Here is a 115,343-nt window from a genome sequence, read left to right as displayed (position 1 = left end):
CGGAGCGGGCGAGAGGGTCATGACGCACACCTACCCGGCGGCCGTCCGCCCATGGACCCCGGGCATACGCGGCGGAACGGGCCGGCGTCCGACTCCGACTCCGCCCCCGCCTCCGGGCCCTCGGCGGTCCTCGGCACACCCGCCGTGGCAGTAACGGTGTTCATGCCGTGTACCTGCCCCGGGTGTGGCCGTCCACGGCGCTGAGGTGCGCATGGTGGGGCGCGGTGATGGCGACCACGGCCATGTCGTCATGCCGGCCGGTCCCCACCCACTGGGCGGCGAGCATCCGGATCCGCTCCACGACCGCTTCGGCCGGCAGGCCCGCGCACTCGCTCAAAGCGGACCGCAGACGTTCCTCGCCGAAGAGCTCCTCGCCCATCGGCCCGCCCATCGCTTCGGTGATCCCGTCGGTGTACAGCAGACATGACTCCCCGGGCGCAAGGTCGAGCGAGGCCGTCTTGGAGGTCACCTCCGGCAGCGCGCCGACAAGGGAACCGCGGGTGTCGGCTTCCTCCACCCGGCCGTCGACCCGGACGACCAGCGGCGCGGGGTGTCCGGCGCTGGTCACCCTCAGCCGGACGGTGCCGCCCCGCCGCGCCACCGAGGCAAGGACCAGGGTGGCGAACCGTGTGTGGTCGGAATCGAGCAGCGCACCGTTGAGCAGCCGCAGCACCCGTTGATGATCGGTGGCCAGCGGCAGCAGCGCATGCAGGGTGTTGCGGATCTTGCCGGTCTGTACCGCGGCCTCCAGCCCCTTGCCGCACACATCCCCGAGGACGACCAGCGACTCCTCGTCGGGCCCGGCCCCCGCGTGCACGTCGTAGAAGTCGCCCCCCACGCGGTCGGTGTCGTTCGAGGCCCGGTATCCGCCGGCGAACTCCACTCCGCTGACCTGCTCCAGCCGGGGCGGCAGCAGCTCCCGCATCAACGTCCGGGTGATGGCCGCCTGTTCCGCGTAGAGCCGCGCGGCGGACATCGCCGCTCCGGCGCGGGCGGCGAACAGCCGGGCGAAGGTCTCTTCGCTCTCGTTGAACGCGGCGTGGCCGGAGCGCCTCATGAGGATGAGCGCGCCGGCCGCCACACCGTGCCCGGGGAGCGGGGTGACCACCACCGAGCCGATGTCACCGAGCGCGGACGGCTTGAACCGGTCCGGCACGGCCGCCGGGTCTATCCAGCGCGACGGTACGGGGGGAAACCCCCGCAGGGCCTCGGCCAGCCCCGGCACGGAGGCGGGGTCGGCAACGGCCTTGTCGCGCACCACCTGTCCGTCCGGTCCGCAGAAGCTCACCGTCCACCGCCGTCCGGCGGGCGGGGTGACCACGACGGCGGCGTCCGCCAGATGCTGCGCGGCCAGTCGGGCAGTGACGTCCATGCACCGGCCGGCGTTCAGGGAGGCGAGGAGCTCCGTCGACGCCTGGGCGAGGAACCCGGTGCGCTCGCGCTCCGCGCGCAGGGCGTCCTCCGCCGACCGGCGGGCGGTGTCATCGACCAGCCACCACACCACGTCGCCGTTCTCCGCGCGGCTCGGGCGGGCTTCGAAGCTCCGGTCCCCTACGGGGCCGCGCGCCGGATCGTCGTCGTCGGACCGCAGGGGGTCGGTGAAGCGCTGATGGGCGTCGGCGAGCCAGCGAGCCGGGGCATCATCGAACGGTGCACCCGCCCTCATGGCCGGGAACAGCGGCGCAGCGGCGTCATTGACCGCGCGCACCACACCGGACGGGCTGATGACCAGTACGGGGTGGGGTGCGGATTGCCAGGCGGCACCGACATCGACGCCGGCCACGGACGCAGTCGCGGTCGCGGCGGATACGCCGGAACTCTTCACCACGCGAGGCTCACCGAGTGCACCCCATCACCTCACCGAACCGGCAGAGACCGTTCCCCTTCGGCAACCATCCCGCACGGACACCGAGGATGGCAATCGTCGCCCGGGGCACCCAGAAGGACCGTGCCGCCCCGACTGGCCATGGGGGTAGCCGGTTTGGGGTGGCTGGGGTGACTGTGTCGCCTACCGTCCCAAGTCAGCCCGCCGGCTCACGAGCCAAGGAACAGGACGACGGCATCAGACGGCTTCACACGCGTCAGACAGCATCAAAGGGGCAAGGTGACACGAATGGTCTTGCCGGTCACGGTCGCGGTGATGTCGACGCTGCGGGCCAGCCGTTGTATCAGGGGCCAGCCGTATCCACCCGTGGCTCCGGGGGCGCGCGGGGTGGCGGCGGTGGGGCAGTGCGCGCTGCCGTCCTCGACCGCCACTTCCAGGTACCCCTCGACGATCCGCGCGGTGAACCCGGTGAGCCCGCCCCCGTGCCGCTGGGCATTGGTGACCAGCTCCGTGGTCACCAGCAGGGCGTCGACGAGGGCCAGATCATCGACCGGGCTGCCTATCTTGTGCAGCAGGTCGTGCACGAAGTTGCGCGCCTCGGCCGCTCTTACAGGTACTCCCTGCATCACACTATTCCACCTCAATGCGCCCGAACCGTCATAGCGACGCTGCATCCCTCGCCCACCCTCCGGGCGGGCATTGCCGGCCGGGGCACTTCCTTCTCGCACGGCAGGACGGCAATACTCTCAGGCCTCATTGCGGACGTCACAGCGGGCGAACACTCAGCCGGCGGCAGCCGAGGATGACGCATCGTCGCCTCGGCTTTACCGCACACCAAAACACCAAAAGGGTTGCCTTACGACGAGACGGACGGCCCTTGGCACCCTTCATCGGCCAGCCACCCTTCATGGGGTTGCCGGCATCGCGCCAGTGACAGTACCTACTGGTGCGCCAGGACCGGCGCACCACGAAATGCCGCCTCGACGGCAGCGCCTTCAGTCGGCCGTGCGGTCACACCTGAGAGGAACGGTGACGGTAATGGCCTTGCCGCCATCGGCGGGGACGATGACGACACAGGAGGTGAGTTTCTGAATCATCGGCCACCCATATCCACCGACCCCGAATTTGTCGCGCCCGATGGCCGTGGCGGGATGACGGGGGCTGTTATCGGCGACGGTCACTTCCAGAACACCGGTCGCGATCCGGGCGGAGAAACCGGCGAGTCCAGCACCATGACGCTGGGCATTGGTGACCAATTCCGAGGTGACCAGCAGTGCGTCGATCATGGAGAGTTCATCGACTTGCGGACGGTGCGCGCTCAGCAGCTCCTGAACGCTGTCCCGCGCCTCCGCCGCCTTGTTCACCGGGGTCTGCTGCGTGCCCGTCACACCTCTCACCTCACGCCCGATCGACCACAACGCCATGGAGCTCACCCGCCACCCGTTGCGAGGGCCACGCAAAAGGCTACTTCGACGAGAAGGTTCTTTGACGGCTTCCCCGGACCGCGGAGTTCACTCTGCACTCTCCACGACTCGGTGCCGAAACACCGGCGCGGCCCCTGACCTCACCCTCAACGGCGTGCAGGAGCCGGACACAGGACGGCTGCGGTGAAGGACGTCACAGGGAATGACACCGCGGCACGGAGCCCGACTGCGCACGGTATGTCCCACGACACGGGCGAGCGCGGACGCGGGCCGGCCCACCGACCCACGGATGACAGCCGGCCCCGCCACCCGGCGCAACACGCCTCACACCAGAGGAAATCCCCCGAAATAGACCCCGACCTGGTGCAGGTAATCCGCACTGCTCTCGTGCCCGGCGCTCTCGAAGTCGGGCGCCCCCTTGATCTCGTCCTTGGTGCGGCCCACGTAGACCTTCTGCTCCTGCTGGTCAATGCCGGTCACGGTGCCGGCCGGCAGCACGACGCGCCGCCCGAGGATCCACGGTCCCGTATCGACGACAAGGTGCGCGGAATCCACCTCGTCGGAATGCTTGTCGACCTTGCCGATGCTCCCGTCGACAGCTTCGACGCCGTACCCCACAAGGACCGTGCCCGCCCGGTACCCGGAATCGGGAAGGTATCCCCAGACAATGGCACTCATACAACATCCCTTCCACACGACGCAAAAGAAGACCTGGCCTCGCCACCACTCCCCACCAAAGGGAAGCAATTCCGAAACCCTCCACCGTGCCGGTCACCCCGACAGTGCTCTGCTGCCCCCGCACCTGTCTCCAAAACAGCGACCATCGCAGAGCCCCTCCCACCTCCGGGCCCTTTCCCAGGCAGAGGCAGCCCGCTCCCGACCACTTTTCAGCAGGCAATGCCACGGCCAGGAGGTCAGAAATGCCCCGCTCCTTCAGCCACCCGCTCAGGAATTCTCGCCGAACCCGACGCGGAGGAAGTCCTCCGAAGTCCTCCCGTCGGCCACGCCAATGGAGGACGCCAGGCCATGCCATCGGCTGACCGGCCGACCGGCTGACCGGCTGACCGGCTGACCGGCCGAGGGCATCCGGGTTGCCATGGACCCACCAACCCGCTCCGCGCCCCCAGCACCCCTCCGTGTGCCAGTTCACGCGGCTGGGTAGTGTGCCGATCTGATTCCGGGCGGGGGGATAGGGGGGTACGTGGGGTGGCGTGAGGAGATCGCCGCGGCGCTCGGCGAGTGGATCGCAGTCGAGGGCGGTGCCGGCCGACAGCCCCGCTGGCAGCGTGTCGGGCGGGCCGCCCGGAGCGGTGAACCCGGTCAGTACGCGGTGGACCTGCGCGGCACCGATATCGGCCCGGACCAACTCGACTGCCTGCGGCTGGCCGGCCCGGACGACGACGACATCGAGGAGAAGGGCTTCGCCGTCTCCGGGACAGTGCAGAAGGGCTCCCTGCTCACCCTGTGCGTAGCCGAATTCGCCGAGATCACGGATCCGCACCTGTGGATGCTGAAGCAGCCGCCCACGTTCCTCGTCGAGTCCCTGCGCGACGGCATCGCCGGTCTCGGCGAACACCCTCTGGCCGCCGCGCTGGCAGCCCGGGCCATCGGCGGAGCGCCGGCACGCGATGTGGACCCGCCCGGCTTTCACCCCGCGCAAGGGGACGCCTATCGGGCCTGCCTCGGCGAAGGCGTCCGCCTGGTGTGGGGCCCTCCAGGAACCGGCAAGACCACCGTGCTCAAGCGTGCCATCGGCGATCTCCTCGCTCGGGGCGCACGGGTTCTGCTGGTCTCCGCGACCAATATCGCCGTGGACAACGCCCTGCTGGGTGTGGTGCGGGAGAAGCGCCACGCCCCGGGTGACATCGTCCGCGTGGGCCCGCCGCACCTTCGGGAGGTGGCCGAGGACACGTCCGTCTCCCTGCCGCTGATGGTTCAGGCGCGCTTATCGGAAACTGCCGGGCGACGCAGCACGATCGAGGCCGAGCTCGTCGCGATCCGGGACCGGGCCGAGGAGTTGGCGGCACTGGACAGCGCGCTGGCCGGTTTTGACGCCGTGTCGTACTTCGCCGCGCTGAAGCTACTGCGCACGCCCGGCCAGGACCTCGCGTCCGTGCTGGCGCGCGTGCCCCACGCCCGCAGCCGGCTCGCCGAAGCGGACCGCCGGCTGGATGACGCCGTATCGGTCGCCGAGACGGCCACCGCCCGCGTCTCGGCGGCGGAGCCGTCCCGCGCCCAGTGGCGGCAAGCGGACCAGCTCTCCGGGGAAGTCGTTCAGGTCCGGCAGGCCGCGGAGCACCGCGAGGCGGACGCGCTGATCGCGGAGGACCGCTGCCGCGCCCCGAGCGAGGAGTTGGCGCGGCTCGAAGGCCTGGGCACGATAGCCAAACGGCGCGCACGCAAGAAGATCGCCGAACTCCGGAGGCAGGTGGTGGAGGCCGAGGAGCAGGCCGCCGCGGCCCGGCTGACGGCGCGCGAAGCCCGCGCCACAGCGACCGCGCACGCGGCGACGCTCAACGCCCGGATCACGGCCTTGACCGACAGCATTCCCCTCACCATGGAGCAGATCAGCACCCTAGAAGCGGACGCCGAGGCCAAGCGGACAGCGGCGGAGGACGCCCGGCAGCAGCGGGCGGCCCGCCAACAGGAGGCGGCCCGCGCCGGCCGGGCCGCAGAGCAGGCCCAAAAGGCCCAGGATCTGACCGAACGCGCCGGGCGGAGGGGCTGGCCGGCCCGGCACGACCGGGCCGAACGGCTACGCCCGGCCGTGGCCACCGACACCGCCCGTCGGGGGGAGCTGGAGAGTCGGTACCAGGAGCTCCAGGAGGAGTACGAACGCCTCGCCCGCAACGCCCAGGGCGAGATCATCAAGGCCGCCAAGCTGGTCGCCACGACCCTGGCCCGGTTCCGCACGAACCGGGCGGTCTTCGAGGGCCCGTACGACGTCGTCCTCGTCGACGAGGCCGGCGCCGCCACCCTGCCCGAGGTGTTGCTCGCCACCGGCAAGGCCAGCAGGGCCGCCGTCCTGCTCGGGGACTTCATGCAGCTGGGCCCCGTCATACCCGCCGCGCTCAAGGACCAGGACCGCGACGACATCAAGAGGTGGCTGCTCCCCGACGTCTTCCAGCACTGCGGGATCAGTGAGCCGGCGGACGCGCAGGCGCATCCGGCCTGCGTCACCCTCACCGAGCAGCACCGTTTTGGCCCGGCCGTGATGAAGCTGGCCAACGATCTCGCGTACGGCGGAGTCCTGCGGGGCGGGGCCCAGGCCTCGTACGAGCGGCCCGCCCACGACCCCGAGATCGTCCTGATCGACACCGATGGCCTGCACGAGCTGGCCCGGGCCCATCCGACCGGCAGCCGGAAGGGATGGTGGCCGGCCGGTTCCCTGATCGCCCGGGCGCTGGTGGAGCTCCATCGCGAGCAGGGCGAGGAGGCGGGCGTCGTCACGCCGTACCGCGTCCAGGCCGACGCCACCCTGGAGGCACTGCGGGACGTGGAGGGCACGGGCGCGGCGCCGGCCGAGGTCGGCACGGCCCACAAGTTCCAAGGCCGGGAGTTCGACATCGTCGTCTTCGACACGGTGGAGGGCGGCGCGGACAGCCGTGAACTGTGGATGGCCCATGCTCACCGCCGGCCGGCCCCCAGCCCCTGGCCGCGCGACGGCGTGCGGTTGTTCAACGTCGCAGTGACCCGGGTCAGGACCCGCCTCTACATCATCGCCAGTGGCGAGCGGGTCAAGGGCGCACGGCCGGGAATGGCCCTGGCCCAGCTGGCGGCGCTGATCGGCACCCCGGGCGTCCGGGTGCTGCACGCCAAACACCTGATCACCCCGCCCCATGCGCCCACCCCCTCACGAGGGGAGTTCGGCACCGCGCTCGCCGAGGTGCTGAGCCGGCATGTGGAGGTGACGGAAGTCGATGACGAGCGGGACTTCTACGGCACGTTCAGCGGGGAGATCCGGCAGGCGCGGCAGTCGTTGTGGCTCTGGGCCCCGTGGGTCGCGAACCGGATCCGGTCCCTGCTGCCCGAACTCCGGGCGGCGGCGGACCGGGGTGTGCAGATCAAGGTCTTCATCCGCGACGACACGGACCAGCTCCAGCGGAAGGACACCAGCCAGTCGCTCATCGCGGACCTGCGCGCCGTGGCCCACACCGTGATCCCGATGCACGTCATGCACCAGAAGATCGCGGTGATCGACGAGCGGACGGTGATGCTCGGCAGCCTCAACGTGCTCTCCCAGAGCTGGACCCGTGAGGTGATGTTGACCATGCGGGGCGCGTACTTCGCACGGAAGCTGCTGGCGCACGAACACGCGGAGACATTCGCGCGGCCCCCGCGGTGCGGACGGTGCAAGGGCGCGGAGATCGAGATCCGGCGCCGGAAGAACGGCACCTGGTACTGGCGCTGCTACGCGGCCCCCTGCAAGACCACCCCGTCGGGCCGCACAGATGCCTGGACCCAGGACATCCGGCTGACATCCGGGCGCTGACTCCGGCGGTGGGTCACCGATGTCACATTCTCGTCGGCCCCGCCGCCCACACCCACCCATCCGGCTTCGCGGATGCAGCCGCCGAACACGTCCGCGACACCGCTACCCAGGGGCTTTCCCTTGAGCCGCCCCCACACGCTGCACCCGACATGGCCATGACGCCCGACCACGGCATCCCACTCTCAACCGGGACCGTTTGAATGACTAAAGTGGCGGGGCGCTAGCATATGAGCACCGCCTAGCTCGAAAGATAAGCCTGTGACTGTCAATGACGACTCGTTCACCAACTGGAAAACCCGCGAGGAGATCGCGGAGTCGATGATCCCGATCATCGGGAAGCTGCACCGGGAGCAGGACGTCACGGTCCTGCTGCACAGCCGCTCCCTGGTGAACAAGTCGGTGGTCAGCATCCTCAAGACCCACCGTTTCGCCCGGCAGATCGCCGGCACGGAGCTCTCGGTCACCGAGACGATGCCCTTCCTGCAGGCCCTCACCACGCTCGATCTCGGCCCCTCCCAGATCGACATCGCCCTGCTCGCCGAGACGTACCGGACCGACGACCGCGGTCTGTCGGTGGAGGAGTTCACCGCCGAGGCCGTCGCCGGCGCCACGGGTGAGAACAAGATCGAGCGCAGCGAGTCGCGCGACGTCGTGCTCTACGGCTTCGGCCGCATCGGCCGCCTGGTCGCCCGCCTGCTCATCGAGAAGGCCGGCTCCGGCAACGGCCTGCGGCTGCGCGCCATCGTCGTCCGCGGGGGCGGCGACCAGGACATCGTCAAGCGCGCCTCGCTGCTGCGCCGTGACTCCATCCACGGCCAGTTCCAGGGCACGATCACCGTTGACGAGGCGAACAGCAAGATCATCGCCAACGGCAACGAGATCAAGGTGATCTACTCCGACGACCCGACGTCGGTGGACTACACGGCGTACGGCATCAACAACGCCATCCTCATCGACAACACCGGCAAGTGGCGCGACCGCGCGGGCCTGTCGAAGCACCTGCGCCCCGGCATCGCCAAGGTCGTCCTGACCGCACCGGGCAAGGGCGACGTCCCCAACGTCGTGCACGGCGTCAACCACGACATGATCAAGCCGGACGACCAGATCCTGTCCTGCGCGTCCTGCACCACCAACGCGATCGTCCCGCCGCTGAAGGCGATGGCGGACGAGTACGGCGTCCTGCGCGGTCATGTGGAGACCATCCACTCGTTCACCAACGACCAGAACCTGCTGGACAACTACCACAACTCCGACCGCCGCGGCCGCTCGGCGCCGCTCAACATGGTCATCACGGAGACCGGTGCCGCCTCCGCCGTCGCCAAGGCGCTGCCCGACCTCAAGGCAACGATCACCGGCAGCTCGATCCGCGTCCCGGTGCCGGACGTCTCGATCGCGATCCTCAGCCTGCAGCTCGGACGCGAGACCACCCGCGAGGAGGTCCTCGACCACCTCCGCGACGTCTCGCTGACCTCACCGCTCAAGCGCCAGATCGACTTCACCACGGCCCCCGACGCGGTCTCCAGCGACTTCATCGGCTCCCGCCACGCCTCGATCGTCGACGCCGGCCCCACCAAGGTCGAGGGCGACAACGCCATCCTCTACCTCTGGTACGACAACGAGTTCGGCTACTCCTGCCAGGTCATCCGCGTCGTCCAGCACGTCTCCGGGGTGGAGTACCCGACTTACCCGGCTCCGGCGGTCTGATTCCGGGGCTGTTTATGCCGTCGTCCGCCCCGGTGGGCGGGCGACGGTGGGGTGGGACGGCAGCGGGGCGGGAACCAATCCCGGTCGGCGTCCCGCCTTCACGCGACGCACACACGCGACGGGCCCTTTCGCTGCATGACGGCGACGGGGCCCTTCGCCTATCGGCACCGAACTGCACCTTCCGGTCCGGCCGATCGGGGCCCGCACCCGCCCGCGTTGCGTCGGCCCACTGACCCACAACCCACCGCGCCTTTTAGCAGGGGTGTCCGCTACGGCATCGCCCGGATGACAGTCGTGCCGCAAAGAGAGACAGCGGGCCAGCTGAGTGACCTGCGCGGACATGTGCCCAATGGTGTGCCGGACCGCCAGGAGGTAGCGGTCTCATGGTGCACACGCCGAGCACCCAGGCTCCTTGACGCGCCTCGGCCACATGTCGGCCGTAGGGGTTCGAGTTATCGTTTCTCACCCTGGCCGGCGCCCAGGCTTACTGACGCCCCATCAGGGAAAATGCGTCATTGCCAGCGTCCCGCTCCAGCACCACCGACGACTCGCATGATGCGTCACGGGAATCGCGTCGGCCGGGCGGGGATCGGGAGAAACAGCAGTTCGGACGAGGTACTTCGGCCGAGCGGGCGCACCGTGGACGGGCCAAAGCGTCACGGCCGACGGCCGGCACTCTTCGACCGAGCCTCACCCCTATCCGGCGAGCATGTCACGACGGCATCGCCCCCGTGCACCGGTCACGGCATCGCGCGTCCTGCGCCGCCGCACTGCCACCGACTCCAGCAGCTGAAACTGTCGTAATCCCGCGCCTTTCCTCGTCCGTCGCCTCTGTCACGGTCGGTGAACCCTCGGCCGAACGGCGATCACGCGCCGACCGTCAATCGTAGGTACTTCCGCTCGACACTTCCGCGTCAGCCACAGCGCAGCCCCCTCGGTTCATCAATCACCGCCACACGCCGTGCATTTGCCCGGATGCCGCGTGCCGTCGCGTGTCGCCGCGCGGCCGCAATGCAACACCAGAGTCGCCTGGCGCTTGCTCAGGCTCCGGCCGGGCATCGGGGGCGTAGGTGAGGCCGCGACAGTTCTTCTGGGCACCACACCTGGGCGTACCAGGGGGCTGCGAGACTTCTGCGGTCTGTTCCACGTCGCCGGCCTCGACTGCCGTCCGTGCACTCCGGGTCCGTGATCCACCCCCTGTTCTAGGATGGTTGGGATAATCTCAGCGGCCCGACGGGCTTCCGCTCCGCTTCCGCGGAACTGAAGGACATGCCCCCACCCGCACGAGTCACTTCGTGCTGCCTGGGGGCATTTTCTTGCTGTTCCGTGAGTCCGCGGCATCGTTGGCCGACCGCACCCACCTCGAAGGACGGCTGGCGGAACTCCTGACCGAGAACTTCCTGCACAAGCACCGCCATCGGCCCCAGCCGGCGGAAGTGCGTTCCTGGGAACGCAGCATCCCCGCGCTGACCAACGCGTTGGTGGAGGCCGGGCTCGGCGAGGTCGAAATGCTACTGGAATACGGGCTGCCGCTGACCAGCAAGCGTGCGGACGTGATACTTGCCGGCGTGCATCCGGCCACCGGTGGGGCGTCTTACGTGGTGGTCGAACTCAAGCAGTGGAGCGAGGCCTACCCGGAGGACGACGATCCGCTGCGGTGCCGCATCCCCGCTTACCCGGCGCCGGTCCTGAATCCGATCGAGCAAGTACGCGGCTACTGCGACTATCTCGTGTCGTTCAACGGAGCATTGGAGCGGATCCCGGAGTCGATCGCGGGGGTGGCCTATCTGCACAACGCGACCGAGTTCGGGGTGGCAGGGTTGCGCGCGGTCTCCGAGGACCATCGGGGCCGGATGTTCACCGGTGATCAGCGCGGCGCGTTCCTGGGCTACCTGCGTTCCAGGCTGGCGGCGAAGCCGGGTGCCGAGGCAGCCGATGCCCTGCTGCAGGGCAAGGCCCGGCCGTCGCGGCAGCTGATGACCGTTGCCGCCGAAGAGGTGCGCAATCGGGAGCAGTTCGTGCTGCTGGACGAACAGCGGCTCGCCTACGAAACGGTCATGTCGGCGGTCCGACAGGCCCGGCGGTCCAACCGCAAGCAGGTCGTCGTCGTAGCCGGCGGCCCGGGCTCCGGCAAGAGCGTGATCGCCCTCTCCCTGTTGGGCGACCTCTACCGGCGCGGGGTGCCGGCCCTGCACGCCACCGGTTCGCAGTCCTTCACCAAGACGATGCGCAAGGTCGCCGGTGCCCGCAAGCCCGAGGTCCAGCGGCTCTTCCGATATTTCAACAGCTTCATGGAGGCCGAACCGAACGACCTGGACGTGCTGGTCTGCGACGAAGCACACCGGCTCCGCAAGACCTCCGCCAACCGCTACACCAAGGCGGCTCTGCGTACCGGCCGTCCACAGGTGGCAGAGCTGATGGACGCCGCCCGGGTTCCGGTGTTCCTGCTGGACCAGCACCAGGTGGTGCGTCCGGGCGAGATGGGGACCGTGGAACAGATCCAGGCGGCTGCGGCCGAACAGGACCTGGACTGCACGGTAGTGAGGCTCGACAGCCAATTCCGATGCGGTGGCAGCGACGCCTACCTGCGATGGGTGGTCGACCTGCTGGGACTCGAAGGCAACGCACCCACCGTGTGGGAACCGGACGACAAGGTACGACTTCTGACCGCCGACAGCCCGCAGGAGCTGGAGGACCTCCTGGCCGCCCGACGGGCCCAGGGCTACGGCGCGCGTATGTCCGCGGGCTACTGCTGGAAGTGGACGACGAAGATCACTTCGCGCATGCACTCCCTGCCCAGCGATGTGGTCATCGGCGACTGGGCCAGACCGTGGAACCTCTACGGCGACCGCGCCCTGCTCGGCGCCCCACCGGCGCCCCTCTGGGCAACCGACCCCGCCGGGTTCGGACAGATCGGGTGCGTCTACACCGCGCAGGGCTTCGAGTACGACTGGTCCGGCGTGATCATGGGTCCGGACCTCGTCTGGCGTACGGACCGATGGGTGGTGGACCGCAGCGCCTCCAAGGACCCGTCCTTCACCAAAGCAACCCCGGACGAGGACGTCGACCGCCTCGTCCGCAACACCTACAAAGTGCTGCTTACCCGGGGGATGATCGGCACGATCGTCTACTCGACGGACCCGGAAACCCGCGAAAAGCTCCGCTCACTGATCCCTCCAGCGCTCTAGCCCCCGACAGCGCCCGAAGCCATGCCTACACGGTCCGGGCGCTCCACCCCGAAATCCACACCCTCGGAGCCGACTCGCGGGATAGCATGATCGCGCTGCGCACCTTCCCGGAGGGTACGAGGCTGCGTTCCTGAGTTCGCTCCAACGAGCTGCGGGTGACGAATGGTTGTGCCCGTCGTGTGGTGACACGCGACGCGAGCGTGGATGCCCGGTAGGGCGTCCCCCTGCCATTCCGATCTCACTGCTTTGGAGTGGCCATGACCTCGGTCGAGTACAAGTCTGCGCGTCGTGAAAGGATCCGCGCGATCCTGATCGAGATCGCTGCCGAAGTCGTCTCCAACCTTCTGGTGACGGCCCTGGTGGCGGTTGCAAGTCTGCTCTTCTAGCGCAGACCGGTGGCGGGCCCGGTGAGCCCGCCACCTCACTCGTGCAACAGCGCTACTCAGAACAGCCGTAGATCAGGCGCCTGCGACCCCGCACCCTTACGACGTCTTCCCTTGCCCCGTCCTCGGCCCGGCCGAGGAAGATGCGGCATACGCGCCTCCACTGGCAAGTTCTCCCAGGTGGGACGCAATCCGTGGATCTCGGCCGTGCCGACGAGTTTCTTGAGATAGTCCCGGGTCTCCTTGTCCGTGGAATAGAGGACCGTGGCGCGGCTGGCCCGGGTCATCAGCACGTGATAGGCGTGCCGGACGAGCCGTGCGAATTCCTCGTCGTCGACACTGCCGGCTTTCACCTTCGGATCGAACGAACCCGGCTCGGCGACCCGCTTGATGCCTGGCTCCGCTGTCTTGCGTTCCTTGCCCCGTCGGAACACCCACCGGTCATCGCGGCGCACCATGTCCTCACCCATGATCACGCCGCACCAGTCCCATTCCAGCCCCTGCGCCGTGTACACACAGCCGATCTGGCCGAGGCCGTTCTCATTCACGGACCAGATCCTCGACGGCGGCGCCCCGTCCTCGCAGAAGCTTTCACTGTCCGCGTTCCACGGCCGGTACCACTCACCGATGCGGACGTCGGGCTCCAGCCTTCGCTCCTTGCCGAGCGGCTTCGTCCATGGCCAGCAATAGCCGGCGACCATGCGCGCGGACGCACCGGCGAGTGCTTCCGTACGAATGATCTGTTCGAGATCGTCCGGGGTGTCCGCCACTTCGATGTGCATCAGTCCGTCCGGTCGCCACTTACCGGGCTCCTCGTCCGTCACTCCGAGCAATGCCCGTACCCAGCGGACGTAGGCGTCACTGCCACCGCATCGGAATTGTTCCCGCAGCTTGTACGAAACGATCCGAGCGCCGCGCCGTTCGGCCGCTTCTCTGATCAGATCAACGGTACCGACATCGTTCGGTCGCACGGACTGACCCTCGTCCAGGAAGAAAACCGTCAGGCGGGACGCCGCGAGGAGTTCGTCCACCTGTGGGCCCGTGCCCCAGTCCTCGGGTTTCCAGAATCGGCTGGTCGACCGGTCCCGGAGACGATGTGCCTCGTCGCAGATCAGCACGTCCAAGAGCGGGTCGGGTGGGGTGACGAAGTTACTGAAATAGGTGAACGTCTCCCTGAACTGCCTATCTCCGTAGCCGACGTGCTCTTGAAGGGCCCCGTTGAAGGCCCGGCTGCCACTGGCGTACTTGACCGTACGGCCTTGGGCCTCCAACTCTGCCTTGATCTGTAGGCCGATCGCACTCTTGCCCGTTCCCGCGCCACCGGTCACGAGAAAGATCACCCGCCGCTCATCCGGCACCAAGGCGGGGTGCCGGGGGTTCGGCAGGACCTTCGAAGCCGTCTCCAGCACTTGGTCGGCAACCTCCTTCTGGCGCCCGCGCAGGGTGAAGACGGTGTCGGCTCCTCGGGACCAGATCATGGCGTCGAGCAGCGGGGTGTTGCGCAGACCCATGCTCTGCAACATCCTCTCGGCCACGGAGGCCGCACCGTCCTCGGCAAAGTGCTTCCTGAGGTCGGACAGCAGCTGCTCGCGCCGATCACTCGTGTATATGCGGGCGTAGGAGCCAGTCGGTGCGTCCACGTCGATCAGGGTCCGAACGGAATCGTCGGTGGCATTGTGCAGGTAGGCGAAACCGCCACATTCGAAGTCGGCACCCTGGAACGGGCCGCGAGCGCTCGTGAACGCCTCGTAATATGCGCCCAATTGCAGCGCCGGATGCTTCTTCTCTCCTTTGATGCCCGGCACGTGCAACAGATCCGCGGTCGCCCGTTCCACCCGGCTCACCGTCGACCAACGCTTCAACTCGACCAACTGCACAGAGGCAACGTGACGCTTTGGATGCCGTCCCACCAGAACAACGTCGATAAGGCGGGGATCACCAGGGCAGATCGCCTCATCGAGCGTGGCAGCACACTCGACGATCATCTCCACGTTCCCACGTCCCGCCGCAACCAGGTCGTTCGCGAGGCTCACCAGGCTCTCCGCCCATGCGGAACGCTCCGACTCCGATGCGTCTGCTCCCCGGAAGTACCGCCACCGGGCAGCAAGGTGCGGCACCATCCGGTCACGCGAATCGAGAGTAAGCAGATCCTGCGCCGAAAGCTTCAGCAGGAGCATGGACACGAGGTGGTTCCCCCAAGGCACGAGAGACTCGTGCGGGTGGGGGCATGTCCTGTTCAGGAAGCCCGTCGGGCCGCAGTTCGGATGTGGTGATCTTAAGGGCTGTCCCGTAAATGATCTAAGACAGGCTGCTTGACCAGCCTGTTTTCCGTCACCGGCGAGGGTGAGGTTGTGCACGCGGGCGATGCCGAGCATGGCATGGCGCACGCCGTCGCCCTTGAGGCGGCAGTCGCGGAGGATCTTCCAGGTCTTCGTACGGGCGAAGGCGTGCTCTACGCGGGCGCGGACCTTGCGATGGGAGCAGCGCCCCAGGCCCGGAGTCGGCATCCCACCATCACCGACGGTGGATGACGGCATCACCGCGTCGCGCCACCAGCATCGAACACGGTCCTGGTTCAGACGGCGGCCTGCCGTTCAGAGACCCACCTCCGCGCCGTTCCGACCTCCGCCTCCAACCTAACGTAGCCGCCGCCCGCCTCCGCCTCCGCCTCCGCCCACGACCGACCGACAACAAGTGAGCCGAGCGCCTCGACCAGCCCAGCGCCAACCGGCGGATGCCGGCGCCCGTCCACCATTCAGCACCTTCGCGCAACCGCGTGAACCGCCGAACCAGCGCGCGAGTGACGGCCCAAGGTGATCGACGACGCGGTCGGCTGCCGACTTTGAGACGCCGAAGAGCGGCGCGAGATGCCTCAAGGTCAAGCTGGTGCGCCAGTACGCGGCCACCATCAGGACCCGGTCCTCCAACGGCAGACCCCACGGCCGACCCTTACGTACCGGATCCACTCCCTCTGCGTACCGGATCCACTCCCTCGCGCCGCAGAGCAGTGACCAGATTGCCGAACTGCCGTGGGCTCAGCCCCCGGTGAACGGGGCTATCCAGGACGACTCCGACGCAGTGATCACAGCAGCCAGGCGGAGATCATCTCGGTTGCCGGTCCTGCCCTATCTCGTCGATCCTGTGTGCTCAGCACGCGGGGCAGGGAGGGCGCATGGGGCTCGGTTCTTTTTCCGGGCGATGGAGACACGAGCAGTCCTGATGTCTCCTGGTCCTACAGCGGCTTTGCTGCGTTCCGGCGGCGTCTGGCTCAGGCTGAGGGTTTCACGCTCTCCGAGATGTGGGGCTTCGGCGGCGAACGGCCGTGGAGCGAGGTGCCCACTGCGCTGGAGCCACTCCTCGATCATCCGGACGACGGCGGTGACGACCTCTCGCCCGCCGACTGCGCGGCGATTCTGCCCCGCCTGGAGACCATCACCGATCAGTGGGCACAGGATGGCGACGACATGCTTCACCAGCACATCGAGGACGGTCGCAAGCTGGCGACCGTCCTGCGGCTCTGCATCGAGAAGCACGTACCGCTGGGCTTCGCCTGAATGAACCCCACTTACAGGACAGCCCTTAGACACTTGGGCCCAAATTCGAGTCCGGCCGGCACGCTCTTGCCGTACTGTGTCCAGCCCGCCGTCACGGAGGGCTTTTTGCAGGACAGGGGTATCTAGCAGGGCGGCGTAGCAGTGGCATACGCAACGGAGCCGAATCCTAGCGGCGGGGCGGCCGTCACCTGCTCCCTCAGGAGCCCCTCTGTGCGCCCGGAATTCCTATCCGGTGCCCTTCCCTCCGACGGCCTCGACTGATGACCCTGTAAAGCCGGCGCAGGCTACCGGCGCATGGGAGGTGGCTGACGGGCCCTGAACGCAGAAAAGCCCCGCACCATAAGGTGCGGGGCTTTCCCACAATGATTGTTCGGCGGCGTCCTACTCTCCCACAGGGTCCCCCCTGCAGTACCATCGGCGCTGAAAGGCTTAGCTTCCGGGTTCGGAATGTAACCGGGCGTTTCCCTAACGCAATGACCACCGAAACACTATGAAGTTAACCAACCCGGCAAAGACACAGGTCGTTACTTCAGAACCTACACAGTGGACGCGAGCAACTGAGGACAAGCCCTCGGCCTATTAGTACCAGTCAACTCCACCCGTTACCGGGCTTCCATATCTGGCCTATCAACCCAGTCGTCTACTGGGAGCCTTAACCCCTCAAAGGGGGTGGGAGTCCTCATCTCGAAGCAGGCTTCCCGCTTAGATGCTTTCAGCGGTTATCCTTTCCGAACGTAGCCAACCAGCCATGCCCTTGGCAGGACAACTGGCACACCAGAGGTTCGTCCGTCCCGGTCCTCTCGTACTAGGGACAGCCCTTCTCAAGACTCCTACGCGCACAGCGGATAGGGACCGAACTGTCTCACGACGTTCTAAACCCAGCTCGCGTACCGCTTTAATGGGCGAACAGCCCAACCCTTGGGACCGACTCCAGCCCCAGGATGCGACGAGCCGACATCGAGGTGCCAAACCATCCCGTCGATATGGACTCTTGGGGAAGATCAGCCTGTTATCCCCGGGGTACCTTTTATCCGTTGAGCGACGGCGCTTCCACAAGCCACCGCCGGATCACTAGTCCCTACTTTCGTACCTGCTCGACCCGTCAGTCTCACAGTCAAGCTCCCTTGTGCACTTACACTCAACACCTGATTGCCAACCAGGCTGAGGGAACCTTTGGGCGCCTCCGTTACTCTTTAGGAGGCAACCGCCCCAGTTAAACTACCCACCAGACACTGTCCCTGATCCGGATCACGGACCCAGGTTAGACATCCAGCACGACCAGAGTGGTATTTCAACAATGACTCCACAACCACTGGCGTGGCCGCTTCAAAGTCTCCCACCTATCCTACACAAGCCGAACCGAACACCAATATCAAGCTATAGTAAAGGTCCCGGGGTCTTTCCGTCCTGCTGCGCGAAACGAGCATCTTTACTCGTAATGCAATTTCACCGGGCCTATGGTTGAGACAGTCGAGAAGTCGTTACGCCATTCGTGCAGGTCGGAACTTACCCGACAAGGAATTTCGCTACCTTAGGATGGTTATAGTTACCACCGCCGTTTACTGGCGCTTAAGTTCTCAGCTTCGCCAACCCGAAAGTTGACTAACCGGTCCCCTTAACGTTCCAGCACCGGGCAGGCGTCAGTCCGTATACATCGCCTTACGGCTTCGCACGGACCTGTGTTTTTAGTAAACAGTCGCTTCTCGCTGGTCTCTGCGGCCACCACCAGCTCAGAGTGCAAGACTCATCACCAGCAATGGCCCCCCTTCTCCCGAAGTTACGGGGGCATTTTGCCGAGTTCCTTAACCATAGTTCACCCGAACGCCTCGGTATTCTCTACCTGACCACCTGAGTCGGTTTAGGGTACGGGCCGCCATGAAACTCGCTAGAGGCTTTTCTCGACAGCATAGGATCATCCACTTCACCACAATCGGCTCGGCATCAGGTCTCACCCTCAAGTCATCCGGATTTGCCTAGATGACGGGCTACACCCTTACCCCGGGACAACCACCGCCCGGGCTGGACTACCTTCCTGCGTCACCCCATCGCTTACCTACTACCACCTTGGATCGGCGGCTCCACCACGTCCCTTTGTCCGAAGACTCCAGGCCGGCTTCACGGCCTTAGCATTAATGGATTCGATATTGGGCGTTTCAAAGCGGGTACCGGAATATCAACCGGTTGTCCATCGACTACGCCTGTCGGCCTCGCCTTAGGTCCCGACTTACCCTGGGCAGATCAGCTTGACCCAGGAACCCTTAGTCAATCGGCGCACACGTTTCCCACGTGTGTATCGCTACTCATGCCTGCATTCTCACTCGTGAACCGTCCACAACTCGTTTCCACGGCTGCTTCACCCGGCACACGACGCTCCCCTACCCATCACAGCCTCCGTTAGGAGTATTACTGCAATGACACGACTTCGGCGGTGTGCTTGAGCCCCGCTACATTGTCGGCGCGGAATCACTTGACCAGTGAGCTATTACGCACTCTTTCAAGGATGGCTGCTTCTAAGCCAACCTCCTGGTTGTCTCTGCGACTCCACATCCTTTCCCACTTAGCACACGCTTAGGGGCCTTAGTCGATGCTCTGGGCTGTTTCCCTCTCGACCATGGAGCTTATCCCCCACAGTCTCACTGCCGCGCTCTCACTTACCGGCATTCGGAGTTTGGCTAAGGTCAGTAACCCGGTAGGGCCCATCGCCTATCCAGTGCTCTACCTCCGGCAAGAAACACACGACGCTGCACCTAAATGCATTTCGGGGAGAACCAGCTATCACGGAGTTTGATTGGCCTTTCACCCCTAACCACAGGTCATCCCCCAGGTTTTCAACCCTGGTGGGTTCGGTCCTCCACGAAGTCTTACCTCCGCTTCAACCTGCCCATGGCTAGATCACTCCGCTTCGGGTCTTGGGCACGCTACTCAACGCCCTATTCGGACTCGCTTTCGCTACGGCTTCCCCACACGGGTTAACCTCGCAACATACCGCAAACTCGCAGGCTCATTCTTCAAAAGGCACGCAGTCACGACGCAGAGACAAGTCTCTGCGCGACGCTCCCACGGCTTGTAGGCACACGGTTTCAGGTACTATTTCACTCCGCTCCCGCGGTACTTTTCACCATTCCCTCACGGTACTATCCGCTATCGGTCACCAGGGAATATTTAGGCTTAACGGGTGGTCCCGCCAGATTCACACGGGATTTCTCGGGCCCCGTGCTACTTGGGTGGTTCTCAAGCAAGCCGTTGATGTTTCAGCTACGGGGGTCTTACCCTCTACGCCGGACCTTTCGCATGTCCTTCGCCTACACCAACGGTTTCTGACTTGCCTCACAGCCGGCAGACTGCAAAAGAGAACTCCCACAACCCCAACCACGCAACCCCTGCCGGGTATCACACGTGACTGGTTTGGCCTCATCCGGTTTCGCTCGCCACTACTCCCGGAATCACGGTTGTTTTCTCTTCCTGCGGGTACTGAGATGTTTCACTTCCCCGCGTTCCCTCCACACTGCCTATGTGTTCAGCAGCGGGTGACAGCCCATGACGACTGCCGGGTTTCCCCATTCGGACACCCCCGGATCAAAGCTCGGTTGACAGCTCCCCGGGGCCTATCGTGGCCTCCCACGTCCTTCATCGGTTCCTGGTGCCAAGGCATCCACCGTGCGCCCTTAAAAACTTGGCCACAGATGCTCGCGTCCACTGTGCAGTTCTCAAGCAACGACCAGCCACCCACCACCCCAACCCGAAGGCTGAGTTCACTGGGGCCGGCATCGCGAAGGTCCAGACTCACAGTCCGTACCCTCAGATACCCAACAGCGCGCCCGGCCCACTCCATCAATCCCCACGTTCCACGCCGAAGCAGTACTAGTGACAACCAATCAAGTGCGCCGAATAGTCAACGTTCCACCCATGAGCTAACCACCGTCGAACATTTGCCGACGTAGTGGCTCTGGATCTCTTGCGAGATCTAGATGCTCCTTAGAAAGGAGGTGATCCAGCCGCACCTTCCGGTACGGCTACCTTGTTACGACTTCGTCCCAATCGCCAGTCCCACCTTCGACGATTCCCTCCCACAAGGGGTTGGGCCACCGGCTTCGGGTGTTACCGACTTTCGTGACGTGACGGGCGGTGTGTACAAGGCCCGGGAACGTATTCACCGCAGCAATGCTGATCTGCGATTACTAGCAACTCCGACTTCATGGGGTCGAGTTGCAGACCCCAATCCGAACTGAGACCGGCTTTTTGAGATTCGCTCCACCTCGCGGTATCGCAGCTCATTGTACCGGCCATTGTAGCACGTGTGCAGCCCAAGACATAAGGGGCATGATGACTTGACGTCGTCCCCACCTTCCTCCGAGTTGACCCCGGCAGTCTCCTGTGAGTCCCCATCACCCCGAAGGGCATGCTGGCAACACAGAACAAGGGTTGCGCTCGTTGCGGGACTTAACCCAACATCTCACGACACGAGCTGACGACAGCCATGCACCACCTGTACACCGACCACAAGGGGGACCCTGTCTCCAGGGTTTTCCGGTGTATGTCAAGCCTTGGTAAGGTTCTTCGCGTTGCGTCGAATTAAGCCACATGCTCCGCTGCTTGTGCGGGCCCCCGTCAATTCCTTTGAGTTTTAGCCTTGCGGCCGTACTCCCCAGGCGGGGAACTTAATGCGTTAGCTGCGGCACGGACGACGTGGAATGTCGCCCACACCTAGTTCCCAACGTTTACGGCGTGGACTACCAGGGTATCTAATCCTGTTCGCTCCCCACGCTTTCGCTCCTCAGCGTCAGTATCGGCCCAGAGATCCGCCTTCGCCACCGGTGTTCCTCCTGATATCTGCGCATTTCACCGCTACACCAGGAATTCCGATCTCCCCTACCGAACTCTAGCCTGCCCGTATCGAATGCAGACCCGGGGTTAAGCCCCGGGCTTTCACATCCGACGTGACAAGCCGCCTACGAGCTCTTTACGCCCAATAATTCCGGACAACGCTTGCGCCCTACGTATTACCGCGGCTGCTGGCACGTAGTTAGCCGGCGCTTCTTCTGCAGGTACCGTCACTTTCGCTTCTTCCCTGCTGAAAGAGGTTTACAACCCGAAGGCCGTCATCCCTCACGCGGCGTCGCTGCATCAGGCTTTCGCCCATTGTGCAATATTCCCCACTGCTGCCTCCCGTAGGAGTCTGGGCCGTGTCTCAGTCCCAGTGTGGCCGGTCGCCCTCTCAGGCCGGCTACCCGTCGTCGCCTTGGTAGGCCATCACCCCACCAACAAGCTGATAGGCCGCGGGCTCATCCTTCACCGCCGGAGCTTTCCACCACCAGACCATGCGGTCGGTAGTCGTATCCGGTATTAGACCCCGTTTCCAGGGCTTGTCCCAGAGTGAAGGGCAGATTGCCCACGTGTTACTCACCCGTTCGCCACTAATCCCCTCCCGAAGGAGGTTCATCGTTCGACTTGCATGTGTTAAGCACGCCGCCAGCGTTCGTCCTGAGCCAGGATCAAACTCTCCGTGAATGTTTACCCGTAATCGGGTCAACACACACGAGAGCGGAACGAGTGGGCGGAATAAGCCCTCTCGTTCACAGCGTCCTCGCTGTGTGTGCCACCCCGACCGCATGGGCCGTGGTGGGCTTTTCAAAGGAACCTCATCCTCCGGAGTGTTTCCGGTGGACGGGGTATCAACATATCTGGCGTTGACTTTTGGCACGCTGTTGAGTTCTCAAGGAACGGACGCTTCCTTTGTGCCTGTTTCACCAGGCTCTCCGGGCGCTTCCCTTCGGTCTTGCGTTTCCGACTCTATCAGATCCTCGCTGGCCCGATTTTCGCCGGTGCGTTTCCGCCTTTCGGCTTCTTCGCGTTTCCAACCGTACCAGATCTGTTTCCGTCTCTGGCCCCCTGTTGGAGCGGGGTCGGCCGTTTCGCTTTCGCTTTTCGGCCTTTCCGACTCTATCAGAAGCGATTTCGGTCCGTTGCCGGTCTGAATTCGATTCCGATTACCTGTCGGAGAGGTTTCGCGCCTTTCGGCGTGATCACTACTTTAGCGGAATCCCTCGGCGGCTCATAATCGAGTCCCGGTCCGAATTTCGGCATGCCGAAATTGTTCCCGGTGAGGGGCCGTTCGGTAGTGGTGTGCCGCTGAAGCGGCGGGATGGCTGCCGTGGGGCCTGTCGGCTCCGTGGCAACTCGAATAAGTTACACGATCCTACGGGTGCGGCACGACTTGGGGGGCACTTCCGCGGTGGTTCGGGCTGTCCCGGGCCGCTAGGTCGCCGGACCACCAGGTCACCGGGGCACCAGGTCACCGGGGCACCCACAAGGCAGGGGCACTCCGATGACCTGTCCCGGGTCAGCGCACTCGCAGTGGTAGGCCGCCTGCGAGGGGGACTGCGAGGGACGCCTTGAGCGTTGGTGCTGTCCCCTCCCACTCCGCTGAAGGTTTCGGCGCTCTCGAGGAGTTGCGCCGAGGCCCGGCGTTGCGGCGGCGGCGACCAACAGCGCCTCGACGGTCTCGGCGGCCCCGTCAGAAGAGCCGGAGCAGGCAGACGAGGGAACCGCCTGAGACACCACAAGAGCCGGGCGTCGCGAGCGCCATTTCAGCGTCGCAATCACAAGACCGCAGGTCAGGCGCCCTTAGCTGCCCGCTCCAGCACCACAACGCACTCCACATGGTGCGTCATCGGAAACAAATCAAACGCCCGCATCCGGCGCGGTGCATACCCCGCCTCGGCGAAGTACTTGAGGTCGCGGGCGAGGGCGGCCGGGTCGCAGGCTACGTAGGCGATGCGGCGGGGGGTGAGGGAGGCGAGGTGGGTGACGGTTTTCTTGCCGGCGCCGGCGCGGGGTGGGTCGAGGACGACGAGGTCGACGTCGGTGATGCCGGTGCGGGGCAGGATCTGGTCGACCTTGCCGTGTTCGATGCGGACGCGGTCGAGGTCCTCGAGGTTGTGGCGGGCGTCCTCGACGGCGCGCTTGCCGGATTCGATGCCGAGGACCGCGCCCTTGTCTCCGACGCGTTCGGCGAGGGCGCCGGCGAAGAGGCCGACGCCGCAGTAGAGGTCGAGGGCCATGTCGCCCTTCTTGGGCATCAGGCCCTGCATGACGGCCTCGACCAGGAGGTCGGCGGCCTTCGGGTGGACCTGCCAGAAGCCGCCGTTGCCGACGCGCCAGGTGCGGCCGGCGGCACGTTCGCGGACGAAGGGGCGGCCGTGGACGCGGTGCACGCCGCCGTCCTTCTCCCCGACCCTCATGACCGAGACCGGCTTGTCGAGTTCGACGATGGGGAGGCGGCCGCCGGGGCGGGGGGTGAGGATGACCTGGCGGTCGTGGGAGCCGGTGGCGGCGATCGCCTCGACGGTGGCGATCTGCGGCCATTCGCGCTGCTCGATGCCGAGTTCGGAGACACCGGGGGCGGCGATCATGCAGTGGGTGACCGGCTCGATGTCGTGGGAGCGGTGCTTGCGCAGGCCCGCGTGGCCGTCGGCGTCCACCGCGTACTGGACGCGGGTGCGCCAGGCGGGTACCTCGCCCTTGGCGACCTTGTCGCCTGGGGCGGGCTCGACGGTGCCGTCCCAGCCCGCTTCCTCGGGCGAGAGGCCGGCCAGCCGCTCCAGCTGTTCGGCGATGACCGAGGACTTCAGGCGGCGCTGGGCGCCGGGCGCGGCGTGCTGCCAGTCGCAGCCGCCGCAGCGGCCGGGGCCGGAGAAGGGGCAGGGGGCCTCGACCCTGTCCTTGGAGGCCTCCAGGATCGAGACGGCGTCGGTGCGCAGGAAGCGGGCGCCCTCCTCGCCGTCGGTGACGCGGGCGATGACGCGTTCGCCGGGCAGCGCATGCCGTACGAAGAGGACCTGGCCCTCGTCGGTGCGGGCGACGCAGTGGCCACCGTGGGCGACCGGGCCGACCTCGACCTCGTACTCCTCGCCGACCAGCGACTTCTTGGGTTCTGCCTGCATGGCGGGAGGGCTCCTGGGGTGGGGTGGTGCCGGGGCGGTACGGCGGGACGCCGACCGTCAAGTCTACGGCCCGGCGTGCGGTGCCTCGGTCGGTGCGGTGCCCCGGTCGGCACAGGGCCCGCCGTGTGGCTCCCGGCCCGTGGGTGCCCGGTCGGCACGGTGCCCTGGGCGGCACGGTGCCCCGGTCCGTGCGTGCGTGCAGTTCCGTGCGGCACCCCGGCCCGTGCGGTGCGTGCCGACCAGGCGGTGCCCCGGCCCGTGCGCCGTCGGGGGCGCCGAGGCCCCGCCTGGTCGGCACGGGCGCCGTCGCCCGCCCGCCCGCCCGGCACACCCGCTCCCTCCGGCCAGGGCGGTGCCGTAGCCCCAGCCTCTCGCCCCGTAGCAGCCCCTACTTCATGGTGGCTGCCTTCTCCTTCTTCGGCTGGGCGACCGGGCCACGGCGGACCGCGCCCGGAGCGTTCCACTCGGCGCGCTTGCGGGCGCGCTTCTTGGCGGCCTCGGAGGAGTCCAGCTGCCAGGGCACGGAGGTGACCATGACGCCGGGGGTGAAGAGGAGGCGTCCCTTGAGGCGGAGTGCGGACTGGTTGTGGAGGAGGTGTTCGTACCAGTGGCCGACGACGTACTCCGGGATGTAGACGGAGACGGCGGCGCGCGGGCTCTGCCGGCGCAGCGACTTCACATAGTCGATGATCGGCCGGGTGATCTCGCGGTACGGGGAGGCCAGGACCTTCAGCGGCACCTCGATGCCGCGGCGCTCCCACTCCTCCCGCAGGGCCTTGGTGTCGGCCTGGTCGACGTCCACGCTGACCGCTTCGAGGGTGTCGGAGCGCATCAGCTTGGCGTAGTTCAGGGCGCGCAGGGTGGGCTTGTGCACCTTGGAGACCAGGACGAGGGAGTGCACCCGGGAGGGGCGGACCACATCGTCGTCGGGGGTGTCCTCGGCGGCGATCTCGTCGGCGACCCGGTCGTAGTGGCGGCGGATCGCGGACATCGTCACGAAGAAGATGACCATGCCGAGCAGGGCCACCCAGGCACCGTGGGTGAACTTCGTCAGGAGGACGACCACGAGGACCAGGCCGGTGAAGAAGGCGCCGAAGGCGTTGATGGCGCGCGAGCGGTGCATACGGCGGCGCTTGGCGGGGTCCTTCTCGGTGATCAGATGGCGGTTCCAGTGACGGACCATGCCGATCTGGCTGAGTGTGAAGGAGACGAAGACGCCGACGATGTAGAGCTGGATGAGGCGGGTGGAGTCCGCGCCGTAGAGGTAGACCAGGATCGCGGCGGCGCCGGCCAGCAGGACGATGCCGTTGGAGAACGCCAGGCGGTCACCGCGGGTGTGCAGCTGGCGCGGCAGATAGCGGTCCTGGGCGAGGATCGAGCCGAGCAGCGGGAAGCCGTTGTAGGCGGTGTTGGCGGCCAGGAACAGCACCAGCGCGGTGGCGGCGGCGAGCACGACGAACAGCAGGCTGCCCTTGCCGAAGACCGCCTCGGCCACCTGCGAGATGACCGGGTTCTGGGTGTAGTCGGCGCCGACCGGCTTGCCGTGGTCGAGCAGGTCCTTGGCGGGGGTCTCGGCCATCCTGACGTTGGTGGCCATCGCGAGGCCGATGATGCCGCAGAACATGGTGACGGCCAGCCCGCCCATGAGGGCCAGGGTGGTCGCGGCGTTCTTGGACTTCGGCTTGCGGAAGGCCGGCACACCGTTGGAGATCGCCTCGACGCCGGTGAGCGCGGCACAGCCGGAGGAGAAGGCGCGCAGCATCAGGAAGATCAGCGCGAAGCCGGCCAGGCCGCCCTGTTCGGCGTGGATGGTGTAGTCGGCGGTGGGAGCCTTCATGGTGTCGCCCATGACGGCGCCGCGGATCACACCCCAGATGATCATGATGAAGACGCCGGCCACGAAGACATAGGTCGGGATCGCGAAGAGCTTGCCCGATTCCTTGACGCCACGCAGGTTCATCAGCGTCAGCAGCACGATGATGCCGATCGCGCACAGGGTCTTGTGCTCGACGACGAACGGGATCGCGGAGCCCAGGTTCTCCACTCCGGAGGAGATGGAGACCGCGACGGTCAGCACATAGTCGACGAGCAGGGCGCTGGCGACGGTGAGACCGGCCTTGGGACCGAGGTTGGTGTTGGCCACCTCGTAGTCGCCGCCGCCGCTCGGGTAGGCGTGCACGTTCTGCCGGTACGACGCGACGACGGTGAACATCAGCACCACGACCGCGACCGCGATCCAGGGGCTGAAGCTGTACGCAGACACACCCGCGACGGACAGGACGAGCAGCACCTCGCCCGGCGCATAGGCCACGGAGGACAGCGGGTCGGAGGCGAAGACGGGGAGTGCGATGCGCTTGGGAAGCAGGGTTTCCCCGAGCTTGTCGCTGCGCAGTGCGCGCCCGATCAAGATCCGTTTGGGCACGTCGGTCAGTTTGGACACGCAGAGGATGCTAAGCCTTCGTCAAGGTCTGCGCCCACCCGCTCCCCGCACGGTCTGTGGCGTGGAGGAGCAGAGCGGGGCGGCCGGGGCGCGTCCGGCCTGCTGAGGGGCGCGCGCCAGGCCACGCCTCCACAGGATCCGCACGTCACACGCACGGCACGACCTCGTCAGGGCGCCGTGAGGACGCCGTGCGGACGCCGTCAGGGCGCCTTCGTGGCATTCGTCACGGGGGCGTCGGTGCCTTCACAGGGCGCGACTCCGAGGTGACAGCGGGGTGACAGCGAGGTGGCGGGGCGGGCGGTCGGGGCGGGTGAGCAGGGGCCCTCGTGCCCGGGCGTGCGGTGGGCGCCGCGGCGTCGGCCGGCGGGGAGCGCGTCACCCCCGCCCCCGGCCGCTCCTGCCGGACGGGTCACCCCTGCCGGACGCCGCTCGGCCGGGCCGCGGCCGCCGGCGGGTTACGGACGTGCAGATCGCCCAGTCCCTGCCGGGTGGCGACCAGCAGCACCCGGTCCTGCGGCCGCAGGACATAGTCGTCGCCGAGCTCGTGCACCAGCCGCGCCGGGGTGCGCTCCTCGGCCGGCGGGGGCGTGGCGGCGGCGCCCGCGGCGTCCGGCTCCGGGTCGTCGGGTGCGGAGGTGTCGACCGCCAGCACCCGCAGCCGCCCCGGCCGCAGCACCTCGGCGACCGTACGGCCCTCCAGCGCGGCATGGCCCCGTGCCTCCACCCGGGCGATCAGCAGGACCCGGCGCTCGACCGGAATGGCCCCGAGGATCTGGCGCCCCATCATCGCGCCGGCGAAGGCGGGTGCGGCCAGGTAGGTGACGCTCCGGCTGCGGGTCAGCGCCCCTGGGTGCGCGGCACGCAGGGTGCGGTAGACGGCGGTGGCGAACCGGTCGTCGAACAGCCGCAGTGTCACCCGTAGCCGGGGACTGACCGAGCGTGCGTAGAGGGCGGCCTCCAGATTCGTGGTGTCCTCGCTGGTCAGGGCGAGCAGAGTGGCCGCCCGGTCGATCATCGCGGCTTCCAGGACGCCTTCCTGTGTGACGTCCCCCAGGACGGTCGGCACCCGCAGCCGGCGGGCCAGGGCAACGCCCCGTGCCTCCGGGTCCCCCTCGATGCACACCACGGGGATGCCCATCTCGTGCAGCCGCGCCAGTACCCGGGTGCCGACCTTGCCGAGGCCCAGCAGCACCACATGGCCCGACAGCCCGCGCGGCGGACGGCGCAGCGCCGAGGCGCTGCGGAAGGTGCCGAGCCCCTCGAACGCCGCCGCGACCAGCACCGGCAGCAGCAACAGCCCGGTCAGCCCGGACAGCAGCTGCAGCACCTTGCGGGGCGCCGGATCGTTGATCGCCGGCTCGTTGATCGCGAAGAGGTCCAGCAGCGAGAGGTAGACGGCGTGCACCGGGTCCTCGCCCAGGGTCAGGGAGGACGCGACGGCCAGCGCCAGCACCGCACCGACGACCCCGCCCAGGGACCAGCGCAGCCGCCGGGAGAAGAGGGACGCGAGCGGGGCGCCCCGGCCCCGGAGCCATCGGCGGCGTACCGGGCGGCCCGTATAGGAGACGGTCTCCAGGACGACGGTGCCGCAGCCGACGGCGGCCGCGGCCGCCGCATCGTCCGGCAGGAGGACGGGCCCCTCGTCACCGGCCGCCGAACCGGGCGCGTCCGCCGGGTCGTTGGCGGACGCGGAGAGCAGCGCCAGGGTGCACAACCCGGGGGCGCCGGGCCGGCCGGGCGGCACCGGCGTACGCTCCGCGGCCCGCAGCAGCAGCCCGTCCGCCTCGATGACCTTGCTGGTACCGGCGACCGCGGCGCCCGCCAGCGCGGGGGCCACGGTGTCGGCGTCGGACAGCACGGTCGTGGAGGCGTCGACGCCCTCCGCGTCCCCGCCCTCTTCTAAGTCCAGCGCGGCGACCGCCGCCGCCTGGTCGAGCAACTCCTCCAGATGCTGGCCGAGTTTGCGGTTGTAGAGCCGGATGACCAGCCGCAGCCGGGGGTTGAGACGGCGGGCGCGCAGCGCGGCATGGATGTTGAGCTCATCGTCGTCATAGACCAGAGCCAGCGCGCCCGCCCCGGCGATACCGGCCTCGCTCAGCGCCGCGTCGTCCGGCTGCGCCGCCTCCAGGATCCGTACCGTCTCCTCCGGTGGCTCCGCACCGTCCCCGGGCGCCTCGGACCCGGGTGACGACGGACGCACCATCGCCGCCGACATCCGGCCCAGCAGCGCGCCGGCCCGGCCGAGCGCGCGGGCCGGGGGCGGAATGCGGGGGCGGTGCGGCTCCCGGGCGGAGGGGACGACGAGCGTCACCCGTTCGCCGTAGACGTCCCGGAGTTCGGCGGCCAGACGATGGGCCAGCGCATCGTCGCCGCAGACCACCATGTGCGAGGTGTAGGAGCCCTGTTGGGGCTGGAGAGGCAGGTTGGGCACACCTCGTAGCGTGCCTTACGGGCCCGGCGCGGCGCAGCCCGGCACGGGATGCCGTCACACCGGCGGTGCGGACCCGCTGTGGACCGCTGCCCACCGCGCCCCTTACCGGAACCGCCATTACGGCTACGGTTGTACCGGACCACGGTGCGCCCGGCGCTCCCGCTGACGCACCCGGTCCTGTCACGAGCCGTGGCTTCGTGTCGCCGGTACTGGGAGAAGAAGGTAGTGAGCAGGGTGTTTGTGCAGGTCAGCGCGCTAGTACAGGGCACGGGGTAATCAGCATGCACATCGTCATCATGGGGTGCGGGCGGGTGGGCTCCGCGCTCGCGCAGACCCTGGAGAGCCAGGGTCACACCATCGCGGTGGTCGACCAGGACCCGACCGCGTTCCGCCGCCTGGGCTCGTCCTTCGGCGGCCGCCGGGTGACCGGCGTCGGCTTCGACCAGGACACCCTGCGCGAGGCCGGTATCGAGGAGGCGGGTGCCTTCGCGGCCGTCTCCAGTGGTGACAACTCGAACATCATCGCCGCCCGGGTGGCCCGCGAGATGTTCGGTGTCGAGAATGTCGCGGCCCGTATTTACGACCCTCGCCGCGCCGAGGTCTACCAGCGCCTGGGCATCCCCACCGTCGCCACCGTCCGCTGGACGGCCGACCAGATGCTGCGCCGGCTGCTGCCGTCGGGCGCCGAGCCGCTGTGGCGCGACCCGAGCGGCGGCGTCCAGCTCGCCGAGGTGCACACCGCCGCCTCCTGGGTGGGGCACAAGATCAGCACCCTGCAGGAGGAGACCGGCGTCCGCGTCGCCTTCCTCACCCGACTGGGCGAGGCGATGCTGCCGACCTCACAGACGGTGCTGCAGGAAGGCGACCTGGTGCACGTGATGATGCGCACCGACGAGGTCGAGAAGGTCGAAGCGGCATTCGCCACGGGTCCTGAGGGGGCGCACGCATGAGGGTCGCAATCGCGGGCGCCGGCGCGGTGGGCCGTTCCATCGCCGGGGAGCTCCTGGAAAACGGGCACGAGATCCTGCTCATCGACAAGGCGCCGACCGCCATCTCGGTCGAGCGGGTGCCGCTGGCGGAGTGGCTGCTGGCCGACGCCTGTGAGATCACCTCGCTCGACGAGGCGGCGCTGCAGCGCTGCAACGTCGTCATCGCGGCGACCGGCGACGACAAGGTCAACCTCGTCGTGTCGCTGCTCGCCAAGACCGAGTACGGCGTGCCGCGGGTGGTCGCTCGGGTCAACAACCCGAAGAACGAGTGGCTGTTCAACGAGTCCTGGGGCGTCGATGTCGCGGTCTCCACACCGCGTCTGATGTCGGCCCTGGTCGAGGAGGCGGTGAGCGTCGGCGATCTCGTACGGCTGCTGCGCTTCAGCCACGGTGACGCCAACCTCGTCGAGCTGACGCTGCCCCCGGAGGCCGCGCTGGCCGGTACCCGGGTCGGCGATGTCGAGTGGCCCGAGGACACCTCCCTGGTCACGATCATCCGCGGTACGCGGGTGCTCACGCCCAACAAGGAGGACGCGCTGGAGGCCGGCGACGAGCTGCTGTTCGTGGCGGCGCAGTCGCGCGAGGAGCAGCTGGAGGATCTGCTGTCGATGCGGCGCGAGGACGCGTAGCGACGGCGGCGGCGCCCCGGCGCGCGGCGGACGGCCGGCGCGGGGGCGCACCCACCGGTGGCAACGACGCCGGGGCCCAGGAACCAAGCGGTTCCCGGGCCCCGGCGTTCGTGTGGGTGCCTGCCGTCAGCGGCGGTGGCGCGGTCCGCGCGGACGCTCCGTGGCGGCCTCCGCGGCGCTCCCGGCCGTCAGATCCGGTGGCAGGTCGACGGCGGCCCGGTCGAGCGTCTCGCGCTCGCCACGGCGCCGCTCCTCGGCCTCCTGCTCGGCCTTCTCCTTCGCCTCCATCTCCGCGAAGACATCGATCGGCGCCGGCGCCTTCGCCAGGAAGACCCAGGTGAGATAGACCGCCAGCAGGAACGGCGGGATCTTCAGCGCGATCAGCACCCAGCCGAGCTGGGTGGTGTCCGCCCACCAGTACAGCGGGAAGAGGATCGCGCACTTGGCGAGCAGGATCAGCCCCCAGGCCCAGCTGGCCTTCGCGTAGGCCTTCTTCCGGCCCGGGTTACGGGTGCGCCAGGAGAGGTTCTCCTTGAACACCGGTCCCAGGATCAGCCCGATCAGCGGGACGCCGGCGAGCGTGGTGAGGATGTAGGCGAAGGCCAGCCCGAGGGTGTAGAGCATGCCCGGCAGGTAGAAGTCCTTGGCGTTGCCGGTCATCATCGCGAAGACCACGCCGAAGGCCACCCCGAAGACGCCGCTGAAGGCGTGCTTGACGGTGTCCTTGCGGATCAGGCGGGCGGCCGCCAGCACCAGCGAGACGGCCAGCGCGGCGATCGCCGAGAGGTGCAGGTCCTTGTTGATCGTGAAGATCGTGACGAACAACAGGCCGGGGACGACGGTCTCCACCATGCCGCGTACCCCGCCGAACGCCTCGAACAGCGCCGCCTCGGTCACCTGCCTGCCGTCGGGGGCTCCGTCGGCGCCCTGGTCGGGCGAGGCGGGTGGGGGGCCTGCGGAGGCGTCGTGATCGGCCTGCGCGTCAGTCGTCGGTCGGTCGTAAGACGTCACCGGCTACTCCTGTCCGAGCGGTCGGAGTTCGTACTTCGGATTGAAGAGCACCCGGCGTCCGTGGCTCAACGAGACCCGGCCCGAGGCGATGAGCTTGCGGCCCGGCTCTATCCCGACGATGGAGCGGCGTCCGAGCCACACCACGTCGAGCGCGGCGGTGCCGTCGAACAGCTCCGCCTCGAGCGCGGGCACACCGGCGCGTGGCCGCAGCGTGACATGCCGCAGAGTGCCGGTGACCTTCACTATCTGCCGGTCGTCACAGTCGCAGATACGGGTGCATCCCGCGTCCTGCGCATCCTGTTGCAGCTCGGCGGACTGCAACTCCTCCTCGGAGGAGGACAGCCTGTCGAGCAGCCGGCGGAAGCGTCCGGCCGGCTTCTCGGATCGGGTCCCAGCACTCATGGCCCCAGCGTACCGGTGGCCGGGTCCCGGGATCACGGCCCGCACACGGAGTTCGTCCCCACCGCACAAAGCCGCGGCCGGCGCCGGGCGCTACTGCTCGAACCGGTAGCCCATCCCCGGCTCCGTGATGAAGTGCTTCGGATGCGAGGGATCGCTCTCCAGCTTGCGGCGGAGCTGGGCCATGTACACCCGCAGATAGTTGGTCTCGGTGCCGTACGAGGGCCCCCAGACCTCCTGGAGCAGCTGCTTCTGGCTGACCAGCCGGCCCGCGTTGCGGACCAGGACCTCCAGCAGATGCCACTCGGTGGGGGTCAGCCGGATGTCCCGGCCGCCGCGGTTGACCTTCTTCGCGGCGAGATCGACGGAGAAACCTTCCGTCTCCACGATCACCTCGTCCTCGGCCGGCCCGGTCGGCTCGGCCCGGCGCACCGCCGCCCGCAGCCGGGCCAGCAGCTCGTCCATGCCGAACGGCTTGGTGACGTAGTCGTCCGCGCCGGCGTCCAGCGCCTCCACCTTCTCGTCGGAGGTCTGCCGGGCGGAGAGCACCAGGATCGGCACCCTCGTCCAGCCCCGCAGCCCCTTGATCACCTCGACCCCGTCCATATCGGGCAGACCGAGGTCAAGGACGATGACATCGGGGTGGCGGGCGGCGGCGAGTTTGAGGGCGGTGGCCCCGTCGGGGGCGGCGTCGACCTCGTACTTGCGCGCCTTCAGGTTGATCACGAGGGCGCGCACGATCTGCGGCTCGTCATCGACCACAAGCACCCGGTTCACTGGCGTTCTCCTCGTGGTGTCGTCTCCCGGCGGGCCGGGCCCGCCGGGCGTGGGATGAGGGGGATCCGTGCGGCCCGGCTCATGTGGTGGCCTGGGCGGGAAGATCGGGCCTGGCCGGTGGACGGCCGGGCGCGGCCCGGAGGGTCAGGACCATGGTCATCCCGCCTCCCGGGGTGTCCTCGGCGGCGAGCGTGCCGCCCATCGCCTCCGCGAAACCGCGCGCCACGGCCAGTCCCAGGCCCACCCCGGCACCGCGCGGAGCGTCACCGTAGCGCTGGAAGGGCTCGAAGATCCGGTCCTTGGCACTGTCCGGCACACCGGGGCCACGGTCGGCGATGCGCAGCTCCACCCGGTCACCGAGCGCACTGGCCGAGACCAGCACCACCGCACCGTCCGGGCTGTACTTCACGGCGTTCTCGACGAGATTGGCGACCGCGCGTTCCAGCAGCCCCGGATCGACGGCGACGATCGGCAGCTCCTCGGGGATGTCGAGGGTGACACTGCCCTCCGGGACGCCGCCGAGCGCCATCGGCACCACCTCGTCGAGGTCGATCTCCCTGATCAGCGGGGTGACCGTGCCGGTCTGCAGCCGGGACATGTCCAGAAGATTGCCGACGAGATGGTCCAGCCGGTCGGCGCCCGCCTCGATGCCGGCCAGCAGCTCCGCCTCGTCCTCCTGGGACCAGGCGACGTCGTCGGAGCGCAAGGAGGTGACGGAGGCCTTGATGCTCGCCAGCGGGGTCCGCAGGTCATGGCTGACGGCGGCCAGCAACGCGGTCCTGATGCGGTTGCCCTCGGCCAGCTCCCGGGCCCGCTCCGCCTCGCCCACCAGCCGCTGCCGGTCCAGGACGACGGCGGCCTGGGCGGCGAACGCGGCCAGCACCCGGCGATCCTCGGCGGGCAGCACCCGGCCGGTCAGCGCCAGCGCCATGTGGTCACCCACGGGCATGTCGACATCGGCGTCCTCGGGGCGCAGCAGCGGCTTGCCGTGGTCCGTACCGGCCCGGCCCGCACAGGTCCACGGCTCGACATCGCCGGCCCGCTCCAGCAGCGCCACCGTCTCCATCCCGAAGGTCTCGCGTACCCGCTCCAGCAGGGCGTCCAGGGTCGTCTCACCGCGCAGCACACTGCCCGCCAGGAAGGAGAGGATCTCCGACTCGGCGCGCAGCCTGGCGGCCTGGTGGGTGCGGCGGGCCGCGAGATCCACCACGGAGGCGACCGAGACGGCCACCGCGAAGAAGATCACGATGGCGACGAGGTTCTGGGGGTCGCTGACCGTGAGGGTGTGGGTGGGCGGGGTGAAGTAGAAGTTCAGCAGCAGCGAGCCGACCGCGGCCGACGCCAGCGCCGGCAGCTGCCCGCCGAGCAGCGCGGCGACCACCGTCAGGAAGAGGAAGAGCAGGACGTCGTTGGCCAGGCCGGGTCCGTTCGCCATGCTGGTCAGCAGCAGCGAGAGCAGGACGGGTCCGACGACGCCGACGAGCCAGCCGGCGATGATCCGGGTCCGCCCCAGCCGCGCACCGCGCGCCACCGGCAGTCCCCGGCCCTTGGCGACCTCGTCGTGGGTGACGATGTGCACATCGAGATCGGGCCCGGACTCGCGGGCGACCGTCGCGCCCACCCCCGGCCCGAAGATGTACTGCCAGGCCTTGCGGCGACTGGAGCCCAGCACGATCTGGGTGGCGTTGACCCCCCGCGCGAACTCCAGCAGCGCGCTCGGTATGTCGTCGCCGATGACGTGATGGAACGTCCCGCCGAGATCCTCCACCAGGGTGCGCTGGACGGCGAGTTCCTTGGGCGAGGCCGAGGTCAGCCCGTCGCTGCGCGCTATGTAGACGGCGAGCACCTCGCTGCCCGAGCCCTTGGCCGCCATCCGGGCCGCGCGGCGGATCAGCGTGCGCCCCTCCGGCCCGCCGGTCAGTCCGACGACGATGCGCTCCCTCGCCTGCCAGGTGGAGCGGATGGAATGCTCCGCGCGGTACTCCTGCAGATACTCGTCCACCCGGTCGGCGACCCACAGCAGCGCCAGCTCGCGCAGCGCCGTGAGGTTGCCCGGCCGGAAGTAGTTGGACAGGGCGGCGTCCACCTTGTCGGGCTGGTAGATGTTGCCGTGCGCCATCCGGCGGCGGATCGCCTGGGGCGACATATCGACAAGCTCGATCTGATCGGCCCGCCGGACGATCTCATCCGGCACGGTCTCCCGCTGCCGGACACCCGTTATGGACTCGACGACGTCCCCGAGTGACTCCAGGTGCTGGATGTTGACGGTCGAGATCACATCGATCCCCGCTTCCAGCAGCTCCTCGATGTCCTGCCAGCGCTTGCCGTTGCGCGAACCCGGGACGTTGGTGTGCGCCAGCTCGTCGACCAGCGCCACGGCCGGCCCGCGTTCCAGGACCGCATCCACGTCCATCTCGGTGAAAACCGTGCCGCGGTACTCCAGCTCCCGGCGCTGGATCTGCTCCAGCCCGTGCAGCATGACCTCCGTACGGGGCCTGCCATGGTGCTCGACGAACGCCACGACGACATCCGTCCCCCGCTCCACGCGCCGGTGCGCCTCGGACAGCATCGCGTACGTCTTGCCGACGCCCGGTGCCGCGCCGAGATATATCCGTAGCTTGCCGCGTGCCATGGCCCCATTGTCTTACGTGAAGGCCGCCCCCACCGGGCTGAACCTGCTGCGACCCTACCGACCGAACAAGGGGACAAAAGGTGCAGTTGGCTACTTCGGGTTCGGTCTTGACGCGACTCTGATACGGGGGTGGGGGATGGGTGAGGCCTGGGGGCGTGGCGGGTGGGGGCTTTGGGGGAGCGGGGTGGGTGGAGTTTCGGGTGGGTGGTGCGTCGGGGGGCGCGGTCGGGTGCGTGGGGCGAGTGGGGCGAGTGGGGCGGCGCATCGGGTGGCGGCGAGCGGGGTGGCACGTCGGGTGAACGCGGACGGGTCCGTGGGCCGGCGCATCGGGTGGCGGCGAGCGGGTGGCACGTCGAGTGAACGCGGACGGGTCCGTGGGCCGGCGCATCGGGTGGCGGCGAGCGGGTGGCACGTCGGGTGAACGCGGACGGGTCCGTGGGCCGACGCATCGGGTGGCGGCGAGCGGGATGGTGACTCAGCGCGTCAGGTGGCCGCCATCGGGGTGCGTGAGGTGGTGCGCCGGGTGGCCGCCGTCGGGTGCGTGGGATGACGCGTCGAGTGGCGGCAATCGGGTTGGGGGCGGCGCGTCAGGGGGAGTCGCCCAGGGATGAGGGGGAACGGCCGACCCGGAGGCCGATTCGGCCGGGGCGCGCCCCGTACGGGCAGATGCAGGCGGGCGCCGCGCGAAGAGGTACGCGACGCCCGCCGCGCGTCCGGCTGACGGGCCGGACCCGGGCGGCGCACACCACGCGCCGCCGTCGGCGGCTGCCCCGGCGGCGCAGATCGCCCGGTCATGCCCCCATGACACCGGCCGGTGCGGAGGCACACCAGCCCAAGACGCCTTCTCTGACGCTTCCCTGACGCCGAATACCCCCCGAGGAAGGTGTGGACCGTGGCCGGAAATATGCCGTCGCCCGGCCACCGGCCGCCTGCAACGATGCCCCACATGACCGAGGCACATCTGACGACGCCCCGCATGACCGACGTACGCATCGCCCACACCGCCGACCTGGACGCCGCCACCCTCAAGGCGGCCCGCACCCTCCTCTACGACGTCTTCGACGACATGACCGCGGAGGACTGGGAACACTCACTCGGCGGGCTGCACGCCCTGATCCACGAGGACGGCGAACTGATCGGCCATGCGTCCGTCGTCCAACGACGCCTGCTGCACGACGGCCGGGCCCTGCGCTGCGGATATGTGGAGGGCGTCGGCGTACGCGCGGACCGGCGCGGCCGCGGCCATGGCGCGGCCCTGATGGACGCCCTGGAGCGGGTGGTGCGCAGCGGCTACGACCTCGGCGCGCTCGGCGCCGCCGACGAGGCCGCGACCTTCTACGCGGCCCGTGGCTGGCAGCAGTGGCGCGGCCGCTCCTGGGCACTCACCCCGGACGGCATCCAGCGCACCGCCGACGAGGACGGCTGCATCTACGTCCTGCCGACCGCGGCCACCCCGCTCGACCTCGACACCGACCTCACCTGCGACTGGCGCGACGGCGACGTCTGGTGACACCCGGGAGGGGCGGGTGGGGTGGGTGGGGCGGGTGGGTCATCGGGTCCGGCGGGTTGGGCGGGTTGAACGGGGATGCCCCCGGGGCCGGGCGGGGCCCACCGTCCCCGCTCGGCGTGGGATGCCCCTGGGAGCCCTCCCCTCCCCACCCCACCCCCCTCCTCACCCCACCCCCGGCCCCGCACCCGCCTCCGTGATCACGCCATCGCTCAACTCCAGGACGCGGTCGGCCAGGCCCAGGAGGTTTGCGTCGTGGGTCGCCACCAGGGCCGTGACGCCCTCGCTGCGGACGACGGCGCGCAGCAGGTCCATCACCTCCATGCCGGTCTCAGCGTCCAGTTGCCCGGTCGGCTCGTCGGCTATGAGCAGGGCAGGTCGGTTGGCGAGTGCACGGGCGATGGCCACACGCTGCTGCTGACCGCCGGAGAGTTCGCCGGGCCGCTGCTCGGCATGGTCGGACAGGCCCACCAAGGACAGCAGGAGCGCAACGCGGTCCTCACGCTCGCGCGGTGGGACCTTGCGCAGCCGCAGCGGCACCCCGACGTTCTCCGCGGCGCTGAGTATCGGTATCAGCCCGAACGACTGGAAGACGAACCCTATGCGGTCACGGCGCATCTCCAGCAGCCCGCTCTCGCCGAGGTCGGCCAGCGGTGTCCCGCCGACGGTGATCCGTCCGGAGTCGGGGGTGTCCAGGCCGCCGATGAGGTTGAGAAGGGTCGTCTTGCCTGATCCGGAACGGCCGCGCAGGGCGACAAGTTCGCCCCTCGGGACGCTGCAGGACACCCCACGCAGGGCGTGTACGGCACCGGCATCGCTGCCGTAGCTGCGGTGCAAGTCCTCGACGACGACCATCGGACCGGCCGTCGGCGGACCGGCGACCGCCACTCCCGCCCTCGCCCCCTCCCCAGGCGCCTCGTGCACCTTGTGTGCCTCGTGTGCCTCGTTCCGAGCCCCGCTCCTGCGTCGGCTCTCGCCCGACGCGCTTCCCCCGCCATTCATGGTCTGCTCCCCCACTCCGTTCACGCACCACTTCCCCCGCACCGGCCCAGCCACCGCTCTCGGAACAGCCCCTGCGGCGCCAACTGCCCCCGCCTGCCTACACCTTGACCGCCTCTGTCGCGGACCGCGGTTTGCCTGCCGGTGGCGTCAGTATGCGTACCGCGCGCTTCGGCGGGCAACGCCTGTGGATAACTCTCGGACCAGCTTCGCCTCACGCCCCGGACCGGTCCGGATCAGCTCCGCATCAGCCCCGGATCAGCCCGGGTTCTCCGCGTGGGTCAAGGGGCCACCCAGCGGACGAAGAGGTTGAGAGAGACCTCGCCAATCACCCTGCGCACAACGGCTGTTAGCCGACGCACCCCTCACAAAAAAGACGGAGCGGCCCCGGAAAATCTCCCCAGGGCCGCCCCTTCGCACCCCGCAGCGGCAACGCGGCCATCCGGTGCGGCACCGCCGCCCCGCACCGGCCGGCTCAGCCGCGCCCGCGCTCCGTCACCCGCGCTCAGCTCTTGCCTTCGCTCCGCACCAGCTCCTTCAGTGCGATGTTCAGCTCCAGGACGTTCACCCGCGGCTCCCCCAGGAAGCCGAGGGTGCGTCCGTCGGTGTGTTCCTTGACCAGCTTGTCCACCGTGCCGGCGGGGAGGTGGTTCCGCCGGGCGACCGTGGCCGCCTGCAGTTGGGCGTAGGCCGGGGAGATGTCCGGGTCGAGGCCGGAGCCGGAGGAGGTGACGGCGTCCGCCGGGACCTTCGACTCGGGGACTCCGTACGTGACGGAGACCCATTGCCTGCGCTCCTTCACCGCCTTGATGAGGTCGGTGTTGGTGGCGCCCAGGTTGGAGGCGCCGGAGACCTGGAGGTCGTACTGGGTGTTGACGCCGTTGGCCTTGTTGCTGCCCAGTCCCGCCGAGGGGCGCGGCTGGAAGTACCTCAGGTCGGGGACCGGATCGCCGTCCTTGTCCTTGCCCTTGTCGTAGCGCTGGCCGATCAGCGAGGAGCCGACGACCTTGCCCTGGTGGCTCACCTCGGAACCGTTGGCCTTATGGGGGAACGCCGCCTGCGCCACTCCGGTGACCACCAGCGGGTAGAGGACGCCGCAGACCACGGTCAGTACGAGCAGGGCGCGCAGGCCCGCCCCGATCAACCGGGCGGTGTTGCGTACGGAGTTGTTCACGGCGGTCACCCGATTCCGGGGAGGAGAGAGAGCAGCAGGTCGATGAGTTTGATGCCGATGAAGGGGGCGATCAGGCCGCCGAGTCCGTAGACCGCCAGGTTGCGTCGCAGCATCTTGTCGGCGCTGACGGGGCGGTACTGCACGCCCTTGAGGGCGAGCGGTACCAGGGCGACGATGATCAGCGCGTTGAAGATGATCGCCGAGAGGATCGCGGAGTTGGGGCTGGACAGCCGCATGATGTTGAGGGTGTCCAGGCCCGGATAGGCCACCGCGAACATCGCCGGGATGATCGCGAAGTACTTCGCGACGTCGTTGGCGATGGAGAAGGTCGTCAGCGCGCCCCGGGTGATCAGCAGTTGCTTGCCGATCTCGACGATCTCGATGAGCTTGGTCGGGTTGGAGTCCAGGTCCACCATGTTCCCGGCCTCCTTGGCGGCCGAGGTGCCGGTGTTCATGGCCACCCCGACGTCCGCCTGCGCCAGCGCGGGGGCGTCGTTGGTGCCGTCGCCGGTCATCGCGACCAGCTTGCCGCCGGCCTGCTCGCGCTTGATGAGCGCCATCTTGTCCTCGGGCGTGGCCTCCGCGAGGAAGTCGTCCACGCCCGCCTCGTCGGCGATGGCCTTCGCCGTCAGCGGGTTGTCGCCCGTGATCATGACGGTCTTGATGCCCATCTTGCGCAGCTCGACGAAGCGTTCGCGCATCCCGTCCTTGACGACGTCCTTGAGGTGGATGACTCCCAGGACGCGGGGGCCGCTCTCGTCCTCCAGGGCGACCAGCAGCGGGGTGCCGCCGGCCTGTGAGATCGCGTCGGTGAGCTGCTGGGCGTCCTCGGCGACCGTGCCGCCGCGCTCCTTGACCCAGGCAAGGACCGAACCGGACGCGCCCTTGCGGACCTTGCGCCCGTCGACGTCCACACCCGACATCCGGGTCTGGGCGGTGAACGGCACCCACTCGGCGTCCGTCAGCTCGCCCTGATGGCGCTCACGGAGACCGTACTTCTCCTTGGCGAGGACGACGATGGAGCGGCCCTCGGGGGTCTCGTCGGCCAGTGAGGACAGCTGGGCGGCGTCCGCGACCTCGGCCTCGGTGGTGCCGCGTACGGGGACGAACTCGGCGGCCTGGCGGTTGCCGAGGGTGATGGTGCCGGTCTTGTCGAGCAGCAATGTCGATACATCGCCTGCGGCTTCGACGGCGCGGCCGGACATGGCCAGGACGTTGCGCTGCACCAGCCGGTCCATGCCGGCGATGCCGATGGCCGAGAGCAGCGCGCCGATGGTCGTCGGGATCAGACAGACCAGCAGGGCGAGCAGCACGATCATGGGCTGTTCGGCGCCCGCGTAGATCGCGAACGGCTGGAGGGTGACGACCGCCAGAAGGAAGACGATGGTGAGCGACGCGAGCAGGATGTTCAGCGCGATCTCGTTGGGGGTCTTCTGCCGTGCGGCGCCCTCGACGAGGTTGATCATCCGGTCGATGAAGGTCTCGCCGGGCTTCGTCGTGATCTTGATGACGATGCGATCGGAGAGCACCTTCGTGCCGCCCGTCACCGCGGAGCGGTCACCGCCGGACTCGCGGATGACCGGGGCCGATTCGCCCGTGATCGCGGACTCGTCGACGGACGCGACGCCTTCGACGACATCACCGTCACCGGGGATGATGTCACCGGCCTCACACACGACCAGGTCACCGATCCGCAGCTCGGTGCCGGGTACCTGTTCCTCGCTGCCGCCGCTCACTCGGCGCGCCACCGTGTCGGTCTTGGCCTTGCGCAGGGTGTCGGCCTGCGCCTTGCCGCGGCCCTCGGCGACCGCCTCCGCCAGGTTGGCGAAGATGACGGTCAGCCACAGCCAGACGGCGATCGCCCAGCCGAACCAGTCCGACGGGGAGGTGCAGGCGAAGACCGTGGTCAGCACGGAGCCGACCTCGACCACGAACATCACGGGGGACTTGGCCATCACCCGCGGGTCGAGCTTGCGCAGCGCGTCCGGGAAGGACTTGATCAGCTGCTTGGGGTCGAAGAGACCGCCGCCCACACGGCCGTCGCCGGGCTTGTGCCCACTTGGGACGTCCTGGTGGGGAGCGCGGGTCGGAGTGGCGGTGGACATGGAGCCGGGCTCCTCCGGTTTCACGGGGGCGGTCATGACAGGCCCTCCGCCAGCGGCCCGAGGGCCAGCGCCGGAAAGTAGGTCAGACCGGTGATGATCAGGATCGTGCCGACGAGCAGCCCGGCGAAGAGCGGCTTTTCGGTACGGAGGGTGCCCGCGGTCTCCGGTATCGGCTTCTGCTCGGCGAGCGAGCCGGCCAGGGCGAGCACAAACACCATCGGCAGGAAGCGGCCGAGCAGCATCGCCAGACCGATCGTGGTGTTGTACCAGGGGGTGTTGGCATTGAGGCCGCCGAACGCGGAGCCGTTGTTGTTGGCGCCGGAGGTGAAGGCGTACAGCACCTCGGAGAAGCCGTGCGAACCGGCGCCCAGCGCCTTGGTGTTGAGCATCGAGCCCAGCGCGTCGGGCAGGACCATCGAGGCGGCGGTGAAGCCGAGGACCAGCGTCGGGGTGATGAGGATGTAGCAGGCGGCGAGCTTGATCTCGCGGGTGCCGATCTTCTTGCCGAGGTATTCGGGCGTGCGGCCCACCATCAGTCCGGCGATGAACACCGCGATGATCGCCATCACGAGCATGCCGTAGAGGCCGGAGCCGACACCGCCGGGGGCGATCTCGCCCAGCATCATGCCGAGCAGCTGGATCCCGCCGCCGAAGGCCGTGAACGAGGAGTGGAAGGAGTCGACCGCGCCGGTGGAGGTGAGGGTGGTGGCCACCGAGAAGATCGAGGAGCCGCCGACCCCGAAGCGGGTCTCCTTGCCTTCCATGGCGGCGCCCGCGGCCTGCAGGGCCGGGCCGCCGTGGGCGAACTCGGTCCACAGCATCAGCGCCGTGAAGCCGAGCCAGATGATGCCCATCGTGGCGAGGACGGCGTAGCCCTGCTTCACGTTCCCGACGAGCTTGCCGAAGGTACGGGTCATCGCGAAGGGGATGACGAGGATCAGGAAGACCTCGAAGAGGTTGGTGAAGGCGTCGGGGTTCTCGAAGGGGTGGGCGGAGTTGGCGTTGAAGTAGCCGCCCCCGTTGGTGCCCAGTTCCTTGATGACCTCCTGGGAGGCGACCGCACCGCCGTTGGTCTGTTGGGAGCCGCCCATGAACTGGCCGACCTCGTGGATGCCGGAGAAGTTCTGGATGGCACCACAGGCCACCAGGACGACAGCGCTGATGACGGCGATCGGCACGAGTACCCGTACGGTGCCGCGGACCAGGTCGGCCCAGAAGTTGCCGAGATCGCCGGTGCGGGAGCGGGTGAAGCCGCGGACCAGGGCGATGGCGACGGCCATGCCGGTGGCGGCGGAGACGAAGTTCTGCACCGCGAGGCCGGCGGTCTGCACGACGTGGCCCATGGCCTGCTCGCCGCTGTAGGACTGCCAGTTGGTGTTGGCGACGAAGGAGGCGGCGGTGTTGAATGCCTGGTCCGGGCTGATCGACGCGAAGCCGAGGGACAGCGGCATCCCGCCCTGGAGGCGCTGCAGCAGGTAGAGGAGGAGCACGCCCACCGCGGAGAACGCCAGGACGCCGCGCAGATAGGCCGGCCAGCGCATCTGGGCGTCCGCATTGGCGCCGATGCAGCGGTAGATGACCTTCTCGGCACGGAGGTGCTTGGGGGAGCTGTAGACGGCGGCCATGTAGTCGCCGAGGGGGCGGTACGCCAGGGCGAGCGCCGCGGTGAGCGCTATCAGCTGGAGCACACCTGCGAGAACGGGGCTCATACGGTGCTCAGAACCTCTCCGGGAAGACGAGGGCGAGGACCAGGTATCCCAGCAGGGCGACGGCAACGATCAGGCCGACGATGTTCTCGATGGTCACAGCTTCGTCACCCCCTTGGCGACGAGAGCCACCAGCGCGAAGACCGCGATCGTGACGACGACGAAGGCCACGTCGGCCATCGTGTGCTCCTAGATGGATGGGGGATGAGGACCCCCAAAGCAAAGCGTCCTTCCGACGCGGCTTGAACGCTGTTGACGCCTCCCTTACGGCCATTAGCGCTCCGTTGACGGACTTCATACGCGTCTGGATCTGACCTGCACAAACAACAAGGGCTCGCGCCCCCTCAAAGGGGGCACGAGCCCTTACGACCGTCGGCATCCGGCCGAGATGCGGACGCGTTCGCACCGCTTCGCGGCGCGAGGTGCTCAGCGGATCTCGGTGATCTCCGGTCCGCGCTCCAGACGCTCCACACCGCCGCCGAAGCGCGACTGCTCGACCTGCTCCTGCTGCACACCGTCCGGCACCATCTGGGCGTCGTCCGGCAGCTTCAGGACGATCGGGTCGCGGGGCGCCATCGGGGCATCGCCGCGGATGATCACGGTGTCCCGGAAGATGTGCTCCAGCACGCCCGCGGCCTGCGGCTGCACCGCGCCCTGGCCGGAGATCACACCACGCAGGAACCACCGCGGACCGTCGACACCGATGAAGCGCACGACCTGCACCCCGTTGGTGCCGTCCGGCAGCTGTACGGGTACCTGGGCGCGCAGCTCCCAGCCCAGCGGGCCCTCGACCTCGTCGATGACCCCGCCCTGCTGGGTGATGCCGGAGGCGATCTCCTCGCGGACCTCGCCCCAGATGCCCTCGTTCTTGGGAGCGGCGAAGGCCTGCAGCTGTACGGCGCTGTCCTGCAGCACCACGGTCGCGGCGACGATGGCGTCACCGGCGACCTCCACCCGGAGTTCCATGCCCTCGACACCGGGCACGAACAGCCCGCCGAGGTCCACCCGGCCCTCGCCGGGCTCGGAGACCTCCGACGCGTCCCAGGGACCGTCGGGACGCGGCGCGGGCGGAAGACTGAGCCGCTGCTGCGCCGCCTCGTCCTCGTCGGCGTCGCCCACCGCTCGCTCGTCGGCGAGCGCGGTGTCCTTGGCCGACTCTTCAGGAGCCTCGTTCTTCTTGCGACGTCCGAACACGTCACTGTCCTTCCCGGTCGGCACCGACCGATGCGTATTCATTCCCGCCCGTGGAGCCGCCCACCGCCGCATGACCGCCGGTGGAACCGAATCCCCCCTCGGCCCGCGCCGAGCCGGGAAGTTCCGCCACCTCGTGGAAGCGCACCTTCTCGACCTGCTGGACGACCAGTTGGGCGATCCGGTCGAATCGTTCGAACCGCACACTGTCGCGCGGGTCCAGATTGACCACGATCACCTTGATCTCTCCACGGTACCCGGCATCCACCGTCCCGGGGGCATTCACCAGCGCCAGTCCGCAGCGCGCGGCCAGCCCCGACCGCGGGTGCACAAATGCCGCGTAGCCGTCGGGCAGCGCGATCGACACCCCGGTGGGCAGCACGGCGCGCTCCCCCGGCGCCAGCTCGGCGGCCTCGGTGGTCACCAGATCCACGCCCGCGTCGCCGGGATGCCCGTACGACGGCACGGGCACGTCCGGGTCCAGCCGGCGCAGCAGCACATCCACCGGATTCCGTACCTGACTCACGGGTTCACCTCGAAGGCACGCGCTCGTTTGACCTGGTCCGGGTCGGCCATCGCCGCCTGGATCTCCTCGGTCCTTCCGTTGTCGATGAAGTGGTCGACCTTCACCTCGATGAAGACGGCCTCGGCGCGCACCGCGACCGGGCCGTCCGGGCCGCCTATGCGCCCCACGGCCGTCGAGTAGATCTTCCTGCCGTGCACGGCGGTGACCCGCGCGTCCAGGTGCAGCACGGTGCCCAGGGGCACCGGCCGTACGAAGTCGGTCTCCAGCCGGCCGGTCACCGCGATCACCCGCAGCAGCCAGTTCAGCGAGCCGAGCGTCTCGTCCAGCGCGGTGGCCAGCACGCCGCCGTGCGCCAGGCCGGGCGCGCCCTGGTGGGCCTCCTTGACGGTGAACTCGGCGGACACGCTCACACCGTCACCGGCCCGCGCCTCCAGGTGCAGACCGTGGGGCTGGCCCGTGCCACAGCCGAAGCACCGGTCGTAGTGCGCGCCGAGGAGTTCTCCGGGTGCCGGCGCCTCGGCATGCCGGACCGGAGCGACGGCGTCCGCCGGTGGCGTCAGCCGTGCTCTGGGTTCGTCAGTTCCACTCACGAGTGCAGACCCTACCCGCGCGCGTAACGGGCCCGCGCCGCCGTGCCAAGCTGGAGCCATGCAGTCGTACGAAGAACGTCTCACCGCGCCCCGGTCCTGGTGGGTGATCGCCGCGCTGGCCGGCGTCGCCTGTGCCGTGATGCTGCTGCCGGTGGGGACACTCCCGATGCTCGGCGGACTGATCGGCGGCACGGCGCTGTCCGCGGTGGCGGTGAGCGCGTACGGCTCGGCACGGATCCGGGTGGTGGGCGGCGCGCTGATCGCCGGTGACGCGAAGATCCCGGCGACGGCGCTGGGCGAGGCACGGGTGCTGGACGCGGACGAGGCGCTGGCGTGGCGTACGCACAAGGCCGATGCCCGTGCGTTCATGCTGCTGCGCAGCTACATCCGCACCGCGGTGCGGGTGGAGATCACGGACCCGCAGGACCCGACGCCGTACGCCTATCTCTCGACGCGGGAGCCGGAGCGGCTGGTGGCCGCGCTGGCGGCCGTACGCGCCTGACCGCTGGCCGGCGGAGGCGGCTTCAGCCGCCTGCCGGGGGCGGGGGCTGTCCGGTCCGCTCGCCGTCCGTCAGGGCGGCCGGGGCGGAGCCGGGGAGGGCGTCCCAGGGGACCTGCTTCGTGCGCAGGTCCTTACGGATCTTGTCCGCGAGTTTCCGGGTGTCCCTGCGGTTCATGAACGCGCCGACGGAGGCGCCGATCATGAACGGGATGAGGTTGGGGAGGTTGCGCAGCGTGCGCTTCATGATCTGCTGGCGCAGTTCACGCCTCATCTGCATACCGAGGGCGAAGTTCAGCGTGGCCGGCTTTGTGATCTCGACGCCCCGCTCCTCCGTCCAGGACGCCAGATAGGCCATCCCCCGCTGCCGGAAGTTGCCCGCGGGCCTGAGGCCGTAGACCTCGTGGAGCTCGGCGATCAGCTTGATCTCGACCGAGGCGACGCCGGTGACCTCGGCGGCCAGCTCGGCCGGCATGGCGGGCGGTACGGGCAGCATCGCTGCCGCGCCGACGCCCGCTCCGACGGTGGCGGTGCCGTTGCAGGCGCCCGCGACGAGCTTGTCGGCCAGGTCCTCGGGGGTCAGTCCGGGGAACTGGGCGCGCAGGGTGGCGAGGTCGCGGACCGGGATCCGCGGGGCGAGGTCGATGATCCGGTCGGCGATCACGGCGAGCCCCGCCCGCACCCTGCCGCCGCCTCTTCCGGCACCGCGGCCGAGCATGGCCGCGAGCGAGGCCGTGCGGCCTCGCTCCTGTGATGCACCGGTCGTCCGCTCCGCGGGGAGGGCGGTCGGGTCGGCGGGCACGGGCGCGGTTTCCTCGCGTGATCGTGCGCCGGCCGCCGGGCCTTCGGCGCCCTTGGGTCCCTTACGGAACGGGTTCACGCCTGCCACGGCGCAGCCCGGTCTCAGGCCGCGCAGTCGCGGCAGATCGGCTGCCCGTTCTTGTCCTCCGCAGCGAGCTGGCTGCGGTGGTGGACCAGGAAGCAGCTCATGCACGTGAACTCGTCCTGCTGCTTGGGCAGCACGCGCACGGCGAGCTCTTCGTTGGACAGGTCGGCGCCTGGCAGCTCCAGGCCCTCGGCCTGCTCGAACTCGTCGACGTCGACGGCCGAGGCGGACTTGTCGTTCCGCCGCGACTTCAGCTCTTCAATGCTGTCCTCGTTGAGGTCGTCGTCGGTCTTGCGTGGGGTGTCGTAATCCGTAGCCATTTTCGCTCTCCCCCTCTGGGTGTCTGCGGTGTCTCAGCGCTCGTAACGCGTGAGAGGCCGGACTTGTGCCCGACCTGAGGCGGAGATTTTGCCTCACATCAAGGTCTGTTACTCAATCGACACCCAACCGCACCCCTGAAGAGGTGATCGGTTTGGATGGCGATCAGGACCGTACACGGTCCGAATGTCGCACCTCGCGCAGCCCATCACCTGTACTTCCCGTGATCTGACCCCCCGGAAACCCGGACTTCCCCGGCATTCCGGCGGGCATTTTGATCACAGAGGGTAGATGGCCGGAATTTCGCGCCTGTGAGGGATCACACACACAAAGACCGGCGGGCGGACCGGTTCAATTCCGCGCAAAGCGAACTCGGCGAAGGATCCACGCCGACCCCCCTTCTCGTCAAACCGGGAGGCGAGGCGGTGTACGGCCACGAGACGAGCGATCGTACGCACAGATGTCCGACGACTGCCCACGGGGGCGCACAGGGGCTCCAGCGGGCGTACAACCGCCCTCTGGCCTGCATCAGAGCGGCAGGACGACCCTCATGACGAGTCCGCCGCCCTCGCGTGGCTGCGCGGTGATGGTGCCGTCGTGGGCGCGGACGACCGACCGGACGATGGACAGGCCCAGACCGACGCCCTTGTCGCTGCCGGTGCGCTCGGTCCGCAGCCGCCGGAAGGGCTCGAAGAGGTTCTCCACCTCGTACGCGGGAACCACCGGCCCCGTATTGGCGACCACCAGCACCGCACACCCCGGCTGCGGCTCGGTCACCACCTCGACCCAGCCCTCCTCCGGCACGTTGTAGCGCACCGCGTTCTGCACCAGATTCAACGCGATCCGCTCCAGCAGCACACCGTTGCCCTGCACCAGCACCTGATGACGCACCCCCCGCAGCTCCACCCCCTTGGCGTGCGCCTCCTCCCGCGTCTGGTCCACCGCCTGCGCCGCGACCTCCGACAGATCGACCGGCTTCTTGTCCACCACCTTGTTCTCACTGCGCGCCAGCAACAACAGCCCCTCCACCAGCTGCTCACTGCGCTCATTGGTCGCCAGCAGCGTCTTGCCCAGCTGCGCCAGCTCCGGCGACGCCCCCGGATCCGCCAGCTGCACCTCCAGCAACGTCCGATTGATCGCCAACGGCGTCCGCAGCTCATGCGACGCATTCGCCACGAACCGCCGCTGCGACTCAAAAGCCCGGTCCAAACGGTCCAGCATCTGATCGAACGTGTCCGCCAGCTCCTTCAGCTCATCATCCGGACCCCCCAGCTCGATCCGCCGATGAAGATCCGAACCCGCCACCCGCTGCGCCGTCCGCGTGATCCGCCCCAACGGCGACAACACCCGCCCCGCCATCGCATAACCGAACGCGAACGCCACCACCGTCAGGCCGAGCAGGGCCAGCAGGGAGCGGTTGAGGAGGCTGTTGAGCGCCACTGCCCGCTGATGCTGCAGACAGCTGTTGACGGCTTCCTGGAGCAGCTGCCCGGACGTCTCGGTGGGCAGGTCACAGATGTCACTGGTCGACTGGAACTTGCCGCCGAGGATCTTCAGCGGCAGTGCGCTGCCGTCGTGCAGCGCGTCCGCGGCCAGCATGTAGATGATCGTCAGCAGCACGATGCCGGCCATCAGGAACATGCCGCCGTACAGCAGCGTCAGCCGTATCCGGATCGTGGGGCGCAGCCACGGGAAGGGCCGGACATTGACCGGCCGGGGGTCCCACGTGGGCTTGGGCGGAGCGGACGGCGGGGGGCCGGCCGCCTTGGAGAACGAAGGCAGGGAGGGCATTCCGTCAGATCCGGTATCCCGAGCCCGGGACGGTGACGATCACCGCGGGCTCGCCGAGCTTGCGCCGCAGGGTCATGACCGTGACCCGTACGACGTTGGTGAACGGGTCGGTGTTCTCGTCCCAGGCCTTCTCCAGGAGCTGCTCGGCCGAGACGACCGTGCCCTCGCTGCGCATCAGGACCTCCAGCACCGCGAACTCCTTCGGTGCGAGCTGGACCTCCTTGCCGTCGCGGAAGACCTCACGGCGATTGGGGTCGAGCTTGATGCCGGCCCGCTCCAGTACGGGCGGCAGCGCGACGGTCGTACGGCGCCCCAGGGCGCGCACCCGGGCGGTCAGCTCGGTGAAGGCGAAGGGCTTGGGAAGGTAGTCGTCCGCGCCGATCTCCAGGCCCTCGACGCGGTCGCTGACGTCGCCGGAGGCGGTGAGCATCAGGACGCGGGTGGGCATCCCCAGCTCGACGATCTTGCGGCAGACGTCGTCACCGTGGACGACCGGAAGGTCACGGTCGAGCACCACGACGTCGTAGTCGTTGACCGCGATCCGTTCCAGAGCGGCAGCGCCGTCGTAGACCACGTCGACCGCCATGGCCTCCCGGCGTAGTCCGGTGGCCACCGCATCGGCGAGCAGCTGCTCGTCCTCGACGACGAGAACACGCACGTCGCTAGTCCTTCCTCAGGGCCCTTGCGGGCAGCAAAAACATGTCTGAAAGCTCTTCCATCCTGCCCCCAAGAGCCATAAACCGGCGGTAAGAGGGGTGCGGGGTGGGTGGAGGGCGGGGCCGAGGGCCCGACGGGCAGGATTCCCGGGCGGGTTGAGGTTTCCCTGAGGTGGCGGATGGGGAGGACGACTGCACACCCGCGATCACGCCCTGTTTCTCCGGCTACTTGCCATGGACTGATCCATCGCAGGGACCACGCCGTGATCGACCCACCCGTCGGCACACCCCCGTGCCCACCGACCCACGACGAGGGGGCGCACATGGACGCGTTCACCGCAGGCATTTTGCAGCGCATACAGAACACCGAAGCCGATCTGGACCGGGCCCGCGCTGCGGGCGATGACTTCCTCGCCGAGGTCGAGCAGGCGGAGCTCGAGGACCTGCAGCGACTGGCGACCGAGCACGGCGTGCGTTATGGAGCGGTCAGCAACGCCTGACCGCTCCACTGCGCACGACGACAGCGCCCCGGCATCCAGGGGATGGTGCCGGGGCGCTGTCGTGCCCGGACGGGGGTCCGGTCAGTCGTGCCAGGCGCCGAGCTCGTCCAGAAGCGGCTGGAGCTGCGCGAAGAGGTCCGGGGAGGCGGCGAGGGTCAGCTCCAGGGAGACCGCGCGGCCGGGGCGGCCGCCGGTGAGCGCACCGGCCTCGCGGGCGATCAGGGCGCCGGCCGCCATGTCCCAGGGGTTCAGGCCACGCTCGTAGTAGGCGTCGAGCCGGCCGCAGGCCACATCGCACAGGTCGATCGCGGCCGAGCCGCCGCGCCGGATGTCGCGGACCTGCGGCAGCAGCGTGCGCAGCACCTCGGCCTGTGCGGCCCGGCGCTCGGCGAGGTAGGAGAAACCGGTGCCGAGCAGCGCCTGGGAGAGCGGCGGGGCGGGCCGGTGCCGGATGCGCTCGCCGTTGTTGAACGCGCCACGACCCAGGACGGCGTGGTAGGTCTCCCCGCGCATCGGGGCGGCGACGACCCCGACGACCACCTCGCCGTCCTTCTCCGCCGCGATGGACACCGACCAGGACGGCAGCCCGTAGAGGTAGTTGACGGTGCCGTCGACGGGGTCGATGACCCAGCGGATACCGCTGGTGCCGTCGGTGCTGGCGCCCTCCTCCCCCAGGAAGCCGTCGTCGGGGCGGCGCTCCCCGATGAAGCCGGTGATCAGCTTCTCGGAGGCGATGTCCATCTCGGTGACGACGTCGATGGGGCTGGACTTGGTGGCGGCCACACCGAGGTCGGCGGGCCGGCCGTCGCGCAGCAGGGTCCCCGCGCGGCGGGCGGCCTCCAGGGCCAGTTCGAGAAGTTCGTCGTACAGCGCTTCGGTCTGCGCCGGGTCGGTCTGCGGGGCGTCGGGGTACAGCGGATCGGGCACGATGCTCCTTGCTCGGGCGAGCGGTGGTCGGGCGGGCGTACGGGCTTACGCGGGGGCCTCGGCGACCGGGCCCCGCCAGTCGGCACCGGCCGCGGCCGGGCGCGGTGCGCGCGCGGGGCAGCAGCCGACCGGACACAGGTCGTGGCTCGCGGCGAGGGCGCCCAGGGCGCAGCGCTCCGGGGTGCCGCCCCGTTCGGTGGCGGCGCGTTCCAGGAGGAGGTCGCGGACGGCCGCGGCGAACCGGGGGTCGGCGCCCACGGTGGCCGACCGGGCGACCGGCAGTCCCAGTTCGGCGGCCTTGGCGGTGGCCTCGGTGTCGAGGTCGTACTTGACCTCCATGTGGTCGGAGACGAACCCGATGGGGGCCATGACGACGGCCGGGACGCCCGCGGTGTGCTGCTCTTCCAGGTGGTCGCAGATGTCCGGCTCCAGCCAGGGGATGTGCGGGGCGCCGCTGCGGGACTGGTAGACGAGCCGCCAGGGGTGGTCCACACCGGTCTCCGCACGGACGGCGTCCGCGATCGTCCGTGCCACGTCCAGGTGCTGGGCGACATAGGCGCCGCCCTCGCCGCCCCGGGTGTGGTCGCCGGGTGTGCCGGAGGTGTCGGCGGCGGCCGTGGGGATGGAGTGCGTGGTGAAGGCGAGATGGGCGCCGTCCCGCACGTCCTGGGGCAGTTCGGCGAGGGACGCCAGCACCCCGTCGACCATGGGGCGGACGAAACCGGGGTGGTTGAAGTAGTGCCGCAGTTTGTCGACCTCCGGCACCGGCAGGCCCTCGGACTGCAGGGTGGCGAGCGCGTCGGCGAGGTTCTCGCGGTACTGCCGGCAGCCCGAGTACGAGGCGTAGGCGCTGGTCGCCAGGACGGCGATCCGGCGGTGGCCGTCGCGCACCATGGTGCGCAGGGTGTCGGTCAGGTAGGGCGCCCAGTTGCGGTTGCCCCAGTAGACGGGCAGGTCCAGGCCGTTCTCGGCGAAGTCGCTGCGCAGCGCGTCCAGCAGTTCCCGGTTCTGTGCGTTGATGGGGCTGACGCCGCCGAACAGGAAGTAGTGCTGCCCCACCTCCTTGAGGCGCTCACGGGGGATGCCGCGGCCGCGGGTCACGTTCTCCAGGAACGGGACGACGTCGTCGGGGCCTTCGGGGCCGCCGAACGACAGCAGCAGCAGGGCGTCATAGGGGCTGGGATCGCGCTGTTCGGGCATGCCATCGATCCTGCCACCCTTCCCCTGGGGGCGGCGGCCAGGGCCCGGCGCGGACCGGGCCGACGGGCACGGAGGCGTCGCCGGGAATCCGGAGGCGGCCGGCGGCCCACCACCCGTAAGCTGTATCGGCCACAGACATCCCTTACCGATCTTCGGTCCTCACCGGCGGAGCCTCCCCGTTGCCCAGTCCCTACCGCGCCATATTCGGCCGCCCCGGCACCAAGTCGTTCTCCACCGCCGGGCTCCTGGGCCGGATGCCCCTGTCGATGATGGGCATCGGCATCGTCACGATGATCTCCCAGCTGACCGGCCGCTACGGCCTGGCGGGCGCGCTGTCCGCGACGCTCGCGCTGTCGGCCGCGGTCCTCGGCCCGCAGATCTCCCGGCTGGTGGACCGGCACGGCCAGAGCCGGGTGCTGCGTCCGGCCACCCTGGTGTCGATCTCCGCGGTCGCCGGTCTGCTGCTGAGTGCGCAGCAGCGCTGGCCGGACTGGACCCTGTTCGTCTTCGCGGCCTGTGTGGGGTGTGTGCCGAGCGTCGGCTCGATGATCCGGGCGCGCTGGGCGGAGATCTACCGGGGCTCCCCGCGCGAGCTGCACACCGCGTATTCGTGGGAGTCGATCGTCGACGAGATGTGCTTCATCTTCGGGCCGATCCTGTCCATCGGCCTGTCCACCGCGTGGTTCCCGGAAGCCGGTCCGCTGCTGGCCGCCGTTTTTCTGGCCGTCGGGGTCTTCTGGCTGACGGCGCAGCGTGCGACGGAGCCGGTGCCGCATCCGCGGGAGCAGCACGCCAAGGGGTCGGCGCTGGGCTCACGGGGGCTGCAGGTGCTGGTGGTGACGTTCGTGGCGACCGGCGCGATCTTCGGGGCGATCGATGTGGTGACCGTGGCGTTCGCCGAGGAGGTCGGGCACAAGGCAGCTGCCAGCCTGGTGCTGGCGGTCTATGCGCTCGGCTCGTGTCTGGCCGGTGCCGTCTTCGGGCTGCTGCACCTCAAGGGGCATGCGTCCCGGCGGTGGGTGGTGGGGGTCTGTGTGATGGCGGTGAGCATGGTGCCGCTGCAGCTGGTGGGTTCGCTGCCGCTGCTGGCCGTTGCGCTGTTCGTCGCGGGGCTGTCCGTCGCCCCGACGATGGTGACCACGATGGCGCTGATCGAGGAGCATGTCCCGCGGTCGCAGCTGACCGAGGGCATGACCTGGACCAGCACCGGCCTGGCGGTGGGCGTCGCGCTCGGGTCGTCGGCGGCCGGCTGGGTGGTGGACGCCGCGGGGGCCGCCCGCGGCTATCTCGTGCCGGGAGCGGCCGGACTCCTCGCCGCGCTGGTGGCGTTCGCCGGCTACCGCAGGCTCCGTCCGCAGCCCACCGCTCCGGTGGCGGGCCCGGCCGCGGCCGGCGGGCTGCCCGGCCAGGGCGACCCGGAGCGGCAGGGCGAGGAGAGCGTGGGGGCGTAGGGCCGGTCCTGCGGAGCTCGGGGCACACAGGGCCGATCCGGCGCACGTTGGTGAACGGCCGCCGCCCGCTTGCTTGTTACCGGCGGTACGACATGTCCGGGAGCCGGTTGATTCCGACCGGTTCCCCGCCCCTGTGATTCCCGTCACCCCACCTGGATGTCGCGTCGGTGACTGACATCATGCGCTCACACCAACGGCGGCCGTACGCGGCCGGCCCGCGCGGAGGGAGGGGACGTCACCATGGCAGTCAGCAACGCCGTCGGCGGCTCGGGAGGGCGTGCTCCGACCACCGGACCCTGGCGCAACTGGGCGGGCAATGTCACCGCCCGCCCCGCCCGGAGCGTGGCCCCGGCGAGCACCGAGGAGCTGGCGGCCGCGGTCCGCTCCGCCGCCTCGGACGGGCTGACGGTGAAGGCGGCCGGCACCGGGCACTCCTTCACCCCGGCGGCCGTCACCGACGGACTGCTGATCCGCCCCGAGCGGCTGACCGGAATCCGTAACGTCGACCGCGGGGCCGGGACGGTGACGGTGGCGGCCGGTACGCCGCTCAAGCACCTCAACGAGACGCTGGCCGCGCACGGGCTGTCGCTGACCAACATGGGCGACATCATGGAGCAGACCGTCTCCGGGGCGGCCGGCACCGGCACCCATGGGACGGGCCGCGACTCGGCGTCGATCGCCGCCCAGATCACCGCCCTCGAACTGGTCACCGCCGACGGCTCGGTCCTGACCTGTTCCGCCGAGGAGAACCCGGAGGTCTTCGCGTCGGCGCGGCTGGGCCTGGGCGCGCTCGGCGTGATCAGCGAGCTCACCTTCGCCGTGGAGCCGGAGTTCCTGCTGACCGCCCGCGAGGAGCCGATGCCCTTCGACGAGGTGACGGACCGGTTCGACGAGCTGGTCGCCGAGAACGAACACTTCGAGTTCTACTGGTTCCCGCACACCGGCAGCTGCAACACCAAGCGCAACAACCGCAGCCAGGGCCCGGCGGCGCCCCCCGGGAAGGTCAGCGGCTGGATCGAGGACGAGCTGCTGTCCAACGGGGTCTTCCAACTCGCCTGCGCCGTCGGCCGGGCGGTGCCGGCCGCCATACCGGGCATCGCCAAGATCTCCAGCCGCGCGCTGTCGGCCCGTACGTACACCGACATCCCGTACAAGGTGTTCACCTCGCCGCGGCGGGTGCGGTTCGTGGAGATGGAGTACGCGCTGCCCCGCGCGGCCGCGGTCGCGGCGCTGGGTGAGCTGAAGGCCCTGGTGGAGCGCTCCGACTTCAAGGTCAGCTTCCCGGTGGAGGTGCGCACCGCGCCGGCCGACGACATTCCGCTGTCCACCGCTTCGGGCCGGGACACCGTGTACCTCGCCGTGCACATGTACCGCGGCACACCGCACCAGGCGTACTTCGCGGCCGCCGAGCGGATCATGACGGCGCACGAGGGGCGTCCGCACTGGGGGAAGCTGCACACCCGCGACGCCGCCTCGCTCGCCGATGTCTATCCGCGGTTCGGTGAGTTCACCGCGGTGCGCGACCGGCTGGACCCGGAGCGCCGGTTCGCCAACCCGTATCTGCGGCGGGTCCTGGGGGACTGACCGACGACGACGGATGTGCCCCGGCGCCCATAAGGGGCACCGGGGCACGTCCGTCGCGGGGTCCGCCCGAGCGGGCGGTCCGTTCCTTCGGATCCTTCGGACCGCCGGCCGGGGTCAGGAGGCTCCGGGGACCGGGTCCTGTGCGTCGGACTCCTGCTGGTTCTGCCGGTCCCCCTGGTCCTCGCCGCCGGTCGAACCGTCGTCGTTGCCGGTGCCACCGTCGCCGGCGGAACCGCTCGGGGACGGGTCCGGGGACGAGGGCGTGCCGGGGTCGGGCGACGTCTTGTCGCCGTCGGACGGGCTCGGGGCCGGCGACGGGGCGTCGCCGTCCTTCTTCCTGTCCGTGCCGGGGTCCTCCGAGGTGCCCGGGTCCGGGCTCGGCTCGCCGTCGTTGCCGTGGCGCTTGCCGTGCTCCGGGGAACCGGGATCGGGCGACTGGGGCGATCCGGGCTGCTGTCCGCCCCCTCCCCCGGTGTGGGTGAGGTGGCTCAGCGTGGTGCCCTTCTCACCGCTCGGCGTCTGGCCGGTGACCAGCTCGGTGGCGGTGACCGCCCCCATGGCGAGCACGAAGACCGCGAGCGCGCCGAGCGCCGGCCGCTTCCAGCCGCGCAGCCGGGTGCCGTACGTCGTGGTGCCGAGCTCCTCGGGCGGTCCGGCCGGGTGCCGCGCGGGCGGACCGGCCGGACGGGCGGGCGCCATGGTCCGCTCGTCGAGGCGCGGCACCAGCTGCGTCCGGTCGGTGGGCCGCCCCCGGCCCGCGCCGTCCGCCGTACGCGGGGCGCCGATCGCGCCATGGCCGGCGGCGCGCAGCATCCGCGTCGCGTCGTCGGACTGCGGGTGGGCGCTCGCCGGATCACGGCGGCGGGCCTCTTCGGCCCGCGGGATGAGCTGGGTACGGGCGGTGTCGCGCCCGGGTGTCCTGGCGGCGACGGAGGTGACCTTGTCCTCCGTGCCCTGCTTGTCGAAGGTCGGCAGCACCATCGTGGGCTCGGCCTGCCGTGCGTGCGGTGTGGTGGATCGAGTGCGGGTGGAGGAGGAGCGGCGCGGCTTCGGCCGAGTGGTGACCGTCGCCTCCTTGAGCTGTTCGCCGGTGCGCCGGAACAGGTGCTGGAATATCGAGCCGCCGGTGGTGGCCACGACACTGACCAGACCCGCGCCGATGATCGTTCCGTAGACGCCGAGCCGGCCCGCGAGGTACGCGGCGGCGGCCGCGGCGAGCGCACTGCCGGCTACCTGAGCCACGCTCAGGTCTATCCGCCTCTCCTTCTTCTTCGTGTCGGTTTCGGTTTCTTCGTCCATCTCCAACCTTTGATAGCCCCTTCGATCCATCTTGCATGGAGAAGTGACCATTCGGCGGAGCCATTAGTTCCGATTTTGGGGAATCTGTGAAACTCGCCACCTGAGTGCCAGGTAGAGACGTCGACAAGACGACCGAACACCCTTGCCCACCCAGAAGTTCGGCGGCGCGGCGGTCCACCTAAGTGGTCCAAATGGAGTACTGTGGCGAGCCCTGGCCCCGGTTCCCGTCCGGCTGCCCGGAACCCGCGGGAGGGGCCCTGAAGGCGGCACTCACCCGGGGCGCCGCCGCTCCGCACGGGTGCACGGCGGCAAGGCAAGCGACATGGTCACCGAGCGTGGCGAACTGGTAACCGTGTCATAACGGCGTTTCAGGGCCAAGCCCCGACACGCCGGGCAACTCGGCAATGTTGTGGCAGGCTGCACCCGGGCAGGCCACACTCGACTAGCGGAAGCAGCGACGCACGTGACGTCGGCAGGCACCACCCGGGAGGTCCCCATGCCCGAACTGCGTGTCGTGGCCGTCTCCAACGACGGCACACGGCTGGTGCTCAAAGCTGCGGACAGCACCGAGTACACGCTTCCGATCGACGAACGGCTGCGCGCCGCCGTCCGCAATGACCGCGCGCGCCTCGGCCAGATCGAGATCGAGGTCGAGAGCCACCTGCGGCCGCGGGACATCCAGGCGCGTATAAGAGCCGGTGCCTCCGCCGAAGAGGTCGCCCAGCTCGCCGGTATCCCCGTCGACCGGGTGCGCCGCTTCGAGGGCCCGGTGCTCGCCGAGCGTGCGTTCATGGCCGAGCGGGCCCGTAAGACCCCGGTGCGGCGCCCCGGCGAGAACACCGGTCCGCAGCTCGGTGAGGCGGTCGCGGAGCGGCTGCTGCTGCGCGGCGCCGACAAGGAGAGCGTCCAGTGGGACTCCTGGCGCCGGGACGACGGCACCTGGGAGGTGCTGCTGGTCTACCGCGTCGCGACCGAACCGCACTCTGCGAGCTGGACCTACGACCCGCCGCGGCGGCTCGTCCAGGCCGTGGACGACGAGGCCCGGGCGCTGATCGGCGAGAGCGACGACACGCCCGAGCCGAGCTTCCCGTTCGTTCCGCGGATCGCGCGGCTGCCGCGCGACCGGCCGCTGGACCGCGCCCTGGACCGGCAGTCGTCCGAGCGCGGTGAGCGCGCGGCGCAGTCCGGCGGTGAGGACGACGAGCCGCGGGTCGCGGAGGAGGCCACGGGTGAGCGGGAGCGGGATTCGCTGACCAGCCTGCTGGAAGCGGTGCCGAGCTTCCGTGGCGACATGGTCGTACCGGAGAGCGTGAAGTCGCCGCAGAGCGATGAGGAGTCCGAGGCCGAGGTCGAGGAGCCGCCGGCCCCGGCGGCGAGCGCGGGTGCGGGCGCGGGTTCCGCGTACGCCGATGTGCTGATGCCGCGCGCGGTGGCCGGGCATCGTGACCGGCTGACCGGGACGACGGACCGGCAGGCCGAGGCGGACGGTGTACGGCCCGGGCGCCGTGCCGCGGTGCCCAGTTGGGACGAGATCGTCTTCGGCACCCGGCGCAAGAAGCCGGAGTGACGGGGCCGCTGCCCCCAACGCGTAACGCCGTCAGCCCGCCCCGGGGAGCCAGGGCGGGCTGACGGCGTTGTACGGGGCCTCGTGACGGGGCCCGGCGGGGGCTCAGCCGGGCTGCGGGCCGGTGGCGACCGGACGGGACGAGTCGGCCGACCACTCGCTCCAGGAGCCGACGTACAGCGCGGCGGGGATGCCCGCGACTTCGAGGGCCAGCACCTGATGGGCGGCGGAGACCCCGGAGCCGCAGTAGACGCCGACCTCCACGTCCGCGGTGGCACCCAGCGACGCGAACCGCTTGGCCAGGTCCGCGGCGTCGCGGAAGACGGTGTCGCCCTCGACGACGTTCTCGGTCGTCGGCGCGGACACGGCGCCCGGGATATGGCCGGCGACCCGGTCGATGGGCTCGACCTCGCCGCGGTAGCGCTCGGCGGCGCGGGCGTCCAGCAGGAGTCCGCGGCGGGCCAGGGCGGCCGCGTCGTCCGCCGTGAGCAGCGGCACCGCACCGGGCAGGGGTGTGAAGTCCCCGGCCGGCGGCGCCGGTTGCTCGGTGCTCAGGGCGCCACCGGACGCCTTCCATGCGGCGAGACCGCCGTCCAGCACCCGCACATCGGGGTGACCGGTCCAGCGCAGCAGCCACCAGGCGCGGGCGGCCGCCCAGCCCTGACCGCCGTCGTAGACGACCACGGGGCGGTCCGCGCGGACACCCGCGGCCCGCATGGCCCCTGCGAAGACATCGAGATCGGGGAGCGGGTGACGGCCGGCCGGGCCGGGGGGCGAGGCCAGCTCACTGTCGAGATCGACATAGACCGCGCCGGGGACATGGCCGGCCGCGTACTCGGGGCGGCCGGGCGGCCCGCCGAGCTGATAGCGGACGTCCAGGAGCACCGGCGGGGTGGGCCGTGCCAACTCGCTCGCGAGTTCGGTAGCGGTGATGATGGCGTTCATGGGACTCATCCTTGCGTAGCAACGACTACGTACAGAAGGTGGGTGCCCACCCTCCGTATGGCGCAGTTACACCCTGCCGCACCCGCGCCGAAACGGATGGCGGAACATCAAAACGGGCATTCTCCCTCGCGAACGCGCCATCGACGGCGCGGCCGGGGCGCACACCAGGTCACCGGGTGCGAGCATCTGGACGGGACCCGCGCCCGTACCGCACATGGTCAGCACCCGACGCTCCGAGGAGAGAGTGACAATGACGACCGAGGCAGCGACCCGGCGGATGCCCGGCGCGCCCTGCTGGGTGAGCCTCCTGGCCCACAGCCTGCCCGCGACGCAGGAGTTCTACGGCGCGCTGTTCGGCTGGGAGTTCCGTCCGGGGCCGCAGCACTTCGGTCCGTACGCCCGGGCCTTCCTCGACGGCCGGGAAGTCGCCGGGGTCGGCGAGCTGGCCCCCGACCGCCATCTCCCGGTCTCCTGGACCACGTATCTGGCCAGCGACGACGCGGATGTGACCGCCGAACAGATCCGTTCCTGCGGTGGGACGGTGGGCGTCGGGCCGCTGGACGCCGACGACGACACGGGGCGGATGGCGATCGCCTCCGACCCGCAAGGGGCGATCTTCGGCGTCTGGCAGGGCAGGACGATGATGGGCACCGCGTTCACCGGGGAGCCGGGCACCGCGGTGTGGAACGAGCTGGTCACCCGGGACACCGGCTCCGTCGGGCCGTTCTACGAGCATGTCTTCGGCTTCGAGACGGAACCCCTGTCCTCGGACGACGACGCCGGCTTCGACTATCTGACGCTGCATCTGAAGGACCACCCCGTGGCCGGCATCCACGGTGTGGGCGGCGCCCTGCCGCGTGACCGGGGTTCCCACTGGATGACGTACTTCGCGGTCTCCGATACGGACGCGGCCGCCCGCCGGGTGGCCGAGCTGGGCGGACGGGTGCTGGAGGGCGCCAGGGACTCCGCGCACGGCAGGCTGGCGACCGTCGCCGACAGCGAGGGCGCCGTCTTCACGATCATCCAGAAGGGCTGAGCACCGGTCGCACCGGGCCGTGTCCGCCGTCCGGCGCGGGCCTCCCCACGGCCGTGTGGAGGCGCATAGGGAGGCCGTCGGCGCCGGGGTCGCCGGTCGCCGCCTCAGCCCGTCCGCGGCTCCTCCTACCGCGCGCCGCCGACCGGCAGGACGTCCGGGGAGAGCGCGGCCGCGCGGGCGGTCGCCGAGGTCTGGCGGCGGCGGTGGTGGCGCCGGCACAGCACCTCGTAGCCGACCTCGGCGGACGGGCCGTCCACGTCACCGACGACATCGCCGACCACGACCTGTGCGCCCTCGACGACCATCCGGTTGCCGACCGTGCGGGCGTTGTGCGTGGCGCGGGCGCCACACCAGCACAGCGCCTCGACCTGCAGCACCTCCACCCGGTCGGCCAGTTCGACCAGGCGCTGGGACCCGGGGAAGAGCTTGCTGCGGAAGTCGGTGGATATGCCGAAGGCGAAGACGTCCAGTTCGAGTTCGTCGACGACCCGGGCGAGCTGGTCGATCTGTTCGGGAGCGAGGAACTGTGCCTCGTCGGCGATGACGTAGTCGACCCGGCCGCCGGAGGAGAGATGGCCGACGACATGGGCGTAGAAGTCCATGTCGTCCGCCGCCTCGACCGCCTCGGTGACCAGCCCGAGGCGGGAGGAGAGCTTGCCGTGGCCGGCCCGGTCGTTGCGGCTGTAGATCATTCCCTGCAGTCCGCGGGAGGAGCGGTTGTGCTCGATCTGCAGAGCCAGTGTCGACTTTCCACAGTCCATCGTTCCGGAGAAGAACACCAGCTCGGGCATGGGAAGTTGCGGGCCTTTCGGGCTCGTGAGGGGGCGGGGCGAGGTGCGGGCGAGTTGACCCTACGCGTCAGGTGCGGACTTCCAGGAGCGGCACCAGCTGCTCCACCGGGGTCATGGAGCCGTGCATTCCGACCATCTCCGACTCCCGGGGCTCTCGTTCCGTCGCGATGATCACCATGTCGGCATGGGCGGCCGCGACGACATCGCCGATCCGGGCGCGCACCCGGTCGTCGACCCGCGGCCCGAACCACCCGGCGGCGATGGCCTCTTCACGACTCGCCACCCACATCTGCTCGCCGACCACCTCGCGCCATACGGCGAGCACATCGGCGGCCGCGCCCTGGTGGGCGTACACATGCCGGGCCCGGCCCTCGCCGCCCAACAGGCGTACGCCGGCGCGCAGTTCCCAGTCCTCGTCGAAGTCGATCCGCGACTCGGGGTCGAAGGGGATGTCGATCATGCCGTGGTCGGCGGTGATGTAGAGCGCGCTGCGCGGCGGCAGCTGCTCGGCCAGCCGCTGCGCGAGCCGGTCGACGTACATCAACTGGCCGCGCCAGGCGTCGGAGTTGACGCCGTAGCGGTGTCCCTTGCCGTCGACCTCGGAGTAGTACGTGTAGACCAGCGAACGGTCGCCGGCGGCGAGCTGCTCGGCGGCGAGGTCCATCCGCTCCTCGCCGGAGAGCCGGCCGTGGAAGGTGCCGCCGCTGAGCGCGACCTTGGTGAGCGGGGTGTGCTGGAAGTTCGGTGCGGAGACCTGGCAGGTGTGGATGCCGGCGGTATCCGCCAGCTGGAAGACCGTCGGATACGGCTGCCAGACGTAGGGATCGGTCCACGGGGACCAGCGCAGCTGGTTCATCAGGGCGCCGGTCGCCGGGTCCTCGCAGGTGTAGCCGGGCAGGCCGTGGGCGCCCGGCGGCAGTCCGGTGCCGACCGAGGCGAGGGAGGTGGCGGTGGTGGACGGGAAGCCCGCGGTGAGCGGACGGCCGCTGCCGTTGAACGACGTACCCAGGAGCGAGGTGAGGAACGGTGCCTCCTCCGGGTGGGCGCGCAGCAGCTCCCAGCCGAGGCCGTCGATCAGGAAGACGCAGGCCCGGTCGGCGGGGGCCAGCTCCATCGCGCCGGTGAGGCCGGATATGCCCAGCCCGGCGGCGATGGTGGGCAGCAGATCGGCGAGTGAGGCGGTGCCGTACCGGGGCACCGGGGCGCTGAGCGGGTCGAGCGGTTCGGGTTCCGGCCAGGCGGGGGCGGTGTGGACCATCAGCGGGTGGTGGTGGCCGCGGTGGCCTCGGAGAGCGCCTGGGCGAAGGTGAGCGTCTCGCGCACCGAGTCCGGTCCGTCCCCGGCCTCACTGACCCGCAGCGAGAGGTCGTCGGCGGTGGAGGAGCCCGTGTAGCCGTGGTCCGCCTCGCAGTTGGGGTCGCCGCAGGCGGCGGGCTCCAGGTCCAGGCGGGCGACCGCGCCCCAGCCGATGGTCAGCACGACCTCGCGGGGCAGCTGCCCGGGGGTGTACGACTCCGGGTTGGCGACCACCCGGCTGAGCACCACGGAGGAGATCCGGCCCAGCTTGACGGACTCGGTGGAGGTGGTGGCGTACGGCGACGGGGAGGTGGCGTCGGCGGCCTGCTCGTCGGTGTGGCTGACGATGAAGCGGGTGCCGGTCAGGACCAGGACCGTGACATGGCGGCGGACCTCGTTGGCGTCGAAGGTCGTCTCTTGATGGACGAGGTACGACACCACCGGCTCACCGCCGACCGCGGCCTGCACCGCCTCGGCCACGAGCGTCGGGTAATAGCCACTGCGCTCGATCGCCGCGCGCAGCCCCTGGGTCGTCGTACCGGTCTTAGCCATGGGGTCCATCTTACGGGGCGTACCGGGCCGCGAGAGCCTCAGTAGACGGGCAGTCGGCGGGGGCCGAGGTCAGTCGTGGCGGGCGGCCGGGCCAGCCGGACGGTGGCGCCCAGGACGGAGAGGCCCTGGGCGGCGACGACGACCGGTTCGAGGTCCACGCCGACGACCTCGGGGTGGTCGTCGACGAGCCGGGAGACGCGCAGCAGCAGCTCCGCCAGGGCGGCGGTGTCCACGGGCTGGGAGCCGCGCCAGCCGAACAGCAGCGGGGCGGCGCGGATCGAGCGGATCTGCTCGGCGACCTCGCGGTCGGTGGCGGGGATGAGGCGGTGGGCGATATCGCCGAGCAGCTGGGAGGGCGCCCCGGCCAGGCCGAAGGAGAGGACGGCGCCGGCGGCGGGGTCGATGGCGGCGCGGACGACGGTGTCCACACCGCGCGGAACCATTGACTGGACGACCGGGCGCAGCTCCTCCGGGGAGCCGAGGTAGTCGGTCAATTCGGCGTAGGTACGGCGGAGTTCGGCCTCGCCGGCGATGTCCAGGCGTACGCCGCCGAGGTCGGGGCGGTGGCGCAGATGGGGTGCGGTGGTCTTGAGGGCCACCGGGTAGCCGAGGCGGGCGGCGGCGCGGACGGCGGTGTCCGGGTCGGGGGCCGGGAGGACGGGGAGCGTGTGGATGCCGTAACGGGCGAGCAGGGCCTCGGCGTCCTGGGGCGGCACCGGGACGGAGCGGCTGGTGGGGACGTCAGGGCCGAGCCGGTCCAGGAGGCGCTCGATGTCGGCGCCGGCCGCGGCCTCCTGGATGTCGTCGTACTCCGGCACCCGGCCCGGGTCGGCGGCCTCCCGGCGCCAGGCGGCGTAGCGGACGGCCTCGGCGAGCGAGCGGACGGCGCGCTCGGCGGCGGGGTAGGCGGGGATCCGGAGGGGCTCACGGCGGGGCCGGCGCGGGATGCCGGCCTCGGCGTCGCGCGCCGGGGTCGCCTGGCGTGCGGCGAGGGTGGGCGGCGGTCCGGTGGGGGCAGGGGGGCGTGGGAAGTGGGACGGGGCGGGCGGGATCGGCGGGGGCGGCGGGGCCGGGGCCGGGGCCGGGTTGATGGTGCGGGCCGCCGGCTCGGGGCGGGCCGCCTGGTCGCGCGCGGGAGCTGAGGACTCGGCCGCCGGTGCCGGTGCCGGTGCCGCGAGCGTCTGCGCCAGGTCGTCCATCGCGAGGTGGACGACCGTGACCGGCTTCTCCGGGTGGGCGGCCGCCGCGGTGCGCAGGGCGTCGGCGAGCGCGGCGCCCTCACTGCCGCCCGGGGAGACGGCGGCCCCCTCCCCCACCCAGGGGATGGCCGTGACGACCACGGCGTCGCAGCCGTCGGCGGACAGCGCCTCGGCGAGCGCTGCCCGGAAGTCGTCCGGTGTCGCGGCGGAGGCCAGCACACGGGGGCGCTGCGGGCGCAGCCCCTCGGTCAGGCAGGCGTCGTACGCCAGCAGCGCCAGCGACTCGGAGTTGCCGAGGATGGCGATCCGCGGGCCGGCCGGCAACGGCTGGGAGGCCAGCAGCAGCCCGGCGTCGATCAGCTCGGTGACCGTGTCCACCCGGATCACTCCGGCCTGGCGCATCAGGGCGGCGACGGTGCTGTCGGGGACCCGGACGGTGGGCACGGCATGGCCGGGCGGAGCGGTGCCGTTGTGCCGGGCGCCCTTGGCGACCACCACCGGTTTGACGGCGGCGGTGCGGCGGGCGAGCCGGGCGAACTTGCGGGGGTTGCCGATGGACTCCAGATAGAGGATCACGACATCGGTGTCCGGGTCCTCGTACCAGTACTGGAGCAGGTCGTTGCCGGAGACATCGGCGCGGTTGCCGGCCGAGACGAAGGCGGAGATACCGGCGATCCCGCCGTCACCGGGGCCGCGCGCATGCAGTCCGCTGAGCAGGGCGATGCCGATGGCGCCGGACTGGGTGAACAGGCCGATGTGGCCGGCGCCGGGCATCTGCGGGGCGAGGGAGGCGTTCAGCCGGACGTCGGGGGCGGTGTTGATCAGGCCGAAGGCGTTGGGCCCGATCAGCCGCATGCCGTACGAGCGGGCCTGGCGGAGCAGGGCGCGCTGCCGCTCCCTGCCGTCCGGGCCCGCCTCGGCGTAGCCGGAGGACAGGACCAGCACGCCCTGGACGCCGTGTTCGCCGCAGTCGCGGATCACGTCGGGGACGCTGTCCGCGGGGACGGCGATGACGGCGAGGTCGACCGGGTCGGTGATCTCCCGCAGGGTGCGGACGGCCGGTACGTCTTCGGGGTCCAGCCGCTGCAGGTCCTCGGGGAAGGCGTGGTTGACGGCGTGCACCCGGCCGGTGAAGCCGGAGTCCAGGAGGCTGCGCAGGGCGGTACGGCCGACGCCGCCGGGGGTCCGGCCGGTGCCGATGACGGCGACCGAGCCCGGCGCGAGCAGCCGCTGTACGGAGCGGGCCTCGGCGCGCTGCTCACGGCCGCGCATCACGGCCATGGACTGCTCGGTCGGCTCCAGATCGAATTCGAGGCGGACCACGCCGTCCTCGAAGGTCCGCTTGTGGGTGTAGCCGGCGTCCGTGAACACCTTGATCATCTTGGAGTTCGCGGGGAGCACCTCGGCGGCGAACCGGCGGATGCCGCGTTCGCGGGCGACGGCCGCGATGTGCTCCAGGAGGGCGGAGGCGACTCCGCGGCCCTGATGGGCGTCCTGGACGAGGAAGGCGACCTCCGCCTGGTCGTCCTCGGGGTTCTTTGCGGGCAGCCCCTGCTCGTTGATCCGGTCGTAGCGGACGGTGCCGATGAACTCGCCGCCGATCGTGGCGGCGAGCCCGACCCGGTCGACATAGTCGTGGTGGGTGAAACGGTGCACATCGCGGTCGGACAGACGCGGGTAGGGCGCGAAGAAGCGGTAGTACTTCGACTCGTCCGAAACCTGCTCGTAGAAGGAGACCAGCCGCTCGGCGTCATCGGTGGTGATGGGGCGGATCCGCGCCGTGCCGCCGTCACGCAGCACCACGTCGGCTTCCCAGTGGGTCGGGTACGCGTGCTCCGGCGGCGTCTGCATGCGGACAGCGTACGACCGGCCACCGACAACCGGCCCGGCGCGCGTACGCTCGGGGTGCGGGGCAGGCCGGTGCGCCGTAGGGCGTACGGCCTGCCGGGCCTTCCCCGGGCCCCACAGCCGTAAAGGCCAGGACGAAGGGCTGGCGGACCACACACCGCAGCGTGAGAGACTGGTCTAGACAACTGTCACGACTTTGAAGGGCAACACCATGGCAGAGCGCCGCGTCAATGTCGGTTGGGCCGAGGGCCTGCACGCCCGCCCCGCGTCGATCTTCGTCCGTGCGGCCACCGCCTCCGGCGTCCCGATGACGATCGCCAAGGCTGATGGCAACCCCGTCAACGCGGCCTCCATGCTCGCGGTCCTCGGCCTGGGCGCCCAGGGCGGCGAGGAGATCGTGCTGGCCTCCGACGCCGAGGGCGCCGAGGCGGCGCTCGACCGTCTGGCCAAGCTCGTCGCCGAGGGTCTCGAGGAACTGCCCGAGACCGTCTGAGTCCGCCAGGACTTCTGCCGTCTGCGGCGGCCCCGCCGTGGTGACCGGATCGGTTGCCGCGGCGGGGCCGTTTTGCTGGGCCGGCATGCGGGACTCCGGCGGGGGTGACGGTCCGCCGTGCCCGGTGGGTTTGCGCGGCGATGCCGCATGCGCCGCTGTGCATTCCGCGGGACAGGGCGCGGAATTGCGGGGTGGCCGCCGACCAGGAGCCGTCATGAAAAGCGCACGCCATTAAGCGAACGCGGTGCGATAAATATAGGCACGGCAAATGCAGGCTCGGACCGAATAAAGCATCGCTCTGCTGAAGCACCGCTCTGCACGGCCGCAGCAAATTTCGCGCTTCTTTGTATACGGGGCGATTGTTAAGGGCGGACGCGTGCCGTGTTGACGGGCGGTTTCGGATCCCTCACCTCGGCCTTGGCGGGGAGCCGCAGCCGGTAGACCGGAAGTGAGCGCTCGACATGAGCCGCCATCAGGGCGCGCGCCCGTTCGGCGTCCCCCCGGGCCACCGCGTCCAGCACGGCGCCGTGTTCGTCCCAGGACTCGCCCGCCCGGGGCGGCAGTTCCACCGCGTACATCCACTCGATCTTGCGCCGCAGCTGGGTCAGCAGCGCCGTCAGGCTGGGACTGCCGGCCGCCTGGGCCAGCGTTTCGTGGAACCAGCCGTCCAGTTGGCGCAGATCCGCGGGGTTGCCGTGCCGGGCCCGCTCGCGGCCGAGCCGTACCAGGCCGCGGAGCACCTTCAGGTGGGCCGGGCTGCGGCGGGCGGCCGCGCGGGCGGCGCCCAGCGGCTCCAACAGGGCGCGGACGTCGAGGAGATCGGCGGCCTCCTGCTCGGTGGGCTCGGCGACGCAGGCGCCCGCGTGGTGGCGGGTGGTGACGAAGCCCTCGGACTGCAAGGTGCGCAGTGCTTCGCGGACCGGCACTCTGGAGACGCCGTAACGGGCCGCCAGGATCTCCTCGATCAGCCGGCTCCCCGGCGCCAGCGCACCGGAGACAATGTCGTCGCGAATCGCCGTGCACACCGCATGCGCGGAAATATGGCCTCGCATCTTCCGTGCCTCCGCCGTAATCCCCTGGAAACGCCGCCGGTCGGCGACTTTTCCGTGACTCTATTCGACCGGCACGGCTTTTCCGATGGCCTCGGGATATTCATGGATATTTTTTGGCCGGAAGTCGCGCGCCGCAGGCGTATCCGGTGCGTACCCACCGCAATCCGGATACGCCGGAGCCCCGGCCGTGGGACCGGGGCTCCGGAAGGACGATCGGCGTAGGGCGCACGCCCCCGTACGGGCGGCGCCGACGAGGCCGGGAATCAGACGTTGACGCCGTGCCCGCGCAGGTACGCGACGGGGTCGATGTCCGAGCCGTAGTCGGCGCCGGTGCGGGCCTCGAAGTGCAGGTGCGGGCCGGTGACGTTGCCGGTGGCGCCGGAGAGGCCGATCTGCTGGCCCGGGGTGACCTGCTGGCCGACCGAGACACCGAGCGACGACAGGTGGCCGTACTGGGTGTACGTGCCGTCGTTCATCTTGATCACGATGTTGTTGCCGTACGAGCCGCCCCAGCCGGCCTCGACGACGGTGCCCGAGCCGACGGCGTGGACGCTGGTGCCGGAGGCGGCGTGGAAGTCGATGCCGGTGTGGCTGCCGGAGGACCACAGGCCACTGGAGGCCTTGTAGGCGGTGGAGACGTAGGAGTCGCCAATGGGGGCGACGAAGGCGTTGAGGCGCTTGCGCTCCGCGTCGCGGGCGGCGCGCACCTTGGCCTCATGGGCGGCCTTTGCCTTCTTCTTCGCCGCCTCGGCACGCCGCTTGGCCTCATCGGCCTGCTTCTTGGCGACGGCCTCGGCCTTCGCCCGCGCCGCGGCGGCCTCGGCGTCGGCCTGCTGCGCGTCGGCCTGGGCCTCGACACGGTTGGCGAGCTCGTCGCCCAGCACGACGGCCTGCTGCAGTCCGGTGTCGTGGAGGCGCGCCTCGTCCGTCGCGGCCAGCGCCGGCGAGGCCACGGAGGCGACCACACCGCCGGCCGCGAGGGTGGCTATGCCGGCGACGTTGCGGGTCGTCCGAACGGGACGGCTCGCGCGACGGTGCTTCCCGGTGGCACGGATGAACGCCATGTGCTGGCTTGTCCTTTCCCTCCTTCTCGCCTACCGGGTTAGCTGACGGGTTCGGAGCAGGAAGGTCTCCTACGGACTCCTCGGAGAGGAGTCCGATTCACCCCAAGGGACGTGTGGGTCCCCGGCTCCCCTGGCTCGCGCCGTACGGGGACTCGGCGATGGCTGTCCGGTGCCACTGTTGTGGCGGACTTGTGACGAACAGCCGGACCGACGCTAAACGGGGCAACTTTCAATCGGCAAACAGAACCGCTTTTTTGTGCGGGATGCCACAAGAACCGGGGCACCAGCCGCAATAAACCGGACATACGGCGGCTCCCGTGGCTGAGAAGCACCACGGGAGCCGCACGGTCTGCATATGACCTTCCGTCACACGGGGGCTAGCCGCTGACGACGGTCACCTCACCGATGCCCAGCGCCTTGACCGGCTCGGCGATCTGCGCCGCATCGCCCACCAGGACCGTCACCAGCCGGTCCACGGGGAAGGCGTTGACCGCCGCCGCGGTGGCCTCGACCGTGCCGGTCTCCGCAAGGCGGGCGTACAACTGCGCCTGGAAGTCGTCCGGGAGCTGCTGCTCCACCTGGTCGGCGAGGGTGCCCGCGACGGCCGCCGCGGTCTCGTACTTCAGCGGCGCGACCCCGACGAGGTTCTGCACGGCGACATCCCGCTCCTCGTCCGTCAGCCCCTCTGCCGCGAGGGTGCGCAGCACCTTCCACAGGTCCTCGAGCGCCGGAACGGTGGAGCCGGTGTCCACCGAGCCGCTGATGGCGAGCAGCGCGGCGCCCGTGGATCCCTCGGGGGAGGTGGGGGCGGTGGAGCGGAGCACCTGGCCGAAGGCGCGCACCCCGTAGGTGTAGCCCTTCTCCTCCCGCAGCACGCGGTCCAGACGGGAGGTGAGGGTGCCGCCCAGGCAATAGGCGCCGAGGACCTGCGCGGGCCACACCCGGTCGTGCCGGTCGGCACCGATACGGCCGATGAGCAGCTGCGTCTGGACGGCGCCGGGGCGGTCCACGATCACCACCCGGCCGGTGTCGTCGGCGACGATCGGCGAGGCCTTCAGCGGCTCGGCCGTGGAGCCGCTCCAGGCGCCGAGAGTGTCGGCGAGCGCCGCGCCGAGGTCGACGCCGGTGAAGTCACCGACGATGACGGCGGTGGCCGTGGCGGGCCGTACATGGGCGTCGTAGAAGGCGCGGACGGCCGCGGCGTCAATGCGGGCGACGGTCTCCTCGGTGCCCTGCCGGGGCCGCGACATACGGGCGGTGGCCGGGAACAGCTCCTTGGACAGTGCCATCGCGGCGCGACGTGCCGGGTTGGCGAGCTCGTGCGGAATCTCGTCGAGGCGGTTGCGTACCAGCCGCTCGACCTCGCTCTCCGGGAAGGCGGGCGCCCGCAGCGCGTCGGCGAGCAGGCCGAGCGCACGGGTCAGCCGGGACGCCGGCACCTCCAGGGAGACCCGTACGCCGGGGTGGTCGGCGTGCGCGTCCAGGGTGGCGCCGCAGCGCTCCAGCTCGGCGGCGAACTCCTCCGCGTCATGCGTGTCGGTGCCCTCGGACAGCGCACGCGCCATGATCGTGGCGACACCGTCCAGGCCCTCGGGTTCGGCGTCCAGCGGCGCGACGAGGTTGATCTCGACGGCGACGACCTGCTGGCCGGGGCGGTGGCTGGTCAGGAGGGTGAGCCCGTTGGGCAGTTGGCTGCGCTCGGGGGCCGGGAAGGCCCACGGCTTGGGCGCGCCCCCCTGGGGCTGCGGGTGGAAGTCCATGGGGCTCACGGGGGAATCGGCGTGGGTGGTGGCGTCGCTCACTGGTCCGCCTCCCCTTCCTCGGTGTCGGCGTCGGACGGCTCGGTGGGCTCGTAGACGAGCGCCGCGCGGTTGTCGGGGCGCAGCCGGGCCTTGGCGACCGCCTGCACCTCCTCGGGGGTGATGTCCAGGACGCGCTGTACGGCGGACAGTGCGAGCTGCGGGTCGCCGAACAGGACGGCGAAGCGGCACAGTTCGTCGGCGCGGCCGCTGACCGTGGCCAGCCGGTCCAGCCATTCGCGCTCCAGCTGGGCCTGCGCCCGCTCCATCTCCTCCGGGGTCGGACCCTCGGCGGCGAAGCGGGCCAGCTCCTCGTCGACCGCGCGCTCGATGTCGGGAACCTCGACCCCGCCGGACGTCTTCACGTCCAGCCAGCCCAGCGAGGGGGCACCGGCCAGCCGCAGCAGGCCGAAGCCGGCGGCGACGGCGCTGCGGTCGCGGCGCACCAGCCGGTTGTACAGGCGGGAGGACTCGCCGCCGCCCAGGACGGTCAGCGCGAGGTCGGCGGCGTCCGCCTCACGGGTGCCGTCGTGCGGCAGGCGGTAGGCCGCCATGAGGGCGCGGGAGGGCACGTCCTCCTCAACGACCTCGCGCAGCTCGCCGCCGATGACGTCGGGCAGGGTGCCGTCCCGGGGCGGCTGCTTGCCGTCGTGCGAGGGGATCGAACCGAAGTACTTCTCGATCCAGGCCAGCGTCCGCTCGGGGTCGATGTCGCCGACGACCGACAGGACGGCGTTGTTGGGCGCGTAGTACGTACGGAAGAACGCCCGCGCGTCCTCCAGGGAGGCCGCGTCCAGGTCGGCCATCGACCCGATGGGCGTGTGGTGGTACGGGTGGCCCTCGGGGTACGCCATGGCCGTCAGCTTCTCGAAGGCCGTGCCGTAGGGGACGTTGTCGTAGCGCTGGCGGCGCTCGTTCTTGACGACGTCGCGCTGGTTCTCCAGGGACTCGTCGTCCAGCGCGGTCAGCAGCGAGCCCATCCGGTCCGCCTCCAGCCAGAGCGCGAGCTCCAGCTCATGGGCGGGCATGGTCTCGAAGTAGTTGGTGCGCTCGAAGCTCGTGGTGCCGTTGAGCGAACCGCCGGCGCCCTGCACCAGCTCGAAGTGGCCGTTGCCCTTCACCTGCGCGGAACCCTGGAACATCAGATGCTCGAAGAGGTGAGCCAGGCCTGTACGGCCCTTGACCTCGTGGCGGGAGCCGACGTCGTACCACAGGCAGACCGCTGCAACCGGGGTCAGGTGGTCTTCGGAGAGCACCACGCGCAGGCCATTGGCCAGCCGGTGCTCGGTCGCTGTCAGGCCGCCGGAGCCGGCTTGTTCTGTGGCCGTGTGACCCATGGGCATGTACGTCCCTTCGATCCGCTTGCGAGGAAGTTCTGTCACTGTATGCAAGCGCGTCGGCATCTGGCGAAGTTCCCGTCCGACCGGCCCCGAACGTGCCCCGCGCTCGGCCCGGTGGGAGCTGAAGGGGGAGTCGCGGTCGGCGTTGTCAGTGGGGCGGTCCACAATGGTCCGCGTCAGACTCAGACATACTCGCGGGTTGATCCCCCAGCTGGTTGACCCGCCTGGTTGACCCGACGCTTTCCCGACATCGGCAGTAGACGCAGCAGAAGGAGCCGCAGCCGCGATGGCCCGCCGCAGCACGAAGACCCCGCCGCCGGACGACTTCGAGGAGAGGATCCTCGACATCGACGTCGTCGACGAGATGCAGGGTTCCTTCCTTGAGTACGCGTATTCGGTCATCTACTCGCGCGCCCTGCCGGACGCCCGCGACGGTCTCAAGCCCGTACACCGCCGCATTTTGTACCAGATGAACGAAATGGGGCTGCGCCCCGACCGCGGGTACGTCAAGTGCGCCCGCGTCGTCGGCGAGGTGATGGGTAAGCTCCATCCGCACGGCGACGCATCGATCTACGACGCGCTGGTGCGCATGGCACAGCCGTTCTCCATGCGGCTGCCCCTGGTGGACGGCCACGGCAACTTCGGTTCCCTGGGCAATGACGACCCGCCCGCCGCGATGCGGTACACCGAGTGCCGGATGGCGTCCGCCACGTCCCTGATGACGGAGTCCATCGACGAGGACACCGTCGACTTCTCGCCGAACTACGACGGCCAGGAGCAGGAACCGGCAGCCCTCCCCGCCGCGTATCCGAACCTCCTCGTCAACGGCGCCTCCGGCATCGCCGTCGGTATGGCGACGAACATGCCGCCGCACAACCTGGGCGAGGTCATCGCCGCGGCCCGCCATCTGATCAAGCACCCCAACGCCGATCTCGACACGCTGATGCGCTTCGTGCCGGGTCCCGATCTGCCGACGGGCGGCCGGATCGTGGGCCTCGGCGGCGTACGGGACGCGTACGAGAAGGGCCGTGGCACGTTCAAGATCCGTGCGACGGTCACGGTGGAGAACGTCAGCGCCCGCCGTAAGGGCCTGGTCGTCACCGAACTCCCCTTCACGGTCGGCCCCGAGAAGGTCATCTCCAAGATCAAGGACCTGGTCGGCTCGAAGAAGCTCCAGGGCATCGCGGACGTCAAGGACCTCACCGACCGCGAGCACGGACTGCGGCTGGTGATCGAGGTCAAGAACGGCTTCAACCCCGAGGCCGTATTGGAGCAGCTCTACAAGCTCACGCCGATGGAGGAGTCCTTCGGCATCAACAACGTCGCGCTGGTGGACGGCCAGCCGCTGACGCTGGGCCTCAAGGAACTGCTGGAGGTCTATGTCGACCACCGCTTCAACGTGGTGCGCCGGCGCAGCGAGTTCCGACGGACCAAGCGGCGCGACCGTCTGCACCTGGTCGAGGGCCTGCTGACGGCCCTGCTGGACATCGACGAGGTCATCCGCCTCATCCGCTCCAGCGAGAACAGCGCGCAGGCCAAGGAGCGGCTGATCGAGCACTTCTCGCTGAGCGACATCCAGACGCAGTACATCCTCGACACCCCGCTGCGCCGGCTGACCAAGTTCGACCGTATCGAGCTGGAGTCGGAGCGTGACCGGCTGCAGGACGAGATCGAGAAGCTGACGCGGATCCTGGAGTCGGACACCGAGCTGCGCAAGCTGGTCTCCGGCGAGCTGGCCGCGGTCGCGAAGACGTACGGCACGGACCGGCGGACGGTCCTGCTGGAGTCGGCGGGCACCTCGGTCGGCGCGGTGCCGCTGGAGGTCTCCGACGACCCGTGCCGGGTGCTGCTGTCCTCGACGGGCCTGCTGGCGCGTACGGTCACCGGGGATGTGCCCTTCGACGCCGATGCCAAGCGCGTCAAGCACGATGTGATCGTCTCGGCGGTGCCGGCGACCACCCGTGGCGAGGTGGGAGCGGTGACGTCCCTTGGACGGCTGCTGCGGATCTCGGTGATCGATCTGCCCCAGCTCCCGGAGACCGCGGCGGCGCCCAACCTCTCCGGTGGCGCACAGCTCTCCGAGTTCCTCACCCTGGAGGACGGCGAGGAGCTGATCTGCCTGACCACGCTGGACGAGTCCTCGCCGGGTCTGGCGCTCGGCACGGAACAGGGCGTCGTCAAGCGGGTGGTGCCCGACTACCCCTCCAACAAGGAGGAGTTGGAGGTCATCACCCTCAAGGACGGCGACCGCATCGTGGGCGCGGTCGAGCTGCGCACCGGTGAGGAGGACCTGGTCTTCATCACCAACGAGGCGCAGCTGCTGCGCTATCCGGCGTCGCAGGTGCGGCCGCAGGGCCGGCCCGCGGGCGGTATGACGGGCGTCAAGCTGGGCGAGGGCGCGAAGGTGATTTCGTTCGCCGCGGTGGATCCGGCCGCCGACGCCATGGTGTTCACGGTCGCCGGCTCGCACGGCACCCTGGACGACTCGGTGGCGACGGCCAAGCTCACCCCGTTCGACCAGTATCCGCGCAAGGGCCGGGCGACCGGCGGTGTGCGCTGCCAGCGGTTCCTGAAGGGCGAGGACTGTCTGACCCAGGCGTGGGCCGGACCGGCTCCGGTACGGGCCGCGGATGCCAAGGGCAGTCCGGTCGAGCTCCCGGAGGTGGACCCGCGCCGGGACGGCTCGGGAGTGCCGCTGATGAAGCCGGTGACGGCGCTGGCGGGGCCGGTGTAGCCAGCAGCCGCGGTGGCAGAGGTGGTCGACGCCGTCGGTCCGGTGAACAGCCGGCCCGGCGGCGTCACTCGTCTTCCGCCTGCTCGCGTGCTGCCACGTACCGCAGTACGCCCCACATGCTGTTCGGATCGGCCTCCGACGGCGCGCTCTGCCGGCAGCTCTCCAGCTCCTTGCGCAGGGCCGGGGCGTCGATGCCACTGCCGATCATGACGAGCTGGGTGCACCGCTCCTCGCCCTTCGGCCACGGCGCGGGGTAGAAGCGCAGGAAGTCACCGACGGCGTGCACCGTGAACTTCTGGCGGTTCTCCGGTACGTCGAAGTGGACGAAGCCCTTGATGCGGTAGAGACCGGCCGGGCGGCTGTCGAGGAAGTCCATGAGACGGCGCGGGTGCATCGGCTCGGCGGAGGTGAACTCCACGCTCTCGTAGGCGGCGTGGAGGTGGCCTGCGTGGTGGGTATGGCCGGGGTGGCCGCAATCGCCGGAGTGGCCGCAGCAGTCGTCGGCGTTATGAACATCACGGACGTCGTGGGCGTCGTGGGCGGCCGCCCCGTTTGCCGCGGCCTCACGCAGCAGGTCCTCGAAGGACAGCTGGCGGACGGCCGCGTCGTGGTCCTCGCCCGGTCCGCGGTCGAAGAACAGCTCGGGATCGACCCGCCCGTATGCGGTGCAGATCACCGGGCGGCCGGGAGCGAGGCCGGCGAGCGTGTCCATGAGTGACTGCCGCGCCGCGTCGCCGATGCGATCGGCCTTGTTGAGCACCACGATGTCGGCGATGCCCACATGCCGGTCCAGTTCGGGATGCCGGGCCCGGGTGTCGTCGAACTCCGCGGCGTCGACGACCTCGATCAGCCCGCCGTAGACGATCCGGTCGTTGTCGCTGGCGAGGATCATCCGGATGAGTTCCTGGGGCTCGGCCAGCCCACTGGCCTCGATGACGATCACGTCGATACGGGCGGAGGGGCGGGCCAGCCGCTCCAGGTAGGTGTCCAGCTCGCTGGTGTCGACCGCGCAGCACAGACAGCCGTTACCGAGCGAGACCATCGAGTCGACCTGCCCGGCGACGGTCATGGCGTCGATCTCGATGCTGCCGAAGTCATTGACGATCGCGCCGATACGGGTGCCGTCGCCATTGCCGAGCAGATGGTTGAGGAGGGTGGTCTTGCCCGACCCGAGGAAGCCCGCGAGCACGACGACCGGGATCTGTTGCGTGGCCAAGGGGAGCGCCTCCATGGTGCGGGTGGCGGGCCGCGCGGACCGGCGGCGGACGAGCTGTCGATCGTAACGGACCGCCGGCGACGCGGGCCCGGCCCGGCTAAAGGGGCGCGACGACGGGCAGCGGCTGCGGCGGCGGAGGTCCGACATACCGCGCCGCAGGACGGATGATCTTCGAATCCTCGGCCTGCTCCAGGATGTTGGCGCTCCAGCCGACCACCCGGGCCGCGCAGAAGGTGGGCGTGAACATCTCACGCGGCAGTCCGCACAGCTCCATGACGACACCCGCGTAGAGCTCCACATTGATGTGCAGCTCACGGCCGGGCTTGAGCTCGGCCAGCAGCTCTTCGACCCTCGCCTCCACTTGGACGGCGAATTCCACCAGCGGTCCACCGAAGCGCTCGGCAATACCTCGCAGCATCCGGGAACGCGGGTCCTCGGTGCGGTAGACGGAATGCCCGAACCCCATGATCCGGTCACCGCGCCGTACGCGGTCGCGGATCCAGGAGTCGATGCGGTCAGGGGTGCCGATGGCGTCGAGCATGTCCAGTGCCCGGCTGGGCGCACCGCCGTGCAACGGCCCGGACAGCGCGCCGACGGCGCCTACGAGGCAGGCCGCGAGGTCGGCGCCGGTGGAGGTGATGACGCGCGCGGTGAAGGTCGAGGCGTTGAAACCGTGGTCGATGGTGGAGATCAGATACGCCTCGATGGCGCGGACCTGTTCCGGCTCCGGCTCGTCACCGGTGAGCATGTACAGGTAGTTGGCCGCGTGACCGAGGTCGGCGCGCGGCTCGACGGGTTGCAGGCCCTGGCCGAGCCGGTGCAACGCGGTGATCAGGGTCGGCACGGCGGCGCAGGCGGCGAGCGCGTCGGCACGGCGGCGGCCGGCGTCGATGTCGTACAGCGGCCGGAAGCCCGCCGTTGCACCGAGCAGCGACAGCGCGGTGCGCAGCCCGGCGAGCGGACCGGAAAGTGCACCGGCTCGGGCGAGGGCGGGCAGCGCGTCACGTACGGCCGCGGGCAGTGTGCGCAGGGCCGAGGTCTCGGCCCTGAACGCCGCCAGCTGCGCGGCGTCGGACAGCTCCCCGTGGAACATCAGGTACCAGACGTCCTCGAAGGTGCGGGCCGTGGCCAGCTCGACGGCGGAGTACTGGCGGTAGTGGTAGAAGCCCTCGGTGCCCCGGACGTCGCCCAGTTGAGTCTCGGTGACGATGACGCCCGCAAGCCCCCTGGGAGCGTCGATCGGTGCCTTCACCTCGGCGGTCGGCATGGCTGATCTCCTTGCTCTTCCTCACCCGAACATTGATCCGACTGTCTATGCTTGACTCAATAGTTGTCAATGTTGATTGAATCAATATGGACGGGTCTGGATACGGTGGCCTCATGGCGGATCGAGAAACGGCGCAAGGTACGGGCGGGCAGCGGCTGAGTACCCGGGAAGCAGCCGACCGGCTCGGCGTGAAGCCGGAGACGGTGTATGCCTACGTCAGCCGCGGCCAGCTCACCAGCCGCCGCGAGCCCGGCGGCCGCGGCAGCACCTTCGACGCAAAGGAGGTCGACGCACTCGCCCGCCGTGCCGGACGCCGCGAACCTTCCACCTCCGGTGGCGAGTTGGCGGTCCGTACGGGCATCACACTGATCGACCGCGACCACTGCTACTTCCGCGGCGTCGACACATCGGAACTCGCCGCCCACTACAGCTACGAGGAAGTCGCCGAGTGGCTGTGGACCGGTGACATGCGGCCCGGCATCCACTTCACGGCGCCGCAGGACGCACTGTCCGCCGCCCGCCGAGCCGTGCAAGCACTGCCGGCCCACAGCGGACCGATGGACCGGCTACGGGTAGCCGCGATCGCCGCCGCGGCAGCCGACCCCCTGCGCTTCGACCTGTCCGAGGACACCGTCGTCGACACCGCACGCAGCCTCATCCCGACCCTCGTCGACGCCTTGCCGTCCCACGCCCCGCAGCAAGGAGCTGCCGACTCACTCGCACCACGCCTCTGGTCACGGCTGACCGCCGAACAGGCCGACGCCGCGGTGCTCCGCGTCCTGGACGCCGCTCTGGTCCTGCTCATCGACCACGACCTCGCCGCCTCGACATTCGCGGTCCGGGTCGCCGCCTCCGCACGCGCCCATCCGTACGCGATCGTCTCGGCCGGCTTCGGGGCACTGGACGGCGTGCTGCACGGCGCAGCAAGCGGGCTCGCCCACCGGATGCTGTTGGAGGTGCTGGACCGGGGCAGCGCGGCCGCCGTGGTCGCCGACCACCTGCGGGCCGGTCGCCAGGTACCGGGCCTCGGCCACCGCCTCTATCCGGGCGAGGACCCACGAGCCCGCACCCTCTTCCAGCTCCTGGAGGACGTACCGCGGGCCCGCCCCGCCCTGGAAGCAGCCCGTCAAGTGATCACCACCACGGCCCGCCATACAGAGCTGCATGCCAACGTCGACCTGGCCTTGGCCGTTCTGACCGTCTCGACGGGCATGCCGACCGAGGCGGGCGAGACCATCTTCGCCATCTCCCGCACGGCAGGCTGGATCGCACACGCCCTGGAGGAATACGCCGAACACCCTCTCCGCATGCGCCCCAGCGGCCAGTACCACGGCCCCCGCCCGCCACAACCGTTGCCGTGACAGGCGGCCTGCGAGCACAGGGATGGGAAACGGAGCCAGCCTTGACATCGCCGGCACCGGCTCGGTCGGCATCGACATCGCCGAACCTCACACGGAGCGGCGCCCATTACGCCTCGGGGCGCTCCGCTCGTCATCGTCCCTGGACGCACACCCAAAATCCGGCGCCGAGCGGATGAGGTTAGGCTCACCTATGTGAGTACTTGCGCCACCGCTTCCCGTGAATCGGCCGAATCTCTCGCCGGCACCGCGGCACCTGCCCGGACCTGGCTGCTCATCGAGCAGACAGGGCCCTGGGGAGCCCACGCGCTGACAGACAGCCACCTCGATCCTGACGTCGGCCGGGCCCTTGAGGCCGCGGCAGAGGGGACGGGCGTACGCGTCGCCCTGATCCGGCGGCCGGGACGCCACGCCGACTGCCACGGCACCTCCAGGCGACGCCTTTTCCTCGCGCACACCGCCCCGGGCCGCTCCTGGATCCGCACGACCACCGTCACCGACCCCCGGGCCGCCCTCAGCCTGGACTTCGCGGCCCTGGGTGCGGGAGAGCATGACGGCCTCTGGGAGACGTACATCGGTGAACCGCTGGTCCTCGTGTGCACCAACGGCAAGCGGGACCGCTGCTGCGCCCTGCTCGGCCGCCCGCTCGCAGCCGAGCTCGCCGCCTGCGGAACCGAGACCTGGGAGGTCACCCACATCGGGGGCCACCGCTTCTCCCCCACGCTTTTCGTCCTCCCCTACGGCTACGCCTACGGACGGGCGTCGGCCCCCTTGGTCAAGGAGGCCGTGGAGGCGGCGCGCGACGGACGGATCACGGGCGACCACTGCCGTGGGCGCTCGGCCTGGGACCGGCCGGGCCAGGCCGCTGACCTTGCCGTCCGCAGGCTGATCGGGGAGGATCGGGCGGACGCACTCGACGTCATACGGACCGACACGGTGTGGCTCGAACCCAAGCCTGCCGACAGCCGGACGCCTGGCAGCTCGGCGGTCGCGGAAGCCTCCCCTGCCTGGGCCGTTACCGTCGCGCACTCCGATGGGCGCACCTGGCTGGTCACCGTCGAACAGCGGGCCGATGGTGCTGCGGCGCCCGCTAGCTGTGGTGCGCCGCTCGGTCCACCGGCGCGCATGGCGGTTGTCTCTGTCACCGCTGCGAACGTCATGCTTCACGGGACGCCCCTGGCCTCCATTAGGTGATCTCGCGAGCCTTCTCCGACCGTCGCCGAGTCCTTCCGCAGCCTTCGCGTGCACCACACGCGGCCGGTGCGGGACCGCGCGCCCGCCGGACCGATAGCCGTCTGGGAGCCGATGGCCGTCCCGGCCCCCTGACGCATGGCCCGATCCGACGCGGCTATCCGGAAGGGCGGGGCCATCCCAGGACCAGGTGAGGCGGCAGAGGAAACGCACTGACCAACTGCGCCGAGCCTCCACAGCCCCGCCTCGGCGGCCGAACGCCACGCTGCCCGCCCTCTTCCACCTCTCACGCCACGCCCCGCAGCCATCCCCCGTCGACCCCATGCCCGCTCCCTTCTGCGCACCCGTCGCGCGACTCACCCTCGCCCTGGCAGCCCCCTGACCGCCCCGCGCAGGGCCTTTCGGTTTCACCATGCGAGGCTAAGCGTGCACACTCCGCAGCCAAAAGGCCTGTGGATAACTCCCATCACCTCTCCCCCGACGCACTGATGAGCGCCTGACCTGCGCCTTCGCTGCGATGTACGGCCTCCGGGCCAATCAGCAGGCCGACGACGACTCCGGCGCATCAGTAACCTCCTATTCGGGGGATCGCATGGACGAACCGGAGATCAACAGCCCCGAGCAGGACGAGCCGACCATGGCGGCTGTGAGTCGCGCCATCATCCTCGTGGTGGCTGCTGGCGTCGTGACATGGGCGATTGTGATGGCGTGGGGGATCTTGGTGTTCGCCTTGGGCTAAGACGCCAGCAACAGGCGGGGCATGCACTCGACCCCAGGTTCCCAACTCCGGGCTGGACGGAGTCACATCCGAGTCGCCGCCCGGACACCCTCCGAATTCCCCCTGTCTGGGATTCCCGCCCGACCGCCGCCACGCTTACTGTTCGTTCGTATGGGCGAAAAGGAAGAGTCGGTTCCACGCCCGAGCGGCGCAGAGCCCTCGGGTTCCGCGCCGTTTCCCGCCGATACTCCGGTCTCCGACGCCGCCGGCAAGCCGGGCAGCGCCTCGCGCACGGCCGACAGCCGACCGGCCGTCGAGGCCACGGCCCGGGCCAACCACGGGTCGGCCGCCCCAAAGCTGCCGCGCCGTACCCGGCCACGCCTGGGCTGGCCGCGGCGGGTGTTCTCCCAGGTGCTGATGGTGCAGCTGGCCATCGCCACCGGTGTCACAGCGCTGGCGACCGGCCTGTTCCTCGCCCCACTCAGTACGCAGCTCGACGACCAGGCGATGCGCCGCGCTCTCGCCATCGCACAGACCACCGCGGCCGGGTCTCGCCTCGACGATGCCCTGGAGGCCTCCCGTCCGACCCGTCATGGTCCCGTGCAGAACGAGGCGGAGCGGATTCGCGCCGCCACCGGTGCCGAGTACGTGGTGATCATGGACAAGCGGGGTGTGCGCTGGTCGCACACCGACCCTGATGAGATCGGGCGCCACGTTTCGACCGACCCGAGCGCCGCACTTTCCGGTCAGGAGGTCATGCAGATCGACGAGGGCACACTCGGCCGGTCCGCGCGCGGCAAGGTCCCGCTCCGTGACGAGGACGGCACGGTCGTGGGCGCCGTCTCCGTCGGCATCGCGTACGAGAGCGTGCAGGAACGGCTGCTCTCCACCGTCCCCCAGTTGCTCGCTTACGCGGGCGGCGCGCTCGCCGTGGGCGCGCTCGCCGCATATCTCGTTTCCCGCCGCCTCCAGCGCCGCACCCACGATCTGGCCTTCTCCGACATCTCGGCGCTGCTCGCCGAGCGGGAGGCCATGTTGCACGGCATCCGCGAGGGGTTCCTCGCGCTCGACAAACACGGCCGCATCCGTCTCATGAACGACGAGGCGCAGCGCCTCCTGGACCTCCGCACCGAGGACACCGGGCACCGCTTGGAAGCAGCCATGCCACCGGGCCGCACCACCGATGTGCTGGTTGGTCGTGTCTCGGGGCCGGACCTACTGGCCGTCAGCGGACAGCGGGTCCTGGTAGCAAACCGTATGCCGACCGATGACGGCGGTGCCGTGGTCACCCTGCGCGACCGCACCGAACTGGAGCGGCTGGGCCGCGAACTGGACGGCACCCGTGGCCTCATCGACGCCCTCCGCGCCCAGGACCACGAGCACGCCAACCGGCTGCACACCCTGCTCGGACTGCTCGAACTCGGGTTGCACGAGGAAGCCGTGGAGTTTGTGACCCAGGCGGTGGGCGTGCATCGCGCGACCGCCGAGCAGGTCACCGAGCGCATCCACGATCCGCTGATCGCCGCCCTCCTGGTGGGCAAGGCCACCGTCGCCACCGAGCGGGGCGTCTCCTTGAGCATCTCCCCCGAGACGCACCTGCCCGACCGCCTCGTCGACCCGCCCAGCCTGGTCACCATTCTCGGGAACCTCGTCGACAACGCCCTGGATGCCACATCGGGCAAGCGCGACGCCCAATTGGAGGCGGAGATCCGCGCTTACGGCCGAACCGCCATCGTGCGCGTCAGCGACAACGGGCCGGGCGTGCCCGAGGAACGGCGCGAGGAAATCTTCACCGAAGGATGGACGACCAAGGAGCCGCCTGCCCACGGACAGCGCGGCATCGGCCTGGCACTCGTATGCCGACTGGCCGAGCGCTACGGAGGTAACGCCGAGGTCGCCGAGCGCCCCGGTGGCGGTGCGGTATTCACCGTGACGGTCCCCGACGCACTCTCCGATGACCTTCCCGAGCCCCGTGCGGTAGCCCCGCAGGAAGCAGTCACCGGCATTCACACCACCAGTCGGGCCACAGCGGGCACTCACCGCCCCCAAGGCGCCACGGAGGCCGGCCGATGATCGATGTACTGGTCGTGGACGACGATGTGCACGTCGCGAAAATCAATGCGGCATACGTCGCCAAAATCGAGGGATTCCGCGTCAGTTGCCTCGCGCACACCGCCGCAGAGGCCCTTACCGCCCTCAAGACCCACCCCGTCGACCTGATCCTCCTGGACCACTACCTCCCCGACAGAACAGGGCTCCAACTGGTCAGCGAGCTGCGGCGCCGTGGGCTGCTCACCGACGTGATCATGGTGACTGCGGCTCGCGATATCGCCACCGTGCAGGCGGCGATGCGCCACGGTGCGCTGCAGTACCTGGTCAAGCCGTTCACCTTCGCGGGCCTGCGCTCCAAGCTGGAGGGTTACGCGGCGCTGCACCGCACATTTGCGGGCGGCGGGCAGGCGGAGCAGTCCGAAGTGGACCGGATCTTCGGGGCGTTGGGGGCTGCCAACGCCGGATCGGCCGAGTTGCCGAAGGGGCACTCCACCGCAACCGCCGACCGTGTGCGCTCAGTGCTGCGCTCCGCGGAGGCCCCGCTGTCCGCACAGGACGTTGCCCTGCAGGCGGGACTGAGCCGGCAGACCGCCCAGCGCTACCTCAAACTCTTGGAACGCGCCGGACGGGTGCGCCTCACGCTCAGGTACGGCGAGACCGGCCGCCCCGAGCACCGCTACGAGTGGGTCTAGAGGCTCTCCGACGGATCCCGTGAATCCCTTATCGGGCCGCTCCTTTGTCCTACCCCGCGAGTGGACCACCCGCCGATCATCGGAGATCACCGAGGGCGCAAAATGCCCTATGTGCCGATAACCAACATCCCGAAGATGGCAACGCTCGACGACGCTCAACTGGTCAGCCGCACGTTGGCATGCGCCTTCGACGATGACCCCATGATGCGCTGGTTCTTCCCCGACGATTCCTCTCGCGAGGCAGGGCTGGGCCGTTACTTCACCACACTCTTCACCCGGCAGTACGTCCACCACGGCGTGTGCGAGCGCACCGACGCAGGGGCCGCCTTATGGGTGCCGCCAGAGGGCCAGGCAAAGGCCGTTCCTGACGCGGAGACCGTCCAGGAGCTCCAGGACATCCTCGGTGACCGGGCTCTGCTGTTCCGCGATGCCGTCGAGTCAGCGGCCAAGCACACGCCGAAAGAACCTCACTGGTACCTGGCGGTGATCGGCGCAGACCCGGCCGCCCAGGGCCAGGGACACGGAGCAGCCCTGCTGCGCTCGGGGCTGGCCAAGGCCGACGCAGCGGGCCTGCCCACCTATCTGGAGTCCTCCAAACCGTCCAACCTCCCCATCTACGAGCACTTCGGCTTCACCGTGCGCGAGGAGGTGCGACTGCCGGGAGGCGGGCCGGTGCTGTGGGCCATGCGGCGCGAGCCCTGCCCCCCGCCTGGCGTCTAAGAACCGTCCAGGAGGAGCAGACGGGGCCGGCCCCGTCTGCTCCTTCGGTCTCAGAGCATGTCCGCCACTGCCCCATTGGGTACGCCCTAAGCCGCCCCCGCCCCCGTGAGCGCCCGTACCTCCGTTTCCGCGTGCCGTGCCTTGTCGGCGGCCTCCGGGGAGAGCACCGTTCCCAGCCAGCCCATCAGGAAGCCCAGCGGGATCGATACGACGCCGGGGTTGTCGAGCGGGAAGACGGCGAAATCCAGTCCGGGGAAGAGCGACTCCGGACTCCCGGAGACCACCGGTGACAGGACGACCAGGGTGATCGCAGGAATCAGACCTCCGTATACGGACCACACCGCGCCGCGGGTCGTGAAGCGTCGCCAAAAGAGGGTGTACAGCAGGACCGGCAGATTGGCCGACGCAGCGACGGCGAACGCCAGCCCTACCAAGAAGGCCACGTTCAAGTCCTGGGCAAGCAGGGCGAGACCGATGGCGACCGCGCCGACGGCCACCGCTGCGATACGCGCCACGGCCACCTCGGCGCGCTGGGCGTCCTGTGCTGTGCCACGTGGGCGCCGTAGGGAGGCATACAGGTCGTGTGCCACAGAGGCCGACGACGCGAGCGTGATGCCTGCGACCACGGCCAGGATGGTGGCGAACGCGACTGCGGCCACCACGGCGAAGAGCACAGTCCCTCCGGTCGAACCGGCGCCGCCTCCCAGATCGAGAGCCAGCAGCGGAACGGCGGTGTTGCCGGCTGTATTGGACGCCCGGACAGCGTCGCTGCCGAGTACTGCAGCGGCACCGAACCCGAGCACGATGGTCATCAAGTAGAACCCACCGATCAGACCGATGGACCAGACGACGGAGCGACGGGCGGCGCGCGCCGTGGGGACGGTGTAGAAGCGGGAGAGGATGTGCGGCAGTCCGGCAGTGCCCAGGACGAGCGCGATGCCGAGGCTGATGAAGTCGAGGCGCGAGGTCCAGTCGCCGCCGTATTTGAGGCCGGGCGCGAGGAAGTCGCGGCCGTGGCCGCTGCGTTCGGCGGCGGTGTTCAGCAGCTCGTTGATGTCGCCGTGGAAGCGGGCCAGTACCAGGACGGTCAGCGCGACGGCGCCGCCCATGAGGAGTACGGCTTTGACGACCTGGATCCAGGTCGTGGCCCGCATGCCGCCGAAGGCGACGTAGACCACCATCAGGGCGCCGACCCCGATCACCATCCAGGTACGGGCCTGCTGGCCCGCGCTCCCCACGAGCAGGGCGACCAGACTGCCGGCACCGACCATTTGCGCCACCAGGTAGAGCACGGACACGGTGACGGAGGCTGCGCCGGCGGCGATACGGACGGGGCGTTCCCGCATCCGGGCGGCGACGACATCGGCGAGGGTGAACCTGCCGCAGTTGCGGACCAGTTCGGCGACAAGGAACAAGACGATGAGCCAGGCAACGAGGAAGCCGACCGAGTACAGCAGGCCGTCGTATCCGAAGAGGGCGATCAGTCCGGAGATGCCGAGGAAGGAAGCGGCAGACATGTAGTCCCCCGCGATGGCGAATCCGTTCTCCATGGGCGAGAACAGTCTTCCGCCCGCGTAGAACTCCTCGGTGGAACCGCGCCTGCGGCGGCTCACCCAGGTGGTGATCGCCAGGGTGACGACGATGAACACGCTGAACAGGAGCAGCGCGAGGGTCTGGTGGTCACCGGTCACCGGATGTTCCCTCCGGTCAGTTCCTGGGTTTCCCAGCGGATGTCGAGCGCCGCACTGTCCCTGCGCAGCCGGGCATGGCGCGCGTACGCCCAGGTGAGCAGGAAGGTGGTGGCGAACTGGCCGAGTCCGGCGAGCATCGCGATGTTCAGGGCACCGGCGACGCGGTGGGCCATGAGGTCCGGCGCGGCGGTCGCCGCGATCACATAGGCGAGGTACCAGCCCAGAAAGACCACCGTGCCGGGCAGGACGAACCGCCGGTAGCGGCGGCGCACCTCCTGGAAGGCCGCGCTTCGCTGCACCGCCAGATAGACCTCGTCGTGCGGCGCAGACTGCGGTTCCGGTACCGGCGGCGGTGGCTGCGTGCCACCCCACACGTCCGTTGTCTCCGCCGCGTCGTCCCGTTCGCCCCACCCGGAGGCGAGAGCGTCGTACCAGGGGTCTTCGAGCCGTAGGGCCCCTGGCTCACCGACCGAGCGGCCGTCCTGCTTGTCCACCGAACTCTCCTTGATGCACAGGTCTGTTGTCCGTGCGGCCCAAGGGTGGACAGAAAGGAAGATCCTGGACTCTTCATTGCGAATCCTTCACCCCATCAGGTGATGGGCTGCCCGGGCGGCTGTGCGAGGCCGTGGCGGCACACGTAGTGGATGGCCTGGGCCCGGCCCCGTAACCCCGCTTTGCTGGATCCTGGGCGCAGACCGGCCTCGCCCGAGAGCACATCGTCGATGGCACGGACGAGCTCGTCGCCGTCGGCGTCCTTAGTCAGGTAACCGCGTGCGCCGGCCTGGAGAGCGGGAAGACATGCGGGCACCCGCAACCTCGCTACGAAACCGCTCGATCGGAGCCGGACTCCAGCGTTCCGCTGAGGAGTTCCGCGCGCCCCCGCATCCCGAGCAGAACACACCCGGAGCCGCTCTTGGCGAGTTCACCAGGCGTGCCACGGCCACCGAAGTCGCGCGCCTCGAGCCCCACGTCGTCCGTCCCGTACTCCAGCCGCACGCTCACCCGGTCGCCCGGAGTGTGCTTGCGCACGTTCGTCAGCGCCTCCTGGGCGACCCTGCGGACGCGAGGCCCGCTTCGCCCGGCACGGCGCGGACCTCGCCCGTCACATGCCGCTGAGCGCCTCAGCGGCGGCCAGACGGCGCGGAAAGCCCTCGACCGGGATCATCTCCCCGCGCAGCGCAGAAAGCGCCTCACGGGTACCTTCTAGCCCTTCACGGGCCATCCCCGGCACGCCGCCACCGCTCCAGGAGCTGGTCGCGGTCAGCCTCGAGGTCGGTGTTGCGCTGAATCAGCAGCCGCGCCGCCTCCAGGTGCACCAGTTGGGCGCTGAGGCTGTGGGCGAGCACGTCGCGGTCTCCCGTGCGATCCGCCCGCGCTCGACGAGCGCCACCGATTCGGCCTCAGTCTTCCTCGCCACCCGTTCCTGAGCCAGAAGCCGCTGGGTGCTGCTACCGCGCGCCTCGGCGTCCAGCCGTACGACGTAGCCCGCCAGCGCCAGGCCCCAAGCCGGTGAAGGCCGACCCCGCCAGGGCGGTCCACACGAGCGCCGCGACCATCAGGAGACGCACTGCCCGGCGGATCCACATCCGGGCGCTGCTGATGTCTTCACGGGACAGCGACTCGTGCAGCGGTCAGCTCGTCCAGGCGTTCAGCGGCACGTACGGTCCTTCCGCGGCGTGTTCACGGCCTCAAGCCGGGAGCAGGACACCGCGCGTGTGCTGCACCGCCCGGCCCCGCCAGGTGGTGGCCCCCGCGCAGGTCAGCAGCATTGCGGCCACGGAGAGCATGGTGGCCGCGCTGCCCCGATGGATGCCCATGGCCGCTGCGATGCCCATGAGACCGATGCGCAGCACCGGACCACAGAGCCACACGCCGACCGCCGCCCAGCCGCCCGTGGTCCACACCGTGCCACCCTCGTCCGCCCAGATGCACAATCCTCCAGGCCCAGCCGGCGCCGCAGACCAGCCGATCAGGAACTCCAGGCCGAGCAGCGCTGCCGTCCAGATCAGAGCCATGGTGGGCCCGGGTGGAAACGGCGACGGGCGCCCCTCCGCCCCTGGGTGGACAGGCGCCCGTCGGGAGCTGCAAGCCCCCTTAGGTATCGATACGCGAACGGTCCAGAGTGGACGCGGAGTTGGTGATGAACTCCTTACGGGGGGCGACTTCGTTGCCCATCAGGAGGTCGAAGGCCTTCTCCGCCGCTTCGAGATCGCTGATGTTGATACGACGCAGGGTGCGGTGGCGCGGGTCCATGGTCGTCTCAGCGAGCTGGTCGGCGTCCATCTCACCCAGGCCCTTGTAGCGCTGGATGCTGTCCTTGTAGCGGACCTTCTTGCGCTGGAGTTCGAGCAGGGTCTGGCGCAGTTCGTTGTCCGAGTACGTGTAGATGTACTTTTCCTGGCCCTTTTTGGGATTGATCAGTTCGACGCGGTGCAGGGGTGGGACGGCGGAGAACACTCGGCCCTGTTCGACCATCGGGCGCATGTAGCGCTGGAAGAGGGTCAGCAGCAGGCAGCGGATATGGGCACCGTCGACGTCCGCGTCGGCCAGGAAGATGACCTTGCCGTAGCGGGCGGTGTCGATGTCGAAGGTACGGCCGGATCCGGCCCCTATGACCTGGATGATGGCGCCGCACTCGGCGTTCTTGAGCATGTCCGAAACCGATGACTTCTGGACATTCAGAATCTTGCCGCGGATCGGCAGCAAGGCCTGGAACTCCGAATTCCGTGCCAGCTTGGCGGTACCCAGCGCCGAGTCTCCCTCGACGATGAACAGCTCGCTGCGGTCGACATCGTCGCTGCGGCAGTCCGCGAGCTTGGCCGGCAGCGAGGAGGACTCCAGCGCCGTCTTCCGCCGCTGGGCCTCCTTGTGCTGACGGGCGGCGATGCGGGTACGGGCCGCGGCGACGATCTTCTCCATGACGGAGCGCGCCTGCTGCTTGTCGTCCCGCTTGGTGGAGGTCAGGAACGCCTTGAGTTCCTTGCTCACCACCTGGGCGACGATCCGCGAGGCGGCGGAGGTGCCGAGCACCTCCTTGGTCTGGCCCTCGAACTGGGGCTCCGCGAGTCGTACGGTCACGACGGCGGTGAGCCCCTCCATGGCGTCGTCCTTGACGACGTCGTCCTCGGCGACGCGCAGCAGCTTGCTCGACCGCAGCACCTCGTTGACCGTCTTGGCGACCGATCGCTCGAAGCCGGAGACGTGGGTGCCGCCCTTGGGCGTCGCAATGATGTTGACGAACGACTTCACCGTCGCGTCGTAGCCGGTGCCCCAGCGCAGCGCGACATCGACGCCCAGTTCCCGGGTGACCTCGGTCGGTGTCATGTGACCGCGATCGTCGAGGACCGGCACGGTCTCCTTGAAGGTGCCCTGGCCGCTCAGCCGGAGCACATCGCAGACGGCCTTGTCCTGCGCGAGGTACTCGCAGAATTCGCTGATGCCGCCGTCGTAGCGGAACGTCTCTTCAGTCTTTCCGGCACCGTCGATGCCGCGCTCGTCACGGACCACGAGGGTCAGGCCCGGCACGAGGAAGGCCGTCTGGCGGGCGCGGGCGTGCAGCGTCTCCAGGGAGAGCTTGGCGTCCTTGAGGAAGATCTGCCGGTCGGCCCAGTAGCGCACCCGGGTGCCGGTCTTCGTCTTGGCGATCCGCTTGCCCTTGAGCAGGCCGTTGCCCGGGTCGAACGGGGCGTCGGGGCCCGATTCGGTGAAGATGCCGGGGACGCCGCGGCGGAAGCTGATCGAATGCGTCTTGCTGCTGCGGTCCACCTCGACGTCCAGCCGGGCGGACAGGGCGTTGACGACCGAGGCGCCGACACCGTGCAGACCGCCGGAGGCCGCGTACGAGCCGCCGCCGAACTTTCCGCCGGCGTGCAGCTTGGTCATCACGACCTCGACGCCGCTGAGACCTGTCTTGGGCTCGACATCCACTGGGATGCCGCGGCCGTTGTCCCTGACCTCCACCGACCCGTCGTCGTGGAGGATCACCTCGATGTGGTCGCAGTAGCCGCCCAGTGCCTCATCGACGGAGTTGTCGATGATCTCCCAGAGGCAGTGCATCAGTCCCCGGCTGTCCGTCGAGCCGATATACATGCCGGGGCGCTTGCGGACGGCTTCGAGCCCCTCGAGGACGAGCAGATGCCGCGCGGTGTAGTTGGAACCGTCCCGGTCTGCCCCGGTCAGCACTGCGGTGGACGGCACGGACATCTCGGCGGTCACGCGGTTCGCTCCTCGCTGAATTTCTGGCAGTCCGCATTCCGCGGACTCGGTTGTGGCGGTGTCGCCGGTCAGAGGGTACCGAGGCCTGGTAGAGCCGATGTGACGCCACCCGTAAGCACGACCATGGTAGTAGAATTTCGCTCGTACGTTCGATCCCTCGTTGGGGTGACGTCCGAGTGACGTGCACATCACGTTCCCTTCGAGGCATGAACCATTTAGGCTCCGGGCACGTCCTCATCAACAACCGGCAAGCCGGCCGGGAGGACAGACCAACAACCAACGTGAATCAGACCACCAAGCAATACGGCTCATTCGCCGCCACCCGGCAGCACCCGGCCCCCTCGAAGAATTTTTTCGAGGAAAAGGCACGAGCGGGAACGTTTTCGGCCTGGTTGGATGTTGACCCTGGTACGACAGCTCGTCGAGCTAGAGAAGAGGCGACGTGACTACTGTTCTGACACCCGCGAGCCCGCTGACGGCCGCTGACCGCTGCGACCGCTGCGGCGCCCAGGCATACCTGCGCGTCGTCCTGATGTCCGGCGGAGAACTGCTCTTCTGCGCCCACCACGGTCGCAAGTTTGAGCCAGAACTCAAGAAGATCGCCGCGGAAATACAGGACGAGACGGAGCGGCTGACCGCTTCTCCGGCGTCCGCGTCCGAAGAGGAACGCTGACACTTCGCATCCACGACGAGCGAGCAGCGGCCCAGCGCCGTATCGCGGGCGGTCTCCCCGGCACCACCGGGGAGACCGCCCGCACTCGTACGCTCACACACGCCCGACAGCTCCTCGCGCCGCTCAGCCGGCCCCGTGTGCGGACACGGCCGGGAGCAGCGCTGAGGCGCGCGTATAGACCCCCGGACTGCCCGCCTGACCGCAGCCGGTCCCCCACGACACCAGGCCCACCAGCCGCCCGTGCACGACGAGCGGCCCGCCACTGTCGCCCTGACAGGCATCCCGGCCGCCGGCTGGCTCCCCCGCGCACAGCATCGATTGCGCCCTGTATTTGCCGTCGGCACTGCCCGGATAGGCCCGCGCACAGACCGCATCACGCAGCACATTGACGTGCGCCGCACGCAGGCGTGACGCATAGCTGCCCCCGCCTGTGGTGTCGCCCCACCCGTACACGGTGGCCGCATTGCCCGGCCGGTAGGCGCTGTCATGTCGTCCAGCCATCAGGATGGGCCGGTTCGGGAGCGGCTTGTCGAGCGTGAGGACAGCCATGTCGCCGTCGTTCGTCCAACTGTTGTAGCGCGGGTTGACCCAGATCTTCGCAGGCTTGAGCTCCTGTCCGCCGCCGCCGGCAAGGTTGTCGCGTCCGACGACGATCCTCAGGTCCCGTACCTGGCGCCAGGGGACGCCCAGCACCTCCTTGCTCAGACAGTGCGCCGCCGTCACCACCGTCGAATGCCCGACGAGTACGCCGCCGCAGAACTGTCCCGAGCGCTGGGCCCCGAAACGCTCATGGGAAGCCAGAGCCACCGCCCAAGGACTGTGCGACAGCGGTGCGGGCTTTCCACCGATCACCGACTCGTCCGCGGCCGCCGGCGTCGGCAGCGCGAGGGCCAGCGCAAGGGCTCCGAGGGCAGCGGGGACGATCGGACGCATTCGGACTCCTGACTCTGAGGCAGTACGCGCATACCCAGAGTGACCCAATCGGCCGCCCCTCGCACCCGGACGGGCGCGAGCCCGGCCCCTCCGGCTAGGAGGGACCGGGCTCGTGATGCCGTCCGGACGGGTGGGACTAGTCGAGGTAGTCGCGCAGCACCTGGGAGCGCGACGGGTGACGCAGCTTCGACATCGTCTTCGACTCGATCTGGCGGATCCGCTCACGCGTGACGCCGTAGACCTTGCCGATCTCGTCCAGCGTCTTGGGCTGGCCGTCGGTGAGGCCGAAGCGCATGGACACGACGCCGGCCTCGCGCTCGGAGAGGGTGTCCAGCACCGAGTGCAGCTGCTCCTGCAGAAGCGTGAAGCTGACCGCGTCGGCCGGGACGACCGCCTCGGAGTCCTCGATGAGGTCACCGAACTCGCTGTCGCCGTCCTCACCCAGCGGGGTGTGCAGCGAGATCGGCTCACGGCCGTACTTCTGGACCTCGATGACCTTTTCAGGGGTCATGTCGAGCTCCTTGGCCAGCTCCTCCGGGGTGGGCTCACGGCCCAGGTCCTGGAGCATCTGGCGCTGGACGCGCGCGAGCTTGTTGATGACCTCGACCATGTGGACGGGGATACGGATCGTACGGGCCTGGTCGGCCATGGCGCGGGTGATGGCCTGGCGGATCCACCACGTCGCGTAGGTCGAGAACTTGTAGCCCTTGGTGTAGTCGAACTTCTCGACCGCACGGATCAGACCGAGGTTGCCCTCCTGGATCAGGTCCAGGAAGAGCATGCCGCGGCCCGTGTACCGCTTGGCCAGGGAGACGACCAGACGGAGGTTGGCCTCCAGGAGGTGGTTCTTCGCCCGGCGGCCGTCCTCAGCGATGATCTCGAGCTCGCGCTTGAGCTTCGGGGCGAGCTTGTCGGAGTTCGCCAGCTTGTCCTCGGCGAACAGGCCCGCCTCGATGCGCTTGGCGAGCTCGACCTCCTGCTCGGCGTTGAGGAGCGGGACCTTACCGATCTGCTTGAGGTAGTCCTTGACCGGGTCGGCGGTGGCGCCGGCCGCGGCGACCTGCTGGGCAGGGGCGTCGTCCTCGTCATCGTCGGACAGGACGAAGCCGGCGTTCTCCGCGCCCTCGGCGGCCTCGGGTGCTTCGCCCTTACCGGGCGCCGGGGTCTCCTCGGTCACGTCGTCGTCGAGCAGCTCGTCGACGTCCTTCTTGGACGTCGTCTTCTTCGCGGTGGCCTTCTTGGCCGTGGTCTTCTTCGCGACCGTCTTCTTGGCGGTCGCCTTCTTCGCCGCAGCCTTCTTCGCAGGCGCGGACTCGGACTCACCGGCCGACGGGTCCGCCACGGGGGCGGGCGCCGCGGCTGCGGTGGTCTTCTTGACCGTGGCGGCCTTCGCCGCGACGGTCTTGGTGGCGGTGCGCTTCGCCGGACTCTTCGCTGCGACGCTCTTGCGGGTGCGCTTGGGCGCCTCTGCGGCACTGACCATCAGCGTCACACCCTCCTCGTCGAGGATTTGGTTGAGGCTGCGCAGAACGTTCTTCCACTGGGTTGGCGGAATCTGGTCAGCCTCGAAGGCCCGACGCACGTCATCGCCGGCGATCTGCCCATCTGCCTTTCCCCGCTCGATGAGCGCCATCACAGACTCGGACTCGGCGATCTCCGGCGGGAGCGTACGGGATGTGCTGGCCGACACGAACAACCTCTCGGAACGATGGAAACGGCTTCCGACCCCGTCCTGTGTGGATCGGAGCCGACGACCGCCGGTGGGGATGGACCGACGGCGCAGGGGCAACCGGGGAGTTGAACAGCGTCACGAACGCCGCTCGTATTCCCTCCTCGGCTATCACCTCTTAAGTCATCGCGCTTCCCTGAAGAGCGTTACGCCCAATCTGCGTGGCCCGAGTCACACCCCATAACGACCCATTCCCAGTCATATGACATGCAACCCTCCCAAGGTCTCTCGCCGGATCCGGTCGACGACCCGGATCCGGCGATCTCGTGCGCCATCGCCGCGTACGGCGTGCCCTGCCCGGAGGGGTGTGCAGGGCACGGGGGACGCGCGGCGCCTACAGTCCGTACGCGGTCGGGTACGGCCTTCAGTGCTCGCGGGGCGCGGGGACGACGTGGTCCACGGGCGTCCCGGAGCCCTGGCCGACGGCCTCGCCGTGGGCGGCGAGGAGCTGCCGCATCGCGGATTCGGCCGCCGTGGCGTCGCCGGATCCGATGGCGTCGACGACCCGCATGTGCTGGCCCACGGACGTCTCGACCGGTCGCTCGCAGCCGCCGCCGGGGCCACCGGAGACGTGCAGGGCGGCGGAGACGATGCCCGAGAGGTGCTCGAGCATGCGGTTGCCGGCGAGCTGCAGCAGCAGCGAGTGGAACTCGGCGTCGGCGCGGGAGAAGGTCATGGTGTCGCCCTGGGCCGCGGAGTGGCCCATGATCTCGACCATGTCCGCCAGCCGCTGCTGGATGTCCTCACGGCCGTGGCCGGCGGCGAGCCGGGCGGCGAGGGGCTCGATCGTCCAGCGCAGCTCACACAGCTCGCGGCGCTGGTCGTCGCGCTGTGGCCCGTAGGCCCGCCATTCGATGATGTCGGGGTCGAGGAGGTTCCAGTCGCTGACCGGGCGCACTCGGGTGCCCACGTTCGGGCGGGCGCTGACGAGGCCCTTGGCCTCGAGGACTCGCAGCGACTCGCGGACGACGGTGCGGGAGACCTCGAAGCGCTGGCCGATCTCCTCGGGGACGAGCGGGCGGTCGGCGCCGAGATCGCCGGAGACGATCATCTGGCCGAGCTGCTGGACGAGTTGGCCGTGCAGGCCGCGGCCGCGACTGCCGGCCGCGCGACGGCCGACCCGGCCGATGTCTGCTTCGGAGCCGTCCCAGACCTGCGAAACCCGCTCGGCACGGTCCTGGCCGGCTGCGTTGTTGGCGTTCGCGGCGTTGGCCGCGTTGGCGTAGGGGTAGCGGTCGAGCTCGCCCGGGCCTGCGAGGCCGGTGTCGCCGGGGCGAGCCGCGGTCATCATGGTGTGCGCAAGGGTACTCACGCATCTTTTGTCGGCGACACCCTGAACACCCTTGAGGTCTTTGGTGAAAAGCACACGAAAGGGTGATCGCCCCCCATCCCCGAATTGACGCTTTATCGGAAAGAAATGCGCTCTCCCAGGCGAGTTGTGGACAGCAGCCACAACAACAGGACGCCAAAACATATGCATTTCCCGATCAGCAGCTGAAGCCACCCGGCACCGCGGAGACATCGCCGCAGACCAGACCGGTCGGCGACAACACCGTTGCACCACACACGGGTTGGCGCGTGAGTCGCATCACGAACAGAGGCACCTTGGTCGATTCCGAACGGACTCTTGACGCGACGCCTGAACGGCAGGACGACCCCAGGAGAGGCGTTATGAGAGGCGCCACAGGCAATCCCATTACGGGGGAACGGAATACGCCGATACCCCGCACTCGCGGTGGGGCTCAGTCGGTCGACAGCGCGCCCAACTGACGCCACGAAAAGGCCACTCGATGGCACCGGCGACGCAGACCACCCAAGGGGGACGTCGGGGCCGAGGGCGGGTGAGCAGGAAGCAGGGGCGCGCGGGGCGACGCGTCAGGGTCGTCGGACGCAGTTCGCACGGGCCGGGCGCCAGAGAGGTGGCGCCCCGGTCGAGCGGCGTTGGACGACCGGGCGCGCGGCCGGCAGCCGGCCGCAAGCCATGGGGATCGCCGGGCGGCTCGGCAGTGCGAGGCATCGCACCCCTCGTGGGGCGTGAGGCCGGTCGGGAGCTGTGGGGGACACGAGAGGACTCACCCGGCCAAGGTACCGCAATATGTCCTATTGTCTCGCAATTGTTCCATTTTGACGGTTCGTCGTGTCACCGCGGGTGAACTTCGGCCCCACAGTGCCTGGAGCCGCACCCCGGCCTCAGACCTCAGGGCGCAGCATCGGCGGGTTGAGCAGCGTCGCCCCACCGGCTCTGAACAGTTGTGCGGGGCGGCCACCCTGACGCGTCGTCGTGCCGCCGGTGGGAACCAGAAACCCGGGGGTACCGGTCACCTTGCGGTGGAAGTTGCGGGGGTCGAGGGCGACGCCCCAGACCGCCTCGTACACCCGGCGCAGCTCGCCGACGGTGAACTCGGGCGGGCAGAAGGCCGTGGCCAGCGAGGAGTATTCAATCTTCGAGCGGGCGCGCTCCACGCCGTCGCCGAGGATCCGGGCGTGGTCGAAGGCGAGCGGGGCCGCCAGCTCGCCCTCCCGGGTGTGGATGTCGTCCTGCTCCAGGAGGGTCTCGACCGGTGCCCAGCGTGCGCTGTGTGCGTCGCCGCCGGCCTTGGGAGCGGGCAGGTCGGGGGCGAGGACCAGGTGCGCGACGCTGACCACCCGCATCCGGGGGTCCCGCTTGGGGTCGCCGTACGTGGCGAGCTGCTCGAGGTGTGCGCCGTAGACGGGCGACGAGCCCGCCGGGGACTGGGGGTGCAGACCGGTCTCCTCGGCGAGCTCCCGGGCGGCCGCGCCCTCGAGGTCCTCATCGGCCCGGACGAATCCACCGGGCAGGGCCCAACGGCCCTGGAACGGCGGCTCACCGCGGCGCACGGCCAGCGCGCACAGGGCGTGGCGGCGCACGGTGAGCACGACCAGGTCGACGGTGACAGCGAAGGGCGGGAAGGCCGACGGGTCGTAGGGAGGCATGGGCGTGATCATAGTCGTCCGCCTGACGATAAACAGGCCCGAAGCACCTCACGAGCCCAGCTGCAGACCGTCCGCCGCCGTCTCCACCACCCCCATACCGAGTCTGCTGATCCGTACGGCGAACGGCTGCTCCGCGACGCTCAGGCCAGTCAGCTGCAGTGCGCCGAGCGGGGCCGTGGCGGGCGGGCGCACAGACACTGTCCTGGCGGGAACATCGGGGCGCAGGCCGGCGAGCGCGACCAGTATGTGCACCGCGCCGGCCGCCGCCACGGCTGCGGGGCGGCAGGCCGCCGGATGTGGCACGGGGGCACCGCCGGCGGTGCGCTGCTCCCCCGCGTACATCTCGGGGAGGCGGTACCCGAAGCTCTCCGCGGCGTCGAGAACCCCTCTGGTCAGGGCGCCGGCTGTCCGCTCATGGCCGGCCGCGGCCAGCCCGACGGCGGCGATCGCCGTTTCGTGGACACGGACCGCGCCGCTGCGGTGCCCGAACGGGTTGTAGCCGCTCTCCTTGGCGCCCAGTCCGCGCAGGCCCCATCCGGAGTCCATGGCAGGGCTGCCCAGCAGTCCGGCCAGTTGGTCGGTCTGTGCCGTATCCAGCAGGCCGGGGGCCAGAGCGCCGCCGCCGAGCAGGCCGGTGTCGAGCAGCGAGGCGGTCGTGGAAGCGAGGTGTGGAACAGGTCGCCCGTCCGCGGTGAGCAGGGCGGCGGGGCGGCCGCCTGCGCAGTCCTCCAGCCAGAAGTCCCTGCGGAACCGGGTGCGCAGGTCGTCGGCCCAGTCCCGTAGCGCCGCGGCGTCGGAGGATCCGCAGGCATCGAGGAGATCGGCGCCCAGGAGGGCGGCACGGTGGGCATGGGCCTGGGTCTCGCAGCGGTACGGGCCGCCGGGAACCGGGTCGGAGACGTAGCCTCCGGAGCCGCCGCCCGGTGGGTCGGTGACGATCCTCAGCCATCGCAGACAGCGCTCCGCGGCGGGGAGCAGCCTCTCCGTCTCCCGTTCGGGCAGACCCCAGCGGCGGGCCTCCGCGAGAACGGCGGGGAACAGAAGGGTGGCCTCGATGCCGGTGCAGCTCGGTGGGGCGTGGGGTCCGGCATCCCTGAGCGGCCCGGGGATTCGGCCGAAATCCGCCCCTGGCGCGGCTTGTTGACCACGTGCGAGCGCGCGCAGCGTGCCCGCGGCGAGCCGGGTGCCCAGGGGAAGCAGCATCCGGGCGGCCCACAGCGCCTCGACCGGTGCAAGGCCGCAGCGCCAGGGGAATCCGCCGGCGACATACAGGTCCGCGGTGGCCGCCGGGTCGCGCATCACCAGGCCGTGGAGATCGTCGAGGCTGCCCGCCATGAGTGCGTCGGCCCGAGGGTCGTCGCACTCCACCCGGGCCGCCGTCCACGGACGCGGCGGCCGGTCGCTGCGCGCCCGCGGGGCGACCGGCCCGGTGCGCGGACCGGGGATGCGGGCCTTACCGGGGCGCCGGTGGTGCCCTGTAGTCCCGCCCGGTCCGCCCTTGTCGTGTTCCAGTCCGGCGCGCAGTTCGATGGTCCGGCGGGCACCCGGCGGCAGATCCAGCTCCCAGCGCAGCAGGCCCGCCGATGCCAGCACATCCGCGGGACCGGGCGTCGCGGACACCACCGCGTGCACACCGGGTGCGGACCAGCGGAGTCCGGAGCCGTGTACGGCGGCCCGCAGGCCGGGGCCCGGGAGGCCGACGGCGACGGCACCGAGCTCCGCGAGATCCGTGCCCAGCCGGATCTCGACCGGAAGCCGGACGGGCCGGGTGGCGCTGCTGCGGAACGTGATCTGCTCGGTGCCGTCGGCCGACCGCACCCTCTCCACGTGGATCTCCGGATCCGGCCCGCGCTCGCCGATCCTGCGGATCGTCCCGATGAACCGGGCACGGTCCGCTCCGGCCAACCGGCCCTGGACGACGAGCGGTTCCTCGCCCGCGACCAGCAGTTCGCAGCGGGACAGGACCCGCCGGCCATCGCGGTAGAAGCCGTCCATGCCCTGGCCGGTCAGCTGCCCCGACACCGGGGAGACGGCGAGGGACGGGAGGGCCACACAGATGAGTGAGGAGTGGACGGGTTGCGGTTGTGGGGCCCGGGGCGGTGCCGTGCGCCGCGCTCCGGGCAGCCGGTGCGCCGGCTGAGCAGTGGGGACGATGCCTGGCACGCGCTGTGCTCCCTGGTGAGGTCGGGACTCCCTACGGATTACGCCACTCGGGTGAACGCTCCGACCGGCGCCCAGGTCACGCCGGCCGCGCAGAAGCGGCCCGGTCACCGTCGGCTCCGGTCGCCGTCCCGGCCGGCCCTGCGCCTGCTGCGCCCGTCGGTCGTACGGGAGCCCGGGCCCGTGGCGCCGCGCGGTCCCCGGGGACGGCCGGCGGGGCCGGGGCGGGCCGGCCCGGTGCGTTTCGTGGGCCGCGGCGTCTCCTCGGCGGCCGGAGCGGTGGAAGGCGTGGGCGCCTCGGTCGCGGCCACCGCCTCTCGGTGCTGCTCGCGCAGGCAGCGGCGCAGCGGCTCCGGATCGAGGCCTTCGTTGATGGCGCGGTGCAGCAGCTGGGCGAAGGTGTAGTCGGGGTCGATGGCCAAGGCGCAGCTGAGGGCGACGCGCGCCGAGGGCCCGTCCTCGGTGGACCAGCACACCCAGCCGGCGAGGGTGAGCGGTGCCACCGCGTGTTCGGCATAGCCGCCGGCGCAGCGACGGGCGAGGGCACGCCAGAGCCGGAGGGCCGGCGCGGCGGCGGAGCCGTCCATCCACTCCGCCGCCCGGTCACGGGTGACCCGGTCCTGGAGGCCGAGAATCAGGTCGGCGGCCTCGGCGTCGGTGATCAGTGCGTCGTCGCAGGCGTCCCTGGCCCGGTTACTGCCCGAGGGGGTGTCCTGACGGAACCGGTGGATCATGGCGCCGGCCAGCTCGAGGGTGTCCCGGCGGACGGCCGCCGCACCGTCCCGCCGGAGCATGCGCGGCACCAGCGCACCGGCTGCCGTGTCCAGCACCTTTTCCTGTTCGGCGGCCCGCGGGCCGGTGCGGGGCCTCAGCCTGGCCTCCATCTCCTTGAGGGAGCCGCGCACCTGCATTCCCGCGTATGCGGCGGCCGCGGCCATGACCGATGTGCCGGGCATGACCAGGGGTGTGCCCTCGGCGGGGCAGCAGCGGAAGTCGGGGCAGCAGTAGGACCAGAAGCGGCCGTTGGAGAGGCAGAGGGCTTCCAGGACCGGTACGTCGAGCGCACCGCAGGCGGTACGCAGCCGCTGGGCGAGCGGGCGGAGCCGGTCCTTGACGTCCTTGCCGCTCTCGCCCGCCGCGGGCTCCTGACAGAGGTAGACGATGATCGCCGCGGGCCGTTCGTCACGCTCCTGACCTGCCGAGATCAGACAGTCGGCGAGCTGGTCGGCAACGTCCGGCCAGTGTGCGCGGTCGGTGGGGATGCCGAGCCTGACCCGGCCGCCGAAGCGTCCGCGCTCGCCGTGCAGCGCGACCAGAACCACGCTGTCGTCCGGATAGAAGCCCAAAAGATACGGCAGGGCGTCGGCGAGCTCGGCCGGACTGCGCAGGGTGACCTGGGCGTCGGCGGACGGTCCGGTGGCCGCATCGGTGGGGGCGGTGGAGTGGGAGGGGTCGGACGGGGTCGGGGAGCCGGCGATGTAGGCGGGGTGGGAGAGGGCGGAAGGGTTGGTGGCGTCCGCGGGGCCGGGCGGGCCGGCCGGTTCTGCGGTGCTGTTGGGGTCAGTGGCACCAGTAGGTGCGATGCGCGGGGAGGGCCTGGCGGCGCTCGGCGGGTTGGCCGGGGGCGACGGCTTGGGCGGGCGGGGAGAGTTCGAGGGGTTCGGGGTGGACGAGTCGGAGGAGGTGGCGGCGGGCTTGCTGTCGTCGCTGCGCTTGCTCGGTTCGCTGTGCGGATTCATGGCTCGAAGATCCCGCGGCCGGCCGCTGCGCCGCGACCCCTGTGGATAACTCTCGGGCGACGAGGTTATCCACAGGTTCGGGTGGGGGTTCGCGCGATGTCAGTGGCATCGGGTTGCATGGGGGCATGAGCAACGAAGATCTGCGTGCCGCAGCCGATGCCGTCCTGACCCGCCTCGTCGGGGATCCGGGCGGCGAGGTCAGCCTGCGTGAGGATCAGTGGCGCGCGATCGAGGCCCTGGTCGCCGACCACCGCCGTGCCCTGGTCGTGCAGCGCACGGGCTGGGGCAAGTCCGCGGTCTATTTCGTCGCGACGGCGCTGCTGCGCGAGCGCGGCAGCGGACCGACCGTGATCGTCTCCCCGCTGCTCGCCCTGATGCGTAATCAGGTCGAGGCGGCCGCGCGGGCGGGGATCCGCGCGCGCACGATCAACTCCGCCAACACCGAGGAGTGGGACACCGTCCAGGCCGAGGTGGCGGCCGGTGACGTGGATGTTCTGCTGGTGAGCCCCGAGCGGCTCAACAACCCCGATTTCCGCGATCAGGTGCTGCCCAAGCTCGCCGCGGCGACGGGTCTGCTGGTGGTCGACGAGGCACATTGCATCTCCGACTGGGGCCATGATTTCCGGCCGGACTACCGACGGCTGCGCACGATGCTTGCCGATCTCCCGCCCGGTGTGCCGGTGCTCGCCACCACCGCGACGGCCAACGCGCGGGTGACCGCCGATGTCGCCGAACAGCTCGGGACGGGCGAGGGCTCCACCGAGGCGCTGGTCCTGCGCGGGCCGCTGGACCGGGAGAGCCTGAGCCTGGGTGTGCTTCCGCTGCCGGATGCCGCGCACCGGCTCGCCTGGCTCGCGGACCATCTGCACGAGCTGCCGGGCTCGGGGATCATCTACACACTCACCGTCGCCGCCGCCGAGGAGGTCACGGCGTTCCTCCGGCATCGGGGACACACGGTCTCCTCGTACACCGGCAAGACGGAGAACGCGGACCGCCAGCAGGCCGAGGAGGATCTGCTCGCCAACCGGGTCAAGGCGCTGGTGGCGACCTCGGCGCTGGGCATGGGCTTCGACAAGCCCGACCTGGGGTTCGTGGTGCATCTGGGCTCGCCGTCGTCGCCCATCGCGTACTACCAGCAGGTGGGCCGGGCCGGCCGAGGCGTCAAGCACGCCGAGGTGCTGCTGCTGCCCGGGCGGGAGGACGAGGCGATCTGGAAGTACTTCGCTTCGCTGGCGTTCCCGCCCGAGGAGCAGGTGCGGCGGACCCTGGACGTCCTGGCGGCCGCCGGCCGGCCGGTGTCGCTGCCGGCCCTGGAGCCCCAGGTCGAACTGCGCCGCTCGCGCCTGGAGATCATGCTCAAGGTCCTCGATGTGGATGGCGCCGTGCAGCGCGTCAAGGGGGGCTGGACGTCCACCGGCCGGCCATGGGCGTACGACGCCGAGCGCTATGCGTGGGTGTCACGCCAGCGCGAGGCCGAACAGCAGGCGATGCGCGAGTACGCCACCACGACGGACTGCCGGATGGAGTTCCTGCGGCGGCAGTTGGACGACGAGGCGGCTGTGGCGTGCGGCCGCTGCGACAACTGTGCCGGAGCGCGGTTCACCACCGAGGTGTCCGCCGCCTCGCTGGACGCGGCGCGCGGTGAGCTGGGGCGGCCGGGCGTGGAGGTCGAGCCGCGGCGGATGTGGCCGACGGGGCTGCCGGCCGTCGGTGTCGATCTCAAGGGTCGGATCCCGGCGGGCGAGCTGGCCGCGACCGGCCGCGCCCTGGGGCGGCTCTCCGACATCGGGTGGGGCAACCGGCTGCGTCCGATGCTCGCCCCGCAGGCTCCGGACGGCCCGGTCCCCGACGATGTGGCGAACGCGGTGGTCACGGTTCTCGCCGACTGGGCCAAGGGGCCCGGTGGTTGGGCCTCGGGGGCGGCAGAGGCACCGGCCCGCCCGGTGGGCGTCGTCGCGCTCTCGTCGAGCAGCCGTCCGCAGCTGATCCGGTCGCTGGCCGAGCGGATCGCCGCGGTCGGCCGGATGCCGTTCCTGGGCACGGTGTCCTCGTCCGACGACGGTGCCGACGGCAGGATTCCGCGCAGCAACAGCGCCCAGCGGCTGCGGGCCCTGCACGGTTCGCTGGGCGTGCCGCCCGAGCTGGCGCAGGCTCTGACCGCGGCAGGTGGCCCGGTGCTGTTGGTGGACGACTACGCCGACACCGGCTGGACCCTGGCGGTGGCCGCCCGGCTGCTGCGCCGGGCGGGAGCAGAGGGGGTGTTTCCGCTGGTCCTCGCCGTACAGGGCTGAGCGCGGTACGCCCCGCGGCGGCGAGCGCGGATATTTGGGATAGTTGCGGCGATTCCGGTCATGGGCGGGAATTGCTCGTTGCCGCATGGGTGTGCGACCGCGAGAATTGGAGTTGCTTCCCCTTACCGGCCGTCCGTGGTCAGGCAGGGCCATGTCGTGGTGCGTACCCGCGCCCCGCCCCCGCCTGACATGCGGACGCGTAGACGAAGGGAGGAACGTGACCTTCGGCTTCGCCTCGCCCCCGCATATGTCCCCGCCCGCGTCCGCCGATTCCGCCCGACTGGGACGGATGCTGGAGCCCGCAGAATGGGCCTCGGCCGGCATCCCGTTGCTGCGCAACCCCCGTGAGGTCGTCGCTGGCCTGCACGATCGTCATCGCCCGAAACCATCGACGGCCATCGTCGCGGTGCTCGATCCTCAGGAGCGGGTGACGGCCAGCGCTTCGTTCACCGAGCTCGCGGCCGCTCCCGACGGCTGGGAGTTCCGCAATGTGCTGCTGGCGCATCTGCGCCGGGTCATCCCGCACGACCTGCGGCTGCGTGCCCCGGTGCGCACCGCCGTACTGCTCTACTGCCGTGAGGGCGAGTCCCGTTGGACGGAGACGGACGGGGCGTGGATGTGGGGGCTGCGTGACGCCTGCACCCTGCACGGGCTGCGCTGCGGGGCGTACATCACGCTGACCCCGGACCGCTGGCAGGTACTGGGAGAGGGCCGGGGCGGGCGCCGCCCCAGGCCTTCCGCGACGGACGAGCCGCTCGGACAACCGGGCCCCTCGGGGGTGCGGCGCACGGAGATGCGGCGCACGACGGCAGCACGTCCGGAGACACCGCGCGCGGCCGTGAACATTCCGGTGCAGAGCCGGTCGGTGCCGCGGCGCACCGGCGGCGGCGCCCCGGAAGCCCATCGGCACACGGCAGCGCGCTGAGCGGACCGAGCGGGTGGGCTTGCCCGTTCCCGCATGCGGCGGGAGAGCAGGCCGCCTGCCCGGCACCGCCGCACCGTCCGGTGTCCGGGCCTCGCCCGTGGGGAGCGCAGCGAGCCCGACGGCCTCCAGGGCCGACGGGCTGTTGCGAACCGGCAGCGGTCAGGCGTTGGCGCCGAGCACGGCGTTGATCCGCTGCGGGTCACCGCAGACGACCAGCAACGTTCCGGCACGGGCCATCGCCGCGGGCAGCGCCTTGGCGGTGACCTCGTCCGAACCACCGTTGACGGCGACGACCACGACGGGCCGGCCGGTGGCGCGCTCGGCCGCGGCGTCCGCGTAGAACACATCGTCCGCGGCGTTGTGTTGGGCCCAGTAGGACGCCTCACCGAAGGACAGTTCATGCGCGGCCCACGGATGGGTTTCGCCGGTGGTCAGCACCAGGATTTCGCCCGGCGCACGCCCGGAGTCCAGCAGCAGGTCGACTGCCTCGTCGGCGGCGTCGACGGCGCCGTCGGCGGGGGCCGGGATCAGCTGGAGCTGCGCTCCCGCAGTGGTGCCGGGCTCACCGGCAGGCGGCTGCGGGGAGTTGGTGCGCTGCGCCGGCGGAGCGGCGACAGGCCCACGCGGCGGGGCAGCAGGTCCGGGCTTGCCCGGACGGACACTGGACGCGGGAGCGCCGCGCGGAGGCGCGGGGCGGGGACCGGGACCAGGAACGGGACGGGGGGTCGGCGCGGTACGGCCGGCGGCCGGAGTTGCGCGGGGACCCGGGACACTCTCGTGAATCTGAGGCTCCTCGGGGATGAGAGGCATAAAGGGATGTCTATCAAACGTAAGTGCGGAACATGTCATCGGGTACCGAATTCATGTCCACACCGCTCAGAAGTCGAAGCCGAGTTGGCCACCGGCTTCCAGAGCGGCTGCTTCGGGGGTGATGCGCACCTTCTTCAGATGCCGCCACCGGGGCAGGGCGTCCATGTAGGACCACGACACTCGGTGGTGCGGCGTAGGACCGTACTCCTCCAGGGCGATGCGATGGGTCGGCGAGGGGTAACCGGCGTTGGCCGCAAAGTCGAAGTCGGCGTATGCCAGGCCCAGTTCGGTCATCATCGCGTCGCGTCGCACCTTGGCGATCACGGACGCGGCGGCAACCGCGATACAGGACTGGTCGCCCTTGATGACCGTGCGGACCCGCCATGGCGCGCCCAGGTAGTCGTGCTTGCCGTCGAGGATGATCGCGTCCGGCCGGACCGGCAGCGCCTCCAGGGCGCGTACGGCCGCGAGCCGCAGGGCAGCGGTCATGCCCAGCTCGTCGATCTCCTCCGGTGAGGAGTGCCCCAGGGCATACGACGTGACCCACTCGCCGAGCACCTCGCACAGTTCGGTGCGGCGCTTGGGGGTCAGCAGCTTGGAATCGGTGAGTCCGTCGGGCGGCCGGCGCAGACCGGTGATGGCTGCGCAGACGCTGACCGGACCGGCCCACGCTCCGCGTCCGACCTCGTCGATACCTACAACGATCTTGGCGCCCGTCGTGGCGCGCAATGATCGCTCGACGGAATGTGTGGGGGGCTCGTACGGCATGGCGCCAGCCAGGTTACGCCTATTCGGCCCAGCCGTCCGCATCGGATCCGGACCTGGCGGCAAACGGCGGCGGCGACCGTGTGAGCGGGACCGGACGGTGCCGCTACCGGCGGGTATCCCGAAGCGGGCGCGGGTGGGCCAGGGCCGGTACCGGACGCCGCCGTTCCGTTGACTCACGCACCCCCGCACGGAGCCGAACTCACCGGTCGGCGCCGCCTGTTGGAGGGCATCGGAGCGCACGGAAGCGGGCGCGGACGATCGGCTCGCGACAGGTGAGGAGAGCAAAGGGTCGAGCGGTACGGCGGTGATCAGTCGGCGAGGGCCGGGGACCACGACGGGAGGGGCTCGGTGCCGTCCAGCCACGCCTCGGGCGGGGCACCGGCGTGTCCGGCGGCGGCGACGATGCCACCGACGATGGCGCAGGTGGTGTCGACGTCACCGCCCGCCTGCACCGTGGTCCAGAACGCCTGCTCGTAGTTGCCGAGATGCTGCGCGGCGGCCCACAGGGCGAAGGGCACGGTGTCGTGGGCGCTGGTGCGTCGTCCGCAGCCCAGGACAGCGGCGACGGTGCCGGAGTCGGCGTAGTCGAGCATGTCGCGAGCGCGGCGCAGCCCGGCCTGTACGGCGCTGCGCGGGATCAGCTCCAGCACCCCGTCGAGCAGCTTCTCGGGGCCGGTGTCGCGGGTCGGGTCGGCCACCAGGGCGGCCGCGGCGGCGACGGCCATGGCGCCGACGACGGCCTCGCGGTGCTGGTGGGTGGTGTAGGCGGAGATCTCTGCCTGGTGGGTGGCCTGCTCGGGGTCGTCGGCGTACCAGGCGCCGAGGGGAGCGATACGCATCGCGGCTCCGTTGCCCCACGAGCCCTGGCCGTTGAAGAGCCCGGACGCCAGCTCACGCCAGTCGCCGCCCTCGCGGATCAGCCGCAGCATGCGGTTGACGGCCGGCCCGTAGCCACGGTCGAAGTCGTGGTGGTCGGCGAAGGAGCGGGCCAGGGCGTCCTGGTCGATCCGTCCGTGGGTGGTGAGGACGGTCAGGACGGAGCAGGCCATCTCGGTGTCGTCGGTCCACTGCCAGGGGGCGGGAGGCAGCTCACGGCGCTTGAGGGAGGGGTAGTTCGCGGGGACGAAGAACTGAGATCCGAGGGCATCACCCACGGACAGTCCGCGCAGGCTCGCCAGAGCCCGCTCACAGCGGTCTGCGTCACGGTGGTCGAGGGTCATCGGTGTGCACTCTAACCGGTGGCCCCATAAGGCACGGGTTCACACCAGCGCGCGAAGGGCCGGTCGAGGGTGTAGCGGCCGTCCGGGCCGAGCAGCAGGGTGCGCCATTCCGCGTTGCCGGGGTTGGACAGCGACTCGAAGTCGGCCACCGTCCAGTGGAACCAGCGCATACAGAACAGCCGCATGGTGAGCCCGTGCGTGACGATCAGGACGTTCGGCGGGTGCTGGGGGTCCTCGAAACTGCGCCACAGGCTCTCCAGGAACGCCCCGACCCGGTCGTAGACGTCGGCTCCGGACTCCCCCTGGGCGAAGCGGTAGAAGAAGTGGCCGTAGGCGTCGCGGTAGGCCTTCTGTCGTCGTACGTCCTCGCGGTCCTGCCAGTTGCCCCAGTCCTGCTCGCGCAGCCGGGGTTCCTCGCGCACCCGGACCCTGGCCGGGTCGAGGCGGAGTTCGCGGAAGGTCTGGTGGGTGCGGCGGTAGGGCGAGACATAGGCGGAGACCCGCTCGTCGCCGAACATCTCGCGTACCGCGCCGCCGGCGTCCGCCGCCTGCCGCAGCCCGGCCCTGGTCAGAGCGAGCGCATGATCGGGTTCCCGCTCGTACACGGTGTCGTCGACATTCCCCTCCGACTCTCCATGGCGGATGAGAACGATGCGTCGGGGCCGAGCCATGCCGCCAGCCTAGATCGGGTGCCTTGTACATGTCGCACGCTGTCGCGGTCGCAGCTCTGTCGCACATCCGTCCGTTGCCCTTCCCGTCTCCTTCTGCGCGTTTCTGCGCGTTTGTGCGGTGCGGATGCCAGGGGCACGGCCGTGGGTCCGTCGCTGTCGGGTATCCCTGGCCAGCCCCTGTGGTGGCTCGACGCCCGGGGGAAGCGGCCCGCTGGATGCCACGCCGGGCCGTAGAAGTGCTACCGGCCGATGAGCGCCGGTCAGTGGGCTGACAGGACCGGGCGGCCGTCGCGTATCTCGTAGGAACGGCCGCCGAAGCGTCGCCGCAGCAGACGGTCGTGGGAGACGACGACCAGGGCGCCGGGCCATGCCGACAGCGCGGCTTCGAGTTCTTCGACGAGGCCGAGCGCCAGGTGGTTGGTCGGTTCATCGAGCAGCAGCAGGTCCGCCGGGCGGGCCAGCAGCCGGGCCAGCGCGAGCCGGCGTCGCTGACCCGCGGAGAGCGCCCCGACGGGCACATGGAGGTCGCACTCGCGGAACAGGCCGAACGACAACAGCAGGGCGGTGAGCTCCTCCACGTCTCCGGCCAGCCCTCGGCGGAACACCGAGAGCAGCGGCTCGGCGGGACGGGAGACCGGTATTTCCTGCGCGAGGAAGCCGATCCTCCCTCGGCGCAGCACCGTGCCGCGGTCCGGTGTGGTGAGCCCCGCCAGGACACGGAGCAGAGTGGTTTTACCGGCGCCGTTGGCACCGTGGATCAGCAGGCGTTCACCGGCGGCGACGGCGAGGGAGTCCACCGCGAGCCGGTCCTCCACCCGCACGCCGTCGAGCCGCACGAGGGTGCCCTCGGCCTCGCCGACGTCCGGCGCGGCACGGAACCGGAGCGGATCGGGCGGCCTGGGGACGGGATTCTCCCGGAGCCGGCGCAGCCGCTCCTGGGCGTTGCGCACCCGGCTGGACACGGATGCCTGGACGCGGCCCTTGTCCCGGTCGTACGCCATCTTGTTGCCGTCCTTCATGGGCCGGCCCTGGGCGACGCTCCGTGCCGCGCCCTCGGCGAAGTCGGTGAGCTGTGCGATCTGTTCGCACCACCGGGCATGGTCCTGCTCCCAGCGACGGCGGGCAGCGTCCTTGGCCGCGATGAAGGTGCCGTATCCGCCGCCGTAGCGGACCAGGCCCCGGCGGTCGGCGTCGACCTCGACGAGGGCGGTGGCGATGCGCTGGAGGAAGAGCCGGTCGTGCGAGACGGTGAGGACCGTGCCCCGGTGGGCGAGCAGGGCGCCTTCCAGCCAGTCGAGGGCGGTGGCGTCGAGGTGGTTGGTGGGCTCGTCGAGGAGCATGATCTCGGGTGCCGCGGCGATCAGGCAGGCAATCCCCAGCCGGGCCTGCTCGCCTCCGGAGAGGCTGCCGAGCCGCCGGTCGTGGCCCAGCCGCGCCAGGCCCAGGGCGTGCAGTGCCCGGTCGACGCGGGCATCGGCTTCGTATCCGCCGCGCAGCTCCAAGACGGTGAGCAGATCGCCGTACTCCTCCAGACCGGCGGGAGTGGCCCGGTCGAGCCCGCTCTCCAGCGACCGGAGCCGGCGCTCCATCTCCCTGAGGTCCGCCAGAGCGGCGTCGATCGCGTCCTGGACGGTGCGGTCCGGCGGCAGGTCAGGGGTCTGACCGAGGTGGCCGACGCCGCCGTCGGCCCGGAGGACCACCTGGCCTTCGTCGGGCCGCTCGGCGCCTGCGAGGATGCGCAGCAGCGTCGACTTCCCGGCGCCGTTCTCCCCCACGATCCCGATGCGCTCGCCGGGGCGTATCGACAGGGAGACGCCGTCGAGCAGCAGGCGGTCGCCGTAGGACTTGGTGATGTCGTGCAAGGAAATCTGAGTGGGCAATCATCCCCCCAAGGTAAATGCAACCCTCGTTGCATTACGATGATGATGACAGACGGAACCCGCTAATGCAACTGGAGTCGCAATTGCCTGAGCAGACGGTCCCCGGCAACGGCCGCGAGTGCGGCGGCCCCGCACCCACCCCCGGCACCCGGCGCCCCGGCGGCCGCACCGCCCGCACCCGCGCCGCCGTCCGCGACGCCGTACTGGCCGGCCTCACCGAGCACGGCTATCCCGGCCTGACCGTCGAATACGTCGCCGCCCACTCCGGCGTGCACAAGACGACGCTCTACCGGCGCTGGAAGGACGTCGAGGGCCTGGTGGCGGACGCCCTGGACCTTGCGGGCGAGGACAGCTGGATCCCGCCCGACACCGGGTCCCTGGAGGGCGATCTGCGCGCCCTGGCCCAGGAGGTCGTCACCTCGTTCACGGACCCGGCAGTGGCGGCGTCGGGCTCCGCGATGATCGCCGCCGCCTTCCAGTCGGAGCGGGCGGCCGAAGCCCTGCGCGACTACTACATCGAGCGGTTCGCGCGCTGCGAGGCCCTCGTCGAACGCGCCGTCCGGCGCGGGGAGTTGCCGGCGCCCCCGGACGCTGCGCCGGAAATCCCGGCGGACGCCGCCTCCGACGCCACTGCGCACCGCGGCATCGACGCCGGAGCGCTCGTCCGCTCCGTCTCCGCGCCGCTCTTCTTCCGCCTGTTCATCACCCGGGAGCCGGTGGACGACACCGTCGCCGAGCAGGCCGTGGCGGCAACGCTGGCGGCCGCCCACGCCGGGGCGTTCACGGCCGCCGGCAAGGCCGGAGCCTCCCCCGGAGCGGCCCGCTGACCACGCCGTCCCTCACACCGTCCACGACGGTTCGAGCTGCACCACGTCGCCCGCGATCGCCCGGACATCCGCGGCTATCTGGGCGCGCAGCGCCAGCCGCTCCACCCGCTCGGGCCGGTACTTCCCCCGCTCGGCCGCCGACTGCCACATCGACAGCACCAGGAACTCCTCCCCCGGAGCCCGCCCCAGCATCCCCCGCAGCATGCCCGGCGAGCCCGCCATCGCCGGGTTCCAGACCTTCTCCTGCATCAGCATGAAGTGATCCACCCGCTCCTGGCGCACCTGGCAGTGCGCCAGCCGCAGGACGTCCACATCGCCGAAGGACGGGCGGAAGCCCACCTTCACATCAAACTCGTGCTCGAAGAGCCGGACTTGGGCGTCCTTGTACGTGCCGACCTGCGCGGCCGCCAGCCGGTCGTGCGAGCGCGCCATGAAGGAGTCGTAGAACGCCCGGCTCTCCCAGAAGGCGACCAGATGCGCGACGCCCGGCCGCGCCCGGCTCCATCCGCCGCCCTGCCCTCGGAACCCCGGCTCACCCAGCAGCCCCGCCCATTTCCGCTGCCCCCGCTCGAACCCTCGACGGTCCACGACGGTGAGGCGAATCCACTTGACCAGCACCGCGCCATCGTACGGCCCAAGGACGGACCGGGATCACTGCGCGTCACACTCCCACCACCCCGAACTTCCTTACGGGCGCGGATCGATGGGCGTGCGGACACCGAGCCGCCGCTCCACCGCCTCGGCCGCCTCCAGGCACAGGTCCTCCCGGTAGGAGCGCCCGATCAGTTGCACTCCGTACGGGAGCCCGTCCACCACCCCCGTGGGTACGGCCACCGCGGGCACGCCGACGAAACTGGTCGCGGTGCACAGCCGCATCGCGTGCTGCACCCTCTGATAGCTCTCCTCGTCCCGTACCTCCTCCCCCGGCGCGAACGGCGGATCGGTGAACACCGGCCCCAGGACCAGCGGATACTCATCCAGGAAGGCCGCCCAGTCCCGCTGGATCCCCATCCGCACCCCGGTCAGCCGCAGATACTCCGGCAGCTCCACGGGGGCCGACCTCGCCATCCCCCACTCGACATAGCGATGGCCGCCCTCCCCGAGCAACGGCTTGACGGCCGGCCAGGTGGTGGCGAACTCCGTGAGCGTCATCCGGGCGTAGGCGTCGAGGGCATCGTCCAGCCGCGGCATGTCCGCCACTTCGCTCACCTGGTACCCCGCGTCCCGCAGCGCGTCCGCCGCGCCTTCCACGGCCCGGCGCACCACGGGATGCACGCCACTTCCTCCGGGGTCCGTCACCATCGCCACCTTGAGGGGACGCCCCGTCGGCGTCCCATAGAGCGGCACCGGCACGGTCCGCGGGTCGCACGGATCCGCCCCGGCCAGCACCTCGTACGCGATCCGCAGATCATCGACCGTGCGGGCCAACGGGCCGTCGACCACGAGGAACTGGGCGGCGAGCGAGGGGTCGTCCGGGCCGATGCGGTGATCGGCGGCGAACCGCCCGTAGGTCGGCTTCAGACCCGCGACGCCACAGAAGGACGCGGGAATGCGCACCGAACCTCCGGAGTCGTTGCCGAGTCCGAGCGGGGCCATACCGCTCGCCACGGCCGCGCCGTCGCCGCCACTGCTGCCGCCCGGCGTCACCGCGGCACTCCAGGGGTTCACGGTGTCCCCGAACAGCTCGCTGCGGGAATGGACGCCGGCCAGGATGAGCGTCGGCATATTGCTGTGCCCGACGGGGATGCCGCCCGCCGCTCGCAGACGCGCCACCGGGGGCGCATCGGAGCGCGCGACAAAGTCACGGAAGCGCTCCGCGCCGTAGGTCGTCGGCACACCTTCGATGGCCGTGGTCTCCTTGACGGTGAACGGCACACCGGCCAGCGGCCCCAGCTCCGCGCCCGCCGCACGCCGGCGGTCGACCTCCGCCGCCTCACCCCGCGCCCGCTCGGCGAGCAGCTGGGTGACGGCGTTGACGGCCGGGTTGACCTCGGCGATCCGCTCCAGATGCGCCTCGACCAGCTCCACCGCCGACACCTCCCCGGTGCGTACCGCCGTCGCCTGGGCGCGGGCCGTCATCTTCCACAGCGCGTTGCGCATGTCCTCCCCTTTTCGCGGCCCGGCCGGCCCTCCTGGGCCGCTCAGGCCGTCTTCCAGCCGTTCCGATGCACCTGCATCGCTTCGGCATCGTAACCTTGTCACCGATACACACGCATCGAATAATCGGAGCGCAGGGCATGCCCAAGCAGGTCGACCACGAGAGCCGCCGGCGGCAGATCGCCGAGGCGGTGTGCCAACTCGCTGACGAGAGCGGCCTGGAGGGCGTCACGCTCCGCGACGTGGCGGCCCGCGCGCAGGTGTCCATGGGCGCCGTCCAGCGCTGCTTCGGCACCAAGGAGGAGATGCTGGTCTTCGCGCTCGGCCACATCGGCGAACGGGTCACCGCGCGGGTGTCGGCCCGGCTCGCCGCCTCACCCGCCCAGTCGGCCCGTACGGCGCTGGGGCACGCCGCGACCGAGGTGTCGCTGCTCCAGGAGGAACATCGCGCCGAGGCGCGGGTCTGGCTGGCCTTTGTGGCTCAGGCCGCCGTCAGTCCGCCCCTGGCCGGAATTCTGCGCACCAACTACGCCGGTCTGCAGACGGTGTTCGCGCAGCTGATCGCCGAGGCGTCCGACACCGCCGACCCGGACCGCGCGGCCCGCACCCTCCTCGCCCTGGCCGACGGCCTCACCACCCATGTGCTGATCGGCCACCTCTCCCCCGCCGACGCGCTGGACGCACTGGACGGCCAGCTCAACCGCCTCTGGGACGCGCGGACAAGCTGAGCCGGCGCCCGGCGGCACCCCTGGCCTGACGGCACTTTTCAGCCACCCGAGTTGGATGCAAACCACGTGTGACCAGGGGCAGTTCACTCCGCCCACGGGGCGTCGGGCGTGGCACGATGGTCAGCCAACGGGAAGCCCTGGGGAGTTGTCCGCGTGACCGCGCAGGCCGCGCCACGCCCCCGGGAGATGACGGGAGGGAAGTCCGGTGAGCACGCTCAACAAAGGGATCGAGAAGGTCGAGGTAACGCTCAAGTGGGACCCGAGCCCCATCGGAACGCCGGACAATGACCTCGACATCGTCGCGGCGACCTATACGGCCGACGCGCCGCACGGCGAACCGGCCTATCTGGTGCACTTCGACAGCCGGTCGCCCGACGGGACCATCACCCTCAACCGGGACAGCAGGACCGGCCAGGGGTTCGGCTTCGACGAGATCATGACGCTGGAGCTGGACCGGCTGGCCGAGAACTACACCCGGGTGATCGTGGGGGTGGCCATCCAGCAGGGCGAGGGCCGCAAGGTCTTCGGCGATATCGCGAACACCGCCGTACGGATCCGCGAGGGCTACACCGATCTGGTGGAGCACGACTTCACCGAGATCGCGGGGGCGACCGCCGCGACGGTCGCCGAATTCACCCGGGACGAGGCGGGACAGTGGCGCATCCACCCGGCACTCCGGGGATTCGACACCGACCCGAACGCGTTCACCTCGGAAATGGGCCGCTGACGCACCCCTGCCCGGCGCCCCCGGACGGGCACCACGGCGAAGTACGCGGGCCTACCCGGGGTGGCAATGCGGAAGAGGGTGCCGACCGGTGGTCGGCACCCTCTCTCACGTGCGGCTCAGCGTCCTCGGCAGATGCTCAGAGGTGCGTCGGACGCCTTCCGGGCGGTGTCAGCTGCAGCCGCTGGTCGACCCGCAGCCCTCGCACAGGTAGCAGCTGCCGGCCCGCTGCATCTTCGTCCCGCAGGAGAAGCACAGGGGAGCGTCGGCGTTGATGCCCAGCTGCATCTCGACGAGTTCGGCGTTGGTGTGCGCCTGCTTGGGGGCCGGGGCGGCGGCGTCCTCGACGATCTTCACCGCCGGGGTGGACTCCGTCACGGACTCCGACTGCCGCGGCGCCGACTGGGCCAGGCCCTCGACGTCGACCTCGTCCTCGGACGGCTCGTACGAACCGGTCTCCAGGTGGCGCGTGCGCTCCTCGACGGAGTGGATGCCGAGCGCCGAGCGGGTCTCGAACGGCAGGAAGTCCAGCGCCAGGCGGCGGAAGATGTAGTCGACGATCGACTGCGCCATCCGCACGTCCGGGTCGTCCGTCATACCGGCCGGCTCGAAGCGCATGTTGGTGAACTTCGAGACGTAGGTCTCCAGCGGCACGCCGTACTGGAGGCCCACCGACACCGCGATGGAGAAGGCGTCCATCATGCCCGCGAGGGTCGAGCCCTGCTTGGACATCTTCAGGAAGACCTCACCGAGACCGTCGTCCGGGTAGGAGTTGGCGGTCATGTAGCCCTCGGCGCCGCCGACCGTGAAGGAGGTGGTGATGCCGGGACGGCCCTTGGGGAGGCGGTTGCGGACCGGGCGGTACTCGACGACCTTCTTCTCGGCGACCGGCTCGGCCTTCTTCTCCTCCTCCTTCTTCTTGGCGGAGAGCGGCTGGCCGACCTTGCAGTTGTCGCGGTAGATCGCCAGCGCCTTCAGGCCGAGCTTCCAGCCCTCGAAGTAGACCTCCTCGATCTCCTCGACGGTGGCCGTCTCCGGGACGTTGACCGTCTTGGAGATCGCACCGGAGAGGAAGGGCTGCGCGGCGGCCATCATGCGCACGTGGCCCATGGCGGAGATCGAGCGCACACCCATGGCGCAGTCGAAGACCTCGTAGTGCTCGGTCTTCAGGGCCGGGGCATCGACGACATTGCCGTGCTCGGCGATGTGGGCGACGATCGCCTCGACCTGCTCGGGAAGGTAGCCGAGCCGCTTGAGCGCCTTGGGGACCGTGTTGTTCACGATCTGCATGGAGCCGCCGCCGACCAGCTTCTTGAACTTCACCAGCGCCAGGTCCGGCTCGACGCCCGTGGTGTCGCAGTCCATCATCAGGCCGATGGTGCCGGTCGGGGCCAGCACGGAGGCCTGGGCGTTGCGGAAGCCGTTCTTCTCGCCGAGGCGCAGGACGTCCTGCCAGGCCTCGGTGGCCGCCGCCCACACCGGGTTGTCCAGGTCGTCCATGCGCACCGCGGCGCCGTTGGCGTCGGAGTGCTGCTTCATGACGCGCTTGTGGGCGTCGGCGTTACGGGCGTAGCCGTCGTACGGGCCGACGACCGCGGCGAGTTCCGCCGAGCGCTTGTAGGAGGTGCCCGTCATCAGGGAGGTGATGGCACCGGCCAGCGCGCGGCCGCCGTCCGAGTCGTAGGCGTGACCGGTGGCCATCAGCAGGGCGCCGAGGTTGGCGTATCCGATGCCCAGCTGGCGGTAGGCGCGGGTGGTCTCGCCGATCTTCTGGGTCGGGAAGTCGGCGAAGCAGATGGAGATGTCCATCGCGGTGATGACCAGCTCGACGACCTTGGCGAAGCGCTCGGCGTCGAAGGACTGGTTGCCCAGGTCGTCGTCGCGCAGGAACTTCAGGAGGTTGAGCGAGGCGAGGTTGCACGAGGAGTTGTCCAGGTGCATGTACTCGCTGCAGGGGTTGGACGCGGTGATCCGGCCCGACTCCGGCGAGGTGTGCCAGTGGTTGATGGTGTCGTCGTACTGGATGCCGGGGTCGGCGCACGCCCAGGCTGCCTCCGCCATCTTGCGGAAGAGTCCCTTGGCGTCGACCTCCTCGATGACCTCACCGGTCATCCGGCCGCGCAGCCCGAACTTCGAGCCGGTCTCGACGGCCTTCATGAACTCGTCGTTCACCCGGACCGAGTTGTTGGCGTTCTGGTACTGGACGGACGTGATGTCGTCGCCGCCCAGGTCCATGTCGAAGCCCGCGTCGCGCAGCGCGCGGACCTTCTCCTCCTCCTTCACCTTGGTCTCGATGAAGGCCTCGACGTCGGGGTGGTCCACGTCCAGGACGACCATCTTGGCCGCACGGCGGGTGGCGCCGCCCGACTTGATCGTTCCGGCGGACGCGTCGGCGCCGCGCATGAAGGAGACCGGACCGGAGGCGTTGCCACCGGAGGAGAGCAGCTCCTTGGAGGAGCGGATGCGGGAGAGGTTCAGGCCGGCGCCGGAGCCGCCCTTGAAGATCATCCCCTCTTCCTTGTACCAGTCGAGGATCGACTCCATGGAGTCGTCGACGGAGAGGATGAAGCAGGCGCTGACCTGCTGCGGCTGCTGGGTGCCGACGTTGAACCACACCGGCGAGTTGAAGCTGAAGACCTGGTGGAGCAGG

The 115,343-nt window shown here is 69.9% G+C and carries 86 protein-coding genes, 3 rRNA genes, 2 pseudogenes and 1 riboswitch (2 of these 92 running past the window's edge); of the genes and pseudogenes, 28 read left to right on the top strand and 63 right to left on the bottom strand.

Annotation, left to right across the window (positions count from 1 at the left end):
* From NUT86_RS30490 to NUT86_RS30470, 5 genes are all read right to left on the bottom strand, one after another.
* Positions 1 to 21: the 5' end (the start) of a cobalamin B12-binding domain-containing protein gene (locus NUT86_RS30490; protein ID WP_274738471.1), read on the bottom strand. The gene continues 1,167 nt to the left of window position 1, outside the view; only the first 21 of its 1,188 coding nucleotides appear in the window; it begins with the start codon at positions 19 to 21; the stop codon falls past the left edge of the window.
* Positions 22 to 160: 139 nt separating this feature from the next.
* A complete protein-coding gene (locus NUT86_RS30485; RefSeq protein WP_274738470.1) occupies positions 161 to 1,828 on the bottom strand; it encodes a PP2C family protein-serine/threonine phosphatase in 1,668 nt (555 codons plus the stop codon).
* A gap of 263 nt (positions 1,829 to 2,091) precedes the next feature.
* Positions 2,092 to 2,451, bottom strand: a complete 360-nt coding sequence (locus tag NUT86_RS30480; RefSeq protein ID WP_109893326.1) for an ATP-binding protein — start codon at positions 2,449 to 2,451, stop codon at positions 2,092 to 2,094.
* Between the two features lie 369 nt (positions 2,452 to 2,820).
* Complete coding sequence (locus NUT86_RS30475; RefSeq protein ID WP_274738469.1) at positions 2,821 to 3,213, bottom strand: ATP-binding protein; 393 nt, start codon at positions 3,211 to 3,213, stop codon at positions 2,821 to 2,823.
* Positions 3,214 to 3,573: 360 nt separating this feature from the next.
* Positions 3,574 to 3,927, bottom strand: a complete 354-nt coding sequence (locus tag NUT86_RS30470; RefSeq protein WP_266442531.1) for a PRC-barrel domain containing protein — start codon at positions 3,925 to 3,927, stop codon at positions 3,574 to 3,576.
* Positions 3,928 to 4,450: 523 nt separating this feature from the next.
* On the opposite strand from NUT86_RS30470, the gene NUT86_RS30465 reads away from it, so the two are divergent.
* The 4 genes from NUT86_RS30465 to NUT86_RS30450 all read left to right on the top strand — a co-directional run bounded on the left by NUT86_RS30465 (position 4,451) and on the right by NUT86_RS30450 (position 13,019).
* Positions 4,451 to 7,741 carry an AAA domain-containing protein gene (locus tag NUT86_RS30465; RefSeq protein ID WP_274738468.1) on the top strand — a complete coding sequence of 1,097 codons (3,291 nt, stop codon included), beginning with the start codon at positions 4,451 to 4,453 and terminating at the stop codon, positions 7,739 to 7,741.
* Between the two features lie 258 nt (positions 7,742 to 7,999).
* Entirely contained in the window at positions 8,000 to 9,445 is a 1,446-nt protein-coding gene (locus NUT86_RS30460; RefSeq protein ID WP_018088780.1) for a glyceraldehyde-3-phosphate dehydrogenase, read from the top strand.
* Between the two features lie 1,316 nt (positions 9,446 to 10,761).
* A complete protein-coding gene (locus NUT86_RS30455; protein ID WP_167540504.1) occupies positions 10,762 to 12,633 on the top strand; it encodes a DUF2075 domain-containing protein in 1,872 nt (623 codons plus the stop codon).
* Between the two features lie 257 nt (positions 12,634 to 12,890).
* Positions 12,891 to 13,019, top strand: coding sequence for a DUF6408 family protein (locus NUT86_RS30450; RefSeq protein ID WP_229838396.1), 129 nt, complete (start codon positions 12,891 to 12,893; stop codon positions 13,017 to 13,019).
* A gap of 56 nt (positions 13,020 to 13,075) precedes the next feature.
* On the opposite strand, the gene NUT86_RS30445 is transcribed toward NUT86_RS30450, so the two are convergent.
* Both NUT86_RS30445 and NUT86_RS30440 read right to left on the bottom strand, forming a co-directional pair.
* A complete protein-coding gene (locus NUT86_RS30445; RefSeq protein ID WP_229838438.1) occupies positions 13,076 to 15,193 on the bottom strand; it encodes a DUF2075 domain-containing protein in 2,118 nt (705 codons plus the stop codon).
* A 156-nt stretch (positions 15,194 to 15,349) separates the two neighbouring features.
* Positions 15,350 to 16,111: pseudogene (locus NUT86_RS30440) on the bottom strand (transposase family protein); the annotation flags it as partial.
* Between the two features lie 201 nt (positions 16,112 to 16,312).
* Between NUT86_RS30440 and NUT86_RS40505 the strand changes: the two are divergent.
* On the top strand, positions 16,313 to 16,570 hold the full coding sequence (locus NUT86_RS40505; RefSeq protein WP_159485736.1) for a hypothetical protein: 258 nt from the start codon (positions 16,313 to 16,315) through the stop codon (positions 16,568 to 16,570).
* 368 nt (positions 16,571 to 16,938) lie between these two features.
* On the opposite strand, the gene rrf is transcribed toward NUT86_RS40505, so the two are convergent.
* The 6 genes from rrf to NUT86_RS30405 form a co-directional block, all read right to left on the bottom strand.
* Positions 16,939 to 17,055: ribosomal RNA gene (gene rrf, locus NUT86_RS30430) — 5S ribosomal RNA — on the bottom strand.
* A 74-nt stretch (positions 17,056 to 17,129) separates the two neighbouring features.
* Positions 17,130 to 20,249: ribosomal RNA gene (locus NUT86_RS30425) — 23S ribosomal RNA — on the bottom strand.
* A 300-nt stretch (positions 20,250 to 20,549) separates the two neighbouring features.
* A 16S ribosomal RNA gene (locus NUT86_RS30420) occupies positions 20,550 to 22,078 on the bottom strand.
* Together the 16S, 23S and 5S rRNA genes form the textbook arrangement of a ribosomal RNA operon.
* A 1,106-nt stretch (positions 22,079 to 23,184) precedes the next feature.
* Complete coding sequence (locus NUT86_RS30415; protein WP_159485738.1) at positions 23,185 to 24,513, bottom strand: class I SAM-dependent RNA methyltransferase; 1,329 nt, start codon at positions 24,511 to 24,513, stop codon at positions 23,185 to 23,187.
* A 388-nt stretch (positions 24,514 to 24,901) separates the two neighbouring features.
* Positions 24,902 to 26,953 carry an APC family permease gene (locus tag NUT86_RS30410; RefSeq protein ID WP_127153391.1) on the bottom strand — a complete coding sequence of 684 codons (2,052 nt, stop codon included), beginning with the start codon at positions 26,951 to 26,953 and terminating at the stop codon, positions 24,902 to 24,904.
* Positions 26,954 to 27,362: 409 nt separating this feature from the next.
* A complete protein-coding gene (locus NUT86_RS30405) occupies positions 27,363 to 29,336 on the bottom strand; it encodes an NAD(P)-binding protein (RefSeq protein ID WP_274740670.1) in 1,974 nt (657 codons plus the stop codon).
* Positions 29,337 to 29,665: 329 nt separating this feature from the next.
* Between NUT86_RS30405 and NUT86_RS30400 the strand changes: the two genes are divergently transcribed.
* Together NUT86_RS30400 and NUT86_RS30395 are read left to right on the top strand one after the other, a co-directional pair.
* Positions 29,666 to 30,334, top strand: coding sequence for a potassium channel family protein (locus tag NUT86_RS30400; RefSeq protein ID WP_018093582.1), 669 nt, complete (start codon positions 29,666 to 29,668; stop codon positions 30,332 to 30,334).
* Positions 30,331 to 31,002 (top strand): potassium channel family protein, encoded by a 672-nt coding sequence (locus NUT86_RS30395; RefSeq protein WP_026170356.1) that lies wholly within the window; start codon positions 30,331 to 30,333, stop codon positions 31,000 to 31,002. The genes NUT86_RS30400 and NUT86_RS30395 overlap by 4 nt, the downstream gene beginning before the upstream one ends.
* Before the next feature lie 126 nt (positions 31,003 to 31,128).
* Here NUT86_RS30395 and NUT86_RS30390 read toward each other — a convergent pair whose 3' ends face one another.
* From NUT86_RS30390 to NUT86_RS30375, 4 genes are all read right to left on the bottom strand, one after another.
* Positions 31,129 to 32,013, bottom strand: a complete 885-nt coding sequence (locus NUT86_RS30390) for a DUF3159 domain-containing protein (protein WP_266445914.1) — start codon at positions 32,011 to 32,013, stop codon at positions 31,129 to 31,131.
* 3 nt (positions 32,014 to 32,016) lie between these two features.
* Positions 32,017 to 32,415, bottom strand: a complete 399-nt coding sequence (locus tag NUT86_RS30385; protein ID WP_018093579.1) for an OB-fold nucleic acid binding domain-containing protein — start codon at positions 32,413 to 32,415, stop codon at positions 32,017 to 32,019.
* Between the two features lie 90 nt (positions 32,416 to 32,505).
* A complete protein-coding gene (locus tag NUT86_RS30380; RefSeq protein ID WP_018093578.1) occupies positions 32,506 to 33,189 on the bottom strand; it encodes a response regulator in 684 nt (227 codons plus the stop codon).
* Positions 33,190 to 33,268: 79 nt separating this feature from the next.
* Positions 33,269 to 35,821, bottom strand: coding sequence for a sensor histidine kinase (locus NUT86_RS30375; RefSeq protein ID WP_018093577.1), 2,553 nt, complete (start codon positions 35,819 to 35,821; stop codon positions 33,269 to 33,271).
* 946 nt (positions 35,822 to 36,767) lie between these two features.
* On the opposite strand from NUT86_RS30375, the gene NUT86_RS30370 reads away from it, so the two are divergent.
* Complete coding sequence (locus NUT86_RS30370) at positions 36,768 to 37,331, top strand: GNAT family N-acetyltransferase (RefSeq protein WP_229838617.1); 564 nt, start codon at positions 36,768 to 36,770, stop codon at positions 37,329 to 37,331.
* Between the two features lie 162 nt (positions 37,332 to 37,493).
* Here the strand turns inward: NUT86_RS30370 and NUT86_RS30365 are convergent, their stop codons facing one another.
* The 8 genes from NUT86_RS30365 to NUT86_RS30330 form a co-directional block, all read right to left on the bottom strand.
* A complete protein-coding gene (locus NUT86_RS30365; RefSeq protein WP_202444229.1) occupies positions 37,494 to 38,183 on the bottom strand; it encodes an ABC transporter ATP-binding protein in 690 nt (229 codons plus the stop codon).
* Between the two features lie 649 nt (positions 38,184 to 38,832).
* The gene (kdpC, locus tag NUT86_RS30360; RefSeq protein ID WP_274738467.1) at positions 38,833 to 39,510 is read right to left on the bottom strand and encodes a potassium-transporting ATPase subunit KdpC; all 678 of its coding nucleotides are present in this window, start codon (positions 39,508 to 39,510) and stop codon (positions 38,833 to 38,835) included.
* On the bottom strand, positions 39,507 to 41,606 hold the full coding sequence (gene kdpB / locus NUT86_RS30355; protein ID WP_148591363.1) for a potassium-transporting ATPase subunit KdpB: 2,100 nt from the start codon (positions 41,604 to 41,606) through the stop codon (positions 39,507 to 39,509). The genes kdpC and kdpB overlap by 4 nt, the downstream gene beginning before the upstream one ends.
* A gap of 32 nt (positions 41,607 to 41,638) precedes the next feature.
* The gene (kdpA, locus tag NUT86_RS30350; RefSeq protein ID WP_266445923.1) at positions 41,639 to 43,315 is read right to left on the bottom strand and encodes a potassium-transporting ATPase subunit KdpA; all 1,677 of its coding nucleotides are present in this window, start codon (positions 43,313 to 43,315) and stop codon (positions 41,639 to 41,641) included.
* Positions 43,316 to 43,322: 7 nt separating this feature from the next.
* On the bottom strand, positions 43,323 to 43,412 hold the full coding sequence (kdpF, locus tag NUT86_RS30345; protein ID WP_016575741.1) for a K(+)-transporting ATPase subunit F: 90 nt from the start codon (positions 43,410 to 43,412) through the stop codon (positions 43,323 to 43,325).
* Between the two features lie 326 nt (positions 43,413 to 43,738).
* A complete protein-coding gene (locus NUT86_RS30340) occupies positions 43,739 to 44,506 on the bottom strand; it encodes a DUF3710 domain-containing protein (RefSeq protein ID WP_026170354.1) in 768 nt (255 codons plus the stop codon).
* Position 44,507: 1 nt separating this feature from the next.
* A complete protein-coding gene (gene dut, locus NUT86_RS30335) occupies positions 44,508 to 45,029 on the bottom strand; it encodes a dUTP diphosphatase (protein WP_037743753.1) in 522 nt (173 codons plus the stop codon).
* Positions 45,026 to 45,619, bottom strand: coding sequence for a PaaI family thioesterase (locus NUT86_RS30330; RefSeq protein ID WP_093647650.1), 594 nt, complete (start codon positions 45,617 to 45,619; stop codon positions 45,026 to 45,028). Before NUT86_RS30330 ends, dut begins: the two co-directional genes overlap by 4 nt.
* 58 nt (positions 45,620 to 45,677) lie before the next feature.
* Here NUT86_RS30330 and NUT86_RS30325 point away from each other — a divergent pair, with 58 nt between their 5' ends.
* Positions 45,678 to 46,121, top strand: a complete 444-nt coding sequence (locus tag NUT86_RS30325; RefSeq protein WP_018093567.1) for a DUF3093 domain-containing protein — start codon at positions 45,678 to 45,680, stop codon at positions 46,119 to 46,121.
* A 22-nt stretch (positions 46,122 to 46,143) separates the two neighbouring features.
* On the opposite strand, the gene NUT86_RS30320 is transcribed toward NUT86_RS30325, so the two are convergent.
* The 4 genes from NUT86_RS30320 to NUT86_RS30305 all read right to left on the bottom strand — a co-directional run bounded on the left by NUT86_RS30320 (position 46,144) and on the right by NUT86_RS30305 (position 49,771).
* Complete coding sequence (locus NUT86_RS30320; RefSeq protein WP_159485746.1) at positions 46,144 to 46,920, bottom strand: hypothetical protein; 777 nt, start codon at positions 46,918 to 46,920, stop codon at positions 46,144 to 46,146.
* A 101-nt stretch (positions 46,921 to 47,021) separates the two neighbouring features.
* Positions 47,022 to 47,324 (bottom strand): DUF4193 domain-containing protein, encoded by a 303-nt coding sequence (locus NUT86_RS30315; protein WP_003982531.1) that lies wholly within the window; start codon positions 47,322 to 47,324, stop codon positions 47,022 to 47,024.
* A 526-nt stretch (positions 47,325 to 47,850) separates the two neighbouring features.
* Positions 47,851 to 49,113 (bottom strand): sensor histidine kinase, encoded by a 1,263-nt coding sequence (locus NUT86_RS30310; protein WP_159485748.1) that lies wholly within the window; start codon positions 49,111 to 49,113, stop codon positions 47,851 to 47,853.
* Positions 49,114 to 49,117: 4 nt separating this feature from the next.
* Positions 49,118 to 49,771: a response regulator transcription factor gene (locus NUT86_RS30305; protein WP_006602630.1), complete on the bottom strand. Its 654-nt coding sequence runs from the start codon at positions 49,769 to 49,771 to the stop codon at positions 49,118 to 49,120.
* Between the two features lie 321 nt (positions 49,772 to 50,092).
* On the opposite strand from NUT86_RS30305, the gene NUT86_RS30300 reads away from it, so the two are divergent.
* On the top strand, positions 50,093 to 50,269 hold the full coding sequence (locus NUT86_RS30300) for a hypothetical protein (RefSeq protein ID WP_018093452.1): 177 nt from the start codon (positions 50,093 to 50,095) through the stop codon (positions 50,267 to 50,269).
* A gap of 81 nt (positions 50,270 to 50,350) precedes the next feature.
* Here the strand turns inward: NUT86_RS30300 and NUT86_RS30295 are convergent, their stop codons facing one another.
* Both NUT86_RS30295 and NUT86_RS30290 read right to left on the bottom strand, forming a co-directional pair.
* Positions 50,351 to 51,196, bottom strand: a complete 846-nt coding sequence (locus tag NUT86_RS30295; protein WP_274738466.1) for an inositol monophosphatase family protein — start codon at positions 51,194 to 51,196, stop codon at positions 50,351 to 50,353.
* A 45-nt stretch (positions 51,197 to 51,241) separates the two neighbouring features.
* Positions 51,242 to 52,396 carry a ferrochelatase gene (locus tag NUT86_RS30290; RefSeq protein ID WP_274738465.1) on the bottom strand — a complete coding sequence of 385 codons (1,155 nt, stop codon included), beginning with the start codon at positions 52,394 to 52,396 and terminating at the stop codon, positions 51,242 to 51,244.
* 179 nt (positions 52,397 to 52,575) lie between these two features.
* On the opposite strand from NUT86_RS30290, the gene NUT86_RS30285 reads away from it, so the two are divergent.
* Entirely contained in the window at positions 52,576 to 53,847 is a 1,272-nt protein-coding gene (locus NUT86_RS30285; protein ID WP_274738463.1) for an MFS transporter, read from the top strand.
* 240 nt (positions 53,848 to 54,087) lie between these two features.
* Positions 54,088 to 55,431 carry a D-arabinono-1,4-lactone oxidase gene (locus NUT86_RS30280; RefSeq protein WP_274738462.1) on the top strand — a complete coding sequence of 448 codons (1,344 nt, stop codon included), beginning with the start codon at positions 54,088 to 54,090 and terminating at the stop codon, positions 55,429 to 55,431.
* A gap of 114 nt (positions 55,432 to 55,545) precedes the next feature.
* Here the strand turns inward: NUT86_RS30280 and NUT86_RS30275 are convergent, their stop codons facing one another.
* A complete protein-coding gene (locus tag NUT86_RS30275) occupies positions 55,546 to 56,730 on the bottom strand; it encodes a hypothetical protein (protein WP_274738461.1) in 1,185 nt (394 codons plus the stop codon).
* A 496-nt stretch (positions 56,731 to 57,226) separates the two neighbouring features.
* On the opposite strand from NUT86_RS30275, the gene sepH reads away from it, so the two are divergent.
* A complete protein-coding gene (gene sepH / locus NUT86_RS30270; RefSeq protein ID WP_018093446.1) occupies positions 57,227 to 58,297 on the top strand; it encodes a septation protein SepH in 1,071 nt (356 codons plus the stop codon).
* Between the two features lie 102 nt (positions 58,298 to 58,399).
* Here sepH and NUT86_RS30265 read toward each other — a convergent pair whose 3' ends face one another.
* Positions 58,400 to 59,239: a sulfurtransferase gene (locus NUT86_RS30265; RefSeq protein WP_274738460.1), complete on the bottom strand. Its 840-nt coding sequence runs from the start codon at positions 59,237 to 59,239 to the stop codon at positions 58,400 to 58,402.
* Positions 59,240 to 59,489: 250 nt separating this feature from the next.
* Here NUT86_RS30265 and NUT86_RS30260 point away from each other — a divergent pair, with 250 nt between their 5' ends.
* Positions 59,490 to 60,275, top strand: coding sequence for a VOC family protein (locus tag NUT86_RS30260; protein ID WP_274738459.1), 786 nt, complete (start codon positions 59,490 to 59,492; stop codon positions 60,273 to 60,275).
* A 125-nt stretch (positions 60,276 to 60,400) separates the two neighbouring features.
* Here the strand turns inward: NUT86_RS30260 and NUT86_RS30255 are convergent, their stop codons facing one another.
* From NUT86_RS30255 to NUT86_RS30240, 4 genes are all read right to left on the bottom strand, one after another.
* Positions 60,401 to 61,066 (bottom strand): thymidine kinase, encoded by a 666-nt coding sequence (locus NUT86_RS30255; protein WP_159485779.1) that lies wholly within the window; start codon positions 61,064 to 61,066, stop codon positions 60,401 to 60,403.
* A gap of 67 nt (positions 61,067 to 61,133) precedes the next feature.
* Positions 61,134 to 62,324 (bottom strand): alkaline phosphatase family protein, encoded by a 1,191-nt coding sequence (locus NUT86_RS30250; protein WP_159485781.1) that lies wholly within the window; start codon positions 62,322 to 62,324, stop codon positions 61,134 to 61,136.
* The gene (locus NUT86_RS30245; RefSeq protein ID WP_006602644.1) at positions 62,324 to 62,914 is read right to left on the bottom strand and encodes a DUF5998 family protein; all 591 of its coding nucleotides are present in this window, start codon (positions 62,912 to 62,914) and stop codon (positions 62,324 to 62,326) included. The genes NUT86_RS30250 and NUT86_RS30245 overlap by 1 nt, the downstream gene beginning before the upstream one ends.
* Positions 62,915 to 62,952: 38 nt before the next feature.
* On the bottom strand, positions 62,953 to 65,964 hold the full coding sequence (locus NUT86_RS30240; protein ID WP_274738458.1) for a bifunctional acetate--CoA ligase family protein/GNAT family N-acetyltransferase: 3,012 nt from the start codon (positions 65,962 to 65,964) through the stop codon (positions 62,953 to 62,955).
* Between the two features lie 208 nt (positions 65,965 to 66,172).
* Here NUT86_RS30240 and NUT86_RS30235 point away from each other — a divergent pair, with 208 nt between their 5' ends.
* On the top strand, positions 66,173 to 66,454 hold the full coding sequence (locus NUT86_RS30235; RefSeq protein WP_026170334.1) for an HPr family phosphocarrier protein: 282 nt from the start codon (positions 66,173 to 66,175) through the stop codon (positions 66,452 to 66,454).
* A 362-nt stretch (positions 66,455 to 66,816) separates the two neighbouring features.
* Here NUT86_RS30235 and NUT86_RS30230 read toward each other — a convergent pair whose 3' ends face one another.
* The 4 genes from NUT86_RS30230 to NUT86_RS30215 form a co-directional block, all read right to left on the bottom strand.
* Positions 66,817 to 67,506 carry a GntR family transcriptional regulator gene (locus NUT86_RS30230; RefSeq protein WP_026170333.1) on the bottom strand — a complete coding sequence of 230 codons (690 nt, stop codon included), beginning with the start codon at positions 67,504 to 67,506 and terminating at the stop codon, positions 66,817 to 66,819.
* 263 nt (positions 67,507 to 67,769) lie between these two features.
* Entirely contained in the window at positions 67,770 to 68,570 is an 801-nt protein-coding gene (locus NUT86_RS30225; protein ID WP_018093437.1) for a M23 family metallopeptidase, read from the bottom strand.
* A gap of 12 nt (positions 68,571 to 68,582) precedes the next feature.
* Positions 68,583 to 68,738: riboswitch (cyclic di-AMP (ydaO/yuaA leader) on the bottom strand.
* A gap of 209 nt (positions 68,739 to 68,947) precedes the next feature.
* Positions 68,948 to 70,330 (bottom strand): M16 family metallopeptidase, encoded by a 1,383-nt coding sequence (locus NUT86_RS30220; protein ID WP_051104293.1) that lies wholly within the window; start codon positions 70,328 to 70,330, stop codon positions 68,948 to 68,950.
* 38 nt (positions 70,331 to 70,368) lie between these two features.
* Entirely contained in the window at positions 70,369 to 71,706 is a 1,338-nt protein-coding gene (locus NUT86_RS30215; protein ID WP_018093435.1) for a M16 family metallopeptidase, read from the bottom strand.
* Positions 71,707 to 71,995: 289 nt separating this feature from the next.
* Between NUT86_RS30215 and NUT86_RS30210 the strand changes: the two genes are divergently transcribed.
* Entirely contained in the window at positions 71,996 to 74,443 is a 2,448-nt protein-coding gene (locus NUT86_RS30210) for a DNA gyrase/topoisomerase IV subunit A (protein ID WP_274738457.1), read from the top strand.
* A gap of 64 nt (positions 74,444 to 74,507) precedes the next feature.
* Here the strand turns inward: NUT86_RS30210 and NUT86_RS30205 are convergent, their stop codons facing one another.
* Together NUT86_RS30205 and NUT86_RS30200 are read right to left on the bottom strand one after the other, a co-directional pair.
* Positions 74,508 to 75,659, bottom strand: coding sequence for a CobW family GTP-binding protein (locus NUT86_RS30205; RefSeq protein ID WP_274738456.1), 1,152 nt, complete (start codon positions 75,657 to 75,659; stop codon positions 74,508 to 74,510).
* 97 nt (positions 75,660 to 75,756) lie between these two features.
* Complete coding sequence (locus tag NUT86_RS30200; RefSeq protein WP_274738455.1) at positions 75,757 to 76,926, bottom strand: citrate synthase/methylcitrate synthase; 1,170 nt, start codon at positions 76,924 to 76,926, stop codon at positions 75,757 to 75,759.
* A gap of 113 nt (positions 76,927 to 77,039) precedes the next feature.
* On the opposite strand from NUT86_RS30200, the gene NUT86_RS30195 reads away from it, so the two are divergent.
* From NUT86_RS30195 to NUT86_RS30170, 6 genes are all read left to right on the top strand, one after another.
* Positions 77,040 to 78,287 (top strand): citrate/2-methylcitrate synthase, encoded by a 1,248-nt coding sequence (locus NUT86_RS30195; RefSeq protein WP_266445983.1) that lies wholly within the window; start codon positions 77,040 to 77,042, stop codon positions 78,285 to 78,287.
* A gap of 192 nt (positions 78,288 to 78,479) precedes the next feature.
* Positions 78,480 to 79,478: a sucrase ferredoxin gene (locus NUT86_RS30190; protein WP_159485793.1), complete on the top strand. Its 999-nt coding sequence runs from the start codon at positions 78,480 to 78,482 to the stop codon at positions 79,476 to 79,478.
* A 589-nt stretch (positions 79,479 to 80,067) separates the two neighbouring features.
* Positions 80,068 to 80,214, top strand: a complete 147-nt coding sequence (locus NUT86_RS30185; protein ID WP_159485795.1) for a hypothetical protein — start codon at positions 80,068 to 80,070, stop codon at positions 80,212 to 80,214.
* A gap of 396 nt (positions 80,215 to 80,610) precedes the next feature.
* Positions 80,611 to 82,266, top strand: coding sequence for an ATP-binding protein (locus tag NUT86_RS30180; protein ID WP_274740669.1), 1,656 nt, complete (start codon positions 80,611 to 80,613; stop codon positions 82,264 to 82,266).
* Positions 82,263 to 82,937 (top strand): DUF7342 family protein, encoded by a 675-nt coding sequence (locus tag NUT86_RS30175; protein WP_018093427.1) that lies wholly within the window; start codon positions 82,263 to 82,265, stop codon positions 82,935 to 82,937. The genes NUT86_RS30180 and NUT86_RS30175 overlap by 4 nt, the downstream gene beginning before the upstream one ends.
* Before the next feature lie 102 nt (positions 82,938 to 83,039).
* On the top strand, positions 83,040 to 83,657 hold the full coding sequence (locus tag NUT86_RS30170; protein ID WP_159485799.1) for a GNAT family N-acetyltransferase: 618 nt from the start codon (positions 83,040 to 83,042) through the stop codon (positions 83,655 to 83,657).
* A gap of 86 nt (positions 83,658 to 83,743) precedes the next feature.
* Here NUT86_RS30170 and NUT86_RS30165 read toward each other — a convergent pair whose 3' ends face one another.
* The 6 genes and pseudogenes from NUT86_RS30165 to NUT86_RS30140 all read right to left on the bottom strand — a co-directional run bounded on the left by NUT86_RS30165 (position 83,744) and on the right by NUT86_RS30140 (position 89,563).
* Positions 83,744 to 85,348 (bottom strand): solute symporter family protein, encoded by a 1,605-nt coding sequence (locus NUT86_RS30165; RefSeq protein ID WP_018093426.1) that lies wholly within the window; start codon positions 85,346 to 85,348, stop codon positions 83,744 to 83,746.
* Entirely contained in the window at positions 85,345 to 85,842 is a 498-nt protein-coding gene (locus tag NUT86_RS30160; RefSeq protein WP_148588733.1) for a DUF485 domain-containing protein, read from the bottom strand. Before NUT86_RS30160 ends, NUT86_RS30165 begins: the two co-directional genes overlap by 4 nt.
* Positions 85,843 to 85,937: 95 nt before the next feature.
* The gene (locus NUT86_RS30155) at positions 85,938 to 86,156 is read right to left on the bottom strand and encodes a hypothetical protein (protein WP_342456290.1); all 219 of its coding nucleotides are present in this window, start codon (positions 86,154 to 86,156) and stop codon (positions 85,938 to 85,940) included.
* Positions 86,151 to 86,855, bottom strand: a pseudogene (locus NUT86_RS30150) (sensor histidine kinase); the annotation flags it as partial. The pseudogene NUT86_RS30150 and the gene NUT86_RS30155, both read right to left, overlap by 6 nt.
* A gap of 181 nt (positions 86,856 to 87,036) precedes the next feature.
* A complete protein-coding gene (locus NUT86_RS30145; RefSeq protein ID WP_159485801.1) occupies positions 87,037 to 87,363 on the bottom strand; it encodes a hypothetical protein in 327 nt (108 codons plus the stop codon).
* Between the two features lie 79 nt (positions 87,364 to 87,442).
* Positions 87,443 to 89,563: a DNA gyrase/topoisomerase IV subunit B gene (locus tag NUT86_RS30140; RefSeq protein WP_093641331.1), complete on the bottom strand. Its 2,121-nt coding sequence runs from the start codon at positions 89,561 to 89,563 to the stop codon at positions 87,443 to 87,445.
* Positions 89,564 to 90,005: 442 nt separating this feature from the next.
* Between NUT86_RS30140 and NUT86_RS30135 the strand changes: the two genes are divergently transcribed.
* The gene (locus NUT86_RS30135; protein WP_006602664.1) at positions 90,006 to 90,236 is read left to right on the top strand and encodes a DUF7455 domain-containing protein; all 231 of its coding nucleotides are present in this window, start codon (positions 90,006 to 90,008) and stop codon (positions 90,234 to 90,236) included.
* Between the two features lie 123 nt (positions 90,237 to 90,359).
* Here the strand turns inward: NUT86_RS30135 and NUT86_RS30130 are convergent, their stop codons facing one another.
* From NUT86_RS30130 to NUT86_RS30105, 6 genes are all read right to left on the bottom strand, one after another.
* A complete protein-coding gene (locus NUT86_RS30130) occupies positions 90,360 to 91,169 on the bottom strand; it encodes a serine protease (protein ID WP_274738454.1) in 810 nt (269 codons plus the stop codon).
* 136 nt (positions 91,170 to 91,305) lie between these two features.
* On the bottom strand, positions 91,306 to 92,859 hold the full coding sequence (locus NUT86_RS30125) for an RNA polymerase sigma factor (protein WP_266446002.1): 1,554 nt from the start codon (positions 92,857 to 92,859) through the stop codon (positions 91,306 to 91,308).
* 403 nt (positions 92,860 to 93,262) lie between these two features.
* Positions 93,263 to 94,264 carry a FadR/GntR family transcriptional regulator gene (locus NUT86_RS30120; RefSeq protein WP_037743267.1) on the bottom strand — a complete coding sequence of 334 codons (1,002 nt, stop codon included), beginning with the start codon at positions 94,262 to 94,264 and terminating at the stop codon, positions 93,263 to 93,265.
* A gap of 824 nt (positions 94,265 to 95,088) precedes the next feature.
* Positions 95,089 to 95,853 carry an NUDIX hydrolase gene (locus NUT86_RS30115; protein WP_026170217.1) on the bottom strand — a complete coding sequence of 255 codons (765 nt, stop codon included), beginning with the start codon at positions 95,851 to 95,853 and terminating at the stop codon, positions 95,089 to 95,091.
* A 48-nt stretch (positions 95,854 to 95,901) separates the two neighbouring features.
* Positions 95,902 to 97,905 (bottom strand): glycogen debranching N-terminal domain-containing protein, encoded by a 2,004-nt coding sequence (locus tag NUT86_RS30110; protein ID WP_274738453.1) that lies wholly within the window; start codon positions 97,903 to 97,905, stop codon positions 95,902 to 95,904.
* A gap of 215 nt (positions 97,906 to 98,120) precedes the next feature.
* On the bottom strand, positions 98,121 to 99,752 hold the full coding sequence (locus NUT86_RS30105) for a DUF4192 domain-containing protein (protein WP_229838612.1): 1,632 nt from the start codon (positions 99,750 to 99,752) through the stop codon (positions 98,121 to 98,123).
* Positions 99,753 to 99,877: 125 nt separating this feature from the next.
* On the opposite strand from NUT86_RS30105, the gene NUT86_RS30100 reads away from it, so the two are divergent.
* Together NUT86_RS30100 and NUT86_RS30095 are read left to right on the top strand one after the other, a co-directional pair.
* Entirely contained in the window at positions 99,878 to 102,043 is a 2,166-nt protein-coding gene (locus NUT86_RS30100; protein WP_266446009.1) for a RecQ family ATP-dependent DNA helicase, read from the top strand.
* A gap of 217 nt (positions 102,044 to 102,260) precedes the next feature.
* A complete protein-coding gene (locus NUT86_RS30095; protein ID WP_274738452.1) occupies positions 102,261 to 102,968 on the top strand; it encodes a hypothetical protein in 708 nt (235 codons plus the stop codon).
* A 159-nt stretch (positions 102,969 to 103,127) separates the two neighbouring features.
* On the opposite strand, the gene NUT86_RS30090 is transcribed toward NUT86_RS30095, so the two are convergent.
* The 5 genes from NUT86_RS30090 to NUT86_RS30070 form a co-directional block, all read right to left on the bottom strand.
* Positions 103,128 to 103,778 (bottom strand): hypothetical protein, encoded by a 651-nt coding sequence (locus NUT86_RS30090; protein ID WP_026170218.1) that lies wholly within the window; start codon positions 103,776 to 103,778, stop codon positions 103,128 to 103,130.
* A 66-nt stretch (positions 103,779 to 103,844) separates the two neighbouring features.
* Entirely contained in the window at positions 103,845 to 104,546 is a 702-nt protein-coding gene (locus NUT86_RS30085; RefSeq protein WP_026170219.1) for a ribonuclease HII, read from the bottom strand.
* Positions 104,547 to 104,854: 308 nt separating this feature from the next.
* Complete coding sequence (locus tag NUT86_RS30080; protein WP_159485813.1) at positions 104,855 to 105,766, bottom strand: ADP-ribosylglycohydrolase family protein; 912 nt, start codon at positions 105,764 to 105,766, stop codon at positions 104,855 to 104,857.
* An 11-nt stretch (positions 105,767 to 105,777) separates the two neighbouring features.
* Entirely contained in the window at positions 105,778 to 106,437 is a 660-nt protein-coding gene (locus NUT86_RS30075; protein WP_274738451.1) for a histidine phosphatase family protein, read from the bottom strand.
* Positions 106,438 to 106,697: 260 nt separating this feature from the next.
* Complete coding sequence (locus NUT86_RS30070; RefSeq protein WP_274738450.1) at positions 106,698 to 108,317, bottom strand: ABC-F family ATP-binding cassette domain-containing protein; 1,620 nt, start codon at positions 108,315 to 108,317, stop codon at positions 106,698 to 106,700.
* A 65-nt stretch (positions 108,318 to 108,382) separates the two neighbouring features.
* On the opposite strand from NUT86_RS30070, the gene NUT86_RS30065 reads away from it, so the two are divergent.
* The gene (locus tag NUT86_RS30065; RefSeq protein WP_274738449.1) at positions 108,383 to 109,144 is read left to right on the top strand and encodes a TetR/AcrR family transcriptional regulator; all 762 of its coding nucleotides are present in this window, start codon (positions 108,383 to 108,385) and stop codon (positions 109,142 to 109,144) included.
* A gap of 12 nt (positions 109,145 to 109,156) precedes the next feature.
* On the opposite strand, the gene NUT86_RS30060 is transcribed toward NUT86_RS30065, so the two are convergent.
* Together NUT86_RS30060 and NUT86_RS30055 are read right to left on the bottom strand one after the other, a co-directional pair.
* Positions 109,157 to 109,762, bottom strand: coding sequence for a YdbC family protein (locus NUT86_RS30060; protein WP_018092894.1), 606 nt, complete (start codon positions 109,760 to 109,762; stop codon positions 109,157 to 109,159).
* A gap of 69 nt (positions 109,763 to 109,831) precedes the next feature.
* A complete protein-coding gene (locus tag NUT86_RS30055; RefSeq protein ID WP_274738448.1) occupies positions 109,832 to 111,244 on the bottom strand; it encodes an amidase in 1,413 nt (470 codons plus the stop codon).
* Between the two features lie 137 nt (positions 111,245 to 111,381).
* On the opposite strand from NUT86_RS30055, the gene NUT86_RS30050 reads away from it, so the two are divergent.
* Positions 111,382 to 111,969, top strand: a complete 588-nt coding sequence (locus NUT86_RS30050) for a TetR/AcrR family transcriptional regulator (protein ID WP_266446031.1) — start codon at positions 111,382 to 111,384, stop codon at positions 111,967 to 111,969.
* Between the two features lie 205 nt (positions 111,970 to 112,174).
* The gene (locus NUT86_RS30045; RefSeq protein WP_018092897.1) at positions 112,175 to 112,696 is read left to right on the top strand and encodes a TerD family protein; all 522 of its coding nucleotides are present in this window, start codon (positions 112,175 to 112,177) and stop codon (positions 112,694 to 112,696) included.
* A 168-nt stretch (positions 112,697 to 112,864) separates the two neighbouring features.
* On the opposite strand, the gene NUT86_RS30040 is transcribed toward NUT86_RS30045, so the two are convergent.
* Positions 112,865 to 115,343, bottom strand: the 3' portion of a protein-coding gene (locus NUT86_RS30040; RefSeq protein ID WP_018092898.1) for a vitamin B12-dependent ribonucleotide reductase. The gene runs 398 nt beyond the window's last position; only the last 2,479 of its 2,877 coding nucleotides appear in the window; its start codon lies off the right edge, out of view — the gene reads right to left on this strand; its stop codon occupies positions 112,865 to 112,867.

Source organism: Streptomyces sp. G7(2002), from assembly GCF_028870195.1.
GTDB lineage: Bacteria > Actinomycetota > Actinomycetes > Streptomycetales > Streptomycetaceae > Streptomyces > Streptomyces nigrescens.
Note: the sequence above shows the minus strand (reverse complement) of the source record. Positions and strands in the feature narration are given on the sequence as shown.

Excerpts from the sequence above, each read along its gene's own strand:
- NUT86_RS30480 (WP_109893326.1), bottom strand. The coding sequence starts at position 2,451 with ATGCAGGGAGTACCTGTAAGAGCGGCCGAGGCGCGCAACTTCGTGCAC.
- NUT86_RS30470 (WP_266442531.1), bottom strand. The coding sequence starts at position 3,927 with ATGAGTGCCATTGTCTGGGGATACCTTCCCGATTCCGGGTACCGGGCG.
- NUT86_RS30450 (WP_229838396.1), top strand. The coding sequence starts at position 12,891 with ATGACCTCGGTCGAGTACAAGTCTGCGCGTCGTGAAAGGATCCGCGCG.
- NUT86_RS30445 (WP_229838438.1), bottom strand. The coding sequence starts at position 15,193 with ATGCTCCTGCTGAAGCTTTCGGCGCAGGATCTGCTTACTCTCGATTCG.
- NUT86_RS40505 (WP_159485736.1), top strand. The coding sequence starts at position 16,313 with ATGTGGGGCTTCGGCGGCGAACGGCCGTGGAGCGAGGTGCCCACTGCG.
- NUT86_RS30415 (WP_159485738.1), bottom strand. The coding sequence starts at position 24,513 with ATGCAGGCAGAACCCAAGAAGTCGCTGGTCGGCGAGGAGTACGAGGTC.
- NUT86_RS30405 (WP_274740670.1), bottom strand. The coding sequence starts at position 29,336 with ATGGTGGTCTGCGGCGACGATGCGCTGGCCCATCGTCTGGCCGCCGAA.
- NUT86_RS30400 (WP_018093582.1), top strand. The coding sequence starts at position 29,666 with ATGCACATCGTCATCATGGGGTGCGGGCGGGTGGGCTCCGCGCTCGCG.
- NUT86_RS30395 (WP_026170356.1), top strand. The coding sequence starts at position 30,331 with ATGAGGGTCGCAATCGCGGGCGCCGGCGCGGTGGGCCGTTCCATCGCC.
- NUT86_RS30385 (WP_018093579.1), bottom strand. The coding sequence starts at position 32,415 with ATGAGTGCTGGGACCCGATCCGAGAAGCCGGCCGGACGCTTCCGCCGG.
- NUT86_RS30375 (WP_018093577.1), bottom strand. The coding sequence starts at position 35,821 with ATGGCACGCGGCAAGCTACGGATATATCTCGGCGCGGCACCGGGCGTC.
- NUT86_RS30370 (WP_229838617.1), top strand. The coding sequence starts at position 36,768 with ATGACCGAGGCACATCTGACGACGCCCCGCATGACCGACGTACGCATC.
- NUT86_RS30365 (WP_202444229.1), bottom strand. The coding sequence starts at position 38,183 with ATGGTCGTCGTCGAGGACTTGCACCGCAGCTACGGCAGCGATGCCGGT.
- kdpB (WP_148591363.1), bottom strand. The coding sequence starts at position 41,606 with ATGTCCACCGCCACTCCGACCCGCGCTCCCCACCAGGACGTCCCAAGT.
- kdpA (WP_266445923.1), bottom strand. The coding sequence starts at position 43,315 with ATGAGCCCCGTTCTCGCAGGTGTGCTCCAGCTGATAGCGCTCACCGCG.
- NUT86_RS30325 (WP_018093567.1), top strand. The coding sequence starts at position 45,678 with ATGCAGTCGTACGAAGAACGTCTCACCGCGCCCCGGTCCTGGTGGGTG.
- NUT86_RS30315 (WP_003982531.1), bottom strand. The coding sequence starts at position 47,324 with ATGGCTACGGATTACGACACCCCACGCAAGACCGACGACGACCTCAAC.
- NUT86_RS30310 (WP_159485748.1), bottom strand. The coding sequence starts at position 49,113 with ATGCCCTCCCTGCCTTCGTTCTCCAAGGCGGCCGGCCCCCCGCCGTCC.
- NUT86_RS30300 (WP_018093452.1), top strand. The coding sequence starts at position 50,093 with ATGGACGCGTTCACCGCAGGCATTTTGCAGCGCATACAGAACACCGAA.
- NUT86_RS30290 (WP_274738465.1), bottom strand. The coding sequence starts at position 52,396 with ATGCCCGAACAGCGCGATCCCAGCCCCTATGACGCCCTGCTGCTGCTG.
- NUT86_RS30280 (WP_274738462.1), top strand. The coding sequence starts at position 54,088 with ATGGCAGTCAGCAACGCCGTCGGCGGCTCGGGAGGGCGTGCTCCGACC.
- NUT86_RS30275 (WP_274738461.1), bottom strand. The coding sequence starts at position 56,730 with ATGGACGAAGAAACCGAAACCGACACGAAGAAGAAGGAGAGGCGGATA.
- sepH (WP_018093446.1), top strand. The coding sequence starts at position 57,227 with ATGCCCGAACTGCGTGTCGTGGCCGTCTCCAACGACGGCACACGGCTG.
- NUT86_RS30265 (WP_274738460.1), bottom strand. The coding sequence starts at position 59,239 with ATGAACGCCATCATCACCGCTACCGAACTCGCGAGCGAGTTGGCACGG.
- NUT86_RS30260 (WP_274738459.1), top strand. The coding sequence starts at position 59,490 with ATGACGACCGAGGCAGCGACCCGGCGGATGCCCGGCGCGCCCTGCTGG.
- NUT86_RS30255 (WP_159485779.1), bottom strand. The coding sequence starts at position 61,066 with ATGCCCGAGCTGGTGTTCTTCTCCGGAACGATGGACTGTGGAAAGTCG.
- NUT86_RS30250 (WP_159485781.1), bottom strand. The coding sequence starts at position 62,324 with ATGGTCCACACCGCCCCCGCCTGGCCGGAACCCGAACCGCTCGACCCG.
- NUT86_RS30245 (WP_006602644.1), bottom strand. The coding sequence starts at position 62,914 with ATGGCTAAGACCGGTACGACGACCCAGGGGCTGCGCGCGGCGATCGAG.
- NUT86_RS30240 (WP_274738458.1), bottom strand. The coding sequence starts at position 65,964 with ATGCAGACGCCGCCGGAGCACGCGTACCCGACCCACTGGGAAGCCGAC.
- NUT86_RS30235 (WP_026170334.1), top strand. The coding sequence starts at position 66,173 with ATGGCAGAGCGCCGCGTCAATGTCGGTTGGGCCGAGGGCCTGCACGCC.
- NUT86_RS30230 (WP_026170333.1), bottom strand. The coding sequence starts at position 67,506 with ATGCGAGGCCATATTTCCGCGCATGCGGTGTGCACGGCGATTCGCGAC.
- NUT86_RS30225 (WP_018093437.1), bottom strand. The coding sequence starts at position 68,570 with ATGGCGTTCATCCGTGCCACCGGGAAGCACCGTCGCGCGAGCCGTCCC.
- NUT86_RS30220 (WP_051104293.1), bottom strand. The coding sequence starts at position 70,330 with ATGGACTTCCACCCGCAGCCCCAGGGGGGCGCGCCCAAGCCGTGGGCC.
- NUT86_RS30215 (WP_018093435.1), bottom strand. The coding sequence starts at position 71,706 with ATGGGTCACACGGCCACAGAACAAGCCGGCTCCGGCGGCCTGACAGCG.
- NUT86_RS30210 (WP_274738457.1), top strand. The coding sequence starts at position 71,996 with ATGGCCCGCCGCAGCACGAAGACCCCGCCGCCGGACGACTTCGAGGAG.
- NUT86_RS30200 (WP_274738455.1), bottom strand. The coding sequence starts at position 76,926 with ATGCCGACCGCCGAGGTGAAGGCACCGATCGACGCTCCCAGGGGGCTT.
- NUT86_RS30195 (WP_266445983.1), top strand. The coding sequence starts at position 77,040 with ATGGCGGATCGAGAAACGGCGCAAGGTACGGGCGGGCAGCGGCTGAGT.
- NUT86_RS30185 (WP_159485795.1), top strand. The coding sequence starts at position 80,068 with ATGGACGAACCGGAGATCAACAGCCCCGAGCAGGACGAGCCGACCATG.
- NUT86_RS30180 (WP_274740669.1), top strand. The coding sequence starts at position 80,611 with ATGGTGCAGCTGGCCATCGCCACCGGTGTCACAGCGCTGGCGACCGGC.
- NUT86_RS30175 (WP_018093427.1), top strand. The coding sequence starts at position 82,263 with ATGATCGATGTACTGGTCGTGGACGACGATGTGCACGTCGCGAAAATC.
- NUT86_RS30170 (WP_159485799.1), top strand. The coding sequence starts at position 83,040 with ATGCCCTATGTGCCGATAACCAACATCCCGAAGATGGCAACGCTCGAC.
- NUT86_RS30145 (WP_159485801.1), bottom strand. The coding sequence starts at position 87,363 with ATGGCTCTGATCTGGACGGCAGCGCTGCTCGGCCTGGAGTTCCTGATC.
- NUT86_RS30130 (WP_274738454.1), bottom strand. The coding sequence starts at position 91,169 with ATGCGTCCGATCGTCCCCGCTGCCCTCGGAGCCCTTGCGCTGGCCCTC.
- NUT86_RS30115 (WP_026170217.1), bottom strand. The coding sequence starts at position 95,853 with ATGCCTCCCTACGACCCGTCGGCCTTCCCGCCCTTCGCTGTCACCGTC.
- NUT86_RS30105 (WP_229838612.1), bottom strand. The coding sequence starts at position 99,752 with ATGAATCCGCACAGCGAACCGAGCAAGCGCAGCGACGACAGCAAGCCC.
- NUT86_RS30100 (WP_266446009.1), top strand. The coding sequence starts at position 99,878 with ATGAGCAACGAAGATCTGCGTGCCGCAGCCGATGCCGTCCTGACCCGC.
- NUT86_RS30090 (WP_026170218.1), bottom strand. The coding sequence starts at position 103,778 with ATGCCTCTCATCCCCGAGGAGCCTCAGATTCACGAGAGTGTCCCGGGT.
- NUT86_RS30085 (WP_026170219.1), bottom strand. The coding sequence starts at position 104,546 with ATGCCGTACGAGCCCCCCACACATTCCGTCGAGCGATCATTGCGCGCC.
- NUT86_RS30080 (WP_159485813.1), bottom strand. The coding sequence starts at position 105,766 with ATGACCCTCGACCACCGTGACGCAGACCGCTGTGAGCGGGCTCTGGCG.
- NUT86_RS30075 (WP_274738451.1), bottom strand. The coding sequence starts at position 106,437 with ATGGCTCGGCCCCGACGCATCGTTCTCATCCGCCATGGAGAGTCGGAG.
- NUT86_RS30065 (WP_274738449.1), top strand. The coding sequence starts at position 108,383 with ATGCAACTGGAGTCGCAATTGCCTGAGCAGACGGTCCCCGGCAACGGC.
- NUT86_RS30055 (WP_274738448.1), bottom strand. The coding sequence starts at position 111,244 with ATGCGCAACGCGCTGTGGAAGATGACGGCCCGCGCCCAGGCGACGGCG.
- NUT86_RS30050 (WP_266446031.1), top strand. The coding sequence starts at position 111,382 with ATGCCCAAGCAGGTCGACCACGAGAGCCGCCGGCGGCAGATCGCCGAG.